Raw genomic sequence first — 113460 nt, 5'->3', positions numbered from 1 at the left:
TACTCTATATTTTTCTGTTAGAACTGGAAAAACGTATTTCCAACTGTTTATGCTCCCGGCTAAGTGATGAATTAAGACTATAGTTTTACCTTCTCCTCTTTCTTGATAAAAAATTCTTATCCCGTTTTCTAATATGGTAAACATTTTCACACTAATTTTTTGATCTCATCTAAATAAATTTCACTAATCATTATTGGATATTCTATTTTCATTTTTTCTAGAATCTCAGGTTTGATTTCTCCTATAACCCCAATCCTTTTGTCTTGACAATAAATACCCGCTGTCCTTCCTTCTATTAAATAGTTATTTTTCTCTTTTTTATATTCTACATTTAGTCCTAAACTAGTTAAGATATAATGAACTGGTGATTGTAAATCCTCAAAGCTCACTTTGCTATCCATAATAGCGTATACAGCGTTTAACTTATTTTCATATCCAGTGTCGTTATCTTCGCTTTTTACTATGCTTTCTCCAACTTCAAAAACTCTTATTGGCATTCTTGAATGTTGATTCTTGGAAAGAAATTGTAACATAGTAGGAATTAATGAGTTCCTTATAGCATCATAATCTACCGTTATGGGATTGACAATCTTTACAAATTCATCGTTTAGTAGTGAATCGTTAGTTAGTACAAAAGTAAATATCTCTGTAAAACTAGCCCCTATGCTAAGATCCCTTATAACTCTTGTAATTTTAGTTTTATCAGAAAGTAAACCCATACTTTCTATCTTGTATGCTGATGGTGAAAGATATGAATAGCCAACAGTCATTGCCACTTCCTCTGTCAGATCTATAGGAGCTAAAATATCACTTCTATAAGGCGGGATAATCACTTCAAGCTCTTTCCCTAAATCATTAACGTCAAATCTAGCCATCTTAAGATATTCAATTACATCTTGTTTCTGTATTTGAGTGCCTAAGACTTGATTTATATACTCTATTGTAATATTAACCTTACTATGTCTTAATATGGGTGATTTGTCCGTGTAAGGAGATATGACTTTTACCTCGCCTATCTTTCCACCCATCTCTGCCAGATTTGTCACTAAAATATCTAATGTTGATATAACAGCGTCTAAAGAGGTCCCAGTTACGTCTATAAATAAATCTGTAGTTGATGTTCCCAGTCTTGTTTTCTCAGAATTTATAACTGGTGGTAAACTTAGAATTTGCCCATCATCCTGCATTATAGCGGGCATCTTGTTATCAAATAACGAGATATTTCCATATTCTTTTCCTTGATCAGTGCTTTCTAAGACCTCTTTTACACTCATTTCTTTTGAAGAATTTAGAGGAACAAACTTATAATCAAGGTTTACAGTAGTGTAAAGTATCTTTTTTGAGTCAATCTTTCTCAAGTCATGAATTCCAATAGCTACTTTTTTCCTTTTCCTACCAATTGTAATATGGAGTTTTTCTTGAAATTGAATGAGTTCTTTAAGCAGTTCCTCATCCAGTTTTACTCCTTCAATAATCGCAGCTAAAGCATATGGTCTACTTTTTACTTCCTTTACTTCAAACGAATATTCACTATTCTTTACGGAGTATTTTGCTTCTCCCAACTCTCTCTTAAGTAGACCTTTTATTGACCTTATAATTCCATATACGAAAAGCAGATCCGGTCTATCATTATTTATCTCTATTTCTATGTGATCTTGGTCTATGGGTTTCATTTCAGATTTAAGGTTAAATAGTAAATCTTCTAATTTGCTTTCGTTTATTTTCAGTTCATTTAATAGTCGCCATTTATAGACGTTAATCGTAGGCATTAATATCTACCTTTCTGCTTCTTAAGTACTCAATGTCATTAGCATATAATAACCTTATATCTTTAAGGCCGAAGAGTAGCATAGCTAATCTGTCAATTCCGATGCCCCATGCTCCCGCAGATGAGTTTACTTCTACTGCTTTTAATATTTCTGGTCTTAATAATCCCGCACCGCTCATTTCTACCCATCCTAATCCCTCTATTTTCCCATAAACTTCAACACTTGGTTCTGTAAATGGAAAATAAGCTGGTTTAAACTTAATTTCTTTTATTCCGATTCCATTAAATATCTCTTTCAATGTACCCAATAAATCCCTAAAAGTGAAGTTATCCTCAACTACAAGTCCATCCAATTGATGGAATTCTATCAAATGTGTTGCGTCAATTGAATCTGGTCTAAAGACTTTTCCTATTGTGAATGCCCTTAATGGTGGTGTTGGTCTCGATGCCAAAATCCTAGCAGTTGTTGCAGTTGTTTGACTTCTTAACATTAATCTTGTAGCTATTTCTCTGTTCCACTTGTATTTCCAACCATTCTCATGCATTTCTTTTACTTTTTCAACTAATTTTTCATCTGGCAATTTTCCTTCTCCAGAAATTGAAAAACTATCATGTATTTCCCTAGCTGGGTGATCCTGTGCCTGAAATAATAAGTCGAAATTATAGAATTCCATCTCTATATAATCACTATAGAATTCTTTAAAACCCAATTCTTTCATTACATTTTTTAGCTTTTCTAAGAATTCCTTAAAGAAATGTTTCCTACCTAATGGGTAAAAAGGAGGATAAGCTTCAACGTTGTATTCTCTCAAACTATATTTTTTCCATTCTCCACTTGCTAAAAGTTGTGGCGTTAAGAAAGTTATTGCAGGTTTTATTTCGATTTCTTCTTTTATTAGTTTTAAATAGGACATTTTTTCTTCTCTTTTAATGACAAATTTTCTAGCTAATAATTCCTGGAGAATTTCTCTCCTAGCATTTTCTGGTTCAAGTAGAGCTTCTCGCTCATCTTTTGCTTCATAATGTACAACTAGTGGAATTAACGTATCTTTTTCTATTTTTATTAGACCTTTTCTTTTTGCCCAACCAAGAGCGATTTCAAAATCCTTTCCTAGTTTATTCCTTATATCTTGTATCTTAGCTTCCTTTCCACCTAAAGAATTTACAAGTATCTCTTCGGGTAAACCGTTTTTAAGCCTCTCTTTTCCTTCTTCTGTTAGTTCATATTTTGTTATTTTTTTCTCTTCAACTGAAATATAGCCTTTTTCTTTTAGAAGTTGAGAAATACTAAATACCGTATCTATTGGGATGTTTAACTGTTTGCTTATATTTTCAGCAGTATCTTCTTTCACTTTTTTTAAATATTCTAAGATTTTTACCTCATTTTCACTTAACATTTATAACTCCACGCTCTGCCCTGGTTGAAGTATCAGTGCTCTATAACCTCTTTTCGCTACTTCAGTAGAGAAGATATTGGGATCAACCTTTATGAGATCCCAAGTGTTATAATGTATAGGTATAGCATATTTCTTTGGTTTTAGCATTTCTACTGCAATTGACGCTTGATAAGGATCCATTGTAAATCTTCCACCAATGGGCAATAATACATAGTCAGGTTTGAAGAGGTCTCCAATTAGTTTCATATCTTCAAATAATCCAGTATCTCCAGCATGATATATTGTAATCCCTTCAGAGCTTATTACAGTTCCAGTTGGATCGCTGTGTTCACTTGAATGTACAGCTTTTGTCAATGCGAGATTTATCCCGTAAAAATCCACATAACCTCCGACGTTAGCTGGAATTATTCTATCCCATGATATTCCGAATTGAGTTACTAAATAATTTTCAAGATCATAAGTAGCGTATAGATATGCTCTTGGATTCATTTTCATTAATTCAACAGTGTCTCCCAGATGATCATAATGGTCATGGGTAACTATTATAAGGTCTAGGTTATTATCAAAGTAGCTTAACTTTACTGGAGATAATGGATTATCTTTTATCATTGGATCTATTATAATATGTTTTCCGTTTAAGTAGAGTTCTACGGCCGCATGACCTAACCATCTTAACTGTGCCATATTAAAAGATAGTTATAAGGTAAAAATTAAAGTTTCTATTTGTTTCTTATGACTATGGATGAGCAAGCTTTAGAGCTATTGAGAAAAGCGGGTAAAATCGCTGCTAAGGCAAGAGATTTAGGTGCGAGAGAAATTAAACCTGGTGCAAAAGTTTACGATATATGTGAATACGTAGAGAAAATAATTATAGAAGAAGGGGCAAAACCAGCCTTTCCTTGTAATCTTTCTATAAATGAAGAGGCCGCTCATTACAGTCCGTTAATTAATGATAATAAGATTATTCCAGAAGGAGCAGTGGTAAAACTTGATATCGGTGCACATATTGATGGTTATATTACAGATACTGCTGTCACAGTAGTTTTAGACGGAAAATATCAGAGGCTTGCGGATGCCTCAAGAGACGCATTACAAGCTGCAATAGCTAATATGAGACCAGGTGTCAGTCTTGGGGACATTGGTAAAAACATTGAAAGAGTAATAAAGACTTACGGGTTCAAGCCTATAAGAAATTTGGGTGGACATTTGATTAGGAGATATGAGCTTCATGCAGGTGTATTTGTGCCAAACGTTTATGAGAGAGGTCTAGGAAGGGTTATAGAGGGAAACACATATGCCATTGAACCTTTTGCAACTAACGGAGAAGGTGAAGTTATTGAAGGTAAAGAAGTTACAATATATTCTATTAGATCACTAAACGTGAAAAATCTGACAGATGAAGAGAGGAAGTTTTTAGATGAGATATATAAAAGAGCGAATATGTTACCATTTAACGAAAGATGGTTTAAGGACTTGGGTGAGCCAAGTTACATTAGACAAATGTTCAAAACCTTAACAAGAAGAGGAGCACTTCACTCCTATCCAGTTCTTTTAGAAGTAGGAAGGGGCATTGTTTCTCAGTTTGAACATACTGTTCTAGTTACTAAAGATGGAGTAGAAGTTATAACTTAATTGTCGATATGAAAAGCATTAGTAAACTTTTAATAAAGTTTAATTAGGTGGCATGTATATTTAATGTTTGAGAAGCATGATAGATCTATTGGCATATGCTCAAAGTAGTAGTAATCAAATAAACACGAGTTATACATTGATTACTCTAATTTTCTATGCCGCATTATTTGTATTATTCCTTATGCCAGGTGTTCAGCAAAAAATGTATACTTATTTCGTAGCTAGGGATATTGAGAGCGGGCTAACAAAATTAGAAAATTTCAGCAAAAACGCAAAGAAGAAAACTATTGAATTATTAAAGAAAAGTGGTGCAACAAACGCAGAAGAATTAACCGAAAAATTTGCTGAATGGTTTGTTATAGATCCAGTAAATGTAGAACCAACTGATATAATAAATAGGATGAAATTGTTGATGAGAACAAGTGACGATAAGATAAGGCAGATTATTATGCTATCTTTGCCCAACTTAGACCCAGTTACGAGAAGTAAAATACAGGTATCAGCAGAGATTGTAAATTCATTAAATATGATATATAAAGTTATAAGACATTATCTGCTACTTGGTAAGAAGTTAAACAGTTACTATATTTTACTTCAGCTACAGTCAATAGTTCCTATGCTAGTAAAAATGGCAGAATCTTATGAGAAAGCTCAAGATGTATTTATAAAAGGAATTCCAGTAGGAGATTCATTAGGGCCATTGGTTGCCTCTAGATTCTTAATGAACATAAACGAAAAGTGGACTCCAAGTAGAGAAGTTGTAGCGGGAGAAACAGAGTTTGAAGGAAGAAAACTAATTGTATTAAAAGCAGAGGGCCCCATGCCGACTGTAGGTACACCTGGAGAAGCTGTAGAAAATGTAATAAATAAACTAGAAGGTAGAGTTAATAGAATAATTACCGTAGATGCTGCAGCAAAATTAGAAGGGGAACAGACTGGCAGTATAGCGGAGGGAGTAGGAGTTGCTATGGGAGATCCAGGTCCAGAGAAAATAGCAATAGAAAGGGTTGCTGTGAAATACAACATTCCGATTGATGCTGTAATAGTAAAGATGAGTATGGAAGAAGCTATTACAGAGATGCCAAAGGAAGTGTATGATGCTTCTGATAAAGTAGTTGAAATGGTTAAGCAATTGATTAGAGAAAGAACTAAGCCAGGAGACACAGTAGTATTAATAGGTGTAGGAAATACTTGTGGTGTTGCACAATGAGTCAGTCTTCTCAACAGCAACAAAAAACAGTTGTAACAGTTCTTAAGTGCCTAAAATGTTCTTATACTGTTGAAAGACCCTTTAAAGAAGGAGACTTCATTCCAAAAATAGATGGTACTTGTCCTAATGATGGGTCTCCTCTATACATATGGGGAATTTATGCTAAACCTTTAGTTGAAAAGAAATAAGGTATTATGTTAGAAAGTTTTTTAAGTGAGTACAGCTTATTATTATTTGCCCACTCGGCCATAGTGAGCGGGTAACACCCGGACTCGTTTCGAACCCGGAAGTTAAGCCGCTCACGTTAGAAGGGCCGTGGGATCCGCGAGGACCCGCAGCCCTTCTAAGCTGAGATGGGCATTATATTTATACTTAATTTTTAATAATATTACTCCTTATATCATATAATGAAAAAAATCTTTGATGAAATTCATGGTTATATAACATTAAATGACGTCGAAACTAAGCTAGTTGATACATCTGTTTTTCAAAGACTAAGGAGAATAAAGCAGACTAGTTTAGCTTATATTGTATACCCTGGAGCTATGCATACAAGATTTAGTCACTCAATTGGCAGTATGTACTTAGCAAATAGACTTGCACAAAGACTAAGTGAAGAAGGGATTATTACATCAGAAGAAATCCAAGATTTAAGAATCGCCGCACTTCTTCATGATATAGGCCAGTTTCCATTTAGTCATGCAATTGAACCTATTTTTCTATCCAAAAATATTAGTAATGAATTTCTTAGAGACGTTATAATTTCTAAAAGTAGTGACATACAAGAGGTGCTCGATGAGTTTTCTATCTCAAGTAAAAAAATCTTAGATATTTTACATGGAAATTCTTTCATTTCATCAATTATCGACAGCGATGTTGATGTTGACAGGATGGACTACCTAGTGAGAGATTCGAGGCATACTGGAGTTCAATTAGGTAGCTTAGATCTTGATAGGTTAATTGACACAGTTAGTTATGGTGAAAATAAGACCATAATTATGCTAGAAAAAGGACTTAATTCTTTAGAGAACTTTTATATATCAAGGCTTCATATGTATCAAGCAGTCTATTATCATAAAACAATTTTGGGTTATGAAATTCAGTTGAGGAGCATTTTCTCAGAATTATCCAACTATTGTTGTCCTGGTATATTTGAGGAATCTTTTCTTAGGAGCAGCATCGAATCGAATTCTTTTTCATATTGGGACGACGAGTGGGTTTTCTCTAAGCTGTATGAGGGATTATTTGATCCTTCAATACCAGAAGAGCTCAAACTTAAGATAAAGAGTTTTCTAGACAGAAATGGACCAAAAGTAGTTTATGAAGAAATTTCTTTTCAAGAGAACGAATCTAGGATAGAAGAAACCGTAATTAAATTAACTAAATATGGAATTCCAGAGCAATCAATATATCCTTTTTCTGAATCTATTAGAATTATAGATAAGCAGAAAATTAGGATAAGAAGTAAAAATAAGGAAAAAAGCGTGAAAGAGTTTTCCAGTACACTACTTAATGTGATTCCCTCGGTTATAAATATTAGAAGAGTTTATGTTGATCATTTTTATGCTCAAAAAGCGAGGGATATACTGAGTTGATACGATTAGTCCTTACGGACGTTGATGGGACTTTAACTTTAGAAAGAGACACCTACGAGATTGATCTTGATGCCATTCAAGCTTTAAGGAAATTAGAGAAATATGGTATAAAAGTTGGTCTTGTAAGTGGAAATTCTTATCCAGTACTAAGGGGTTTATATACGTATTTTAATTTCCATGGGGGTTTAGTAGCTGAAAATGGTTGCGTTGTGTATCATAACAAGGTAATGAACAAGGTATGTGAAGAAATTGACAAGAGTCTTATAAGAGAGTTTGAGAGTAGATTTAACGTAGTTAGAACATGGCAGAATGAGTTTAAGTATTGTGATTTGACCTTTGTTCCGCCCACGCTAAACAATGAAATGATAGAATGGGCTAAATCACACGGTCTTTACATAAAGACCAGCGGGTATGCAATTCATATATCGAAGTCTTCCTATGGAAAAGGTATTGGTGTAAGGAAGCTAATTGAGTTACACAATCTAAATAAATATGAAGTGTTAGGTATAGGAGACTCAAGTACTGATAAAGAATTCCTAGAGGAAGTTGGCGTAAAAGTAGTTGTTGGAAATGCTGATGAAGAGGTTAAAAAAATAGCAAACTATATTACTATTAATAAAAGTGGAAAAGGAGTAGTAGAAGTAGTTCAAAAAATACTGAAAGGTGAAATAAATGGAAGAAATTGAGGAATTGATATACAAGTATGCTCTCCAAAATGCTTATAAGCATGATGGAAAAGCTCAAGATAAAGCCGTAGTAAGTAAAATCTTTACCGAGAGACCTGACTTAAGACCTAGAGCTAAAGAAATAGTGGAATTGGCAAAGAAAATAGTAGAAAAAGTAAATTCCATGCCGATAGAGGATCAACTCAAAGAACTCAAGGAAAAATACCCAGAATTACTTGAGGAAAAGAAGAAGGAAGAAGGCAAAAAAACTTTACCTCCTATTAAGGTTGATGGAGAATTTATTACTAGATTTGCTCCAAATCCAGATGGTCCTTTACATCTAGGTAATGCAAGGGCTGCTGTAATTTCATATAAATATAGTGAAATGTATCATGGGAATTTTATACTAAGGTTTGATGATACAGATCCAAAAGTTAAGAGACCTATAAAGGAAGCATATGATTGGATTAAGGAAGATCTACGTTGGTTAGGAATAAAATGGAATAAAGAACTAAAGGCATCTGAGAGGCATCAGTTTTACTATTCAATAGCAAAAGAACTAATAAGTAAAGGCTATGCCTACGTTGATACTTGCGGAGAAGAAGAATTCAAAAAAATGAGAGACGCATGGAAACCTTGTCCTAATAGGCTAAAATCACCAGAGGACAATCTTGCATTATTCGAAAAAATGCTTAACGGAGATTTCAAAGAAGGAGAGGCAGTCTTAAGAATAAAAACTGATCTTTCTTTACCAGACCCATCACAAAGAGATTGGGTTTTACTTAGGATAATTGATGTTAAAAAGAATCCTCATCCTATAACTGGTGATAAATATTGGGTATGGCCAACATATAATTTTGCTAGTGCAGTAGACGACCACGATTTGAATGTAACTCATATTTTTAGAGGGAAAGAACATGAGGTAAATGCTGAAAAACAGAAATGGATTTACAACTACATGAATTGGAAGTATCCTTATGTTGAAGAATTTGGTAGACTAAAGTTAGAAGGGTTTATGATGAGTAAATCAAAGATAAAGACAATCCTTGAGCAAGGAGTAACTATTGATGATCCTAGGTTACCAACATTGGCAGGATTGAGGAGAAGAGGTATTTTACCAGAGACTATAGTAGAGACTATTATTGAGGTCGGATTAAAGATAACAGATGCTACAATTAGCTTTGATAATATAGCTGCTTTAAATAGAAAGAAGCTCGATCCTATTGCTAAAAGATTAATGTTTGTCTCTGAGCCTAAAGAATTTACTATCGAAATACCAGAAGCCATAACGGCAAAGATTCCATATAATCCTAATAATCCTAAAATGGGTTATAGAGAAATAACAGTTTCCCCCAACGATACTATCTATCTAGAGAAAAAAGATGCAGAAGAAGGGACAATTATCAGACTCATGGAACTATGCAATGTAAGGGTTGAGGGAAAGAAACTGGTTTTCCATAGCAAAAACATAGAGGATGGAAGAAAGCTAGGAGCTAAGATTGTTCAGTGGGCTAAAAAAGAAGAGGCAGTTAACGTAGAAGTGTTTGTTCCCGATCCTAAAGAAGAAAAGCCATCAATTAAAGGATTTGGAGAAAAAGAAATTAGCTCTCTTAGAGTAGATGAAATAGTGCAGTTTATAAGGTTTGGATTTGTAAGAGTGGATAAAAAGACTAATGAAGAAATTAAGGTAATATTCTCGCATGAGTAACTTTATTAATTAGCCCTGCTATGATATTTTTGCGTGACGAAATAAGAGGAGGATGAACGCATGTCAAAACCCTCATTCGTAAAATTTGATGTACCAGAAGATTTAGCTAATAAAGTATTAGATGTTATTAGAAAAGCTAAGGAAACTGGAAGAATAAAGAAAGGCACAAACGAAACTACAAAAGCAGTGGAAAGAGGTCAAGCAAAGCTAGTAGCAATAGCTATGGATGTACAACCAGAAGAAATTGTAGCACATCTCCCATTATTATGTGATGAGAAGAAAATACCATATGTCTATGTTCCTTCAAAGAAAGCTTTGGGCGAAGCTTGCGGTTTACAAGTGGCAGCAGCGGCAGTAGCTGTTATTGATCCAGGCGAAGCAAAAGACTTACTAGACGAAGTAGTGAAAAGAGTAGAGGAAATAAAAGGAAAAGCTAGCTAAATTTTATTTTTTAAATAATTTTCTATTTAAGTGATAAATTTTATATATTTTTGCTGTAATATAGATTATTTAACTCCTTTTGTTTTCTCAAAAATATAGCGGGCCCGCCGGGATTTGAACCCGGGATCTTGGGCTCCGGAGGCCCACGCTTTGTCCAGGCTAAGCTACGGGCCCTTATTAAGTATTTAAGTTTATATCGTATTTCAGAATAATATTATTTTGTAATGGCTAAGCAGATTACACTTTTCGATTTTTCGCTGAAGCAAGAAAACAAAAAACAACAGCAGGAAGAAGTTCATCAAGAGTTAAAAGTTGAAAGTAAACATGAAGAGAAACATAGACAAAAAGAGTGGCTAAAAGAAGCGGAAGAGGGAAAAACATACTTTCTGTTACAAGTTGATTATGACGGGAAAAAGTCAAAAGCCGTCTGTAAACTTTATGATAAAGAGACCAAGAAAATTTATGTATTATATGATAATACAAACCATAAACCATACTTTCTCACTGATATTGAGCCAGATAAAGTAAACAGAATTCCTAAAATAGTGAGAGACCCTTCTTTTGATCATATCGAGTCAGTAACAAAAATTGATCCTTATACTGGGGACAAAATCAAACTTACAAAGATAGTTTTAAAAGACCCATTAGCCGTTCGAAGGATGAGAAACGATGTACCTAAAGCATACGAGGCCCATATAAAGTATTTTAATAACTATATTTACGACTTAGGTCTTATTCCCGGTCTTCCATATGTCGTGAAGAAAGGTAAACTTGAGCAAGTAAGCCCAGACTTAAGGGGTGAAGAAGTAGAAGAGATAAAAAAAGCGTTTAGTGATGCTGATCAGATGACAAAAGAGGCAGTAAATGATTGGATTCCTATTTTTGAGTCTGAAGTGCCAGATGTAAAAAGAGTTGCAATAGATATTGAAGTTTATACGCCAGTAAAAGGAAGGGTTCCAGACCCAGAAAAAGCAGAGTTCCCCATAATTAGTATCTCATTAGCTGGAAATGATGGGTTGAAGAAAGTTCTCGTGCTAATAAGAGAAGATGTAAATTCTACAATTTCAAAACATGATATAGACGTCGAAACTTTTAAGACGGAAAGAGATCTGTTGAAGAGATTTTTTGATCTTATAGTTGAGTACCCCCTTATTTTAACTTTTAATGGAGATGATTTCGATATACCTTACATTTATTATCGTGCATTAAAACTAAACTTCTTACCCGAAGAAATTCCGTTTGCTATTTCGCCAGAGGAAGGAAAATATCTTGCAGGCCTCCATATAGATCTCTACAAGTTCTTCTTTAACAAAGCTGTTAGAAACTATGCTTTCGAAGGAAAATATAATGAGTATAACCTTGATGCTGTGGCAACTGCCCTACTTGGTATCTCTAAAGTTAAGCTAGATACACTAATTAGTTTCTTGGATCTTGATAAACTAATTGAATATAATGCTAGGGACTCGGAGATTACGCTTAAGCTAACAACTTACAATAACAATCTAGTATGGAAATTAATGATATTATTAGCTAGAATATCAAAGATGGGATTAGAAGAACTAACAAGGACTGAAGTTTCAACATGGATAAAGAATTTATATTATTGGGAACATAGAAGAAGAAACTGGCTTATTCCTTTAAAAGAGGAAATTTTAGCAAGGTCTAATGAAGTAAAAACTGCTGCTGTTATTAAGGGAAAAAGATACAAAGGTGCTGTTGTTATTGATCCGCCTGCAGGCATATTTTTTAATGTGGTAGTATTGGATTTTGCTTCGCTGTATCCTTCCATAATCAGAAATTGGAATATTAGCTATGAGACAGTAGATGTTGAGAACTGTAAGAAAATAGAAGATGTAAAAGATGAGACTGGAACAGTTTTACATTCCATATGTATGGATAAGCCGGGGATTACTGCAGTAATAACTGGGTTGTTAAGAGATTTTAGAGTAAAAGTATATAAGAAGAAAGCAAAATCACCTAGTGTCTCAGAAGAGCAGAGATCCGTTTATGATGTAGTACAAAGAGCAATGAAAGTATTTATAAATGCTACTTATGGAGTATTTGGAGCTGAAAACTTCCCATTATACGCCCCTGCTGTTGCTGAAAGTGTTACTGCTTTGGGAAGATTTGTTATTACTACTACTGTAAACTATACTAGGTCTCTAGGGATTCAAGTATTATACGGAGATACGGACTCAATGTTTTTATGGAATCCAACAAAAGAAAACCTTGAAAATATAATAAAATTTGTAAAAGGTAAGTTTGGTTTAGACCTAGAGGTTGATAAGAGTTACAAATTTGTAGCATTCTCGGGCTTGAAGAAAAACTATTTGGGAGTATACCCTGATGGAAAAACTGATATTAAAGGTATGTTAGCAAAGAAGAGGAACACGCCAGAATTTATTAAAAAAGAATTCAATGAGATAAAGAAGCTAATAGTATCTGTAAATTCACCTGATGATATCCCTAAAATCAAAGATGAATTAGAAACAAAGATTAAAGAGATTTATGATAAGCTGAAGCATAAGGGATATAACCTAGACGAGCTGGCCTTTAGAGTAATGCTATCCAAAGAGTTAGATAGTTATAAGAAAAACACACCTCAACACGTAAAAGCTGCATCACAGTTGCAAGCTTATGGAGTAATGGTGTTACCAAGAGATATTATTATGTTTGTGAAAGTGAAAAGTAAAGATGGAGTAAAACCTATTCAGTTAGCTAAACTGAGTGAAATTGATGTTGATAAATACGTAGAAGCTGTAAGAACTACATTCGAGCAAATATTGAAAGCATTCGGAATAAATTGGAGCAAATTTAGCACAACATCTATAGATTCATTCTTTAACTATAGTAAAAAGTGAATTATTCTTCTTCCTCTTCTTCATTCGTCTCTTCTTCTACTTCTTGTTGTGGAGATGTTACTTGTTTAGCATAATCTAAGATTTCATTTTCACTTTTTTCGTCAATATATAATGAAACCACGTATACTTTTTTATCCTTAAAATCAGACTCTACCCATTCGTTATCAAAACTTATCACAAACACTGGAATTTCAGCTATAGCTTCTTGTTTCGTTCTACTTTTTATGTAATTCTTAAATATTTCGTATGTTTGTGGTTTAAGAGGCAAGGGTATATGTATTTCATGGAGATCTTTCATAATTATAAAGTCAGAGGTGTTTTCATTCCACTCCTTTAAGGCCTCATTTGCAGTACTCCTTAATACATTTGCTAAGTCTCCTTCAACTATGTCCTTTTTAGACACATTTCCATTCTCGCTTTTTACCACGATTACCTTCATTTATGTTCACCAATAATGTAAAGGTAAATTTGATGTGTCATTCCTCTATCTTCAACTTTAACCACTTCTTTTGGTGTCCATCCTCTCATCTCAAATTCATGTGATACTATTCTAGTCCCTGGTTTAAGCTCTTTTTCTAGTTTTGGTTTTAACATTTCATTTACATTTGTTAATAAGAACATTGTTACTACAGTTGCCTCAGATAGATCAACTTCGAAGAAATTGCCTTTAACTACTACTGCTCTGTTCTCTACGCCATTTCTCTTTATATTCTCCAATGCTTCCTTTATTCTCTCGTCATTTATCTCTACTCCTACTGCTTTCTTTACATTGAAGTCTTTTACTGCTGTTATAATTATTCTGCCATCCCCGCAACCTAAGTCATATACTATGTCTTCTGGTCCTGCTTTAGCTATTTCTAGCATTTTCTTTACTACAGGTTCTGGTGATGGCACGTATGGTACATGTGGTACGTAACTCACTTTAATCACTAAACTAATTTATTAGGACAAGACATTTTTAATTTTTTCAAGTGCTTGTTTTTTGCCTTCTTCAGGGTCCGGTTCTAGTTTTTGTGGGTTGAAAGGCATTTGTGTTAAGACTGGTATAATCTTTCCATCGTCAGTCTCTATGAAAAGTTGAGGCAAGAACGTTCCTCCAAACTCATCTTTTTCTCCATAATCCGCTAAGAACGCATAGTCCTCATTCTTTATTTCTTTTTCTACGTTTAATTCTTTGCTTAATTCTTCTACTACCTTTAAAAATGGTTTATGTGCTGGGTGTGACTCAGAAGTTACCAGAATCAGTTTTTTAGCCTTCATCCATTAAAAGTAAAAACAATAGTTTAAAACGGTGTTGGTTTTGCTTACTAGGCTAAGAAAACAATCAAAGAAAATTTTGCAACCAATAGCCAAGGGCTTTGTAAAAGCAAAAATAACAGCGAACACAGTAACAATTCTTGGTCTTATCATTTCTTTCGCTTATTTAGGTATAATGCTCTATATGAGAAATGTTATTCTAGGCATATTACTGCTTGCACTATCGGCTTTTATGGATGCTTTGGACGGAGAAATAGCTAGGATGAGTAGCAAGGCAGGGGTTAAGGGTAGTTTTCTAGATAGTAGTTTAGACAGAATAGAGGACATAAATTATATATCTGGTTTATTTGCACTTGGCTACACGCCTATTATCCTAGGACTCTTGATAGGTGTTTCCGTAGTCATTCCTTATTTAAGAGCTAAAGCTGAATCTCTAGGACTTAAAATGGAGGGTAGAGGAATAATAGAAAGAGGAGAAAGAATTATCTTTCTATTCGTCCTTCTGATAATTTATCTAGTCTCTTACGAGATATCTTACTACTTTTTACTTGTTTTTCTAATACTTTCGATAATTACTGTAATCCAAAGATTTATGACCATTTACTCTAATTTACCATAATAAAGCTGTAACGGATTTGAAGTACCACATGAATCTACGCACAACCCTAACTCTTTCATTCTATTGCAAGAATATACAATGTATTTTGTCTTTTTATCTCCGTAATATTTCTTAGCTAAGTCTTCCGAAAACCTTTCAGCATTCTTATAATCTCCAATATCTATGAAATAAGTAACAAGAACGGAGGTTTCAATTGCATTAAGTTCTTTCTTCTTAATCAAATTTAAGATGCATGGAGGGGTTCTTCTTCCATTTAATTCCTCAGCCATTTTCTTAACTTCATCCGGGATGCTTTCATATTTAATATTTAAAGCTTCATATAGCAAATCCTTTATTTTGTAAGCGATAATTTTAGTTACTTCTAGTTTTGTTAGAAACACTTTACCTTCTTTTAATATCTTTGTAGAAAGCGAGAAGCTTTCATTTTCCTTTCTAATCTCTTTTGTTGCTTTAAGGTAATCAATGAAATTCATTGAGAACTTCAAAGGAACTGTAAGGATTTTTCTTTTCTCTTTATATTTAATTAATAGGTTTTCTGAGTAAAAGTTAATTTTTAAAATGTCTGGAAATCTATTACTTAAATACCTAGCAATTTCTAGTAAGGTTTCCTCTTTCTCATTCAGCAAGTTTTTTTCTATTAATTCTGTCTCTTTTTCTATGAATTTTTTCTTTAAAAGCTCATTGTCTAAGGCAGCTACTAGATACAAAGTAGTATAAAATACAAGAATAGAATCCTTTATTTTATCATACGGCTCTAATTCTTGATCTTTAAGAATTTTATTAACTCTTTTTTTAGCTTCTTCTTTGTAAGAATTATCAGTGGACAAAATGTAGTCTAGTGTAACTCCCCCTGCATATTTCTTTAGCTCATCTTCTAAGGGTTTTAAAATTGGATATTTCCTATAGTCTATGAATACCTGCAATCCTTTTATTACACTTAAGGCTTAATTTTTTATAAGCTTATTACCTTATCGGTTTATTAAAGACCAATATGAAGATCTTTGTTGCCTCGGCTTGGCCTTACGTAAATGCTGTACCTCATTTGGGTAATTTGATAGGATCAATCCTCTCGGCAGACGTTTTTGCTAGATATGCCAGGGTAAAATATGGAAAAGAGAATGTAGTTTTCGTGAGTGGTAGTGATGAACATGGGACACCAATAGAGGTGGAAGCGAAAAAAAGAAATGTAAGCCCAAAGGAGTTGACAGATCAAGCCCATGAATATGACAAGAAGCTGTTTTTAGAGACATGGGAAATTAGTTATGATAATTATACTAGGACTGAATCAGAAACGCATAAAGAATTTGTCCAACAGTTTTTGTTAAAGTTACAGAAATATATTAAAGTTGAGGAGGACGAAATCCCTTATTGTGAATATGATAAACTCTATTTGCCTGATAGATTCGTAAAAGGAACTTGTCCTTACTGTGGTTATGAAGATGCTAGGGGCGATCAGTGTGATAATTGTGGTAGACTATTAACTCCTAAGATGCTCATTAACCCTAAGTGTGTACTCTGTGGTAGGACGCCAGTATTTAAGAAAACTAAACATTGGTTCTTTGATCTTTCAGTATTTAATAAAGAAATAGAAGAATGGATTAAGAATTCTAAAACAATGCCGGAAAATGTAAAAGCTGTGGCGTTAAGTTGGGTTAAGGAAGGTTTAAAACCAAGAAGCATAACTAGAGATAACGCTTGGGGAATTCCTGCACCATTTGAAGGTGCTGAAGGTAAGACTATTTATGTCTGGTTCGAAGCTCTGTTAGGATACATATCTGCTACTATAGAATATTTTAAGAAAATAGGGAAGGAGGAGGAATGGAAGAAATTCTGGTTTGGAAACGATGTAAGAAGTTATTACTTCATAGGTAAGGATAATATCCCATTTCACGCGGTAATTTTTCCAGCGATGTTAATGGCTTCTGGGGAAAATTATGTTTTACCTACTGTCATAGCTTCAACAGAGTATTTACTTTATGAAGGGCAAAAGTTTAGCAAAAGCAGGAAAATAGGAATTTGGATTGATGAGGCTCCTCAACTTTTGGACGTAGAATACTGGAGATTTATCCTAATCAGATTGAGACCAGAAGAAAGGGATACAAATTTCACATGGAGAGAAGCACTAAGAATTATAAACACTGAACTCAATGATGACATAGGAAATTATACTAATAGAGTATTGAGTATGGTAAATAGATATTTTAATGGAGAATTGCCTGGAATTGTGGAAAATAAACTAAATGAAGAGGACAAAAAGTTCATGGAAGAAATTAAGGAAGCTCCTAGAAAGATGGGAGAACTGTTTGATGAGGGAAGATTAAAAGCTGGAAGCGAAGAAATATTAAAACTGGCTAGAGATGGGAATGCATATCTAAACCTAAGAGCTCCTTGGAACTTAATAAAGAAAGATAAGGAAGAAGCTGGCTCTGTCTTAACTATTGCAACTAACTCACTAAGAACTATTTCAATAATGTTATACCCCTTAATGCCATCCTATGCAGATAAGCTACATAAGATGTTGGGGTTAGATGATGTAGAAAAAGAGAAATGGGACGATGCAGGAGATTTGGTATTGAATAAAGGTCATAAAATTGGCGAAGTAAAGGTTCTGTTCACCAAGGTAGAATTAAATGCAGAAGAGATAGAGAAAAAACTCGTAAAAATAAGAAAAGAATTGGAAAAAATAAGACCTACCTTATTGCGCTAATTCTACATAAGCCATAACTGGTTCGAATTTTCTTCCTCTCCCTTCGTAGAATTTACTAAACATCTCATAAAAGTGAAGCCTCATATCCTGTATGAACACTATCAATCCTTCTAATGCTATAGCAAGTAGATTTCCTACTATTAGTATAGCTATTCCAGCAGGATTTAGGAAAATTGGAGCTAACGAGGTTGGCGATCCAGCTGCTAAAAATGCCATATAAGAGAAGGCATATAATATATAGTAGTGTGCTATTGCAAATACTAGGACACGTATAAATGATATAGTATTAGAGAGCAATAATAGGGCAGCTTCAAATCCTCCTTCTATGAATCCAAAAATTATTGCAGACCCCGTACTCGCATGTTCATGTTTTTTAAGAATGTAAGCTTTTGCTGCCCAGTTGTAAATTAGACCAATTTCTACCCATATTACTAAAATATCTGCAAGTAATTGTACGTTTGAAGGTGCAGGTGTGCCAGAATGGAATAAGAAGTAGGAAATCCCCGCTAATAGTGTAGCTTCTTGTTGTTCATAGATCGATATGTTAGAAAGTCCATTGTTAATAAAACCATAACTGAATACGATAAGTGGCACAATATATATTATAAATAATGGAAGTCTATCAAGTAATAAGTATTCTCTATCCTTCTTTTTAATAGCGTCTATTATGCCTAATAGTGTACTTGCGAATAGTAATATTGAACCAAGTAATATTGAGAGTAAAATTGTGTTTATTATTGCTTGTGATTCCGAACCTGTTGGAATTATAGCACTTATATGTTGATATACTGATTCTGGTATAGGCCATATATAATAAAGCGGACCCACCGGATATGATGGATTATTGAGAAGTTCATTAAGTCCTCCTACTGGTAATGGCCCAAAAAACTCTCTAGCCAAAAGCCCCGTAACCATTGCAACAATACTCGAATATATTAGAACTAACGAAAGCTTTACCGTGTTATCACTTCCTCTCTTTTTCCCGTAGTTGTAAAACCAAATTGAGAAGAGTAAAAGAACTAAAGCGTTACCAAAATCTGGAAACATTAGACCAAAGAGGAATGGAAATGTAATTATAAGGAATATTGTTGGGGATATTTCCCAGTATGACGGAGTACCATAGAATTCTATTACTGATTCTAGCGGTTGTATTGAACGGGGTAACTTAACATAAGTTGGTGGCTCCTCTTCTCCTTCTGCAAATCTTTTTGGATATTCATAACTTATAAAAGCAATATGTTTTATCATGTCAGAGAGTTTTTTAAGTGATTTCTCTGGTACGTATCCCTCAACTTGCATGTAATAATTTGAAACTCTAGCTTTCGATAGTATATTCATTGCGTCTCTGACCGTAAGTAATTTTCCATAGATCTCCTTGATTGAGTTCTCATCACCCTTAATTTTCTTTGATAATTCCTCTCTTCTTTGTGTCAATATAGTCTGAATATTTTTGATACGTTCTTGAATGTTGCTATAGTACATTTGTGGAGCTACCAAGTCTGGTGTTTCAAATTTTCTTGCTCCCAGCTCCTTTAGTTTTTCGTCTAATTTCGAGCCTTTCTTTCCAACGATTAAACAAGCTAACTTTGTAACTTTATTATTAGTCACTTGCTGTGAAACTACTAGAAAGTCTTTTTCTAATTCTTTCTTTTGTTGTTCCGTCAAAACAGCAATTGCTACTTCAAACCGGGTTGAACCATAAAGTAATTTTAAGTCTATTCCAATATCCTTAAAAGGCTCTACCTCAGTTAGCTGAGTATTTAATGTATCTAATTCCCCTTTTAGCTTTCCTATCTCCTCTAGTAAATCTTTATATTTACTTTCTACATCCGCTGATTCTTTGAAAACAATAGCTGATGTTTCAAACCAATCATCTACTTTCATTTTCCCTTTTGGCTCTATGATTAAACCTCCTAGTTCCATAAGAATTTTCAGCTTATTTATATGGTCGTTTACATCTCCTAGGTTCCTCCTAGCTTCTTCTAATCTTTGCTCAGATATTGGCTGTTTTGGTTCTATGGGTTCAAATTCTTTAAATGAAAGAAGCTTAGTCACTAGTTCATTTAGTCTATTTTTCGTAGATAGTATCTCCACTCTTGCCATCGTCTCGGGAAGAATCACTGTAATTCATTATGTTAAATCTTGTAAAGGTTAAAAATATTTAACTTAATTTAACATGATATTCCGAGATGGGGAAAATTTTAGTTATCGGGGATAAGTATACTGTTAATCTTTTTAGACTTATTGGGGCAGAAAGCTTAATTTTAGATGATCCATTAAAACTAGAAGAAACTCTTGTAAAACTAAGAAAAAGGGAAGATCTAGATTTAATATTTGTTTCCAATGATTTATATACACCAGTAAAGGAAAAAATTGATTCAATATTGTTAGAGCAAAAGAAACCGCTCATTACTATTATTCCTTCTCCTTTCAGTGAATCAAAGCCAGTCGATGTAAAAGGTTTAATACTTAAAGCGTTAGGATTTGGGTGATAGAAATTGGTGTCTTTTGAAGAACTTTTGAATTATTCTTTAAATGACGAAAAAAATAGGATTAATGAAGAATTTAAGAAGATTCTTGCAGAAGTAAACCAAATTGTTGAGGAGAACTACAAGGAAGTACTACAAGATTACGCAGCTAAAATAAATGACTTAGTAAACAAAAGCAATGATAGAATAAGAGGAGAAACAGCAAAATTAGAAATAGAAAATAAAAGAATAATAAGTAGGCAAATGGATTATTGGATAGAGAATGTAAAGGAAAACGTAAAGAAGATGCTTAATGACTATGTAAAAAATGATAATTATAGAAAAGGATTAGAGTCTATAATTTCTAGAGAAGTTACAGAAGGTTCCGTTATTTATTGTTCCCCTTCAGATCAGAACACTGTTAGTAGCATAATAAAGATGAAAAATGTTAATTCCAAAATTATTGTTGATGAAAAAATAGTAGGAGGCATTAAAATTTACTATCCAGATAAAAGTTTATTAAAGGACTTTACGCTTGAAACAATTTTAAACCAGATTTTTGAGGATATAAGAGACGAGGTAGCTAAAACTTTATTTGGTGAGTAAAAATGGTTTCAGAAGGAAGAGTTGTAAGAGTAAACGGACCTCTAGTTGTAGCCGATGGAATGAGAGAAGCGCAGATGTTTGAAGTAGTTTATGTAAGTGATCTTAGATTAGTTGGCGAAATTACAAGAATTGAAGGTGATAGAGCGTACATACAAGTTTATGAGAGCACTGATGGTATAAAACCTGGAGATAAGGTATATAGATCCGGTGCACCTCTTTCCATAGAACTAGGACCAGGGATGCTTGGCCAACTATACGATGGTCTTCAGAGACCATTGCATTCTATTGCTGATCTCTCTAAATCACCCTTTGTAGCTAGAGGAATAGCTGTTCCTTCTTTAGACAGGCAAAAGAAATGGCACTTTGTTCCTAAAGTAAAACCCGGAGATAAAATTACTCCTGGAGACATTTTAGGAGTAGTTCAAGAAACTGACTTGATTGAGCATAGAATATTAGTACCACCTACAGTTCATGGAACGCTAAAAGAGATTGCAAATGAAGGAGATTATACTATTGAAGAAAATATTGCAATAGTCGATATGAATGGTGATGAGATCCCGTTAAAGATGTATCATAAATGGCCAGTAAGAGTTCCAAGACCATTTAAAGAAAAATTAGAGCCCGTTGAACCTTTACTTACTGGTGTAAGGGTACTAGATACAATATTTCCAATAGCTAAAGGCGGGACTGCAGCAATCCCTGGGCCGTTTGGAAGTGGTAAAACAGTAACATTACAGAGTTTGGCTAAATGGTCAGCTGCAAAGGTTGTAATATTTGTAGGATGTGGTGAAAGAGGTAATGAGATGACTGATGAGTTAAGATCATTCCCTAAGCTCAAAGATCCATGGACTGGAAAACCACTTTTATTGAGAACTGTATTAGTTGCAAATACAAGTAACATGCCGGTAGCTGCTAGAGAGTCAAGTATTTACGTAGGAGTTACTATGGCCGAATATTTTAGAGACCAAGGATATGACGTTTTACTAGTTGCAGATTCAACAAGCAGATGGGCAGAAGCATTAAGAGATTTAGGAGGAAGAATGGAAGAAATGCCGGCTGAGGAAGGATTCCCGAGTTACTTACCATCTAGATTAGCAGAGTATTATGAAAGAGCAGGAAGAGTAATTACAATAGGAAAACCAGAAAGATACGGTTCGGTTACTATTGCATCATCTGTTTCGCCGCCTGGTGGTGACTTTACTGAGCCAGTTACTAGCAATACTTTGAGATTCGTAAGAGTATTTTGGCCTCTAGATGTATCTTTGGCTCAAGCTAGGCATTATCCTGCTATCAATTGGATTCAAGGCTTCTCAGCTTATGTTGACTTAGTTGCACAGTGGTGGCACAAGAATGTTGATCCTAACTGGAAAGAAATGCGTGATACAATGACAAAAGTCTTAATTAGAGAAGACGAGCTAAAGCAAATAGTAAGGTTAGTTGGTCCGGAGTCATTAGCAGAGAAAGATAAGTTAGTTCTTGAAACTGCTAAATTGATAAAGGACGCATTCCTTAAACAGAACGCTTATGACGACATTGATGCGTTTTCCTCTCCTCAGAAACAAGTTAGGATTATGAGGCTAATTAATATATTCTATAACCAGTCTCAAGATTTGATAACTAAAGGTGTACCATTAAAGAAAATATTGGAGAAAGTTGGTCCTATAGAACCTGATATAATAAGGATTAAATACACAATAAAGAATGACGAATTAAACAAGATTGATGAAATAGAGAATAAGTTAAAATCTGCTTTTGACTCTTTATTAAAAGAGGTGAGCTAAATGAGTATGCTTAACGTAAGAGAGTATTCAAATATTTCCATGATCAAGGGTCCGTTAGTGGCTGTACAAGGAGTCACAGACGCATCATATAATGAGCTAGTAGAAATAGAAATGCCGGATGGTACGAAGAGAAGAGGTTTAGTTGTCGACTCACAATTAGGAGTCACTTTTGTTCAAGTCTTTGAAGGTACAACCGGAATATCTCCAACCGGTTCCAAAGTTAGATTACTTGGAAGAGGTTTAGAGGTCAAAATCTCAGATGAAATGTTAGGAAGGATCTTTAATCCATTAGGAGAGCCATTGGATAACGGTCCTGCCGTTATTAGCGGAGAAAAAAGGAATATTAATGGAGATCCGATAAATCCAGCTACTAGAGAATATCCAGAGGAATTTATACAGACCGGAATCTCTGCAATAGATGGATTAAACTCTCTACTGAGAGGTCAAAAATTACCCATATTTAGTGGAAGCGGACTTCCAGCTAATACATTAGCAGCACAAATCGCTAAACAAGCCACGGTAAGGGGAGAAGAGAGCAACTTTGCCGTTGTGTTTGCAGCTATAGGTGTTAGATATGATGAAGCATTGTTCTTTAGGAAGTTCTTTGAAGAGACTGGAGCAATAAACAGAGTTGCAATGTTCGTTACGCTAGCAAACGATCCACCATCATTAAAAATTTTAACACCAAGAACTGCCTTAACTTTAGCTGAATACTTAGCTTTTGAGAAAGATATGCATGTGTTAGCGATACTTATTGATATGACAAACTACTGTGAGGCGTTAAGAGAGTTAAGTGCATCAAGAGAAGAGGTACCAGGTAGAGGTGGTTACCCCGGCTACATGTATACTGATTTAGCAACAATCTATGAAAGGGCTGGAAAAGTGGTAGGTAAAAAAGGTTCAATAACTCAGATGCCTATTCTTACAATGCCTAATGATGATATAACTCATCCTATTCCAGATTTGACCGGTTATATAACGGAAGGCCAAATAACATTAGATAGGTCATTATTTAACAAGGGTATCTATCCACCTATAAACGTTCTAATGAGCTTATCAAGGTTAATGAAAGATGGTATTGGAGAAGGAAAGACAAGAGATGATCACAAGGACGTATCCAATCAGTTATTTGCAGCTTATGCTAAAGCTCAAGATACTAGAGGTTTAGCCGCTATTATTGGTGAAGACAGCTTATCCGAAGTAGATAGAAAGTATTTGCTATTTGCAGAGGCATTTGAAAGGAAATTTGTTGCTCAAGGAGTAAATGAGAACAGAAGTATCGAAACAACATTAGATATAGGTTGGGACATTCTATCAATACTTCCAGAATCCGAACTATCGCTCATAAGATCAGAGTACATAAAGAAGTACCACCCTAATTATCGTGGTAAGAAATGAGTTCACGTCGAATTTTGCCTACAAAACTTAATCTTATAAATCTGAGAAGGCAGATAAGATTAACAAGAAATATAAAAAGACTTTTAGAGAATAAAAGAGAAGTTCTTTTAATTTATCTCAGAGAATATGCAGCAGAGTATGAAAGGCTATATGGGGAAGTAAGTCAAGTTCTAAAAGATGTATATTCCACTTACCTATTAGGTGTAAGTGAAGAAGGAATCTCTAACGTAGAGAGTTACGCTAATTCAATACCAGCGTCTCTTCAAGTCAAAAGTGATCTAAAAGTTCTTTTTGGCGTCAAGATTCCTATTGCCAAGCTAGATGAAAAAAGTATTCAACCTCAACCCTTTGGTGATCTAGAAATTTCACCCTACATAATAAAATCAAGAGAAGAAATAGCAGAAGCTTTTAAGAAAATTCTGGAACTAGTAGAAATGGAATCTGCTATAAGATCTTTGTCTACAGAACTCAGAAAAACTCAGAGGCTTATAAATTCAATAGATTCGTACATTTTGCCCTACTATAATTCTTCTGCAAAATATATAAAAGGCGTTTTAGATGATAGAACTAGAGAAGAATTCGTTAGAATGAAAATGATACGTAGAGTGTTACAAAGGAGGAGAGGAGAAAATGTCAGAAGCGGATAAATACGTAAACATTTTGAAAACTAGACTTGATCAGAAAAAGAGTGAAATTCTTTCAAAAATTAATGTGGAGTATGAAAAAACTTTAAAACAGAGACTTGAGGAGCTAGAGAAACTAAAGGAAAATATTTTAAAGGAAGTTCAGAAATAATAACTCGGTGTCTTAATATGAAGAGAATGTGGCTACCACTTCTTTTATTGCCAATACTTCTATCAGGTGCTGTTTTTTCGGCTCAAACTGCTACGAACACGACAACTCTTCCGGCTCCGGATACCCCCCAAGGATTTTCTGGCCTTAACATAGGTGCTGGACTAGCAATAGGTTTAGCAGCAATAGGTGCTGGTGTTGCAGTAGGAATGGCAGCAGCTGCAGGTATAGGTGTCTTAACAGAAAGAAGAGACATGTTCGGTACGATTTTAATTTTCGTAGCTATAGGAGAAGGAATAGCAGTATATGGTATATTATTCGCAGTATTGATGTTGTTCGGTAAGTTCTAAAGGTAAAAATATTTTTTAATCTCTTATTCTTTTCCTTTCCTAAATGAAGGTTTTAAGAGAAAAGTGGGAGAAGAATTTTAGCGAATGGTTTGATTGGGTTATAAAGGAAGCTGAAATCTACGATTATGGAAGATATCCTGCAAAAGGTATGGGGGTATGGATGCCTTATGGTTTTAAAATCAGACAAAATGTTACCCAACTTATAAGAAAATTATTAGATGAAACTGGACATGAAGAATTCCTATTTCCTATACTTATCCCTGAGGATCTTCTTAAGAGAGAAAGCGAGCATATAAGAGGTTTTGAGAATGAAGTTTATTGGGTAACTAAGGGTGGCTCACAAGATCTTGATGTTAAATTAGCATTAAGACCTACTAGCGAAACAGCAATAACTTATATGGAAACTTTCTGGTTAAAGAGCTACAAACAATTGCCAAAGAAGTATTATCAGATTGTCAGTGTGTTTAGATATGAAACTAAAGCAACAAGACCCATGATAAGGTTAAGAGAAGTTTCTACTTTTAAAGAAGCGCATACTGTTCACGAGAGTTTTGAAGATGCAGCAAGACAAGTTGAAGAGGCCGTGAATATTTACAAGAAATTCTTTGAAGAAATAGGAATTCCTTATATTATGTCTCAAAGGCCCGATTGGGATAAATTTGCTGGTGCAGAGTATACAATTGCGTTTGATACAATAATGCCAGATTCTAGGGTCTTACAAATTGGGACAGTTCATCATTTAGGTCAGCATTTTACTAAGGCTTTTGATTTTAAAATCCAGAAAAAAGATGGAACCTTGGATTATCCTCATCAGACAAGTTATGGACTCTCTGATAGAGTGATAGCTGTTCTTATTTCAATAAATGGGGATGATCACGGACCGGTTCTTCATCCTTCTATTGCTCCTATAAAAGTTGTAGTTATTCCAATACCTGCTAAAGATGAAGCTACAACCAATAAAGTGTTTGATTATGCCAGAGAGATAGCTGAAATGCTAAAGGCCCAGGGGATTATAACGGCATTAGATGACAGCAGAGAAAGTACTCCAGGAGAGAAATATTACATATGGGAGTTAAGAGGAGTTCCTATAAGAATAGAGATTGGACCTAGAGAGATGAATAATAACTCAGTGTTTATAAAGAGAAGAGATACATTTGAAGGGAAATCCATATCTAGAGATAAAGTAGTCGAGGAAGTCAACAATCTATTAGAAAATATGAAAACTGACTTACGTTCTCGTGCAACTGAGTTCTTGAGAAGTAGGATAAGGAAAACCGAAGATATCGAAGAGGCGAAGAAGCTCTTAGAGGAAAAAGCTGGTATAGTTGAAGTACCTTGGTGTGGTAATAATTCTTGTGGTCTTAAACTGGAGGAGCTAGCAAATGCGAGGGTATTGGGCATTCCACTAGACGAAAAAATAGATGTAAGTAATATGAAATGTGTAATATGTAAAAACCCAGCAAAACATGTGCTTAGGTTAGCAAAAACTTATTAATAGTGTAAACTAGGAATTAAATAGGGTGCTAATTTGCCAAAGAAAAGAGAGAACAGAGGTAGAAGAAAAGGAGATAAAGGTCACGTAGGTTATATTTATTGTGATCAATGTGGTGCTAGAGTGCCTGAAGACAAGGCTATATGTGTAACTAAGATGTATAGCCCAGTTGATCCAGCTCTAGCCTCGGAGCTAGAGAAGAAAGGAGCAATAATCATGAGATATCCAGTTACCAAGTGTTATTGTGTAAACTGTGCTGTGTTTATGGGTATAGTTAAAATCAGACCAGAAGACGAGAGAAAACAAAAAGCAAAAATATACTAACAAACCTTTTTATACGCTAATTTTATACAATCTTTGAAGTAAAAATGAGGTTTTATGAATTAAGTTTTTATGAAGTCGAGAGTTTTTTCTATAAATTAGCTGAAATCAAGGATATAATAAAAGATGAAGGTCTTCTTACCTTTTCTCCTCAGAAAGTTAATTTGGAGATTGCACAAGGAACCAGTATGGTAAAACATGCTTTTCCAATTTTTCAAAAAGGCGGAGTTGTAATGGATGTGACTGGTGTAAACCAAGCTGAAATTGCAGAGGATGCGGGTGCTACTGCGGTAATGGTTTTAGATAAATTACCATATGACGTTAGAAAAAGTGGTGGCGTTGCTAGAATGGCCGATCCTAAAGTAATTGAAGATGTAATGAATTCGATAACAATACCAGTTATGGCGAAAGTTAGGATAGGTCATTACTATGAGGCAAAAGTATTAGAGGCATTAGGAGTTGATATGATTGATGAAAGCGAAGTTTTAACACCAGCAGATGAAGAACATCATATAAATAAGTGGGAGTTTAAAGTACCATTTGTTAATGGTGCTAGGAGCCTTGGTGAAGCCTTAAGAAGGATCTCTGAAGGTGCTTCAATGATAAGAACGAAAGGAGAGCCCGGTACAGGTAACGTAAGTGAAGCTGTAAAACATATGAAAATAACTAATAATGAATTAAGGTCTTTGCTTTCAATGAGCGAAGAAGATAGAGTTAAAAAATCTAGGGAATATCAAGTACCATATCAGCTTGTTGAACTAACAGTAAAATTGGGTAGACTGCCAGTGGTTAACTTTGCTGCAGGAGGAATAGCAACACCAGCGGATGCAGCTTTGATGATGTGGTTAGGAGCTGACGGTATATTCGTAGGTTCTGGTATATTTAAGAGCCAAGACCCAGATGTTAGAGCAAAGGCTGTAGTATTAGCTACAGCTAATTGGGAAGACCCAGAAATTGTGTTAGAAGCACAAAAAATGATTAGTGAAAACAAGAGCATGATGGGAATAGATATCAAAACATTAAAACCCGAGGAGCTCTTACAGGTGAGAGGACAATGAAAATTGGAGTTCTTGCTTATCAAGGTAGCTTTGAAGAGCATGCATTACAAACCAAAAGAGCCTTGGACAATCTTAAAATTCAGGGTGAAGTAACAGCAGTAAAAAAGACTAAAGATTTACAAAATATTGACGCAGTTATAATCCCAGGTGGAGAGAGTACCACTATAGGAGTTATTGCTCAGAAGTTGGGAGTCTTAGATGAATTAAAAGATAAAATTAATTCTGGTTTACCGGTGCTTGGGACATGTGCTGGTGCAATAATGTTAGCAAAGGACGTCTCAGATGCAAAAGTTGGTAAAAAGTCTCAGCCCTTAATAGGCACTATGGATATTAGTGTCATAAGAAACTATTATGGGAGACAAAGAGAGAGCTTTGAGGCATTTGTAGATTTATCAGAAATTGGTGCTAGTAAGGCTAAAGTTGTATTCATAAGAGCTCCAGCCATTGTAAAAACATGGGGAGATACAAAGCCCCTATCAAAACTTAATGATGCAGTGACTATGGCTTTAGAAAAAAACATGATTGTAACAACTTTCCATCCAGAATTGTCATCAACTACTGCTGTACATGAGTTCTTAATAAAAATGGTAAAGAAATAGTTTTATTAGTTTTTGTAATAGATTAAAATTTAAGGGTTCAAACTGTTGCCTCCGAAAGATCTTTTATTAGATAAGTCCTCTCTTATACACGGCGTTTCGAGATATTTAGAGCGTAAACTGATTTATGGTAATATTCTTATTCACAAAAGATTATTAAATGAGTTGGAAAAAGACTCAAGAGAAGGATTAGTTACGGCTGAAATAGCACTAGATGAGATTAAAAAAGTGAAGGATATATCAGAATCTCTTTTAGTAAGTTTCGAAATAGTGGGAGAAGATGAAAGAAGGGAAGATCTAAATGCAGAGCTGAGAGAATATTGTTTAAAAACCGGTTGTACGATTGTAACTGCAGATGAAATACAAAAACAGATTTGTGAGAATTTAGGAATTGACGTATTTTATTTAAGTCCGCTAGAAAATTACCTAGAACTAGAGAAATTCTTTGATGAAACCACTATGAGTGTTCATCTTAAAGAAGGAACTATACCAAAAGCTAAAAAAGGCAAGCCTGGTTATTGGCAATTCGTTGAGCTTTCTCCTCAAGTTTCAACTAGTTATGAGATAAAGAAGTTCGTGAGTGAGATTTTAGCTTCGGTAAAGTATGTAAAGGATTCTTTCATAGAGATAGAAAGGAAAGGTTCTACTATAGTCCAGTTAGGTAATTACAGAGTAGTAATTACTCATCCACCTTTAAGTGATGGATGGGAAATCACAATAACAAGACCAGTTACAAGAAAGAGGTTAGAAGACTACAATCTGAATGAAGTATTAATGAAAAGATTAAAGGAACATGCTGAGGGAATTTTAATAGCCGGTTCTCCAGGTATGGGAAAAACTACATTTGCTCAAGCTTTAGCGGAGTTTTATAGTTTAATGGGAAAGGTCGTAAAGACTATAGAGTCACCAAGAGATATGCATCTACCACCAGAAATTACACAATATTCGAAGAATTATGCAGAAGTTGGTGAGTTGCATGATATACTTCTACTTAGCAGACCGGATTATACTGTTTATGACGAGATGAGAAATGATGAAGATTTCAAACTCTATATTGATTTGCGTCTTGCAGGAATAGGAATGATAGGCGTAGTTCATGCTACCTCTCCTATTGACGCAATTCACAGATTCATTAATAGAGTAGATATTGGAACTATCCCTAACATCTTGGATACTGTTATATTTATCCATGCTGGAACAGTAGCGAAGGTTTATAGTTTAGAGATGACGGTAAAAGTTCCAGCAGGCATGAGAGAAGCTGATTTAGCAAGACCAGTGGTAGAGATAAAAGACCTAATGGATAACAAGGTTGAGTACGAGATTTATGTATTTGGAGAGCAAACTATGATAGTACCAGTTGGTAAAATTAGTTCTGGTAAGCAAAATTCATTGCAAACAAAATTAGAGAAGGTTATACTTAATGTGATTCCTTCAGCTTCTGTATTATATGAAAATGGAGTATATGTTATAACTATACCTAAAGAAGAGATAGGAAAGTATAACAAAAAAGTTGTAAGTAAAATAAAGAGGTATGAAAAGAAATACGGAATAAAGACAAGGATAAATATGATGGAATAAAGACAAGGATAAAATTTGATACATCATAAGAAAGAATCCAGCGTTCTGCTTATTTTACTTTCCACATATCTGACTAAATCGTCTATATCCATTCCTTTTTCTACAGTCTCAAGGTCTATAGCATAATTCCCTCCTTCCGTTTTCCTTATCTCTTCAAATTTAACGAAGCGTAACGTTCTATCAATTTTTGCAGCTAAGAAAAGTTCGCCCCCACTTTTCTTTGCAAAGTCACTAATTCCCTCTGCTTGTTCTCTTTCTATATATATCTTCTTTCCGTTTTTTCTACTCTTTACCTCAATTAGTATTATAATCCCAGATTTAAGTGCAATAATATCTGGAACATGATCTTTTCGTTTAGATCCGCTAGCTGGGGCTCGTAGTACTGCAAAACCCTTGTCTCTCAGTTTAGAAACAATATATCTTTCTACTGCTGAGCCCCTTACTTTATTACTACCCACAAATTATTTATAAAAAATTAAGATTTAGGCTTTCCTCTTAATGAGATTTCTCTTACTTGTTTGCCTACTTGCTCAACAAGACTATTCTCAACTTCTTTCATTCCATTTACAAGCGTAGGAGCTCCTTTTCCATATTCTTCGATCCATTCTTCAGCAAACTTGCCAGACCTAATCTTATCTAATACTTCTTTCATTCTCTTTTTAGTCTCTTCATTAATCACATATTTGCCAGATGTAAAACCTCCATATTTTGCTGTCTCTGACACAGCTTTTAGCATTCCCGTAAATCCTTTCTCATAGATCAGATCTACAATCATTTTCATTTCATTAATAGTTTCATAATAAGCTATCTCTGGTTGATAACCAGCTTCAACTAATACTTGGAAAGCGTTTCTCATTAATTCTGTTATTCCTCCTACTAAATCCACTTGTTCTCCGAATAAATCAGTTTCTGTTTCCTCTTTGAAGGTAGTTTCAAGTACCCCAGCCCTAGTAGCCCCAAGGGCCTTTGCTATTGCTAAAGCTTTTTCAAATGCTTTTCCAGAGTAATTTTGCTGAACTGCAACTAGTGCTGGGACTCCTCCACCTTTAGCAAAATATTCTCTAACTATAGGTCCAGGACCTTTTGGTGCTATCATATACACATCTACAAATTTAGGTGGCTCAATTAGTCTATAGTGAATATTGAACCCGTGTGCAAACACTAAATCCATTCCTTCTTTGAGGTAGGGTTCAACTCTTTCTCTATAAACGTTTCTTTGAACCATATCTGGTACTAGAAAAATTATAATGTCTGCATTTTTTACAGCATCCTCAGTATGCATTGGTTTAAATCCATCACTTTCCGCTTGCTTCCATGAGTTTCCTTCTCTTTCTAATCCTACTAGAACTTTTAATCCAGAATCTCTCAAGTTCAAAGCCCAAGCTCTTCCTTGGCTCCCATAGCCTAGTACAGCTATTGTTTTATCTTTTATTGGATCTAAACTTGCGTCTTTATCAGTATACACTTTTGCCACTTACAACACCCCAACTGATTGATGTTACTTTTGAAAAAACTGGTTTATAAACAACTATGTCATATTCTTTTGCTTGTGCAGGGTCTCCTTCAGTGACTATACCATTATTTCTTATAATATATGTTTTAACTGTAGCATCTTCTAATATTTCTACTTTCTCTATATCAACTGTTTTACTTAAATTCTGAATAGCTATATCGAAGTTGTTTGTGTATGGAATTCCCATGTACACTTCATACAACCCGTCTTCAGATACCTTTCTAGCTTGAATCCAGTTAACATCCATGAGTAGCTTTCTGAAAGTCCCTACTACTCTTTCAAAAAACCCTGGATCCCTATAATAGCCTAATACTCTAACTACCTTTTCTTGGGTCACGTAATATCACCTGTTTTAATCTTCCACCTGGAGGTAAAGTAGGTAAAGCCAATTCCTCTTTATCAATCGGGACTCTTATTACTGCTGGCATATTCTCTTTTATTGCAGACCTTATTGATTTCTCTATCTCCTCATAGGATGTAGCATTAAATCCTAAAGCTCCAAATGCTTCAGCTAATTTTACAAAGTCTGGAGATGGACCATAATCCACTCCTACTACGCCGTGCTCAAAGAATAGGTCTTGTACTTGTCTTACTAATCCTAATGTTCTATTATCAAATACTACTGAAATGATGGGAATGTGTTCATCAACTGCAGTAGCTAGATTATTTCCAGTCATCAAGAATGATCCGTCTCCGTCTAAATCCACAACTATTTTATCTGGTCTTGCCAACTTAGCTCCCATAGCGGCAGGTAGACCAAAGCCCATAGTACCCATCCCTGTTGATGATAAGAATGTTCTAGGTTCTAAAACTTCCCAGAATACTTCTGCCCACATCTGATGCTGACCTACTCCAGTAGTTACTATTGCATCTCTTGGAATCGCATTTCTTATTGTCTTTAACACTTTCCATGGCTTCAACTTGTTTGGTTCATCATAATAATAGAATTGAGAGTAATACTCTTTGTACTCTTTAACTCTCTTTAGCCATGCATTATGATCACTTTTCTTTCCTACCTCATAGACAGCTCTCATCAGTTCTCTCAAAAGGATTTTAGCGTTTCCAACTAAGTTAACGTCTACTTTTATCGCTCTTTCTCCATCAGACGGGTCTATGTTAATCATGATAAACTTCTTTCTGGTTTCTATCATTTCATCATATGATGTTACTGTTCTATCGCTAAATCTTGCTCCCACAACAAGCATTGCATCTGATTCTAAAGCTGTCATTGAAGCTTCAGCTCTCCCGTAGTATCCCATTGCACCTAAATAGAGGGGATGATCATGCGGTATAGCAGATTTTCCGGGGAATGTAGAGATTATAGGTATATGTAGATACTCAGCTAATTCAAGAACTTCTTGTGTAGCATTAGACCATACAACACCGGTACCTACTAGAATTACGGGTCTTTCTGCATTGACCAGAATCTCTGCTGCTTTCTTTAGTTTTTGCCTATCTACTATTGTTGGGAATTCTTTATATCCCTTCACTATTGGTTTTTCTGGCCATTTTACTTCATCGACTTTTTCATAAAATATATCTCTAGGTATATCCACTACTACAGGACCGGGTCTACCAGTCGTTGCTATATAAAATGCATTCTTTATCCAAAGAGGTATTTCATCCAGTTTTTTAATTCTGACCACGTATTTTGTTATATGTTCAACGACACCTTCAATATCTGCTTCTTGAAAAGCCATTTTCCCTATTGAGCTTCTAGGAACTTGTCCAGTTATTGCGACTACTGGAGAAGAGTCCCAATAAGCTGTTATTAACCCAGTTGTTAGATTTGCTGCACCGGGGCCAGAAGTTGCTGTACAAACCCCTGGAATCCCAGAGGCTCTTGCATATCCGTCTGCTGCATGTGCTGCTGCTTGTTCATGTCTCATTAATACATGTCTTAATTCTCCGCTTTTTAGATCGTCTACAAAAGCATCATATAATTGCATGTTGGATAGTCCAGGGATTCCAAAAATCACTTTTACTCCTTCTCTTTTTAAAGCATCAATAGTTATTCTAGCACCTGTTGGCATTATAACACCACCTCTTTTTTGATACTAAAAGTTCTTTCATTAGAATTAGACTCCTTTTCATATTTAAAATACTTAATTTGGAAGAAATAGTTAGACTTGGAGGGTATAGCCACCCATCATCTTTTTCACAAACAACTCATAGAGAGTTTAACTTTTTAAATATTTCTGTTCATTCATTTACAAATTAAGATTGTGTTTTAAAAACTTTTAATTTTTTCAAGTATCTGCTTGTGGCTATGTATATCTCCCCACATTTCTAAACATTTCACATTACCTAAATAGAGCCATACGTTACCAAAATGAACTCTTCTATCATCTACAAACATTATTTCTTCAGGTTTGACTAGTACTCCTTTCTCTCTAGTTCTATTTATTATCTCTGATATAAATAAAAATTTAAACGGATAATCCCTAGAAACTATTATATCAAAATAGTCTTTTAGTTTAAGAAGGGTGAGAATTTCATCAGTCTTTTCTGGCAAATTCCAAGTTGCTAGCGCCGTAATCAGTCCCATATTTTTTATTTCTTTTAGCGTTTCCCTAACTTCTGGGAATAATGTTAGTTTATTCCCTGAAAAATCTTCAATCGAATTTTCACTTAATAACTTATAGGGTTTTTTGAAAATGGAAATATTATGATGATCCCATAAAGTCTTATCAGCATCAAACACTACTACTTTTATCATCGTTTTTAGATAATGGAGGAACATAATAAATAATTTTACCCTTATGGTAATCTCTTATAAACGCTTTTGCAGCTTCTTCAACATTAGGCTCTTTGGTAGATTTTAATATCCAACCTCTCTTTAATGCTAACTTTTCAAAAAAGTCGCTGGGGGAAGTAAAAGTTATATTATAGACTTCACTTATCGCATTTGGGTTATATTTAATTATCCTTTCTAACAATAGTTCTCCCGCTCTTAGTGGGTCATCAAGTTTATCTACATTCGTACCTCTAATAATTCTTTCTAGCTCATTCCCGTCTGGTGGAATTATACCCGGAGAATCCCATGCATAAATCTTTGAATCTATTTTAAATTTTTGAATGGTTTTTGTATATCCGTAGCCCATTGGTATTTTAGATGTAGTTGCTGAATGACTTCCTTTTAAAGCATTAATTATAGATGATTTACCAGTCTTTGGATATCCTACAAAAATAACTACTCCTTCGTTTCCTCTTAGCATTTCCTTAATTTTATCTCTAAGAATCTTTGTTCCAAGATGCTTAGTGGCCGATATATAAATCGTCTCTCTCCCTTCACTTTCAAATACTTTTTTCCATTCTGCTAAAATTTCTCTAGGTATTAGATCAGCTTTGTTAAGTACCATTAATACTTGTTTGCCGTGTTTCATCGCATATTCTTCTAGCTTTTTAGACCTAGTTAGATCTGGTTCTCTAGAATCTATAACCTCAATCATTATATCTGATTTTCTGATCAAACTGAGTATCTGGTTAATCATTCACTTTATTTTTTTAATTCCGGATTTTTATATATGCCAATCGGAAGTGTCGGAGTCTTTGATGCAGGTAACTATAACGGAACAATAGAATATGATGCTCTTGCTGAGGGAGTAAAACTTTCATCAATAAACAGGGAACTTAAATATACGTTCGATATTGATCGAAAACCAGAAAAAGTATATATTATTATTAACATAGAAAGGAAGAAAGGGTTAGAACCTAAATGGAGGCTATGGCTAAATGATTTTTCGTTGACAAAAGAGTTCAGACCAAACATAGAAATAGACTCTGGAAATAGTATCATCTCTTCTATTATTTACGATATAACCCCTGTTATAAGAGAAGGAAAAAATATCTTTTCCATCTCATATAAAGGGTTGGATAGTATTACTATAGATAATGTTAGTCATATTATATTTTATCCAGTAAAAGAATTTGAGACAAAATATGAATTAAGATCTGGCGTTCTCTTGTTAAAGCCAAAGGAAAATGTTAAGTTCGATTGCTTTGGCGAGTGTTATATAGTAGCAAAAAATCCTAGTAAAGATGGAAGTTTAGAAATAGAAACAAATAAATTTTATGGAGACAATGAGGTTGTTGATTTAAAAATAGAAAAAGAAGGAACATTGGGTATATTTTATAATGCATCTGAGACTTCTAAGGCTTATGGAAGGATATATTCCCTGTTTTCATTCAAGTATAAAATACCTAAAATTAATCTTGATGTCCTAGCAACTATAAAGGACGGATATATTGAAGTAAAGATTTCTAATGTAAGTGAAATAGAGTTAGATAAAGTATTAGCTAATGTATTTATAAATAACCTATCAGTTAATTTCAAGAGTTTTAATAATGTTGAGGTAGGTAGAACTATTGAATACAAAGTTCCTTTAACAAACTCCAAAGGTAACATAAGCTTAAGAGTAGTGGGAGTGAAGGCTGGTTATAGAAAAATTTTCGATAAAAGCATTTCAAATGTTTAATGCTCCTAAAGCAAATGTTATCAAAGCACCTAAAGCATAAACTTTCATATACGCCCTTGCTTTTGATGCTGTTTCTTTCATATGCTTCTGTAAAAGTATGATTACGAGAATAACGTCTAAAGCTAAAATCCCTCCTAAATAAATTATATTAAATCCATAAAAATAGGGAATTGGAGATGTTATAAGAAGGCCTAACAAGATGATCTTTGCTATTATCCATGTCTTTTGTATTCCTATACTTACAGCAAGAGTTTTAACACCGTTAGCTTTATCTCCTTCTACGTCCTCAATTCCTTTTATAAATTCTCTAGATAAAGTAAAAAAGAAAATATAGAGTGTTGGAATAGCGGTTCTTATTAACCAAGATCCTTCAAAATATGCTAGTCCTCCATAAAAAGCAGAAAGAGCAGCAGTTGAGGCAACTATAATATTTCCTACAAATCCTTCTTTCTTTAGGTTTCTTGCGTAATAGTAGAGCGAAATAGCAGTTAAAAATGCAACTATCACAGCGTAAATATTGAGAAAGGTAGATAAAGCAATTCCCACAGCGAAAAGAATAAATGTAAATACTTTCGCTGTTTTAATTTTAACTCTACCAGATGGTAATGGTCTTTCAGGTTTATTTATTTTGTCAATTTCCAAGTCGTAAACATCATTTATTACATATCCCGCCGCAGCAATTGAAGCTACTATGATCATAGCCAGTATCATTTTTATGGGAACTAATTTCCATTCAGAAGCTATAACAAAACCCATAAACGCTGATATCGCTGAACCTATAACGTTATGGATTCTTATAAGTTCAAAATAAGCTTTTACTGACATTCTTGTATAATAATTTTGAAAGGAATTAAAAAGGTGACTTTTATGTCTTCGCAAGATGATATCCAAAAAGCAATAAAGTATTTCAAAAATAACGTCTCAGTGGGAGAGATTATAGCATTAAGAGAGCTTAAAGCATTAGGGATAAAGAACCCAGAGGAGGTTATAGCAAAGCTAATAGAAATGAATGTCATTGAGAAAGGAGAAGGATGTTATAATTTAGTGAGGAATTCTAAATAAAAGTGAATGGAAATCAAATTCTTCATTAACGTGTATTGTTCTATCTTTAAAAATTCTAAATGCTAATGGGATAGAGATTTTCCAAGTTTTTTCTAATATGTTAGTTATAAGATTTTGTTTTTTAATTTCATTTTTAAGTTTCTCAAATTTAATTTTATGAAGAGAATTATCATTATCATAGACTAACTTTGGCATGGTATCTAGCATTTCTCCAATAGAAAATATTCCTCCCCCTGTGAATGTCTTTATTAGACCTAATGTGTCTCCAATACCAATCTTATAAGTTGGTTTTGTTCTAGGTATTGCTCCTCCATGAATTTCAAGAATTTTTTTATCTACTTTTGGTATAAATAGCCTTGGATCTTTATAAGACAATGCACCCACTAATGTCCCATAGCTTAACGGAACTATCCATCCGAAACCAGAAGGATTATTTAGGTCAAAGAATACCTCAATCTTATCACTATCTATAGGTTCCATAACGAACTCCACTCCTTTAATCCATCTAGCCTGTCCTTTCCATCCAGATGCATCAATTATTTTTCCTTCGTATGTTTCACTGTTAATAAGCACTCTATTACCGGATATTTTTGCATCAACATTCTTTTTTACTGTAAGATTTTCTCCTAGATATTTTTCAAGTCTAACTCTATTTAATCTTACTACGTTAGTTTTTACCTCAAAAGATATGTTAGAGTAATGAAAGATTATAGATTTAAAATAAGAGTCTATAAATTCTTTTGAAATTCCTAATTTATTAAAAGTTGTAAAACTTATTATCCCAGTACATTTCTTGCCTAATTCTCTTTTCCTATCAAAAACAATTACTTTTTCATTTTCTAATTTCCATGCTGTTAATAATCCAGCTATACCTCCTCCTACAATTAAAACTCTGATGACCTATCAGCCTCATTAACTGTATATCTTTTAGCCTTTAATTCATTAACTATATACATGAATGCTTTGTAAGGATCTGTATGAGCACCACATGAATAAACGTCCACGGTTGCAAAATCATATTCTGGCCATGTGTGAATTGTTACATGGCTCTCTAGTACGATTGCTACTACGCTTACTCCTTCCCCTATTTTCCATGCTTTAATGTCTAATAATGTCATGTTACCCTCTTTAACTGCCCCCTTTACTATCTCTTCCAACCTTTCTTTATCCTTTAGAATTTCAGTGTCACATTCATATAAGCTCCCATAAACTTGCCTTCCGACCACTTTTGGTGTACTTACGATCCCCATCATACCCCTACCCCCCAATCTATATGGGGGGTAACTGTTACTTTTAAATTTTAACCCACTGATTTCCCTTACTATCTCAACTAATTTTTTATTGAAGTTTTGAAAATAGTATTGTAAACAGTGGTCACATTGCCTATAAGACGGCTTGTTTTGGATGTTTTAAAACCTATCAGAGGTATTTCAATAGTTGATTTAGCTGAGAAAATTTCAGAAATTAAAGGTGTAGAAGGAGTTAATATTAGTGTTACCGATATGGATGTGGAAACTATGGGGTTAATGATAGTTATAGAAGGAAATAACTTGAATTTTGATGAAATAAAGAAAATTCTGGAAGAAGATGGATGTGCAATTCATAGTATTGACGAAGTTGTAAGTGGATCAAGAATGGTAGAGGGGAGAAAAGAAGATGAGATGTGAAGCATGTAAATCGAGAGAGGCAGAGATATTTCAGCCACATACTGGGAGGAAATTATGTAAGCAGTGTTTTATTGAAGATATAAGGCAAAGGGTAAAGGAAGAATCTGAAAAGATAGGTCTATTAAAAGCTAGTAAAATTCTTTTGGCAGTATCTGGTGGCAAAGACAGCTTTGTATTAGCCGATACATTAGCTTCTTTTATTGATACTAGTAAGCTGATTGCATATAATATAACTGAAGGTATTCACGGATATAATAGAAAAGAGCAGATACAACAACTAAGAAAGTTTCTATCTGAATTAGGAATAGAATTAATCGAAGATAGTTTCAAGCAAAGCGCAGGATATACCTTAGACGAAATGGTGCAATCAGCAACATCAAAAGGACTTAATGTTTCTGCATGTACGTTTTGTGGAGGTTTTAGAAGAAAATTAATTAATAATGCTGGTAGAAGTGTTAATGCTGATTTTGTAGCTACTGGTCATAATCTTGATGATGAAGTTCAAGCTATCATGATAAATTTGATTAGAGGCGATTTAATAAGATTAATAAGGTTTGGGGATAAGCCATTAAAGTTAAGCTCTAGATTTGTGCTACGCGTTAAACCGCTAAGGAAAATCTATGAATGGGAAACAACTATGTATGCTTATTACAAAGGCTACACTTTTCAAGAAGTTGAATGCCCCTATATTACTACTAAACCAACGTTGAGGGCAAAAGTCAGAGAATTACTTTACTTGCTCGAGGACAACAAACCCGGAACTTTGCTAAATATAATTGAAGAATTTGATAGAATAGCAGAAAATGTTAGAAAAAGTTATGTGTCTTCCACACCAGAAATAAAAGAGCTACCTAGATGTAAGATTTGTGGAGAACCTACTAGCTACGGAAGAGATATATGTAAAAATTGTGAGCTTTTAATTAAGTCTGGTCTTCTTCACCAAAACTTACCTATATCGTAAACTTTTTCTTCTATGTTTCTTCTCTTGTTTGCAACTAAAGCCATAGCAAAAAGCAATGAAGATAACCTATTTAAGTATACTATAATCATCTTATTTATTTCTGGTATCTCTTTGCTATATTTCACCGCATTTCTTTCAATTCTTCTTGCAACACTTCTTGCGATATGTAATGATGATGCCTCCTCTGAACCGCCTGGTATAACGAACAACTTTACGGGTCCGCTTTCTTTTCTATATTCAACAGTCCTTTCCTCTATCCATTTAACATAATTTATGTCAATTTTCCTCTTTTCTCCGTTGGTTGAGAGGTCTTCTCCTATGGCAAATAATTCATATTGTACTCTTTCAAGGTCTTTTTTCATATCTTCCCATGGTATTTTAGACAGTGCGAATCCTATGAATGAATTTAACTCATCTAAATCTCCAAGGAAATTAACAAGCGGAGAATCTTTTCCTACCCTTTTATTTATAACATTTGTATTACCATCATCGCCAGATTTTGTAAACACAATATAATTTAAATATTCGAGGTTATAAAGGTCTTTTGGTGATTTAGGATTTCCGCAAAGGATTTCGTTAACTTTTTAACGTCCATCGCCGAAAAATGGCAAAACGAATGGGAAAAGGCAAAAATCTTTGAATCAAACCCAGAAAATTCCAAACAAAAATTCTTTACTACAGTAGCTTTTCCTTATCCTAATTCCCCTTTTCATTTAGGCCATGGTAGAACATATGTAACATGTGATATATACGCAAGATACATGAGAATGAAAGGATATAATGTCTTGTTACCAATGGGTTTTCATTATACTGGAACACCGATAATTGCTATGGCTGACGATGTGGCCAAAGGAGATAAAGAACTGATTGATATTTTCAAAAATATATATGAAATACCAGACAGTGCGATATCAAAATTAGCCGATCCGTTATTTATGGCCAACTATTTCAAAGAAGAGATAAAAATGGCGATGAAGGAAATAGGCTTAAGCATAGATTGGAGAAGAGAGTTTACTACTATTGACCCAGAATTTTCCTCTTTTATAGTCTGGCAGTTTTCAAAACTACAACAAAAAGGATTTATAGTTAGGGATACACACCCGGTTGGTTGGTGTCCAGTTCACCATTTACCAGTAGGTATGCATGATACAAAAGGAGATGTAGAACCAGAAATAGGGGAATTTATATTAATTTATTTTGACAGTGATTTAGGAATACTACCCGCAGCTACACTTAGGCCAGAGACCGTTTTCGGTGCTGTAGCTATATGGGTTAACCCAGATGTAACTTATTCGATCATAGAGCTAGATGGAAAGAAGATGATTGTAAGTGAAAGATCCGCATTCAAGCTTACATTTCAAATTGATAATATAAAGACCTTAGGCAACTTAAAAGGATCTGAATTAGTAAAGCATAGAGCAATAAACCCAATAACAGGTAAAGAAATCCCAATATTACCTGCAGATTTCGTTGATCCAGATGTAGCTACAGGCGTTGTAATGAGTGTTCCAGCCCACGCTCCATTTGATTATTATTATTTAAAGAAGGTTAAACCGGAGCTACAGCTTGTCCCTGTTATTGAAGTAGAAGGACAAGGAGACTCTTTAGCTAAGGACTTTGTAGAGAAGAATAATCCTAAAAATAAGGATGATTTACAAAAATTAACAGAACAAGTATATAGAGTAGAATACAATAGAGGTAAAATGAAGGACATTTCATTATTAGTCAAGAAAGAGTACCAAGACTATTTCAAGTCGTTTACTGGTCTAAAAGTCCCAGAAGCGAGAGACAAAATAACTGATTTTATAATAAAGAATGGTCTAGGGAGAAAGATTTTTGAAATTATGAATAGACCAGTATATTGTAGATGTGGAAATGAAATTGTAGTCAAGATACTAAAGGATCAGTGGTTCCTAGACTATGGGAATCCACAATGGAAAGTTTTAGCTAAAAAGCTAATTTCAAATATGAGGTTTGTTCCCCCAGATGTACGCAAAGACTTTGAGTTTGTCGCAGACTGGCTACAAAAAAGGGCTTGTGCAAGGACAAGAGGTCTAGGTACTCCATTACCATGGGATAAAAAATGGATTATAGAAAGCTTAAGTGATTCTACAATTTATATGGCATACTATACAATATCGCATAAGATTAAGAAATATCAACTAAAACCGTCTCAGTTGACATATGAGTTCTGGGATTATGTAATGCTAGGGAATGGAGACATTGAAGAAGTAGCTAAGAAAACTGGAATATCAAAAGAAATCATAAAAGAAATAAGGGACGAATTCCTTTATTGGTACCCGTTAGATATAAGGCATAGTGGAAAAGACCTTATTCCTAATCATTTATCTTTCTTTATATTCAACCATGCTGCAATATTCCCAGAGGAGTTGTGGCCTAGGGCAATAGCAGTAAATGGTTTCGTACTGTACGAAGGAAAGAAGATGAGTAAGTCATTAAGAAACATTATTCCTTTAAGAAAGGCATTAAGGATTTATAGCCCAGATGTAGTAAGAATCGCACTAACATCAACTGCTGATATGGGTTCTGATGTAAACTTCAGCGAATCTTATGCAAAATCAGTAGGTGAAATATTAAGGAAATATTATGATTTCATTCAAGAACTTTCGAAATATAATGGAAATGGTAGCGAATTTGCTGATAAGTGGTTAAAGGCTAAGCTAAATAATATAATTAGTGATGCTACTAAGAACATGGATAATATAGATTTTAGAAATACAGTTAATGATATCTTATATAATTTCGATTCATACATTAAAGAATATATAGAGATGTGTAAGGCTGAGGGTGTAGAACCTAATGGTAAATTGTTAAAGGATAGTATTGAAACATGGGTCAAATTATTAGCACCTTTTGCTCCACATTTTGCCGAAGAGATCTGGCATCTGTTGGGTCATACGAGTTTTGTCTCGCTGGAGAAATGGCCAACTGCTGAAGAATCTTCAGAAGATACTTATGTTATTTTAGTCCATGAGTATCATAAAAGGATTATTGATGATACACAAAAGATAATCAACTATTACTTTAAGAGTTCACCCAAGGTTGTAAAGATCTATGTAGCTGAGGACGAACTGACCAAGGTATTAAAGGATGCGGTACAAATACTTTCATCTGGCGGGAATTTAAAGCAGTTAATGGAAAAGGAGAAACCAGCAGATAAGAGGATGGCTAACTTATATAGAAAGATATACGAATTAGCAGTAGAATTAGATGATAGTATGAAGAGGTTAGTCCTTGGATACAACTTTAATGAGAAAGAAATACTTAAGCTAGGTGAAAAATACATAAGTTACAAGCTGAACGTTCCAATAGAAATAAAAGATGTCTCCGAATTGGATAGAACAAAAGTAAATAAAGAGGCATTACCGCTTAAGCCTGCTATAATTGTTGAGTAAAACTTTTCCGTTTTGAATATCCACAACTCCAATCTCCTTTAAGAAATAAACTTCTTTTCTTACATTTTCTCTACTGCTTTTTGTTTTGTTTGATATTATATCCACGACCTCCTTCAAGCTAAGTTCTTTATATTCGTTTAATAGTTGTATAATTTCTTCGCTTAGTCCTTTAACTTTCTCTTCCAGTATTTTTCCGTCTACTATTCTAAAAAGATGAATTTGATTGTCAAAGTTTATCTTATATAAATTCTGATCTATCCTCTGTATTTCAGATACAGGTAAACCTAGTTTTAAATTTTTTATAGAAGTAACTATAAGAAATTTTAACGGGATTTGGCTCTCATCTTCGACCTCAAAAATTAGATTCTCTGAATTTTCATTACATTTCATAACAAAATTAGTTTGATAGGGGTAATATTGCCAGTTAATTTTATCAAAATTAAATATACAAACGTCCTTTCCTCGACTATATAAGTATTCAGCTATATTAAGCGTTAAAATTAATTTTGGATAATAATAATAGCTCTTTATAACTCTTGGTTTTGAGATTAGTTCCTCGAGCACTTATACATGTTTAACAGTAAAGCTTATTTGCTTTTCTTTATGATTTTATCGAGGGTTTCTTATTGCACCAACCGACAAAGTCAAAAATCTCATATATCCTTGGTTAATTGAGGCAGAGGAATACAGTTTTGATGATATAAATGAAGGTATAAGACTTCATTTAAATGAATCCCCTTATCCTCCACCAGATTTTATTATAGAAGCTGTAAAAAAGTATCTATATCTAGGTAACAGATATCAACACCCCTCATTAACAGAAAGACTGCGCGAACTAATGGCAAACTACAGTAAAGTAGAGCCAAAGAATGTCTTTCCAACACCTGGTGGAGACGGGGCAATAAGAGCTGTATTTTATAATTTAACTCAACCTAATGACAAGATTGTATTAAATAGTCCCTCCTATAGCATGTATAAGGTATATTCTTCTGTGAGAGGACTAAAACAAGCGAGAGTTGATTTGAAGGAAGATGGAAAATGGTGGAGTATGGATTGGGATAAATTCCTTGAAGAGGCAAAAAGTGCTAGGCTAGCTGTGATGGATGATCCTAATAATCCAACTGGATCACCGATGCTAAAGGCGGACGAAGATAAAATAAGGGCATTAGCGGAAACTGTAAACGGCTTCGTCCTTATTGATGAAGCGTATTATGAGTTTTCAGGTTACTCTGTTTCCAAACTGGTAGATAAATATCCAAACTTAATGATAGTTAGGACATTGAGTAAAGCTTTTTCACTAGCCTCTTACAGAATAGGCTACTTAATTGCAAATGAAGAAGTTATAAAGAACTTGATGAAAGCCTCAACCCCATTTGACATCTCATTACCGAGTTTGATTGCAGGGATTACAGCTTTAGAAAACCCTTCGTATGTAAAGAATGTAGTTGAAGAGATCGCTAAAAATAGAGAATATTTAATAAAAGGGTTAGAAAAGCTTGGATTAAGAGTTTATAATTCACTTACTAATTTCGTTTTAGTGAAAGATGATAGAGATTTATTAACTCCTCTTTTAAGCAAAGGAATCGCAATAAGAAAGCCACTATCAAGTTATTATAGAATTAGTGTTGGGACAAGGGATCAGATTGATACCTTATTGGATTATTTGGGTGAGATAGTTGAAAATCGCAATTCCAAATAAAGGAAGATTAAAAGATCCGGTACTTCAATTTTTATCTTCAGTAGGTGTTAAAGGTAATTTTTCTGATGACAGAGCATTAATAATCCCTACTAACTGGGAGGGAGTACAACTTGTTATGGTAAGAACGGAAGACATCCCTAGTATCGTAGAGTCCGGTGCCTCAGAATTAGGAATAACTGGGCATGATTATGTAGTTGAGTCTAACGCAGAAGTAGAGGAATTAATAAGATTAGACTTTGGTAAATCAAAGATAGTGTTTGCGATACCTATAAGCTGGAACGTTGATAGAATAGAAGAAATTAATAGAGAAATAAGAATAGCTACAAAATATTATAATATAGCTAAAGAGTACATAGAAAAGAAGAATATTCGAGCTAAAATAGTAAAAATTAGCGGTGCTGCAGAAGTAATGCCATCTTTAGGCGCTGCTGACGCAATAATTGATGTTATGAGCACTGGGACTACATTAAAGTTACATGGATTAAAACCAGTAGATACCATTCTCGAGAGCAGGGCTACAGTTATAGCAAATAAAGGCTGGATAAAGAGCGATGAGGCAGACAAAATTAATATGTTATTAACCTTAATGAAAGGTGCTTTAATGGCAAGGAATAGGAAGATGATATTTATGAATGTGCCAGATAGTAAATTAGATAATGTTCTGTCTTCACTCCCTGCAATGCTATCTCCTACATTATCAAAGCTAGCTAGAAGCGATGCTTGGGAAGTGATAACAGTTGTGGAAGAAGACTTATTACCAGAGGTAATTGCAAAGTTAAAATCTAGCGGAGCTATGGATATTGTTGTGGTAGATATAGAAAAAGTGATCAAGTAATGATTAAAGTGCTACCAAGTATAGATATTAGTGAAGGAAAGGCGGTAAAAAGAGTAAGAGGGATTAGAGGTTCAGGCTTGATATTAGGGAACCCTATAGACATTGCCTTAAAAATTTATAATGAGGGTTACAATTCGGTTCATTTAGTTGATTTAGACTCAGCGGAGGGATTAGGTAATAATGAAGAATATATTAAGGAAATATGTAAAATAGGGTTTTCATGGGTTCAAGTAGGTGGAGGAGTTAGAAGTATAGAAAAAGCAGAAAGCTTAATTAGTTATGGTTGTTCTGCTATTGTGATTTCGACATTACCAGTGAAAAATCCATCAACTTATGAAGAGATTGTAAAGAAATTAGGTAAGGAGAAAGTTCTCCTTTCGGTTGACTACGATTCTTCAGGTTACGTCCTAATAAGAGGATGGAAAGAAAAGTCGATTAAAGTTCTTGATTTTATAATGTCGTTTCAAGCATTAGGTTACATTTTTACATATGTAAACAATGAAGGTACAAAAAGAGGGGTAGATCCTTTCATTAAGAACTATTCCTTAAGAGTCAGCGGGATAAAAGAATATGCGGGAGGAATTGGGAGTATCGAAGATTTATATATGTTAAAAGAATATGGATTTAATTACGCAATAGTTGGGATGAGTTTTTACTCTGGTAACCTAAGAGGGGTTAAATATGTCTACTAATCGCAGTATTAGGAAAATTAGAGAGACAAAAGAGACAAAAGTAGATATTTTCCTTAATATAGATAAAAAAGGAGAAGTAAAAGTTTCAACACCAGTAAACTTCTTTAATCATATGCTCTCAACCCTCCTTTACTATATGAATTCTACTGCCACAGTAGTAGCAGAAGATAAACAAAACTACGACGATCATCATATAGTTGAAGATGTTGCAATAACTTTAGGTGAAGCCTTTAGAGATGCTCTAGGAGATAAGAAAGGTATACGTAGATTTTCACACCAAATTATTCCAATGGACGAGGCTTTAGTCTTAGTTGCAGTAGATATATCGGGAAGAGGAGTTAGTAACGTCGAGCTAAATTTAGAAAGAGAAGAAATTGGCGGTTTGGCTACAGAAAACGTGCTTCACTTCTTTCAATCTTTCTCATATAATTCTGGTGTAAATCTTCATATACTTCAACTTAGGGGGAAGAATACTCATCATGTTATTGAAGCTTCTTTCAAAGGGTTAGGATTTGCCCTTTATGAAGCTTCAAGATTAATTTATGAGGAAACTTTCAGCTTGAAGGGATCTTTATGACCACAAAGAGGATAATTGCATGTCTTGATGTAAAAAACGGAAGAGTTGTAAAAGGTGTTAATTTTATGGATCTAAAGGATAAGGGAGATCCGGTAGAATTAGCTGCTAGATACGAAGAGGAAGGAGCTGATGAAATGGTTTTTTTAGATATTACTGCAACAATTGAAGAAAGAAAGGCTTTACTTGATGTAGTAAAAAATACTGCTAGTGTATTATCAATTCCATTAACTGTAGGTGGAGGAATTAGAACCATTGAAGATGTTTCTAGGATTTTAGGAAACGGGGCTGACAAAGTTAGTATAAATACTGCTGCTATAGAAAACAAAAAAATAGTTACACAAGCCTCGGAACAATTCGGTGCTCAAGCAGTAGTTGTAGCCATAGATGCAAAAAGGGTAAATGACGATTTTTTGGTCTTTACTAGGTCTGGAACTTATAACACTGGGATTAATGCAATAAATTGGGCAAAAGAAGTAGAAGGACTGGGTGCAGGTGAAATTCTATTGACAAGTATAGATAGAGACGGAACTAGGCAAGGCTATGATATTGAACTTACTCAAAGGATTATCAACGCAGTAAACATACCAGTAATTGCTAGTGGTGGGGCTGGTAAAATGGAACATTTCTATGAGGTACTTAAATTTGCTGACGCTGCTTTAGCGGCTGGGGTTTTCCATGATGGAGTTATCCGTATACCAGAGCTTAAAAGATATTTATTAAGTAGGGGTATTGAGGTGAGATTATGATAAAAAGAGATCTTCCAAAAGAAAGGCCTAATGATTTTACCAGAGTATTACCAGACGTAGAAAAAATCGTTAATGAAGTTAGAAACAGAGGAGATCAAGCCATAATAGAATTTGAAGAGAAATTTGATAAAATTAAGCTTACTTCAATTACTCTTCAAAAAATAGAGGAATTGGCGTCCCAAGTAGACAATAACCTAAAAGAAGCGATTGATGTTATCTATTCCCAAATCTACGAATTTAACACTTTGATTAAACCACCAAACATAATAGGTGGAGGAAATAATGGAATTGATTACGGGGTGATCTGGAAGAGTATTGAAAAAATAGGAATTTATGTTCCGGGTGGAGATAAAGCATACCCGTCAACTTTGTTAATGGCTGGCGTCCCAGCAGTTGTAGCTGGAGTAAATGAGATTTATGTAGCTTCTCCTCCTAATAAAATAACGCCAGCAATAGCGTATATTGCGTTGAAACTAAACGTAAATGAGATTTACACTATAGGTGGTGCTCAAGCAATAGCAGCATTGGCTTATGGCACTGAGACTGTGAAGAAAGTTGATAAAATAGTTGGTCCAGGCAACATTTATGTCCAAGCTGCAAAATATTTAGTAAGCAGGGACGTTGCAATTGATGGGATAGAGGGCCCTACTGAATTAGTTATAATAGCAGACGAAACAGCTAATCCTTCTCACATCATTCTTGATTTAAGAGCTCAAGCTGAGCATGGTAAATTCACATTCCTAGTTTTATTAACTAATTCAGACAAAATAATAGATGTTATATCAAAAGAGTTAGAACAAGATGCTAATACTTATTATTTGATCAGAGTTAGTGATCTTGATGAGGCGATAACATTGGCAAATGAGATAGCACCAGAACATTTATCTTTGCATGTAACTAACGCGAGGATGTATTTAAACAAGATTAAGAATGCTGGTGTAGTCACTCTTGGAAGCACTCCTCCAGCTATAATAGATTATTCAGCAGGTCCTAATCACATATTGCCAACGAACAAATGGGCAAAAGTTAGGGGCGGTATTTCAGTCTATGATTATCTTAAGATGGTGATGTATGCTTCATCAGTTAGTCCAGATAAAAAAATAATTGATGCCTCTAAGATTTTAGCAAAATATGAAGGGTTTGAGTATCATGCAAATAGTATAGGTGTAAGATATGAGTAGTAGCGTGTTAGATACCTTATATTCTATTATCTTGGACAGAATGAAAAATAGAAAAGAAGGAAGTTACACTGTAGAACTCCTTGAAAAAGGAAAACCGTATATAGCAAGGAAAGTGGGAGAAGAAGCCACTGAAGTTGTTGTAGCGTCACTAGCAGAAGGAAAAGAGAGATTAATTAGTGAGGTCTCTGATTTGATTTATCATTTACTAGTTCTGATGGCTGTTGAGGGTGTCAAGCCAGAGGAAGTATATGAAGAATTAAGAAGGAGGATGAAATAATGAAAGCTACAATTATAAATTATGGAGTAGGCAATCTTTTCAGTATTAAGTCTGGCCTAGAAAGAGTAGGTTTTGAAACTACTATTTCCTTTCTTCCTCAAGGAGACGAAGACGTCATAGTTTTACCTGGAGTTGGTGCTTTCTCTGCTGTATCCTCATATCTTAACTCAATTAAGGATAAGTTTGAAGAGATGAAGAAAAAAGGGGTAAAGTTTCTTGGTGTATGTTTAGGTATGCAAGTGATGTTCGAAGAAGGAACTGAAGGAGGAGTAAGCAAAGGTCTCGGATGGTTTAAGGGTAAGGTTGATAAGATACAAAGCAAAAATGTTAAGTTACCTCACATAGGATGGGATAAGGTATTTGTGTCTAATGATAAGTGCGGAATTGCAGAAGGACTTGACGATAAATATGTATACTATGTTCATTCATATGTTGCATATACTAATGACTATGTTGCATATACTGAATACGGAATTAGGTATCCAGCAATAATATGTAATGATTTTGCTGTAGGTACTCAATTTCATCCAGAAAAGAGCAGTGAAAATGGAAAGATCTTCCTAAGAAATTTCTATTCATGGGTGAAGAAATGAAAAAATTGACACAAGAAGAAGCAGAAAAAATTATTTCCAATTTAAATTTTAGGCACACCGATTCTACTATTATAGCTGTTCTTCAAGATTATGAAAGCAAGGAAGTTTTAATGGTGGGAAGCATGAATAAAGAAGCTGTATTGAAAACGTTAACAACTGGGTATTTGCATTTCTGGTCTTTGAGCAGAAAGAAGTTATGGCTAAAAGGAGAAACTAGTGGTCATTTTCAGATTCTTGAAGACTTCAAAGTAGACTGCGACGGAGATGCGATGGTATTTTTAGTCAAACCTCTAGGCCCTACATGTCATACTGGAAATAAAAGTTGCTTCTATAGGAGTTTTACTGATTTGATTAAATAGAGAGTTTAAAATGTATAATGCAGTAATTAAATATGGTTAAAATGTCAGCTCAGCAAAACATAAACAAAGATGAATGGAAGAAAAAGATAATGGAAGCTCTAACTCAAGTTTATGACCCAGAAATTCCAGTAGACATTGTTAATTTAGGTCTAATTTATGAGTTAAGGATAAGTGATGAAGGAGATGTTTATGTAAGGATGGGACTAACAGCTCCAGGTTGTCCAGTAGTTGATGATTTAATTTATACGGTTGAGCAAGTAGTTAGAGAGACAGTGCCAGCTAAATCTGTAGATGTGGACATTGATTTAGATACCCCTTGGAATCCTTTAAAGATGACGCCAGAAGGTAGAGAGAAGTTTAAACAACTTTATGGGTATGATATAGTTGAAATGTGGGTACAAACTTATGGATTGCCGGAAGATCAGCAGGATCAGAAGGCATAAATTCTTCCGTGTTTTTTGTTAATTGTGTCTTGGAGCATATTAGACTTAGTTAGAAATAATCCCGATAAACTTAAAGAATATATAAAAAGAAGATATATTGATACTTCGCTTGTGGATAAGGCTGTAGAATTAGATAAGAGATGGAGACAAGTTTTACAAGAGACAGAGAGACTAAGGCATGATCATAACGTAATAAGCTCTTCCATTCCTAGGGCTAAACCGGAAGAACGACAAGAGCTAATTAAAAAAGCAAAAGAGTTACTGAAACAACTTGAAGAAAAAGAAAAAGAATTGGCGCAAATAGAGGAAGAAAGGGATAATTTGTTATCAGAGTTGCCTAATGTCGTAGATGATTCCGTACCTTTAGGACCGGATGAGAATTACAGCGTTCCTATTAGGTTCTGGGGCAAATTTAAGGTATATGAAAAAGATGAGCAGGAATTTCTTACTCAAGTTAAAGGAAATAAAGTCGACTATGAAGTAATTCATTGGAAACCTGTAGGACATGCAGATATGTTAGAGAATGTTCTAAAATTAGGTGATACAAAGAAAGCTGCAGAGGTAGCAGGCGCAAGGTTTTATTATCTATTTGATGACATAGTATGGCTAGATATTGCTCTCCTTAATTATGCTATTGACACAGTTACAAGTAAAGGTTATACTTTAGTTCTTCCACCGTATATGTTAAGAGGAGAAGTTATAAAAAGCGTAATAGATCTAGACACATTTAAGGATGCAATATATAAGATAGAGAACGAAGATTTATATCTAATAGCCACGGCGGAACATGCTATAGCTGCTATGTACTTTAAGGAAGAGATTCCTAAAGAAAAATTACCATTAAAGTATGTTGGTTTAAGCCCAGCTTTTAGGAAAGAAGCAGGAGCTGCAAACAAGGACTTAAAAGGTATTTTCAGAGTTCATCAATTCCATAAAGTTGAACAATTCATATTTTCCACTCCAGAAGATAGTTGGAAATATCATGAGGAACTAATTAAAAACGCTGAAGAAATATTCCAAGGTCTTGGTTTACCATATAGAGTTATAAACATAGCCTCAGGCGATCTGGGTGCATGTGCGGCAAAGAAATATGATTTAGAAGTCTGGATGCCGGCTCAAGCTAGGTTTAGAGAGATGGTCAGTTGTAGCAACTGTTTAGATTGGCAGGCATTTAGAATGAAAATAAGATACGCAGACAAGAATAATAAAAAAGGTTTTGTGCACACACTAAATAGTACAGCAATTGCTAGCACAAGGACGATAACTGCTATTTTAGAAAATTACCAAAGAGAAGACGGTGTTGTAGAAATACCTAAGGTATTGAGAAAATACTTGGAAGTATTTACTAAAGCACCTAAAGATTACATATACCCAAGAAAAAGTTAGATTTCATTTCTTTAAGTACGATTCTAAATTAGCCTCTATTTTTCTCATCCTTCTTTTAGCTACTCTAAGGAAGAGTTTTAGTGTCATTCTTACCGGATAGTACAGTGGTCCCTTTAGGTATGAATGGTTTATTATCTCTTCTCCCCAATAAACATCGTGCCAAAAGACTTTTCTATAAAGTTCTATGTGAGCATCTGTTAACTTTATTCTAGTGAACCAGTCTTTATTCTTGAAATAACCCATTGGTACGAAGAACATAGGAACTAGAATACTTCTATATGATCTTAAGTTATCTACTAATTCAATTGTTTTATATACATCATCCTCGGTCTCTTCTGGCAATCCTACTATCATAGTTCCTGCAGGTATAATTTTGTTCTCATGCATTATCTTAAATGCTTGTTCTACTGTTTCAGGATACTCATCCACCTTGTATGGAGCAGATTTTGCTGGCATTATTTCCTTGGCTAACCTAACAGACCCTGTTTCAATTCCTACCTCTACGCCTAGATAATCTTGGCTTCCGTCCCCCATCACAATCTCCATTAATTTTGATACCAATCCGTACTTTTCTTCCGAATATCTTATTGCTGCTAGGCTAGCATGGCTCCAAGCTATTGTTTTATAATACTTCTTTACCAAGGTATGAAGTTTTATTAGAGGCTCTGGTCTTGGATGAATTCCTATAGCACCATAAAAGAGCACATCATCGCTGTGAATAACACCGTGGGTGACCCCATTTTTTACGTTTACCAGTAATTCTTTTTCAATTTTTTCTAATGGATAATATCTAGTTGGTCTAAGCGTTACCGAGCAGAATCTACAAGATCTTGCACATCCTCTCATTATTTCTATTAATCCATTTACACTTGCTCCTTTGATCTCTGATATTTCATCTACTGATGGGGCCTCATCTCCACCTATATACATATACTTCGGCAAAGGCTCATTATCCATAATCATCTGGGCTAATTTAACTACGGCCTTGTCCCCTTCTCCGTCAATTAGAGTGTCTACACCTAGTTTGTCTATCATATCTTCCCTCCATAACCACTGCCACACTGATGGACCTCCTGCTATTATTTTCATTCCTCTTTCTTTTTCTTTTCTGATTTCTGGTCTATTAGCTAGCTCCATAAAGCTCTTGTAATTAACCGGTTCTTTTTTTGTAATCCCCCACCAAGTAGAAGATGGTGGACCAAATGCGAAATAATCATGGTGTGAGAACATTAATGCTTTTGCATGCGGTAAGTGCTTGTTTAAATGATCTGGATCAATAATAGCTGCTTTAAAGCCTGCATCTATTAACGCTGCTTCTACTTTTCTCATTCCGTAAGATGCTTGTACAGGTCTTCCTAGATCATCTGTTTTCATTTTCGGACATGCTAGCCATTTCCAGACACTCTCCGGTATTCCTACAGCAGGGCCGGTAGCCATAAAGCCTAAGAACTCTTTTCCATGATGATTTGTCATTAAGCAACGATCAGTAGTTATGATAAAATCAAAATGGTCTTCCAACGGATCACCTCATCTCTCTATATATCTATTAAAGGTTTATAAATCCTCTTTACAAAGAGCTTAATATTTTTTTCAATAACTTTCTAACGTACTCGGGTAGGTCATCTCTCTTTTCAATTTTTTTAGCATTGGTAAGATCTTCGTTCCATTCTTCTCCGTTAGGAAGTTTTGCATTAGTTAACGTATAAAAAGTTACTATTTTCTCTCCTTTTTCATTTCTTCCTTCTTCTATTACAATTTGCTTATTTTTTATCTCAACCAAGTATTTCGATTCAACGTTAGAGATCTTCATTAGATAATAGATATACAGTAAAGCATTAAAGTTTTTACTCTATTTGTACTCTATGCAAGTTGAAAATTGTATATTTTGTAAAATTGTTAAAGGTGAGATAAAATCACAGAAAGTATATGAGGATGAGGAAACTTTAGCTTTTCTAGATATAAATCCTGTAAATAAAGGTCACGTACTTGTGATTCCAAAAGATCATTACGAGAATATTTTTGATATTCCTAAAGACAAGCTAAGTAAAGTGATGGAGGTCGCACAGAAAATAGCTATAGCTATAAAGAAGATGGGAGCAGATGGTGTTAATATTATTTCTAACAACGGAAAAGCTGCAGAGCAACACGTTTTTCATTTACACATTCATGTGATTCCAAGATATTATAATGATGGAAAGGGAATAGACTCGATAGATAAAAGGACTAAGTACAAAGATGAGAACGAGATGTCAGAATATGTAAATAAGATAAGGTTATTCCTCGTCTGATTCTGATTCTTCTTCTAATTCTTCCCTTAGTAATTCTAACCCTACTTCTTTATAGTATTCTTCTCTTTCTTGCTCTAATTGTTCTTCTTCTAATTTTCTCTCCCCTTTGTCGCTAACTAATGACGTAGTAAGAACTCTGCTATTCTTGTCCTTTTGTTCCTTTACGTTGTATTCCTTTTTCTCTTTTTCGGTAAGTTGCATCTCATAACCACATTTTGTGCACTTCAATATCACTTTGCCATCTTTTTTAGTAGGTATCATTACTCCTCCGCATTTAGGACAGAACTTCATATTAGTTTCACCATATAAAAGAGTAAAGCCATAATACTATATATAAGGCTTTTGGTCACAATTATCATTAAAAATTCATATAACTCTGATTCTAGGGTCTTCCTTAATAACATTTAGTACTATACTTGTATGAGTTCTTTCAACTATAGGATTTTTAAGTAAATTTTTGAGAAAATTATCAAGATCTTCAACATTTTTAAATTTAGCAACAATTGCAACATCATACTCACCAACTATATCATAAACTGCAACAACATTATCATAGTTAGATATGCTTTTCTCAAATTCAACTAGATGTTTACCATCTACTTTTGCCATAATTATGCTAGTGAGAGAGTATCCAAGTTTTGTATAGTCAATTAGTGCTGTAAATCCTCTTACTACTCCCTCTTGCATTAATCTTAATAATCTATTATGAAGAGTAGCAGGTGACACGTTCATCTCTTCCGCTAATCTTCTCAAGCTTACTCTAGAATCTCTTAAAAGCTCCATAAGCAATTTTTTGTCTACTGTATCTATCTCAACCCTTTTTTTATCTGACATAAAGTTCATAGTAAGATTAATATACTGATTAAAAAATTTTCATCTTGAAAAGGATTTATCATGCTAACTTTAGCTGAGATATACCTTGTAATACAAGTTGAACACCAAACGCCGCTATAATTATAGCAGTAAATCTACCCGTTGCTACTGTACCGGTTTCTCCCAATAGTTTAACTATTAGAGGACCGGAAAGCAATGACAAATATACTAATAAAGTCACTAGTAGACTACTTAATATCAAAATCAAAGGATTATAGCTTACTGATAAAGTAATTAATGCTGTCATAGTGCCTGGTCCTACAAGCAGAGGCGTAGCAATTGGAGTAATTATGGCTTCCTCAAGTTTCCTTACGAATCTTAACTGCTGGAACCCACCCATGGTATCTATACCTAGGTAGATCAATAGAAGACCTCCAGCTATTTCAAGTGATTGTGGAGATAATCCTAAGAAGTCTAAAAGTGGTCTACCTAATATAGAAAAAATCACTAATAAAATTATTATTGCTATTGTTATTTTATTTACAATAAAATTCCAAGAGAGTTTTCTACTTGGATCTTCTTTAGATGCTTCTTCATAGACTGCTAGTAAAAAAGGTATCACTGAAAAAGGGTCAATTATTGCAAATAGTTTAACTGTTATTACTAATACTGCTTCAAAATTCATTCTAGTAGACTAGTAATCTCTTTGAGATTTTTAATTCTCTCTTCCTTGTTTTCACTCATAGTAGCTAAAATTAGTTTACTTAATATCTTATATAATCTAGATATTTCCTTTTTGCAGTCATCGTTATCTTTTTCAACTTCTGTAACTCTTCCTTCTAAAGCTTGAAGCGACATGTAAAGTTCTGTAACCAACTCCTCTACACTATGTTCATGATGATGGTGGTGATGTTCACTTTCTTCAACTTCTCTTTGTATTTCCTCCATATCGTCTTCACTTTGTGGAATTTTATCTATTCTAAATTTCATTGCGAATCATCCCCTTCTTCCTCTGTGTCAACATTTTTAATGTTATTCATATTTATATCTGTGTCTTGAATTATTTTTATTCCCATCCTTAAGTAATGCTTTATCACGACAGATATTTTACCTGCGGCTCTTGTTGCGATACACTCTGTTTCTACAGTATCTCCATCAATGGTCTCAACAACGACCTTGGCTGTCTTTTTACTCTCGTCACAATATTCTACATTTACAGACTTTATCTTTCCCATGTAGAGTAGTGATTCTATATCTCTTCCTTTCATTACCATCTTTGTCATTTTTTCACTGCTATTCCTATTATGTCTGAATATTTTAATCCTTTTTCTTTTAAAAACGCTTCAATCTCTTTTCTTATTCTTGTTATACTCTCATAGCCTTCATCTATCAGAACTGTACCTAGTCCAATAAGCTTAGCTCCGACCGACATTAACTCTATAGCATCAATTCCGTTAAAAACTCCTCCCATTCCTATAATTTGTGCTTCATATTCTTTATAAACATCATGGATTATTCTAACTGCAAGTGGATGAATGCATTTACCAGAAATCCCGCCAGTACCGTAATGTAAGATTTTGTTAAAAGTTTCTACATCAACTGTCATCCCTTTTAGCGTGTTAATTAATGTTAATCCATCTGCACCAGCAGATAGTGCTTTTCCAGCAAGTTCAATTACATTATCCCATGGACCAAGCTTTACAAAAACAGGCAAAGAAGCGACTCCTTTTACGTTTTTTACAATCTCGTGGACATAACTAGATAAGCTTTCTCCAAATCCCTTTCTATTAGGACTACTTATGTTTATTTCTATCATAATTCCCCTCTTTATTTTTCCGGCTACTTCAGTAATTTCTTCGACACTTCCTCCTCCTATACTTACAATGAGAGGACATTCACTTTCAATCTTTTCAAGTTCATCCACACCTGGATTTCCTAGGCCTATTGCGTTCATATAACACTTGTCGTGAAACTTAATAACAGTAGGAGAATCGTGAGGATTTAGGGGCTTAAGTGTTAGTGTTTTTATAGTTATTGCTGATGGCGAGTAATTTTTACATACATAATTGATTTTTGAAAAGGAAACTAATCCAGAAGCTATAATTAGTGGATCCTTAAAGTTTGTATTGGCTACTTGTATCATAAGGATTCATCCCCCTAATTGGGTAAACATTTTCTCCGTCATATGCTAGTTTCCCTTGAACGATTGTAAAATCAACCTTGGCTTCTAATTTGTAATAATCAAGGGGAGTCTCTGTGACTTTAGAGAATTTAGTCGCATATCTCCATGGATTTCTACTTATGATTGTGAAATTAGCTACATTTCCTACTTTAATCTCTCCATATGGCACACCTAGTATTTTAGCTGGGTTCTTTGAAAGTAATAAGACTGCTCTATCAAATGTTATAATACCTTTGAAGGCTAAAGAGTAAATAAAAGGAGTTGAAAAAGACATTGCTGCTATTCCAGGAGGGCATAATTCATATTCCATGTTCTTTTCGTTTCTTGTGTGAGGGGCATGATCACTTACTATTGTATCTACTTCAAACAATGCTCTCCAAAGGCCTAACCGTGTTACATGATCTCTTATTGGTGGGTTTACTTTACTTAAGCAATCCTTTTCTCCATCAACTAATAAGTGGTGAGGTGTTATATCCGTTGTAAATCCCATTTCCTTTGCCAACTTCACCGTTTCATAATTGGTTATATGTGTTATATGAACATTCCCATAAACATAATTCAAAGAGCCAATTTCCATCCACAACTGTCTTAATTTTCTAGGTACTTTTAAAGCCAAAGGAATCTCTGGATGAAGAACCTTTAACTTTTTACTTTTCTTTAATACTTCTTTAGTCTCCTCTTTTTCAAGATCTTCCGGATATATTTTATACCCTGCAATTGGGAGTTTATCAACACTTTCAACTTCTTTAGTTACACCAGAATAAATTGCAAAATCAGATCTAGATTGATATTCAAACTCTCTAAGTCTTTCTACAACTCTTTGATAAGTATTAACTGGTGGCAAAGTATTCGGCATATCTACAACTAATCCAATCCCTCCATACAATGCCTCGCTGGTTGCTGTACCTACAGTCTCCTTATAGGACAACTTAGCTCCTCTAACATGAACGTGCATATCTATTGAGCTTGGCATTATCAACTGATTTTCTTTAAACTCGATATCTGGTTTACATTCCTTTTTTATACCTTTTATAAACCGATCAAACTGTATGCATACTTCATCTATTGAGCTGTTTATCCATGCTTTACCTCTTATCCACAATATCACTCACCTTAAGTAAAGGCCCATCTATACAAGTTAGCTTATTATTAATCTCACAAACTCCACAAACTCCTAGCATACAATTCATTTTCACCCATCTCACGTAAACTAATGCATCTTTAGGTAGTGCTGTAATTTGTTCGGGCGGAACTGCAGCAATTACCATGTCTGCATCACTTTCATTTCCTTTTTCAAATTCGTTTGTATCACATTCAATACACTTTACTTTTACTAGGTATCCATCTCTTTTAGCTTCTCTAAGTATATACAAAATATCATAAAAAAAGTCTTTATGTGCTATGCCTAGAATTTTTCTACCTTTAAATCTTAATGGCTTTCCTAATGGTCCCTTAATTATTACTCTTTTCTTCCCATTTATTCTTTCATATAGCCTCTCTGAAAGATGTAGTGTTAGAACTCGATTATAATAATCAGTTATGCTTAATGGTACCTCCCTCTCTCCAGAAAGGATTAAGCTAACGAATTGCCCTGGTAGTGGTTTTATTGGAAATGAGACTCCCATCTCGTAAATATTTTCTACTTTTTTAGTGTATATAATATCTGAATAAATCATTTTTCACTACCTAGTATTTGTTTTGATATATCGTTCTCATCAATTATTGTATCGCAATATACACACTTCATCTTAAGGGGTTTTTCGTTTATCCTTACAAATTCAGAAAGCGCTTCTATGTCGTTATTTGTTATACAAGTTAGGTTAATACATTTAAGAACACCTTTGACAATTTCTGGTATCTTTAGCTTTTTCTTTTCAACCACTTCATAGTCTCTAATGATGTTTATAGTGGCTGTAGGTGCAATAAGTGTGATCAAGTTTGCCTCTTTTTCATCCACTTCTTTATTTTCTATCTTTATGATATCTTTTCTTTCCATCTTCTTGCTCTCTACATTCATAACCAAAGCTATCGTGTCTTGCTTAGTTATCTTAAGTATCTTGAGTACTTCTAATGCTCTCCCTGCTGGTATATGGTCAATAACTGTTCCATTCTTTATTTTTGTGACTATAAGTTCTTTTTTGCTAGTAGCTTCCATTTTACTCACCAACAATTTTACTTAAGATTGCCATTCTTACCGGAACAGCATAAGAGGCTTCTTCAAAATATTTAGCTTGTGGCATTTTATCAACTTCTCTACTTATCTCATTAATTCTGGGTAACGCATGTAGGATTATGCTATTCTTTTTCATTTTGGATACAAATGCTTTATCTATAACATAACTTTCCTTTACTTTTTCATATTCACTTTCATCTGGGAATCTTTCCTTTTGAATCCTAGTTACATAAAGAACGTCTATATCTGAAATTACTTCCTTATAATCTGAAATTTCCTTATAAGGATAATTCAATTCCTCTAATATTTCCTTTCTAGCTGATAATTGGGGTGGTGAAATTAAGTAGACTAATTTTGGCTTAAATCTGGTTAAAGCACGTAATAAGCTGTTAACTACTCTTGCATACTTCAAGTCGCCAATTAGCCCAAATGTTAGACCATCTATTGTTCTAAAGTTCTTATATACAGTATATAGGTCTATGGCTGATTGAGTAGGATGTTCATGTTTTCCATCACCAGCGTTAACTATAGGAATTTCTGATATTTCGGAAGCAAACTTAGCTGCCCCATCAAATTTATGTCTCATAACTATTACATCGGAGTAGTTATTCAACATCCTTATTGTATCTGCGAGATTCTCTCCTTTTGCCACTGATATTCCTTCTGTGGAAGAAAATCCTATTGTAGACGCGCCTAAATTTATTGACGCTTTATTAAAGCTCAAATACGTTCTTGTACTTGGTTCAAAGAAAGCTAATGAAACTGTCTTATCCCTTAAGAGGTTTACATTTTGGACTTTTTGAAATTTTTCAGCTATTTCGAAAATTTCCTCAAAATCATTTCTTGTCAAATCATATGAAGAGACTAAATCTCTCACAAGTGCCCTTCATTTATCTTGTTTCAATGATTATTTAAACTCTTTCTTTGATAAACTAAATAATGGATTTCGTTAAAGCATTAATCGAAAACAAACTTCTGCTAACTGGAAACTTTGTATTAACTTCTGGTAAAATAAGCCCATACTATTTAGACTTAAGGAGATTATCTAATTATTATGAGATTTTTTCTGATGTGGTAAACCAAGCTATAGATAAGATAAAAGGACTAGAATTTGATATGGTAATTGGAATAGCAACTGGTGGAGTTCCCTTTGCCTCATTTATTTCTTGCCGTATGGGTAAACCGTTAGGATATATAAGAATGGAAAAGAAAGGGTATGGAACGGATAAGTCATTAGAAGCTATAGTAGACAGTAAGAAAATTCTCTTGATAGACGATGTTGCGACTACCGGAGGTTCATTAGTGAAGGCTGTAGATGCTATTGAGTCTGAAGGAGGAAAAGTTGTAGCTAGTCTTGTCATAGTTGATAGACTTGAGGGGGCAGAGAAAAAATTGGCAGAGAAAGGTGTTAAATTGTTTTCAGTGTATAAAATCAAAGATATTTTAGAATATTTGCTCAATTCAAATCTTATTTCAGAAAATGATAAAAATAACATACGTGAGTATTTGGTGAAAAACATTGAGTAATTTGATTCTCTCCTTAGACAAGGAATTGCCCCCTTCAACCTTGTCTGAAATAAGTAGGCACATTAGAAGAGTAAAAGTTGGCTATCCATTAATTTTAGGAAATTTTTCATATCTAGACGACGTAATTAAGCTACATTGGGAAGAGGTAATATTTGATTTAAAATTAGCTGATATAGATAATACAATGATACTTATAGTTTCCAAGCTACTAAATTATGGCGACTCGTTTATTTCTCATTCATTTATAGGAGTAGAAGGGGCTCTAGATAGGCTTTCTGAATTTCTTAGGCAAAATAATAAAAATCTTTACTTAGTTCTTTCAATGTCACATAAGGGTTGGAATGATAGTTTTTATCCATATTTGAGAGAGATAGCAAATAAAGTTGAGGCAAGAGGTTTTGTTGTAGGTGCGACTAAACCTAATATGATAAAGACTGTTAGGAATGATTTTAAAGATAAAATAATAATTTCACCTGGTGTAGGTGCTCAAGGGGCTAATGTAGGTGACGCTATATGCAATGGAGCTAATTATGAGATTGTAGGCAGGACAATCTATGATGCTAAAGATCCAATAGAACAAGCTAAAATATTATCACATATGCAAGAGGTGAGAATAAATGAGTGTAAAGGAGCAGAGAATGGATAAAAACGAACTTAGTGAAAAGTTAGCAAAAGTAGCAGAACTAATAGAAAAAGGAGAAGAAATAGAGGAGGAGTATGGTGAGATTTCGACTACTGATTTTGAAGACCTTTACACGTTGGGAGGAGTTAATGGTACCCTACAAGGCAGTAAGGGGCATAAATATCAAGAGCTTTACAAATATTTTGCAGATCTTTATAGTAAATTTATTACTTCTACAATGCTTGAATACGCTAGGAAGACTGAACAAACCGAAATTGAATATATAAATATTCTACTAGATGATGGTTATTTTTTAATTTTAGAAGGAGAAGAGGATCAAGTTGTTATTCCTCATCCCACTGGTTTGGCATCTACACATTCCCACCCTGATGTTTGTATATTTTCTTATAAAGATTTGGAGACAGCAGACCAGCTATTTATGAAGGGTTATTTAGCGGTAGGTGTATTAACTACCAAATGTTTTCTTCTTCTATTTAGAAATGGTGTCTACACAATTGAAGATAGAGAGAACCTTCTTTTGTTATCTAAAAACGTTAAGAAAAGTAAAACCGGAGACGACATAATCAAAGCATATAATAACGTTAAGTTTCTTCAGTTAGCGTTTCGTCTTGTTCAGTTCGCTTAGCCAATAGGTCTATTGTAGCTTCTGCTATATCAATTGAATATCTAATAACTCTTCTTATAGAATCTAATATAATTAACATAGAACCTATTTTCTTTGAGTCATAATTTAAATTTAAGATTCTTTCTGATAAAATCCTATTCCTAGATAATAAATCAAATTCTTTATTTATAATGTCGTGTGAAAGATCTTTATCTTTTGCGTTAAATGAATTTATTGAATTTCTATAAAAATCTGCTACTTCAACCCCATGGTCATACAGTTCTTTTTCTTTTAATTTTTCTACAATCGAAAGTTGATCAATAATTCTAACGCTATGATCCGAAACTCTTTCAATAGATTTTGCCACTGAATACAGGTTTATTAATTGTGTTAAATTATATTTTTCTTCCTCAATAATCTCTGGGTATTCAACGGAAAGTGAAAGTTGCCTTACAATATAAAAGTAAAATCTATCTACGTCATCGTCTCTATCAGTAATTTCTTTAGATAGATCCTCGTCTCCCTCTAATAGTGCTTTAAATGAGTCTTTCAGCATATTATAAGATATGTTTGCTGCTCTAGAAATTGATTTTGTGAGTGACAATTCCTTTTCGTTTACAAGGAATTGAATTGTTAATGAATTGGAGTCCTCATCTATAATCTCTGCTCCTAAAAGTCTATTTCTTATAGTATCCTTAATTTTTTCTCTATCCTCTGAGGAAAATTTTGTACAATATACTGACAATAGCGTATATCCAGCCATATAATATGAGATAATTTCTCTAATGACAAAGCTAATATCTGGTTTATCACAATTTAAACTAATTTTTTTCTCTCTTCTTTCCTCGCTTTCTTTTTTTCTTGGATTTAGAATAAGCCTGGCGTGATTATCCTGAAGTATTTCTATCTCATCCCCAGGTTTCAAAGTATGTTCCTTTATCCATAATTTAGGAAGAGATATAATATATGTAGATCCTCCAGTTAGCTGTAATTTCCTCACTATAGGTTTTGGCATAACTATATTCGGTATATATTTTTATGCGGGTACTTTATATTTTTCTTTTAATTCTTCAGAGGCGATTTTTTCTGCTTCTTCTAATATTTTTCTTACCTCATCACTCTCTTTTAACACAACTTGGGCATCTGAAGTTATTATAGGATTTAGATTGAGCACTATATCATCTATTAGAGGTCCAAAATCTATTGAGTTGCCCAAATTTCCTTTTATACTCTCTAAAGCTTTAACTACTGGATATATATATTGGGTCAAAGAACCAACGAGAATTAAAGTCTCTAATCTTATTTCTAGGATCTCTAACAATATCTTTATTTTTAATAAATTGCTTACAATATTTCTGTTAACCTCTATTTCTTTATAATACTCCTTAGATAAATAATTGAATCTTCCTATATTATATAACGATAAATCTTCTAGGGTTTTTATCCTATTATCAATTCTTGATATAAAAGCATCGATACGATAAATAGTAAGCCTAATATCGCTAAGAATCTCTGGTAATCCTTTCTTTTTCACATAAAAGCTCTTATCTTATAACATTTAAGAGTTTTTAGACTCTTCCAACAATAAGTCATCAAGAATATTTTTATACGTTCTAAAGAAGGCTGTCAATTTATAAGGCGCTCCATATCCTTCTCCATCTTTATATATTATTTGATTTTCAATAAGAACTTCTACGTGATGAATAACTGTCTTATAATCTAAATTAAGTGCGTTGGCTATTTGGTTTGCATTGAGCGGTTTCTCTTCTAAAGCCTTAACTATTTTTATTCTTGTATAACTACCTCTAGAAGTTAAAAACAGAAATTTAAAAAGTTTCTTTACTTGCCTTATTTCTTTCTCATTCACTGTTGTTATAGCTCGAAGTTTACATTTAATAAATTTCTCCTATTATAGCTCTCTGTGCTATTTCAGTTATTATTTCGGATATTGTTGGATGAGAGAGTTGCACTCTATATAAGTCTTGAACTTTTAAGGAGAGTTCCATTACTAAAGCTAAAGTATTTATTACTTCAGTAGCGCCTTCTCCTATCATGTTTGCTCCTAAAATCCTTCCATCTTCAGAAATAGCAACCTTTAAGAATCCTTCTATCTCGTTTACAGTCCAAGCTCTTGGAATATCTTTCATTTCAACTTTAATTTCTTTTGCATTTATCCCTGCCTTCTTTAATTCCTCTAAAGTGTTCCCTACAACACCTATCTCAAGATCAGCAAATATCGAAGACGGAATATATTTAGGCATTTCTGACTGCTTTCCGCCTATGTTATCACCAGCTACAATACCTTGTCTCCATGCTTTTGTAGCTGATAACGGTACTCCTGCAACATCACCTACGGAATACACTTTAGGGTTACTAGTTCTGGCTCTATTATCAACTTTTATGTAACCTCTTTGGTCTGTCTCAACTTTTATTGTTTTTAGGTCTATTCCATCCGTTATCGGTTTTCTGCCAATAGTTATTACCGCTAAGTCTCCGGTTATTTCTTCAGTTGAAGAGGTTGTTTGAGCTGTGAAGACTACTTTATCCTCACTTTTAGTAACTTTTGACTTTGTATTTACATAGATTCTAATCCCTTTTTCTTCTAATCTCTTCTTAACTTCATTAGCTATTTCAATATCTATTCCGGGAACTGGAAGAAGTCTGGGCATCAACTCAATAATAGTTATGTTTTTATTTAACGCTCTGAAAAGCGTTGCTAGTTCTACTCCTGCTACTCCCCCGCCAACAATTATTATATTATCTGGTAAGTTAGGCATATTCATAGCAGTCCAAGGATCTAGAATGTTTTTACCATTCAATGGAAAATCTGGTAATGAAAGAGGCTCAGAGCCCGTAGCTATTACCAAGTATTCTGTGGTGTAAGTTTTTCCGTTAACTATAACCTCTCCTTCTTTTTTTACCTCAGCCTTTCCATTTATTATGTCTACGTTATGCTTTTTTAAGACTTGAAGTAAGTTATCTTTTATTCCATTTATTATCCCGTTTTTGAATTTATTCATTTCCTCATAGTTTATTTTAGCACTAGAAGAGATCCATGGCGATTTGACTATTTTATTAACTATTTTAGCAGAATCAATCAGCGTTTTAGAAGGGATACAAGCTCTGTTTATACACTCTCCTCCAATTTCACTCTTTTCAACTATTGCTACTTTTTTTCCTAGTTCAGCACTTCTTACGGCAGACGCTATTCCGCCTACTCCTCCTCCTACAACGATAACATCATAATCCATTTTATCTCTTGTTTTTACTCATTAGATAAGATTTAAGCTTATTTAAAGTGTAGAGAATATCTGGGTGAAGATTATTCTTTTCTTCACTTTGGCATAAGGCTAAAAATTCTAACTCTGTATACACGTTATACCTAGAATAAATATCCTCAAGAGAGATATTCAAATCTAGGTAATCAGTAGCAAAGGCTTTTCCATTTTTACAGAATCTATAAATAAAACTAAGCATTCCAAGGTCGATAACTCTTTTTCTCTTTTCTCCAATGATTATTATTCTTACTCCTATAGGGATATTCTTCTCTAAATCCTCAATTTTTATCTCATCATCCTTTACTTTAATAACAGCTTCTTCCTCTTTTAGGAATTTTTCTAAAATATCATCCACAAGGTTTTAAAGGAACAGCAAAATAAAAATGTAAGATGACTGATTGGTACGCTTATAAGCAAAAAGCCTGGGAGAGAATAATAAGAGATAAAGAGATAGGTTACCTAGACCCCGATATCTTTGACGTACTTGAAGCTTTCTTCAAGAGGAAAGACGCTTTTACACAGAGTAGCTGTAGTGGAAGAATAACTATAGTCGATGCGGAATTACCATGGGAAAGAAGGAACTCTAGTGTTATCTATAAAAATCATTTAGGAATGAGCGTTTACGACTTTACTGAAACAATAAGTAAAGGAAAGGCTTGGAATCTGTGGCTTGTAGTCCAAGGTCCTATATTTCACGTTTATAATAGAACACAAGAAGAGGCTTGGGAAATCCTAAAAATTGCTAGGAGTGTAGGATTTAAACATAGCGGTATCCTAACTACAAATGAAAAAGGAGTTCTAGTTGAGTTGAGAACTGGAGTAAAGATGGTTCATTTATTGAAGCAAAAGTACACAGACGAAGAAATAGATAATCTAGTTAATATTGCAAATAAAGTTTTGCTTAAAGGTAAAGATAAACTGCATAAAATAAAAAATGCGATAGAGAGCTCATTGGACGCCAACGATTCTATGAAGTTGAGGGAGGACTCTGAAAGGAAGTCCGAGGTTCAATACCATTTGGGTTAGTCTTCTTAATTCCTCTATGTATCTTTCACTTCTTCCATCAGGTTGTAAAATAACTTTTCTAGGATTTATGTTATTTTTCTCAATGAAATTTATAACTTCTTTTATATCTTTCTCCGCGTTCACTATCACGAATTTATAGTAAGTAGCCCAATCATCATCTCTAAAGTTATAACCAAATTTATACCCTGCATTAGTAAGCTTTGGAGAAACAGAAAATATATCGACTATTTTCCTTAGTTTTTCACTTGGCTTTATAGTTCCACTTGTCTCTATCATTACCTTGTGGTCTAAATACTTAAGAGCTTCAACTAGCGGATAAACGTCTTGAAGAAGTGGTTCTCCTCCAGTAATTGTAGTGAATCTTATGTTGTTATTTATCTTTTTCAATATCTCGTCTATCTCCATTAACCTTCCATCGTATTTATGCCAAGCGTACTTTGTGTCGCACCAGATACATCTGAGATGACAACCAGCAAGTCTAATGAAATTAGAAGGAGTACCTATTACTTCTCCTTCTCCTTGAATCGATGTAAAAATTTCACTTATCCAATAACTCTGCATTTTGAAAAAGGTTAATCACGTAATTTATAAGACTATCTAAGCCTAATTCTTTCTCAGCGCTTATTTCAAACGTTTTTTCAGATAGATGGTTTTTTATTTCATTATACAGTTCCTCGTTTTTATCATCTATTTTATTTAAAACTGGAACTACTACTTTCTTTATTCCTTTTACCTCTTCATACAAGTCGAGTTGTTCTTTTGCAGAATATAATGACTGATTTGAAACGTCAAACATGAATATTATAATTCCTTCAAGGTTCTTTATCGCGTTTATAGCCTTAAGTTCAATTTTGTTCCTCTCTTTCATAGGTCTATCTAATATGCCGGGAGTGTCAATTACTTGAATCTTATATAACCTAGTATCAATGTGACCTACATGAATTTCTTTTGTAGTAAACGGGTATGAAGCTACTTCTGGTTTGGCAGAAGAAATTTTTCCTACAAGTGTACTTTTACCTACATTTGGAGGACCTGCAACTATAATTGTAAGCATATTAGGGTCTATTGCGTTTAGCTTCTTTAATTGAGACGCTAAGTCAATCACTTGATCTATACAATCTTTTCTTGCACGTAAGATTGAGTTAACTCTTCCAATGCATTGTCTCATTAGTTTGTTGGCTTCCTTTTCATCCGAAACTCTAATTAGCTGCCTATATCTTTCTATCACATTTAATGATAAACGTATTCCTCTGTTCATAGCTCCTAAGCAGAGTTTGACCTTATCTATATCAGCCACAATTTCTATGTTCTCTTTGTAAAAGGGATGAAGATTCTCAATTTTAGGGAACTCTTTCAAGAAATCTTGATATTTTTTAAGTTGTTCTTTTAAAAACAAAATCCTTTTTATTTCTCTTTCTTTAGGATTACTTCCACCTATTTTTGGGATCCTATTTAGGACTACCTTTATTAGGTTTTCAGTCTTAGGTGGGATTTTGATTTTTTCGAAAGGATTTAACATACCTTGGTTCCTGCGGGTACTTCTCCATCAACAGTCAGAATTCTAGGTTTTATTCCTTTCTCTTCATCCTCTTTACAACCAGCTGCAAGTATCATGCCTTGGCTATCAAATCCTCTAATTTTTCTTGGTTTTAAATTTACTATCACAATAACTCTTTTTCCTATAAGCTCTTCTGGCGTATAAAACTCTGCTATTCCAGAAATTATTTGCCTTGTTTCATTTCCCAAATCTAACATCAATTTAAGTAATCTTGTTCCTTCTATTCTTTCAGCTGTTTTTACAATTCCAACTCTTAGATCAACCTTTGCAAAATCGTCTATTGTAATTTCGCTCATAATGGTTAAGTAAGATAACTATATTATGAGTGTGCTTTTACTTAATTAAGTAAAAATATCACAATATAGTGCACAAGTTTTTTATACTGTTTGCGTAAAAATGAGTTATGGAATTTACAAAACTTGGGGAGGGAAAAACAAAAGAAGTGTATGCTTACGACAATTCCCATGTCCTTCTTAGATTTAAAGACTCCATAACTGCTGGAGATGGGGCCAAAAAAGACGAGTTACCTGGTAAAGGAGTTTTAAATGCTCAAACATCAGCATTTTTATTTAGACTTCTTGAGTCTAAAGGCGTAGAGAATCATTACGTAGGTATGTATGATGAAAGGACAATGATAGCTAAGAAGCTAACAATGATCCCTGTTGAGGTTGTTCTAAGGAACATTGCTACTGGAAGTATAGTTAAAAGGTTACCAGTAAGAGAAGGAGAAGTGTTTAACCCTCCGATAATAGAATTCTTTTTAAAAGATGACGCGAGACATGATCCATTGCTAAACTATTATCACATGGAATATTTTAAGCTAATGACTAGAAAAGAAGCTGAGGCAGTGGAAGAGATTATGCTAAAGGCTAACCAAATTTTATATCCTTTCTTTAAGAGTAAAGGGTTGATCCTCTACGATTTCAAGTTAGAATTCGGTAGATTAGACGGAAAATTGGTTGTGGGCGACGAGATTTCATTAGATTCAATGAGGATCAGAGAAGAAAAGACTGGTAGAATCTTAGATAAAGACCTTTACAGAAAAGGAGCAGACCTTCAAACTGTCAAAAACGCTTATGAGGAATTCTTTAGGAGGATAAGTGATTGACCATGCTTTACTATGTTGAATTAATAATAACGAATAAAGAAGGAGTAAGAGATCCTGAAGGAGAAACAATACAACGTTATGTTGTCAATAGATTTACTAATGAGATCCTAGAGACAAGAGCAGGAAAATACCTATTGTTTAAAGTTAATGCAAGTAATCAACAAGAAGCTGAAGGTCTAGTGAAAAAGCTAGCCGAAGAAATGAGATTGTACAACCCTATAATTCATAAGATTGAAGTTAAGGTGAGCAGAACTGAAGACAGCAGTAATTAAGTTCCCTGGAACAACCTGTGAAGTTGACGTTTATAAGGCTTTGCTCGAGGCGAAAGTAGATGCAGAAATAGTGAGATATAAAGATTTTGACCCTGACAAATATGAGGCTGTAGTCTTGCCCGGTGGATTCAGTTTTGGGGATTACTTAAGGGCAGGAAGTATAGCTGCAAGTACTGACACTATGAAGAAAGTCAAGGAAATGGCAACAGCAGGAAAAATTGTCATAGGAATCTGTAACGGTTTCCAGATTCTTGTTGAGAGCGGATTACTTGAAGGAGGCCTTTTGCCCAATCTTAACTTACGCTTCATAAGCAAATGGGTTTATTTGAAAGTAGTTAGAAATGATACCGTCTTAACAAAAGGTTTAGATAAAACTATAATAAAGATGCCTATAGCTCATGCCGAAGGTAGATTTTACCTTGATGATATAGAAAAAGCCAAGAGATTGGCGGTTCTTCTCTATTCAGATGAGTTCGGTAATGTAAATGAAAAAGTAAATCCTAATGGTTCTCTTTTGAACATAGCGAGTGTTGCGAATGAAGAAGGGAATGTTATAGGAATGATGCCTCACCCAGAAAGAGCATCTTTCAAACTCACTTCACCAACCGGAGAAACTGATGGACTACTTCTGTTTAGGGGGTTAAGTAAATGAAGATAACTCTTTCACCATACGAAATGGAGATTGTTAGAAATAAGCTAGGTAGAGAGCCTAGTGAGGCTGAATGGATGACAATCGATGCACTATGGAGCGAACACTGTTCCTATAAATCTTCTAAGACGTTTTTGAGAAGTCTTCCAAGTGAAGGAGAAAATGTTGTTATGGGAATTGAGGACTGGCAGGACGCCGGTGCAATAGATGTTGGAGACGGATGGGCCATTGTGCTTAAAGTAGAAAGTCATAATCATCCTTCAGCAATAGATCCATTCAATGGCGCCGCTACTGGTGTTGGGGGGATTATAAGAGACATTATAAGTAAAGGTGCAAGACCAATAGCATTACTTGATATGATTAGAGTAGGAAACCTTTCTTTATCGAGGAACAGATGGTTATTGAAAAACATTATTTCTGGGATTGGCTTTTATGGTAATAGCATTGGCGTCCCCGTTATTGGTGGAGAACTAGAATTTGATGACTCCTACAACGATAATCCTCTAGTTGACGTTGCCTCTGTAGGTGTAGTAAAGAAAGATAAGATAGTACCAAGCGTCATCAAAGAACCTGGATTAAAGATAGTTTTAGTTGGCTTAACGGGATTGGATGGGCTTGGTGGTGCTTCTTTTGCTTCAAGAAAATTGAGTGGTGAGGACGAGATAGGTGCGGTACAGATAGCAGATCCTTTTGCTGGCAAGATCGTTTTAGACGCGACTTTGGAAGTAGCAGATAAAGTAGAGGCTATAAAGGACTTAGGAGGAGGCGGAATAGTAGTAGGAATTACTGAGATGGCAAACGGATTTGGTGCGGTGGTTGATTTAAATAAGGTTCCGTTAAGGGTGAAGGATTTAACTCCAGAGGAAATCCTCGTATCCGAAACGCAAGAGAGAATGATATTTGCTGTGAGAGAGGAAAAAGTGGAAGAAGTTTGCAAGGCTTTTGAATACTATGAATATCCATGTACAGTTATAGGAGAATTCGTAAAAGAACCGTTCATCAAGTTCTATTACAACGGTAAAGAATTCGTAAGCTTGCCCTCTGAACTACTTTTGTCTCCGCCAAGATTCGTATGGAATGTAAAGAAAAAGGTTAAGAGTTACGGGAGTAGACCAGAGGTGGGCATTGAAGAGAGCGTGAAGGCTATAGTTTCTAATTTTATGAGCAAAGAATGGGCATATTCTCAGTTTGATTATGAGGTGGGTACTTCTACTGTTTTGAAACCAGGCGAAGCCGATTCCGGTTTAATCGCTTTGCCTAATGGCAAGCTTCTAGCACTCAAAGGGGATGCTAATCCCGACCTTTGTAGTGAAGATTCTTATGAATGTGGTAAAGCAATAGTTGCAGAGGCATATAGGAATCTGGCTTCAGTAGGCGCAATAGGCATCGGCTTAGTTGACCACCTACAATTTGGAGATCCTAAGAAGCCAGAAGTCTATAATGACTTCGTTGAAGCTGTCAGAGGCATAGCAGAGGCTTCAAAATTCTTTTCTATTCCAATTGTTGGAGGAAAGGTTTCATTTTACAACGAAAATAAAAACGGAATTGCAATTAAACCTACGCCATTAGTTGTTATGGCTGGGTTGATAAAAGAGAAGTATTTACGAAATAAAGTTGACGAAGCTTACGTAACCTTAATTGGATTTACAAGGGATGAAATGAGAGGTTCTCTTTTCACTAAAATTTTCGGTACCTATGGTGAAGTACCTAAGACAAGGCTGAATGAAGATTATTTATCAAGCCAACTTGTAATAGAGGCGATAAATGATCAGTCAATAATCTTTGCAAAAGATATAAACAGAGGAGGACTAATTGGGTCCCTCTTCTCAATTTTAGTTAAAGGAATGGGCGTAGAAATTAACCTGTCTGGAATTCCGTCAGACTCAGAAGATTGGGTAGCGAAACTATTCTCTGAGAATAGTGGAAGGTTTATTGTGTTAACATCTGACCCAGAAAGTCTTTCTAAGAAAGCTGAAGGCATTCATGTTTCAGTAATAGGAAGAGTTACAAATAACCAAGGTATCTTAAAGATTAATGAGAAAGAAATAAATCTAGAAAAACAAATCTCAAATTACTACGATTACTTGTATAAGGTGATCTCATGAAGATTAAAGAACACTGTGGAATTGTAGGTATTTACACGAGCACCGGAAAGTCTTCTTTATTTGCTTATGAAACACTTAAGCTCTTGCAACATAGAGGACAAGAATCTGCTGGTGTAACATATTTAAGAGATGGAAAGTTAGTTACTATGAAGGGTTTGGGATTAGTTGAAGACGCGCTAGATTCGAGGATATTACAGGATTCTAATTTAGCTATTGGTCATGTTAGATATTCGACTACCGGAAAAGGGTCTCTAGATGAAGCACAGCCTATGAGCAATGGTTCTATTTCTATTGCATTTAACGGTACCATAACAAACTATTATAAATATAATACTTCAACAGATACAGAATTTATTCTAAGAACTATATCTGAGGCAAAAGATGTAAAAGAAGGGATAAGAAAGCTCGTAGACCTTGCAGATGGTGCTTATTCTATCGTTATTTTAACCATCAAAGGCGAACTAATTGGCTTTAGAGATCCTAAAGGATTTAGACCCCTTGTACTGGGAAAACTCGATGATGGTTATATTTTAGCATCTGAAGACTCAGCAATAAGGCAGTTAGGGGGTAAACCGTTAAGGGACGTTAAACCTGGCGAGATGATCTATATTAAAGACGGAGAAATAGAAAGTGAAATCATATATAAAGATAATAGTAATTTCTGCTCCTTTGAATATATTTATTTTGCAAGGTCCGATTCTACAATAGATGGGGTTTCTGTATATAATGCAAGGGTTAAATTAGGTGAAATACTAGCAGAAAATCACCGTGTTAATGCGGATATAGTTATTCCGGTACCAGAGTCTTCAATTCCTATTGCGATAGGATTTTCAAGAAAATCTGGGATCCCATTAGAATATGGGTTAGTGAGGACTTTAGTTGCAAAGAGGTCATTTATAATGCCTACACAAGACAAAAGGAATTCTGTGATTGAAGAGAAATTCGGTGTTGTAAAGAGTGTGGTTGATGACAGAAGGGTTGTGATTGTTGATGATTCTATAGTGAGAGGAAATACTATGAGAAAGATCGTAAAGATGATTAGAGATAATGGTGCAAGAGAGGTTCATGTAAGAATTGGTTCACCAAAGATAAAGTACCCTTGCTATATGGGTATCGATTTTCCTTCCGTGAAAGAACTTATAGCAAATGAAAAAAATGAGGAGGAAATTGCTAAATATATTGGGGCGGATTCTCTTGAGTACCTCACTATAGAAGAAATGATAAAAGCAATAGGAAGAAATGATTTATGTCATGCATGTTTTTCTGGTTTATACCCTCTAAGATATTCGTATAATCTACAAGAATTAGAACCTGTATTCAAAAAGGTGGTTTAAATGTCTGGTATAATAGGTATATATGCATTTGATAAAAACTGGAATATAAGTAAGTTTGTTTATTATGGACTAATAGGTCTTCAAAATAGAGGATACAGCTATTCTGGTATAACAGTACTAAAAGATGATTTCAAGAATTTAACTAAAGACTCTGCGCCAGAAGATTTAGAAATGCCTTCAGATTTTGAAGGCTGGTCTGGAATAGGATACACAGGGACTAAAATAGGCTATCCAATTATCACTGATTATGGAGCAATGGTTATAGACGGTATAGTAAAAGAGGATATAAATGAGTTAGCTAAAGGTCTTTATAAGGATCCTGAGAAAGCTCTCACTAACACTAGGGGAGTGTTTTCATTAATTTTCTTATCTAAAGACGGAAGAATGATAGGTTATAGGGATTCCTACGGAATTAAACCATTAGAAATAGGTGGATTCGGTTTCGATTTGGCAATATTGTCATCAGAGACCTCTGGTATTTCAGTAATAGGCGGAGAATTCAGAAGAGAACTCAAACCAGGGGAAATTGCGTTCATAGATAGTTATGAAATTTCTTATTCTCAAGTTATTGAAAGTAGACATAATTATTGTGCTATTGACTTGATTTATCAATCAAGAATAGATAGCTATGTCTTTAACAACTACATTTATGAAGTAAGACTAAAAGTAGGAGAGCAACTTGCTGAAGAGAAAAGAATTGATGCTGATGTAGTTATAGGGGTACCAGATACGGCTTTGCCCTTCGCAATAGGCTACTCAAGAAAAACTGGCATTCCTTTTAACTTAGGTTTCACAAGGACTGGTAGTCCAATAAGAACAATGCTAGCTTCAGATGACTTTCTTAAAGTGATTGGAGTTCAACTTAAGCTAAATCCAATAAAATCAGTGGTTAGAGGAAAGAGAGTTATTCTCGTTGATGATTCTATGGTTACAGGCAGGACGTTAAAGAATACAGTTTTTAGTCTGAGAAGCCTGGGGGCTAAGGAAGTTCATGTACTTATTGGTAGTCCAAAGCTTATTTCCAGATGTCCTTATGGGATGGAGGTGCCAGAAGAGAAAGACTTGATTGCAGCTAACCTCTCAGATGAAGACATAGCCAAAGTTATTGGAGCAGACTCAATTTATTGGCTAAGCTTAGAAGGTCTTCGAAAGGTTTTAGGTAACAATTTGTGCTTAGGGTGTATGACTAAGAATTATCCAAAGGTGATCTAAAAATGAAGGTACTCTTAATAGGAGATGGAGCGAGAGAAAACGCTTTAGCCGAAGCTCTAGGCTCTTCACCAAATGGTTATAAAGTATATGCAGTATCCTCATACATTAACCCCGGGATATATGAAGTGGTGAACAAGAGTGGCGGAAAATACTTTAAGGGAAATATAAACTCTCCCGAATTTATCAAAGAAATAATAAGGGAAGTCAATCCAGATTTTGGAGTTATTGGCCCAGAAGACCCGCTCTTCAATGGGGTAGCTAATGCCTTTAGGGAAGAGGGTTTACCAGTTGTTGGCCCCGATAAAGAGAATGCAATGATAGAAAAATCAAAGGTATGGATGAGAGAGTTAATGTGGAAATATAACATCCCGGGGAGGTTGCGCTTTAAGGCTTTTGCAGATATAAAAGATGCTGTTAATTTCATCTTAGAATACGGTGGCTCGATAGCGGTAAAGCCTTCTGAGCAAGTTGGTGGAAAAGGAGTAAAAGTAGTGGCTGATTTGCAAGCATATCTTTCACAAGAGAAAAGAAATGCTATAACTAAAGGAATCGATGGTATTGCTGGTTATGTGAGCGATAAGGTGAAGATAATAGTCGAGGAAAAAGTTGATGGACCAGAGTATACTCTTCACGTTCTAACTGATGGACAATCATATTTGCCATTACCATTAGCTCAAGACTATAAACACGCATATGAAGACGGAATTGGGCCAGAGACTGGCGGAATGGGTTCAATATCTGGCCCAGAAGATGGTCTTCCTTTTATAAATGAAGAGGAGTATAAGAGGTCTTTCGAGATAGTAAAGATGACAGCTGATGCAATAAAGAAAGAGGTAGGAAAAAGCTACGTTGGTATTTTATCCGGTCAGATGATGCTTACTGGAGTGTGGGGACCTACAATAATCGAATATTATTCCAGGTTAGGCGATCCAGAAGCATCAGCTATTATTCCTAGAATAGAAAGTGATTTTGGAGAAGTACTAGAGTTATTAGCTACAAAAAGGCTTAACCAAGCTAGAATTAAAATTAATCCCAAACCTTCAGTTGTAAGAGCTGTGGCTCCCCTGGGTTATCCATTAAACAGAACAATGGCTTCAAATCATACAATATCACTCGATTTACCAAAGATAAGAGAACTTGGATGTAAAGTCTATTTCGGTTCGGTAGCGCTTGAAGGCATGCAACTAATAACAAAAGGTTCTAGAGCTCTCGAAATAGTTGCAATAGATGATTTTGAAACAGCGTCAAACAAACTGGACAAGTGTTTAAACTACATCTCTTCTGACACGAAGCTGATATTCAGACACGATATCGGAAGAACAGTGAATGAACAAGTTGAGAAAGCTGAGATAGTTAGATACACTTACAAATCTAGAGAAGCCAAGGGAATTTTAGGCGTAACCGCTGACTGGTCTCCTAATGGTGGTTTGTGGTGAGCGAGTACAAAAAATCTGGTGTAGATTTAGAAAAGTTGAAAAGTTATCACAATTTAGCATCTTCAGTTTTTTCTAATTCTGGAGTCTTAAAGATAGGACATTATGCCGGGGCGATAAAATTTGGTGATAAATATTTAGCTGTGCATGTCGATGGTGTTGGAACAAAGACGTTACTTGCCCTTAAAACCGGGATAATTGAACCTACCGGAATTGATTGTATTGCAATGAATGTCAATGATTTAGTTTGCGTGGGTGCAATACCTATTGCTGGCGTAGACTACTTGGCTTTAGAAAAACCTATGGATGATGTAGTTGAGAAAGTTTTGAATGGTCTTAAAAAGGGTGCAGATGAGTCAAATATTGAAATTGTAGGCGGAGAGACAGCTATAATGTCTGGTGTGATCAATGGTTATGATCTATCGTGCTCTATATTAGGCATTACAGATAAATTAAAGATTGGCGAGGACGTTAAGCCAGGTGACATAATTTTAGGACTAAGGAGTAATGGAGTACACTCAAACGGCTATTCACTTATTAGAAAACTTATCGATGAAAATAAACTGTCATTGAAAGACTGGGGAGAAGAACTAATGAGACCTACTCGAATTTATTCATCTTCTGTAATACCAATCTTAGATAAAATAAAAGCTTTAGCACATATTACCGGCGGGTCATTTTCTAAGCTAAAAAGAATAACAAATTATAGGATAAACTTAAAAATGCCAGAACCTCAAGAGGTCTTTAAAGCAATTGAGAACTCTGGTGTACCTCATTTTGAAATGTATAAAGTTTTCAATATGGGTATAGGCATGATTATATTTGTATCAAAAGATCTTAAAGATGATATAATTGAAATTTTGAGTAAAAAGGAAACTGTATATGAATTAGGTTATGTAGAAAACGGTGAAGGGATAAAAATTACGACCTATAAGAACGAAGTTCTCTACGTATAGCATTTAATGAAGTCCTTTTAAACTCTGGTGCTAATAATGGCTTCTAGTGACTAAAAATGAAACAAATGGATACAAAATCTTTGGTAAATTATATAGCATTAAAAATACTAGGTGGTAGCGACTATATATTAGATGCACTAGAAGAATACCTAGTTAACGGAGAAGGCCCGGCCTCAGTTGCCTATAAGTATCAAATATCAAAACATCAACTTAGGGGCTATGCACAAAGGATTATTGAAAAGAGTGGAAGTGAAGCGAGAGCAAGAAAAATTATCCCTGTTATTAAGCAAATTGCAAGTGATGTAAAACCGGTAGTAAAGAAGAATGAGAAAGATCTTTATGTTTGTGAGATATGTAAAGTAACAGTAGCAAAGGAAGATGCTGAAGAACATGTAAGGAAGTATCATAAAGATATACTTACCTCAACAATAAAGACAATACTTGAAAGATTAGAACAGTATAAGAAAGAGAAGCAAGCCGTAATACTTACTTCAGCAAGTTAAAAAGGTTTTTTAAGGTTACAAGATTTTTTAACGCTTTTTACGCTTCTTCATAACGTTAGAATTTATATTGAGCAAGGTATTATCTATTTGTATGAAAAAAGTAGTTAGTGTGAGACTCAGAGAAGAAATCGTTGCCAAGATAGATGAATATGGGAAAAAACAAAATCTTCAAAGCAGAACTGATTTTCTTAAAAAAGCTTTGGAATATTATATGAAAAAGAGGATGCAAGAGGCTAAAAGAGTCCTTTAACATTATCTATTTAGAGAATACGTTTTTTTCATTATCCTCATTCTTTTTAAATCTCTTTTTCATGTTGATTGACGGAATGAAAATCGTTCTTGCATACTCGGGAGGTTTAGACACAACAGTAGCAATAAGATGGCTAAAAGAAACCTTTAACGCTGACGTTATAACACTTACTGTAGATGTAGGGCAAAAAGATAATTTTGAAGATATAGAAAAAAGAGCTTACATTGCAGGAGCATTAAAGCATTATACAATAGATGCAAAAAAAGAATTTGCGGAAGGCTACATTTCTTATTCAATAAAGATGAACTCATTATATGAAGATGTATACCCACTATCAACTGCATTAGCAAGACCATTAATAGCACAGAAGGCAGTAGAAATAGCTAAAAAAGAAGGCGCAGAATATATAGCTCACGGGTCTACCTCAAAAGGGAATGACCAAGTAAGATTCGATCTGGCAGTAAAAGCGTTATATCCAGAGGCAAAACTAATAGCACCAGCAAGAATATGGAATATGACAAGAGAGAAAGAAATTGAGTTTGCGAAAGCGAGAGGAATTCCAATAAAGACTGAAAGTAGTAAGTACAGTATTGATGAAAACCTTTGGGGAAGAAGTATAGAAGGGGACGATATTTCAGATCCTTCAAAAGAAGTACCAGAAGATGCATTTGAATGGACTAAGAAGAAAAATAGTGGAAAGCTAAAACTTAGCATAGAGTTTGAAAAGGGAATTCCAGTCGCTATAAATAATGAAAAAATGGATCTAGTTAAGATTGTTCAATTGTTGAACGAGCTTGTAGGCTCATATGGCTACGGAAGGATAGAACATCTAGAAAATAGAGTTGTAGGGTTTAAGTCTAGAGAAGTTTATGAAACACCTGCTGCTTTGGTTCTTATAAATTCACATAAGGACTTAGAAAAAACTGTGTATTCACCACTAGAATTAAGATTCAAAAAGATGATAGATTCTCAATGGTCTGATTTAGTCTATCAAGGATTATGGTTTGAACCATTGAGAGATACATTACAAGTAGCGGGAGATAATCTAAACAAATGGGTAAGCGGAGAAGTAAAGGTTGAGATAGAAGGAAATGGACTTAGAATACTTAGAAGAGATGCCAAGTACTCTCCGTTCTCTGAGAAAATTGCGAGTTACAACAAAGGATGGTATCCAACTGACGAAATGGCTAAAGGGTTCATTGAGATATTCGGTATGCACTCGCTATTGGTAAGACAGGTGAGAGAGTAGTGGTTTTATATCGAAGATGGGGATCAGAGAAGGACTTTGTTTCCACTTATACTTCTTCAATTGAGAGTGATAAAGAGATTGTTGAAGAAGTAAAACTTGTTATGAAGGCTCATGTTATTGAACTATACTTATCCGGTTATCTTAAAAAAGAAACTACTGTCAAAATTTTGGATGCAATAAATTCCTTTAACGAGATGAAAGAGGGATACGAAGACGTTCATGAAGCTTTAGAAGATCATATAATAAAAATGGTTGGTGAAGAAGGGGGAAACGTAGGATTAGGCAGAAGTAGAAACGATCATGTGGCTACTGCTTTAAGATTAAGAATGAGAAAATATCTTATAGAAATTCTTTATGATTTAATTTCTTTAAGGAAAACATGCATAGAAAAGAGTAAAAACAGTAAAGAAATTTTATTTCCAGTTTATACGCATTTTCAACCAGCTCAGCCGTCCACTTTATCACACTACTTGCTTTACATAGAAGAAGAGATCTCAACTGTTTGGAATTACTTATTTAATTCTCTTCTTTTAATAAATAGATCTCCGCTAGGTAGTGGTGCAATAGTAGGTACTAACGTTAAATTAGATAGGAAAAGAGAGGCTGAAATGCTAGGCTTTGATGATATAATTTATAATACAATATCAGCAACGTCATCAAGATTAGACCTAATAAATGCCATTTCAAGTCTTTCTTTAGCTATGTTATTTTTAAGTAGAATAGCTGAAGACCTTATTCTTCTTTCTTCAATGTTTATTGGAGTTGTTAAATTACCAGATTCTCACGTAAGTACAAGTAGTTTGATGCCTCAAAAAAGAAACGCAGTAACACTAGAGGTCTTGAGAAGTAAAGCTGGTGAGTGTTTCGGAGATTTAACCTCATTAGTAACTATCTATAAAGGTTTACCTTCGGGATATAATCTAGATTTACAAGAGATGAATAAGCACTATTGGAATTGTATAAAAATAGTAATTCCTTCTTTAGAAGTAATTAACTCAATAATTAAGGGTATTGAAGTAAAAGAGTTCAAAATAGACGATAAGATTACTGCAACAGATGTAGCAGAGGATTTAGCTATCACCGGAATTCCATATAGAAAAGCTTATATGGAGGTAGCTGACAAGATAAGAGCGGGCACTTTTACATCTGAAATTTCTCCAAAAACTTCTATACAGAAGAAACAAGTAATAGGTTCGCCAAATCCAGAACTAATAACAGAAGAGATAAAAATTAAAGAAACAAAGTTGCAAGAAGATGAGAATAAATTAAAAAGTTATGAAGAAAAAATAATAGGAAAAATGAATGAGTTAGAGGTAATTGAAGATGACATATTGTAAAAGAGGCTATAAAGGATATTTGTACTTAGAAGACGGTACTTTAATAGAAGGATGTGGATTTGGAGCTAAAACGATAAGAGCTGGAGAAATAGTTTTTACTACTTCAATGAACGGTTACCCAGAAAGTTTAACAGACCCATCATACCGAGGGCAAATACTTGTAATAACTCATCCGCTTGTTGGTAATTACGGTGTACCAGAAAAACAAAGAGTCAATGGAATCCTTACAAACTTTGAATCAGAGGAAATCCAAATTGAAGGTTTAGTAGTGGCTGAAGAAACAGATCCGTATAAGTGGAATTCCCAAAAGAGTCTTCATGAATGGTTATCAAGCGAAGGAGTGCCGGGTGTATCTGACGTTGATACTAGAAGTATAGTAAAGAAAGTAAGAAGTAGAGGAGTAATGATGGGAGTTATTGCATCTGGATATGAACTTGAAGATCCTAAGAAATTCTTGGAAAAGAAATACGACGAAATAGATTTTACTCAATTTACTTCACCAAAAGCACCAGTGGTTCATGTAGGTAACTCTGGTGATACAATAGTCTTAGTTGATTGTGGAACAAAACATGGGATAATATACCAGCTTCATCAAAGAGGGTTTACAATTATCAGAGTTCCATGTAAATTTACTGCCGACCAAATAATGAATTTTTATCCAAAGGGTATAGTGTTTGGCAATGGCCCTGGAAACCCAAACTTACTTAATGATGTAATAAAGAACTTTAAGGAACTAAGTGAGTATAAAATTCCAACATTAGGCATTTGTTTAGGCCATCAAGTAGCTACATTGGCTATGGGTGGTAAAGTTAAAAAAATGAAATTTGGTCATAGGGCAATAAATAAGCCAGTTGTTGATACAAATGATAATAAATGTTATATTACAACGCATAATCACGGCTATGGCATTTTGTCAAAAGAAGATTTACCACCTAATGCCAAGCTTTGGTTTTATAATCCAGATGATGGGACTGTTGAAGGATGGATACATGAAAAGCTTCCAATAATTACAACTCAATTCCATCCAGAAGCAAGACCTGGCCCTTGGGATGTTACATGGGTATTTGATAGGTTTAAGAAAATGGTGAATAAAAATGCATGAAAACATCAAAAAGGTTTTAGTTATAGGCTCTGGTCCAATAAAGATAGCAGAAGCTGCAGAATTTGATTACTCTGGAAGTCAAGCATTAAAGGCTTTAAGAGAAGAAGGGATTGAGACAATCTTAGTAAATTCTAACGTAGCTACTGTTCAGACAAGCAGGAAGTTTGCGGATAAGCTTTATATGATTCCCGTAACATGGTGGGCAGTTGAAAAGGTTATAGAGAGAGAAAGACCAGACGGTATTATGATAGGGTTTGGTGGGCAAACAGCTCTTAATGTCGGTGTTGATTTATACAAAAAAGGGATTTTGCAGAAATATGGTGTAAAAGTACTAGGTACTCCGGTCGAAGGTATTGAAAGAGCTCTTAGCAGAGAAGAATTTAGAGAGACGATGATAAAAGTAGGTTTACCCGTTCCTCCAAGTATGTCTGCAACAAGTGAAGAAGAGGCTTTGGAAAAAGCAAGACAGATTGGATATCCAGTCATGGTAAGAGTTAGCTTCAACTTAGGTGGAAGAGGATCTATTGTAGCTTGGAATGAGGAAGAATTAAAGAAAAACATTGGAAGAGCACTAAGCCAAAGTTATATTCATGAAGTTCTTATTGAGAAGTATCTACATCACTGGATTGAACTCGAATACGAGGTTATGAGAGATAAGAAAGGCAATTCTGCTGTAATAGCTTGCATAGAAAACTTAGATCCAATGGGTGTTCATACCGGAGAGTCTACCGTTATCTCTCCTTGTCAGACTTTAGATAACAAAGAATTCCAAGATATGAGAGCTATGTCAATTGATGTAGCAAAGGCAATTGATTTAGTTGGAGAGTGTAACGTACAGTTTGCGTTAGATCCTAAAGGTTATAACTACTTCATCATAGAGACAAATCCAAGAATGTCGAGGTCTAGTGCATTAGCAAGTAAAGCTACAGGTTATCCATTAGCTTATGTTTCAGCCAAACTTTCTTTAGGCTATACGTTGCAAGAAGTGTTAAATAAAGTCTCTGGAAGCACGTGTGCGTGCTTTGAACCAAGTCTTGATTACGTCGTGATAAAAATACCAAGATGGGATCTGGCTAAGTTTGAAAACGTCGAAAACACTCTTGCTAGCGAAATGAAAAGTGTTGGAGAGATTATGAGCATTGGAAGGTCGTTTGAGGAAGCATTGCAAAAAGCTGTAAGAATGTTAGATATAGGAGAGCCGGGTATCGTTGGTGGTAAAATCTACAATTCAAGGATGAATAAAGAAGAAGCCTTAAAACATCTAAGAGAAAGGAAACCTTACTGGTTCCTTTATGCTGCAAAAGCCTTTAAAGAAGGTGCTACAGTAGAGGAAGTCTATGAGGCTACTGGAGTAAGCAAGTTCTTTCTAAATAAAATAAGGGCACTAACAGAGTTTTATGAGGAGGTTAAAAAACAGAGAGAAGTAAATAAAGACACGTTAATCAAAGCAAAAAGATTAGGTTTTAGTGATTTTCAATTAGCAAAAGCTTATGGGAAAAGTGAAAATGAGATAAGAAAGTTAAGAGAGGACTGGAAAATAGAACCGAAAGTAAAACAGATAGACACATTAGCTGGAGAATGGCCAGCAGTTACTAATTATTTGTATGTAACTTACAATGGTAGTGATGATGATATTGAATTTTCTACTTCGAATAATAAATTGCTAATAGTTGGTGCCGGTGGTTTTAGAATAGGTGTATCAGTTGAATTCGATTGGAGCGTCGTTTCACTATTAGACAGCTCGTTACGTTACTTTAATGAAGTATCTATTCTTAATTATAATCCAGAAACAGTATCAACAGATTGGGATATTGCTAGAAAACTATATTTTGATGAAATAAGCGTAGAAAGGATTTTAGACTTGGTGAGAAAAGAGAACTTTACTTATGTAGCTACTTTCACTGGAGGACAGATCGGAAATAACATATCAAAGAAACTGGAAGAAGCAGGAGTTAGGCTTCTTGGCACTTCGGGTAGCAGTGTAGACATGGCTGAGGATAGAGAAAAGTTCTCCAAGTTACTAGATAAACTAGGAATTAAACAGCCAGAATGGATATCAGCTAGATCAGTTGAAGAAGTCAAAGAATTTATAAGTAAAGTAGGTTATCCGGTGCTAGTTAGACCAAGCTATGTACTTAGCGGTTCTTCAATGAAGATAGTAAATAATGACGCAGAGCTAACAGAGTATTTGAAAAAAGCAACTGAATTATCACCAGAACATCCGGTTGTAGTTTCTAAGTACATAAGCGACGCGATAGAGGCTGAGATAGATGCTGCATCTGATGGAAAAGGAGTTTATGGAGTTATAATGGAACACGTAGAAGAAGCGGGTGTTCATAGCGGCGATGCAACAATGTCAATTCCATATAGAAAGCTCTCTTCAAATGAAGCAGCTAAGATGAAAGAAAACGTCCATGCAATAGTAAGAGAACTAGAGATCAAAGGTCCATTTAATGTGCAATTTGTATCAAAGAATGGTGAACCATATATAATAGAGCTTAATTTAAGAGCGAGTAGATCAATGCCATTTAGTAGTAAGGTAGTAGGGAAAAATATCATAAGTTTGGCTCTAGATGGAATTTCAAAAGGATTTGATAATGACGAATTTGTTGAATTAAAACCAAAAGCATGGGGGGTTAAATCTCCACAATTTTCATGGGCTCAGTTAAAGGGTGCTTATCCCTTCTTAGGACCTGAAATGAGAAGTACTGGAGAAGGAGCCTCATTAGGTGTAGACTTTTATGATGCCTTAATAAAGAGTTGGTTGACTGCTCCACCAAACAGAATACCAAATAAAGGGGGAATAGGTATAGTTTATGGTAAATCTAACATAGAATATCTAAGAATAGCAGCAAAGAACTTGGAAGAGTACGGATTAAAGACTTATACCTTAAAAGAGGCAAGTATTGGAATTGAAGAGAAGGATGTTAAAGAAATCTCAGACTTAATAAGAGACAGAAAAGTTGAAATTGTAGTAACCGATGGTTATCTTAAACATATAGATTATGAGGTGAGGCGTATTGCCGTGGATTATAATATACCAATCATATTAAATGGTAGATTAGGAGCAGAAGTTACTAGAGCTTTTTCTTATCCAAACGTAACGTATTATGAAATAAGTGAATATGGTGCAGGGATATGAGAGTAGCATTAATTGTTGATATAGTAAGACAAGAAGAGAAGTTAATAGCTAAAACTCTAGAAGAAAATAAAGTAGAGTATGATATAATAAATGTAGCCCAAGAGCCACTACCCTTTAACAAAGCATTAGGCAGATACAATGTGGCGATAATAAGACCCGTGAGTATGTATAGAGCATTATATGCTGCTGCAGTACTGGAGGCTGCCGGTGTTCATACAATCAATTCTACGGACGTCATAAATGTTTGTGGTGATAAGATACTTACATACTCGAAACTTTACAGGGAAGGGATACCAATTCCAGACTCAATTATTGCATTATCTGCAGATGCTGCTTTAAAGGCTTATGAGCAAAAAGGATTCCCACTTATTGATAAACCACCAATAGGAAGTTGGGGAAGGCTTGTATCTCTAATTAGGGATATATTCGAAGGGAAGACTATAATTGAACATAGAGAACTAATGGGTAACTCAGCGTTAAAGGCCCATATTGTTCAAGAATATATACAATATAAAGGTAGGGACATAAGGTGTATAGGAATAGGAGGAGAAGTTATAGGATGTTACGCAAGAAATATCCCACCAAATGAATGGAGGGCTAATGTAGCGTTAGGAGGGACACCAACGAAGTTAGAAGTTGATGATAAATTAAAAGAGACTGTGGGTAAGGCATTAGGAATACTTCGTGGTGAATTTGTATCAGTAGATATACTAGAGCATCCAGCAAAAGGCTATGTAATCAACGAGCTCAATGATGTACCTGAATTTAAGGGATTTATGTTAGCGACAAGTATTAATGTACCACAAAAGCTGGTAGACTATATTAAAGAAAATTATTCTAAGTGAGCAAGGAATAGGTCATGATTTGTTTCCTCTATTAATCTTCTTAATGAATCAATTTTTTGTCTTAATCCAGGCACAGTGGCTTTTGGATATTCTAAAGTCCAGAGTAGTTCGTATAACTCTTCCATAGTTTTAAATGTCTCTTCAGCTTCTTCCTTTTGGTCTTTTCTTAGTAGTTCTAATACTCTTCTTCTCATTTCTCCTATGGCGTCTGCAATTCCTAAAATATAGTAAATTTCTGGTATGCCTAAATCTTCACTTGTCTTAAGTTTATCACCAAAATACATTGAAATTACAATCGAAGCCTCAGCAATTTCTTGGAAAGCTGTACCTATATCTCCATATAGTAGTTCTGGATATTCATCAATTATCTTTTTTAATTCGTTAAGTTTCTGTATAGCAAGTGAATATTTTTCCTTAGCTTCTGTCATTTTTAATCTATGAGAAAGTGAAATAGTTTCGCCTGAATACCTTATAACTTCTCTAGCTATAAGTAGAACCTTTTCTCTTTTGTCAAACCTTTCTTGAAGTTTAGGAGAGACTTTGTTTACGTAATCTTTTATTTCATCAACAAGCATATAATCAAGTTTGGCATAAATACTTAAACCTACTTGAAAAGCAGTTTTATATTAGTCGTTGGAAGAAAAATACTTATATTACTTATACTTTTTAAACCTTATGAGAGAAATAAAAAACATTTCCGTAATTGGTGCAGGGGTAATTGGTGCAGGTTGGAGCACTCTTCTTGCTCTAAAAGGGTATGACAATTGGTTTTATACAGAGAAAAAAGAAACTTTAGATAAAGGAGTAGCAAAAATAAAAGGATACCTGCAAGTGTTGTATGACTATAAGCTAGTAGACAAAGAGCCAGGTTATTACTTACAAAAAGTTCATCCTACAACTAATTTTGATGAAGCAATAAGTAATACCGATTTAGTCTTGGAAGCAATTATTGAGGAATATGGCGTAAAAAAAGCCTTGTTCAAACAACTCGACGAAAAATTAGATAAAGACGTGATCTTGGCCAGCAGTACATCTGGTTTGTTAATGACCGAAATCCAAAAAGCAATGCAAAGATACCCAGAAAGAGGGATCATAGCTCATCCTTGGAATCCACCACATTTACTTCCCTTAGTTGAAATTGTACCCGGAGAAAAGACCTCTCAAGAAACAATAAACGCCACTAAAGATTTTATGGAAAACAAACTGGAAAGAGTGGTTGTCACTTTGAAGAAAGAAGTACCTGGATTCTTGGGTAATAGACTTGCTTTTGCCTTATTTAGAGAGGCTGTATATCTTGTAGATGAAGGAATAGCAACTGTAGAAGATATCGATAAAGTTATGACAGCTGCAATAGGTTTAAGATGGGCTTTCATGGGTCCTTTCTTAACTTATCATCTAGGCGGAGGTGAAGGAGGACTTGAATATTTCTTCAGTAGAGGATTTGGATATGGTGCAAACGAGTGGATGCATACATTAGCGAAATATGATAAATTCCCTTATACTGGAGTAATAAGATCAGTTGAAGGAATGAAAGAATATGAGTTTATAAAGAGTAAATCGTTCCAAGAATTATCAAGATGGAGAGATGAAAAATTGATTTCTCTTATAAAGCTATTAAGAGGGAAGATTTGATTTTTATTCTTCTTCTTTAAATTCTAATATTCCTAAATTCTCTAATAACCCAGAATCTGTTACATCGAATAACACAGCTTCTTCGGTGTCAGATGTGTTTACATGGTAATGTACTAGATTTGCTGGAGCCACAAACACATCTCCTTCTTCCCATTCTAATTTCTTTCCTCCAACAACAGAGTAACCCTTCCCTTTTACTACTAGATAGATTGATGCCATATTATGAGAGTGTGGTTTAGTTGTCGCTTTAGGGGATAAGTATTGAAAACCAGGCATCATTGTGGGTGTCAATCCTCTCGATCTGCCGGTGCTTGGTGAATATAACATTACTTTGGCTACTCCTTTTTCTACAGGATTATCTTTTGCTAGGAGCTTTAGTAGATCCAAAATTTTATTAAACTTTACAACTTTAGGACTAACTTGAGGTGGAGGTGTAGTATGTTCCATAAAGGCTACAATTTTAAGATCTTCAGTTTCATTTTCTATTTCATTAATTATTTCTTTAGCTTTTTCCTTTATAATCTCAGATTGTTTATCAATGCGTTGAAGAGTCTTAGACATATGTATAAATAGTATAAGTAATTTAAAAAGATGACTGACATGAAAAGTTGCTATATAATTTCGGAAGGAAAAAAATGTGTGGAAATTTGTGGAAGGATAATTTGTGACGAAGAAACAGTAAGAGATTATGGTGAGATGTGTGAGAAATGCCAGAAAGGAGATAAGAAAACTTGTATAGATCTCTATGAAAGATATGGTTGCTGGAGTACTACAGGGTGGTGGTTATAAGGATCGAAAGTAACGCAGATATTATTCCAGCTATAACCATTAAGATCATCGTAACCAATTTGTCTTTAAGTTCTCCTTCATAAATAATTCCTAGTATCGAAAGTGACGCAGCCGATAACAATATAGTTAATGTAGTATTTTTTGTAATAATGTAGATTATTAAAGGAACTAAACCAATGAAAGGAGAAAGAGTATGAGCTAATGTAGCTAGTGTAACACTTATTTTAAAACTATAGTCATATACAGTCCCTTTTAAAGATCTCATTATTTGTCTTTCTAATGCTTTCAATTCCTCTTCTTTTTCCTTATACTCTGCTACAATTGTATTCCACATTGATGAAATAGAGACACCAACAATCCCAGAGACTGTAAGTGGTATTATCTTAGATATTGGAGTTTTCGATACAGCTGACGAAATAATTATACTTAATGCTACCAACAAACCATCAAAGGAACCTAGTACAATATACCTCCTAAAGGTGGACTTATCGTTTTTCAAAACTACTTTAAAAGCTTCTAACAGCTTTTGCGACACAGTAATACTTTAGATTGAACTTATATATTAGGTTTATCTAAAAGATGGCGATGAACAAAAACATTTACCTTGCGTTGGCAGTACTAGTTATAATTTTAACTGCAGTAGGAGTCTATGCATTTAATTCGTATAAGACTACGATAACAGTAACAAACTTAGGTGGTACAGCAGTAAATGGAAACTATGAGTTAATAGTAAAGATCTATGTAAACTATGGGCCTTTTGGTGGTACACAAGCATTACCTTCTGCTGATGTTTGGCTATACTTAAATGGAAAATTCTACAATCAAACACTCACGAATAATCAAGGAGAAGCAGTATTTTATGTTCCACCAGGTAACTACACAATCTTTTTTACTGTGTTCCACCTTACTAAAAGTATAACTGTTAATTCAAATACTGAAGTTGTGCTTAACTACGCATATTTACACTCATGATGTGAACGGGAGTACAACTGAGGGTATGATGATGTGGTCCTCGACTGAAAAGTTTTTACTTTGTTTTCTAAGTATATAGTATGAGTGTAAAAATTGACATAGTTAAAGTCGACATACCAGAAGGTACAAACGTAATAATAGGTCAATCTCATTTTATCAAAACGGTAGAAGACCTGTATGAGACATTAGCCTCATCAAGCCCTTATATAAAGTTTGGGATAGCCTTCTGTGAGGCAAGCGGAAAGAGACTAATTAGATGGGATGGAAATGATGAAGAGCTAATAAAGATTGCTCAACAAACTGCGTTAAAAATAGCGTCTGGTCATACGTTTGTAATATATATAAAAAACGGTTTTCCAATAAACGTAGTTAACAGGATAAAGAATGTTGAAGAGGTTGTAAGGATTTTTGCTGCTACAGCAAATCCATTACAAGTTTTAGTGGCTGAAACCGATCAGGGGAGGGGAGTTATAGGAGTTGTTGATGGCTTTACTCCATTAGGTATTGAGACAGAAGCTGACATAAAAGAGAGGAAGGAGCTCCTCAGGAAGTTCGGATATAAGAGATAAAGCCTTTTCCAGAAGTGAATTCGAAACTTCTTTTTCTCCCTTACAATATTTAACCATAGAAGCAGAAAGAAGTATTAAAGCTTGAAGATATTTCTTCTTTTTTTCGTCCGATTCTCTTCTCCATTTTTCCTCTAATATTTCGTGCGATTCCCAAAACCTTGCATTAAAAAAGAGTTTTTCAAAAGGCTCTCTTTTGCTGATAAATAGAGGTTTTCCTAGTATCTCTTCTATTTTCTTGTTCTCATAAGTGTCAATTTCAACGTATTTACATGTTCTTACATCAATGACATTAATGCCTAAATTCCTCAATTTTTCCTTTATATTTTTGTCACAACACTCTTTAGGGTAAAAATAAATTACTCTTTTCACAGTAGTAGATCTCAGTCATGTTTAAGAAATTTTATGAAAGAGGGAAGGAGACAGAATATGAAATAGAACAACCGCTCTCTTTAAATGAAATTTGGAAACCATTAGATGAGGTCTTTTCGAGCCTAAAAGATGTAAATATAATAGATGTTTACTATGAGGAGGTAGAAATTGTGGAAAAGAAAGTAACTTATCCAACCATTGTAGTTGACGTTTACACAAAGGATAATAAAAACCTAGTTTACCTTATTTACGTTAAAGATCTTGATGAATATACTTGGAAAGAGATAAAGGGAGAAATAGAAAAGAGATACAAAAGCAATCTATTAAATATTTGCGACGAAGATGAAATGTACATTTCATTTTGCACATGATTTTTATTCTACAAATGAGATAAATCATATGTGAGTAAAGAAGCAGTACTTTATAAAAAAGAAGATAGTAAAGTAAGATGTCTTGCATGTGCTAGAAGATGTTTAATAGGAGAGGGACAAATAGGATTTTGTGGAGTAAGATCTGTCCATAACGGTAAGCTTTATCTTGACGTTTACGGTAAAGTAGCGGCGGCTCATGTTGATCCCATAGAGAAGAAACCACTCGTTCACTTTTATCCTGGCTCTAAAGTGTTTTCTTTCTCCACATTTGGTTGTAATTGGATGTGCATGTACTGTCAGAACTATGATATAAGTCAAAGAAGGAGAGCTGAAGGAGCTGACTTGTCACCAGAAGAGCTAGTTGATATGGCTTTAGCATATGAAGCAGAAGGAATGACTTATACTTATAATGAACCTGCAATATTTGCAGAATTTGCTCATGATACGGGAGTCATTGCAAGAAAGAAAGGGTTATTCAATACAATGGTTACAAATGGTTATTGGACACCAGAACTTGTCGATTATGTGAAAGATTTCCTTGACGCAGCAACTGTTGATTTTAAAGGTAACGGTGAGCCTAAATTTATGAAAAGGTATACTGGTGCATCTGGCCCCGAGCCTATAATTGAGACAATAAAAGCACTAAAAGAAGAAGGTATTCATGTAGAAATTACGGATTTAATTGTGCCAAAAATCGGGGATAGTCTAGAGGCAGCTAAGAATCTTCTTACTAAACTCTATGAAATTTTAGGACCGGACGTCCCTATACACTTTTTGAGATTTCACCCTGACTATAAGCTTGATTATTTACCTTTAACACCGGTTGAAACTCTTGAAGCTCACTATAAACTAGCAAAAGAGCTTGGGTTTAATTATGTTTATATCGGGAACGTTCCAGGCCATCCTTACGAGAACACATACTGTCCTCATTGTGGTAATATGGTAATTAGAAGAGACGGGTTTAGAATCTTGGAGTGGCACTTAACTGACGATATGAGGTGTTCATACTGTGGCTATAAACTGCCTATAGTAGGTAAACTATCAAAACATGCCTTTGAAGATAGATTTGAATCAGTTTTTATGTGAATCTTTTTTTAATGAAATTTTACACGTTAAAGAGCACAAAATAACATGGAAAAGAGGAGATAAAATTAGTATGTCATGGTAACTTTTAGATTTGCTTTATCGTTATTTGCAATTATTATCTCTACTACTGTATCGCCGCATCGTTTTCTTAATACAATTGAGCTCTCTTTAGGAATTACTTTTAGATTTCCGCAGTTATCCAAGTTTCTAAGTTTAAATAAGTAAGGAGGCTTTATTTTTTTAAGAGCCTTGTCAAAAACATATTCAAAAAGAGTCGAGGGATTATCGAAGGAAAACTTCTTCATTGGTACTTCGAATTTTATTTCTATGTAATACTCATTAACATCTATTTTTATATTCTCATATCTTCTACTATTTAGATAAGATATAAGTATAGGGGCTATTACCACTATTGCAATAATTTCTATCATCCATTGTCTGAGATAGTAATAAGCCAAAATTAATGAGGATAAAGAGGATAATCCTATCATAAGGGGTAAATATCTGATGTTTTCAAAGAAGTCTTTTAGATAATCAGACAAAATATAAGAAGAAATAGAACTACCAGCAAATGGTATAATTGAAATAGCAGAGAATAATAATGGTTTAATGTCTCTTCTCATAATATTTTTTACTGAATAAGATCTTAAAAGCCTTTTTCAAAGTTTTTTGCTATTCCCCCATTATTTATAAGTTTGATCTCTATGTAGATTTTATGGAAACAATTGTAACAAAAAAAGAGGCTCCGATAGGTTGGATATATTTAAATAGACCAGATAAACTGAATGCCATAAACCAACAGCTGATAAAAGAACTGAGGGAAAGTATTGATAATTTTCTTATAGACCAAGAAGTAAAAGTAATAGTAATAACGGGCAATGGAAAGGCATTTTGTGCCGGAGCAGATATTTCTGAATTTAAGACGCTCAACGGATATACTGCTTGGCAATTTGCTAAAAGTGGAAGGGAGCTCATAGATTATATAGAAAATTCTCCTAAACCTACAATAGCAATGATAAATGGTTATGCTCTAGGAGGAGGTCTTGAAATTGCTTTAGCATGCGATATAAGGATTGCAGCAGAAGAAGCACAATTAGGATTACCAGAGATTAATCTAGGAATTTATCCGGGTTTCGGCGGAACTCAGAGATTAATAAGAATAATTGGAAAAGGAAAAGCACTGGAGATGATGTTAACAGGAGATAGAATACCTGCCAAAGAGGCAGAGAGATTTGGATTGGTCAATAAAGTTGTTCCATTAAAAGACTTAGAACAAGAGACAAGAAACTTTGCGTTAAAGCTAGCCGAAAAGCCTCCTATTTCAATGACTTTAATTAAACTTCTAGTAAATCAAGGACTTGACATACCAGAATTAGCTGGGTTGAATATGGAAAGCCTAGGATGGGGAGTTGTATTTAGTACAGAAGATCAAAAAGAAGGAGTTAATGCTTTCTTAGAAAAGAGAAAAGCTCAATTTAAAGGTAAGTAATCTTCTTTTTTAAGATAAAAACCAATTTGAAATAAAAGTTTAAGCCAAAAGTATTTTTTGTATATACTAAATTAATTTTATTATTATCAACGCAATTAATATTATTGCTAAATATGGAGAGGACAATTTAAAGGACTCCCAAGCCTCATCTTTTGTAGGATTTAAGTACAATTTAACTGAAGTATATAGTAGCAGAGCTGATGTAAGGCTCGCAACTATCATGTAAATAATACCTCCAGCATATAATCCAATCAATAACGCAAAGGGTACCATAAGAGCATTAGAAACCGCTATAGCCTTTGCTGCGGTTTTTTCATCGGTCAAAATTGGTAACATGGGAATTTCTGCATTCTTATAATCATCACGGAACCTTAATGCAAGGGACCAAAAATGACCCGGTGTCCACATAAATATTAAGAAGCCTAGCAAGAATGATAAGACTGAAAAGGAGTTACTACTAGCTGCAAAGCCTGCCCAAGCAGCGGCACTTCCAGCGAAACCACCGATCACTATATTCCACCAAGTTCTTGGTTTCAGCCATATGGAGTATATAACAACGTAGATAAACGCTCCCAAAGCAATAAAAAGAGCTGTTAAAGGATTAGCCAAGAATCCTAACAGAACACCGGCAGTTATGAAGATAGCTCCAACTGTATAGGCTTCCTTCCTATTTACTTCTCCTTTAACTGTTGGTCTTTTGGAAGTTCTCTTCATCTTTTTGTCCCTTTCTATTTCAAGTCCACCATTTATGATCATACCTCCACCTGCAGCTAAACTACCACCAATTAACACTGCAAGAAAGCTTATTACAAGGCTAGTAAGATTAATACTCTTAGGTAATCCTAAGACAAACCCAGTAATTGCAGCCAAGTCTAGTAAACTAATAACATTTGGCTTTGAAAGTTTGATATAATCAATTAGTTTTTGTGACATCGTTATCGACATAACTCTCACGTATATTAAGGCTTTTTTCATATTTAAACATTCGTTTGAACATTTACTATTATTGAAATTTCATAGGCAATCTCTAATTAATAAAATTAGATCAGATAGAGCTGCATAGGCTGCATTTATCGGACCTGCACCGGGTCCTCTTATCAGTGTAGTTTGAATGTCTGTAGTTAATTCTAAAGCGTTATCTACCCCATCTATGTTGTATAACGGATCATCAGGCAAAAGTTGGATAGGTTTCACCCATATTTCATTTTGATCGGCATATGCAATTAGTTTCATTTTCCCGTCTTTAACTTTTCTTATATTCGATATTCCTTCAAATTTTACTTCTTTAATAGAGATATTTCTGTTCAACATGAAGTTAGCTAATATTGTAATTTTAGCAGCAGCATCAAACCCGTTTATGTCTAGCGTTGGATCTTCTTCTGCATATCCTCTTTTTTGTGCTTCTTTTAGCGCATCTTCAAAACTAACTCCTTTATCCATTAAAGTTAATATAAAGTTTGTAGTCCCGTTAAGAATTCCTCTTATTTTCTTAACTTCACTTCCGGGTAGAACTCTGTAAAGATTGATTGATGGTGTTCCACTCATAACAGTTCCTTGGAAGCCAATTTTTGCATTATATGATTTTGCCAAATTAAATATTTCTGAATATGCCAAGGCTAAGGGTGCCTTGTTAGTAGTTATTATACTCACTTTGTCTTTAATCGCTTGCTTATAAAGAGAAAGAGAAGGTTCTCCATTATTATAATTAGCGGAAGAGACGTCAACTATAACATCTGGTTTTATCTTATCATATGCTTTGAATACATCCCCTTCCAAGTCAGCTGTGAAGCTTTCTCTATCGTCTAGCATTATTCCTTTCCTTGTAACAATGCCAGCAATTTTCACATCCTTAAGCTCTTCTAGTTTCTTTTCATGAAGCAGTTTTCTAAACGATTTTCCTACATTCCCATAACCAAAAAGTAATAATTTAATCATGCTTCATTCACCACCATGTTCCATTTTCCGTTCGCAAACTTGACTAATAGCTCAGCTGTTAATTTAGCAGCAGTTATTACTAAACTTTTCTCTACTCCGGGTACTCCTGCAGCAACAATCAGCACGTTCTTAGTGTCTAGTGTAATGTTCGTTAGAGTAGAATCTCTATGAGGGTAAATATGCATAACTTTTCCTTCTTCATCTATCATTATAGGAATATTTGCGTCAAGTTTTTCTGGCTCTTGTTTCCCTATTCCATAAAATATCTCATTTCCTTTACTTAACGTTATCACAGGATTTCCTTTAACTTTATCCGTATCATAAAGTCCTATTGGCACTAAAGTTTCTGTACTAGCTATATTTCCAGCATCAACTACGTTGTTTATTCTAGGTAATTTTGCGTTTCTACTAACTCTTCTTCTCAAAGCTTCTCCACTTGGTCTTATCTTAGTCGGGTCGATTCCTATTTTCCAATAGAAATCTCTATATGCTCTTATCACTGGGTTGTTCTTAAGCGATTCTGGGTTTTCATTCTTATATTTTTCTTCAACTTTCTTTAATTCCTCCTCAATTTGCTTATTATCTTTTTCAGTTTTTACATCACGGACTTCAGTAAAAGCCACAAAAATCCCTAACTTCTTTGCATCATCAAATACCTTCACGAACATATATTATGTTTCTGTCGTCGAGACAATAAGTCTAACTTTTTTAACACCTTTTAATTGTGAGAGTTTCGAGGCTAGTTCTACTAAATCTTTTTTCTTTCCCTTTACTGCAACTGCCTCAATGCATTCCTCTCCTACGTGAAGATGGAGGACAGATATTATCTTATCTTCGTGCTCATGTTGAAATTCAGTAACGTTATTTGCATTCTCACTATATACTAAATTGATTATACCATAAACAAGATTTTCACTATCTTCATTTTCATCTAAGTAATTCCTTAAAGCAATTTGTATTATTTTGCTTCTATCGTTTATCCTCTTTTCCTCTTAGTACCTTTCGAGTCTTTCACTGAGTTCTTTAGGTATAGAAACACTAATCTTTTCACTCATTTATTTATACCTCGATTCAAAAACTTAAAACCATGAGCATTCTTAAAAAGGCTGAAGAATTAGGAGCCACCTTTGCTGATATTAGACTTCTGAAAATTAAAGATTTAGTTTTGACTGTGACAGAAGACAGAGAAATAATTAGTAGCAATGGGGTCGATGAGGGATTTTCTCTAAGAGTTTTGTACCAAGGTAATTGGGGTTATAAGTCTAGTACTGGTGAGCCCAGTGAAGAAGACGTTAGAGATGCAATAAATGTGAGTTATGGAGATGAAAAAGTAAATATTGTCTATATGCCACCAAAGAAAGATAAAGTAGAGATAAAGCCTAAATACGATTTTAATAAAGGCATCAAAGAGAAGCTCGACGATTTAAGAAAAATTAGGGAAAACGTTATTTCTATTTCAGATAAGATAAAAAGCGTTAACATTAGATATTATGAAAGTCACTATCATAAAGAATATTTGAGCACAGATGAAAGAGAGATTCAACAGGATTTTGTTATTAGTGGTTTCTCAGTTGTGGCAGTAGCTAGAGAAAATGATATAATAGCTTCTGCTTATGTTTCAAAATCTACATATCAAGGTTATCCTTTCGAAGTTTTCGATATGAATGAGGTTCTTAAAACTTTAAAGAGAAGGATAGATGGACAAATGAAAGGAAAAACAGTAAAAGCAAACCAATATACAGCTGTATTAGCCCCAGAGGTTGTAGGAGTTTTCGCTCATGAAGCAATAGGACATTTAGCAGAGGCTGATCTTGCTATTAATGGGATTTTGTATGAAAGAAGAGGGAAAAAGATAGCACCAGAATATGTTAACATAGTTGATTCACCCGTTCTAGAATATAAATCTGCTATTGGGGTAACAGTATACGATGATGAGGGAATAGAAGGAAGAGATACTTATATCGTTAAAGATGGTGTAGTTAATGAGCTTCTTACTGATAGATTTTACTCTGCTTATTTAGGTCAAACGCCTACAGGGAACGCTAGAGCAGAGGATTTTAGATATCCAGTTATAATAAGAATGAGAAATACGTATTTTACACCCGGTGACTACTCTTATGATGAAATTATAAGAGACGTTAAAAATGGTGTTCTTTTGGTTTCACCAAGGGGAGGACAAACTAGTCCAGATGGTACTTTTCAGTTTGGAATACAAGAGGCATATTTAATAGAGAATGGGGAAGTTGCATCTCCTTTAAGGAACGTTGGAATCTCAGGCTATACATTAGAAACTTTAGGCCAAATAAAAGCCGTATCAAAGGATTTTGATATTTCTCCGGGTTATTGCGGAAAAGACGGTCAAAGTGTCCCAGTAGGAGTAGGTGGTCCTTATATTAAAGTTGAGAAAATGAAAGTTGGTGGTGTAATTGACTGATATGTATACAGTTATACAAAAGGCCAAAGATTTAGGCTATTCAGCAGAAATCTTTGTGACTGAAGTTAATGAAGTTCAAGTGAAGAGAGAGAAACAGTACCAGAATATGCATATATGTGAGAGAGGATATGGTTTACGTATAATCAAAGAAGGAAGATTAGGTTTTGCTTATGGTAATAAATTAGATAATCTATTAGACCTAGCAATTGATAGTCTAAGAGCATCAAAAGAGGACAAATTTAATGTTCTTCCCTCACCTGAAAAGATAAACAAAATGAACTTAAAGTTCTTTGATATTTCCGAAGGGGAAGAGAAGATTAAGGAGTTAATGAACTATGGAAATGAGATTCGGGAGCTTGTTAATGTTGTTTCAGAGTATTATGAAGCCCTTAACTTGAAAGTGAAAGTAGTTAGCACTGAAGGTATAGATGCTGAAGAAGATAGGAGTCTATTGAGCTTTAGTATAGCCTACAATGTAAGAAATGATGTTGAAGTCAGCCCAGAGATTTACGAATACAAATCAAGCAGAGATCCTAAGCTCAACATAGAAAAAATAAGAGATAAGGTTGATTTAATGAAGAGAATGTATGGGAGTACAAGGGATAAACTTGAAAAGAAGCTTACAAGTGTGAAATTTACTCCCAAAGCCTTAGCAGAATTGTTTGTGCCTCTATTCTCTAGCAGTATCTCGTTAGAAAACTACTCTAGGGGTAAGTCTCCTTTAAAGGAGAATGAATTAGTTAATCCTAATCTAGAGATAATTGATAATCCGTTAATATCAAACGCCCCATATAGTAGGTCTTTTGACACTGAAGGACTACCTTCAAAATTAAACGTTTTAATTAAAGAAGGAAAAGTTATCAAATTCCTATCGAATACTTATTGGGCTCTAAAAGCTAACAAAGAAAACACTCATTCTTCTTCAAGGAGTTATTCTACTCTGCCATTTATATCACCATCTGTTTTGGAGGTTAATGTTAAGGAGACTAGTGAAAATGAGATTATAATTGATCAAGTTCAAGGCGTTCATACTAGTAACTTTGATACTGGTGAGTTTACAGTAGTTGCGCCAGTTGTATGGAACGAAAAAGATGGAAAAGCGTATAGAGAATTAACTATTTCTGGCAACCTCAAAGAATTATTAAAGGGAATAGAGGGAAAAAGTGGTGAAAAAGAACTTTACGGGAATTTGTATTCTTCCTCACTTATAATTAATGGTGTGAATGTTTCATGAAAGTTTTAAATTCTATCCATCAAATAGAGAAGTGATTAATATGTTTAAAAAAATCCTCGTAGCATATGACGGTTCAGATCATGCAATGCGAGCATTAGATATAGGAATAGATTTGGCTAAAAAGTATGAGGCAAAATTGGATATTGTAGAAGTTGTAGACACAGCAGCTCTACTAGGCATGGGCGTAGCACCTATTCCAGGCGAAGTAATTCAACAGATTTATAACAAGGCAAACACAGACGTAAATGGAGCAAAGTCTAAGGCACAAAGTCAAGGAGTAAAAGATGTAGAGGGCATAGTATTAGAAGGAGACCCAGCTGCTGCTGTGCTAGAATATGCTGGGAAAAATGGTGTAGATTTAATAATTACTGGTAGCAGGGGTCTTTCAACTTTCAAGAGGATTGTATTAGGTAGCGTTTCAACCAAACTTGTACAAGAAGCAAAAATGCCTGTACTAGTAGTTAAGTAAATTTTCTTTCTTCTTTTTTCCTTATTCTATTATCCTTAATACATCTTCTACTTCGAATATTCCACACTCTGTGACTAATCTTCCGTAATAATCTACAAATAATGCTATGCATTCTCTCTCCTCATTTCTTCCCACTATTCTTATCTTCTTATTCTTTATTGACAGATAATTATTCAACTCGTCTATGATTTCCTTCTCATTTCTTCCTTCATAGTTCTTTATCTGATTTATTGTAGCCTCGAGTATTTTGTCATTATCCACTTCTCTCTTCAATTCCAAATAAAGTGAGGTTCCTTTCACATCAATAGGTAGTTCTTTTATGTTAGTATCTATTCCGAAACCTATAAATACTGTAGTTTCATCGCCTTGCGTAATTCCTTCAATTAGGATCCCAGCGAGTTTCTTTCCTTCATATACAATATCGTTAGGCCATCTGATCTTCACATCAAGATATTCAGAGATAGCCTTCCTTAGTGCTAAGGCACTGCGTAAAGTTAAAAAAGGTATTTTCTCAGCGTTATACCCCTTTATTACATAGGTTACCCAAAGACCACCCTTTGGTGAATACCATTCTCTTCGATATCTTCCTCTTGCTTTAGTTTGTTCTTCCGCTACTATTACAAATTCTTTTGCATTAATCATTTGAAAAATAGCTTCAGCTAAATCTTGGGTTGACGTTACGCTTGGAAACTTAAAGAGTAACATACTTATACACGTCATTAATTTCCTTTATAATTGAAAAGCCTGTCGCTTTTCTTGCTCTATTCATTATAGCAAAACCTATTCCCCTTTCCGGAAAGCTTACTATTAAACCTATATCTACATTAAGTTTATCCAAATCCCTAAATGCATCAAATAAGTTCTTAGCTACTTCATAAAGGTTCTCATCACTTCCCAGAACTATATGAGGGACGTCTTTAAACTCATTTTCCAATTCTTTAGATATAAGAACAGCAACTTTGTACTTTTTCTTTAATAAATCAACTACTTCTCTGAGTATTTTCCTATTTTCTACCATAAGTAATTTAGTACTAGGCGCGTAGTGTCTGTACTTCATACCAGGTGCTAACGCAACTTCTGCTTCCTTCTTCCCCTCAGCAAATTCTGGGATTACTATTTCTCCAAAGATCTTCTTTAGTTCTTCTACTGTGAAAGGACCAGGTCTCAGTAAGACTGGTGGATTGACGGAAACGTTTATGATCGTTGATTCTACTCCAAAAAATGTATGCCCACCATCTATTATTATATCAACTCTTCCATTCATATCCGCTACAACATCTTCAGCTCTTGTAGGACTTGGTTTTGTTGCTAAATTCGCACTTGGAGCTGCTATAGGGACTCCACTTTCCCTTATTAACTGCAATGCTATTGGATGTGCAGGCATTCTAACTGCTACAGTATCTAGTCCAGCACTGACTTCTTTAGGTATTTTATCAGTCTTTTTGAGAACAAATGTAAGGGGTCCAGGCCATACTGTTTGAGCTACCTCTAGTACTTTATCTGGGATTTCTCTAGCTACATCATATAGTTGTTCAAATTCTGCTATATGAACTATTAATGGGTTGTCTACTGGTCTATTTTTGGCTTCAAATATCTTTAAGCAAGCTTTCCCATCATACGCGTTAGCTCCTAAACCATATACTGTTTCCGTAGGGAAGGCTACCGTTCCACCATTTTTGATCACATTTGCAGCTATTCTAATCTTATCAATCTCTGGATTCAAAGGATCAACCTTTATTATTTGGGTCATAAGTGGGAAAGTATCCTCTGATTTTTTAAATCTGTTTTTATATGGAAAAATAGTGATGAAGAACTCACAGAAAGATATTTGATGTCTGGGGCGCTCTATACTGAATTTACTGAATGGTGATTGGTGAGGTGATCTCTGAAGAGTGATGAGGGGTTTTATACCCTTAGTAGAGTTTAATTCCAAATTGAAATGTATATACACTTTGTTTCTTAGAAACGTAAGTTGTACAACTCTTTTTAACAAAAGGATTTTAAGAATGTAGCCGATAGTAATAAAGGGATTACAATGAGTGATGAACTACTCTTAACGGGTAACATAAACGAAGTTACAAAGAAGGCAATAGAGTGGCTGTTAAATAGAAAGCCAATAAAAAATCTAAGGGATTGGGGTGTTTCATTCTCTTTATGGCCTCCACATCTGACCACTAGCTGCTGTGGAACAGAGTTTGGAGCATTTGCTGCTGCTAGGTTTGATTCTGAAAGGTTTGGAGTGCTTCCTTTCTCTTCTGCTAGGCAAACAAATCTTTTGGTTATTGAAGGTACATTGACAAGGAAAATGGCAAGAGCTGCAAAAATAGTTTATGACCAGATGCCTGAGCCTAAATTTGTAATAGCAATGGGTTCTTGTTCTCTTGAAGGAGGAATATTTTGGAATTCTTATAATACAGTACTTCCCTCAGAAATAGGAATCCCGGTAGATATATATGCTCCAGGTTGCCCTACTAGACCAGAAGCATTAGCTAGAGCGATTATCACGCTACAAAAAAGAATTAGATCTAATGGTGATCAAGTCGTAAAAAGCAAGTCAGCATAATCTATATCGACAATTTTTGCTTTGACTTGTCTTTTATATTCTGGTTTTATCTTAGCTGGTATATCTTCTACTACTATTCCATCCCATAATTTAAGGAACTCTTTTATTTCGTTTATTAATTCTTCTCTATTTCTTCCAATTACTGGCACATCATATAATATTAATAGTTTATCAGGTTTATCGTTTTTTATGCCTAGAAAACGTAGTTCTGTAGTTAGCATATTATCGTATTTTTTAGCTCTTAAAGAAACTATGACATCATCTTCATCCGTTAAAGACGTTAAACCGCCATCACTTTTCGTATTTACAGTATATTTGTACCCGGTATACATTCTCTTTTTATCAAAAACTATTAATTCTCTAATTTTAATCCCACTTTCGTTGTAAGAAGTAAATGATGGAAATGAATCTGCAAGAGAAGAGATAAATTTCTTACTAAGTATAATATATCTTACCTCTGGTTTTAGTATGGATGAAATATTTATTCCTTGTATTTTCATATGTAATACTTCTCAGTTTACCTTAATTTTCCTTTCATTTAATGAAACTTTAATTTGCTTAAAAGCAAGATGAACAATTTTTAATATAGAATAAAAGGACAAATATGAATGATAAAGGATGAACAATTTTTTAGCATGTGTTTAGCCTTCTGAACACTTATCTCAAATATAATTATAAATTAGCATGTAAAATTAAAAAGTATTCAATAGTATTTAGAAAAGGTTTGTAATAGAAGAATTTAAGCTTCAGTACACGAATTAACATTTATAAATTGCGTCTCTTTTACTTATGTTGATGAAATTAGAAGAGTTGGTTTCGAAATTAATTCAATTTCCTACCGTTAATCCCCCTGGAGATAATCTACTCGAATGCGCTTCCTTCATAAGAGAATATTTTTCCATGAATGGTTTTTCAGCCTCAATATTCGAATTTGAGAAAGGATGGCCTACAGTAGTTGTTGACAATGGAAAGAAATCCGATAAAAGCGTTTTGTTAAACGGTCATTACGACGTAGTTCCAACTGGTGATAAGAGCAAGTGGGACTTCGATCCTTTTTCTGGTAAAATACTGGAGGACAAGGTCTATGGACGAGGTGCAACAGATATGAAAGGAGGCCTTGCAGTGATTATGCAAATATTTACAGAAATAGCAGATAGAGTTCCCTATAATTTAATTTTTACAGCTGTTCCAGATGAGGAGACTAGCGGTGAAAAAGGCTCAAGGTATCTAGCGGAAAAATATAAACCTAACTTGGTTTTGATCTCTGAGCCTTCTGGTTCGGATTCTATAAATATAGGTGAAAAAGGGTTATTGCAAGTAAAATTAATCTCAAAAGGGAAAGTGGCTCATGGAAGCTTACCTTCTCTAGGAGAAAATGCTATAATGAAACTTGTAAGGGATCTTTTATCCTTAGAAAAAATTAAGGATATAGAGATAAAGGTCCCAAACGATGTAAAAGAAGCATTAACAGCTAAAATTCCAAATGAAATAGCGAAGAATGATGTAGTAAGAATATCTTTCAATCCTGGCGTTATAAAAGGTGGCGTTAAAGTAAATGTGGTTCCAGATTATGCTGAAGCTGAGGTAGATATGAGAATTCCACTTGGAATAAAAAGTGAAGAAGCACTTCAGATTGTAAAAAGTTTAGTATCTTTATCCTCAGTAGTTCCTTTAGACACTTCCGAACCCAATTTTACCTCTCCAAATAATACTTATGTTGTCAAACTGGAAGAAACTATAAAGAGATTGCTAAATGTAACTCCTACCAAGTATATAATGACTGGAGCAACTGACGGAAGATACTTTAGATATAAGGGGGTACCTACAATTGTTTATGGCCCTGGTGAGTTGGGATTGGCACATTCCTATAACGAATATATAACTTTTAAAGAGTTAAGAAATTCTTATGTAGTAACTAAAGACTTTTTACTATCCCTCTTCTAGGTATCTAAATAACCATGAGGAAATTAGCAAAAGTATCCCTGCAGTGACAAAGTCTATTCCGTAACCTAAGTAATGACTAATATAACCCGAAAGTAGACTTCCTACGAATAGAGCTATTCCCACAACAGTACTATAAACTCCTAAGTTTTTACCTTGCGATCTTTCGCCAACTATTTTAAAAATTAACGTGTTGGAAGCAGAGTAATACATAGAAAAAGCTATCCCTGCAGCTAAAGGGTAAAATATTAATCCGAGTACAAGAATACCTAGACCATAAAATATCAACGCACCAATACCAAGAACTATATAAGAGAAACCTCTGAGCAAAAGTGATTTATATGCAATGTCTTTTTCATCTCTTTTTGCCATTATTTTTTCTACTAATCTATAACCTATTATCTGAAATATCATGCCAATTGTTATTACTGCAAGAGCTTCCGATTTATTTAAACCTTTCACATATAGGCTCGCTGGATAAACAGTATTGAATATCCCACTACTAATATAAAAAATAACAATTGCAAGATACAGCAACGGAATATAGTTTATAGGCTTCTTTAAGAGCCTCTCTAGTCTGAACATCTTAAAATTATGTGGGTTAGGTAAGTGAAGAAATATAAGCGGTAAGTGAAGCAGTCTGACAAAGAACGACTCTTTATGATGAAGCATCGCAGTCCTTTCAAAAGTTATAACTGGGTTTGGTAATATCTTTAAACTTGCTAATGTGGTTATTCCCATTATGATTCCGAGCAATAGTATTAGCTGATAAATCCTAATATATTGAACCAAGAAAGTTGATAATAAAAGACCAATTAACGTCCCTATAGAGGAGAGTAGAGAAAAGCGTGAGAAAAGCATTCCCCAATCTTTCTTTTCAGCTGACTCCATAACTAACATATTAAATGGTGTAGTTGACGCAGTACTTGTAAAAACAAGTAACGAATAACCTAATCCTATTAATGGTATTGAATTAGGATATGAAAGAAGAAACAGCGACACAGTTGTGCCTGAAAAGCTAATAAGTATTTGTTTTTTTCTATTTAACTTATCTGCTTCAAACCCCCAGATTACTGATGAAGGAATTAAGATTAAATTTCCTAGCGACATAACATAAGCTACATCTAATGCATTGCCACCTAAAGATATTATCTGTAGTGTAATTAGAGTGGATATAGGTCCTATGCTGGCATTATAAGGTAGTGATAGGTACATCCACTTAGTGTCCCTTTTAATCAATCTATTTTAAGCATTTCAGTCTAACTTTTAAAACTATTTATCTTGCTTTAACAATATTACTAGAGTTTAATTTTAACCAAGTTAATTATCTTTACGTTAGGGTTTAGAAAATCATAGTTTTTTTGGATGAAAGAGAAAAGGAATATGTGGTATAAAATGCTTTTAGAATTAGCTTTAAGAGGTAGAGGTGGACAAGGCGTAGTTACTGCTGGAGAACTCATGGTTAAATCTATGGTAATTGAGGATGAATACGCTCAGTCAATTCCGTTTTATGGTGGCGAAAGAAGAGGTGCACCAGTAGTATCATTTTTAAGACTTTCTGATCAACCCATTTTCCTCCATAGAGAGGTTTATAATTCGGATGGTGTAGCTGTTTTTGATCCATCATTAATGGAAATAATGAATGTCACAGAAGGCATAAAAGACTCTGGGTTTCTTCTTATCAATACTCCAGAACCCAAAAAATGGTGGAAAAATGAGTACATTGTTGACGCTACCTCAATTGCAAAAGAACTAGGACTTGTGGTTGCAGGTTGGGCAGTTGTCAATACAGCAATGATTGGAGCTTTGGCTAAAGTCTTAGGAAAACCTTCACTTAATTCGTTAGAAGAGGCTGTTAAGGAGGAATTTCCGGGTAAAATAGGTGAGCTAAATGCTGAAGCAATTGAAAGAGGTTATAAAGGGGTGAAAAAGGTTGATTAATGTCCCAGAAGGTATTCCAATAGCAAGACCAAAAATAGGATCATCCGGAAAGACCGGGTTATGGAGGGTTGAAAAACCAGTAATATATTATGATAAGTGCACAAAATGTAGACTTTGCGTACTTTACTGCCCGGAAAACACTATAGACCTTTTAGAGAATTTGTATCCTCAAATCGACTATGATTATTGTAAAGGTTGTGGTGTATGTGCACAAGTTTGTCCTACTAAGGCGATTGAAATGGTAAAAGAGGTGAAATAAAAATGGTTCAAGTTCTAAAGAAGAAAGCATTAGCATTAGTTGGAAATCATGCAGTAGCATATGCAGTAAAACAAGCTAAACCACAAGTATTAGCAGTTTATCCAATAACCCCACAAACTACTATGCTAGAAAAACTATCAGATTATGTAAGTTCTGGCGAGCTAAAAGCTGAAATGATAAGAGTAGAAAGCGAACACTCTGCTATGGCTGCAGTATATGGTGCTGCATTATCTGGAGCTAGAGTGTTTACAGCAACGGCATCTCAAGGTCTGCTTTATATGACTGAAATGATTTATTGGGCTGGTGGACAAAGAGTTCCCATAGTAGCGGCAGTAGCAACTAGAGCAATAGCTGAGCCATGGAGTATCTGGGATGATCATCAAGATTTTATGAGTAAAAGAGACGCAATTTGGATACAGATGATGGCTGAAAATGTACAAGAGGCTTACGACTTGACACTCCAAGCCTTTAGAATATCTGAAGATGAAAGAGTAATTTTACCGGTGATGATGGGATTCGATGGTTTCATTTTAACTCATACAATGGAAAGGGTTGAGGTACTTGAAGATCACGAGGTTGATTCATTTATCCCACCAAGGAAATTCAACCTTATTGATTTCACCGACCCAGTTGGGGTTGGTCCAATAGCTCAACCCGATGAGTACATGAGAATAAGATTTGAGGCAATGAAAGCTATGGAAAGAAGTAAAAGCGTAATCGAAGAGATAATGAAGGAATATGAAAAACTCAGCGGTAGAAAATATGATTTGGTAGAGTGCTATAAGTGCGAAGACGCAAAGTATGTATTCGTAACGATGGGGGCTTGGAGTGGCGATGCTAAAGTAGCTGTAGATAGGTTAAGAAATGAGGGTATTGAAGCAGGTCTACTGAAAATAAGAGTATTTAGGCCATTCCCCAAGGAAAAAGTCCAAGAGTACTTAAGATCTGCTAAAGGTGTAATAGTGTTCGATAGAGCTTATTCATTTGGCTCAGGTGGAATATTAGCGAATGAAGTTAAGGCATCACTATATGGCTTTCAAACTCCAATATATTCTGTTATAGCTGGATTAGGTGGGAAAGATGTTAGACCATTATGCTTCCAAAAGGTAATGCAAAATTTGGTAAATGGAAAACTGGAAGAAGAGAGGTGGATATTATGAGTTTAATTACTCAACCGAAAAGGATTCCGAAATTCTATAGAGGAAATGCAGCTTGTCCCGGATGTCCAATACCAAGAGAATTAGATATACTACTAGAGGAATTAGGTCAGAAAACTGTATTAGTAGTCCCAGCTTCATGTTCAACAGTAATTTTAGGCGATACTAGTGGTATGCCTGCAACAGTCCCGGTGGTTCACAGTGCTTTTGCTGCTTCTGCTTCAATTGCTTCTGGTATTGTAAGGTCTCTGAGAATGAGAGGAGATAATGACGCAATTGTTACTGTATGGGCTGGTGATGGAGGAACAGCAGATATAGGTTTTGCTGCTCTAAGCGGTGCTGCTGAAAGGAACGAGGATATCCTTTATGTATGTTATGACAATGAGGCATATATGAATACTGGTATACAACGTTCGAGTTTAACTCCTCATGGTGCTTGGACTACTACAACACCAGAAGGTAAGAGAGAGTTCAAGAAACCTTTACCATTCATAATGGCTGATCATAAAATACCGTATGTAGCTACAGCTTCTGTTGCCTATCCATTTGACTATCAAGCTAAAGTTAGAAAAGCTAAGCAAATTCATGGATTTAGGTATGTACATTTGCTATCTCCATGTCCTCCAGGTTGGCGTTTCGACTCTTCACTAACAGTAGAAATAGCAAAATTGGCTGTAGATACTGGGATTTGGCCTTTATTTGAAATTGAAAATGGCGAGTTTAGACTAACTGGAGTAAGTAAAACTCATCTAGATAAAAAGAACAGAAAACCAGTAATAGAATACTTAAAGCTTCAAGGAAGATTTAGCAAATTAACAGAAGAGCAAATAAAGGAAATACAGGATGCTATTGATGAAATGTGGGAAGAAATAGCAGCTAAAATTAAGAAATAATTTTTTATTTAATTCTTTTTATAGGAAAATTTCATTAAGTCAACACGGTTTCATACTGCAAGATGTAAATAATGTGACGCTAATAAACCGAGACCATGTGTTGCTAACGCTGCTGAAATACCTAAGATTAACATTTCCGCTCCTTTTTTCCCAGGGTTTACCGAGCTAAGTAGACCTATAAGAGATCCAACTATGAAAATTGCTACTCCAGAAAGGATATAAGAAGATACAACTCCTAATAGACCGCCTATTCCTAGCAAGTAAGGTATGACTGGAATTATAGCCCCAGTGATATATGAAAGTGCAGTCACCCCGGCACTCTTCTTAGGACTTTCCTCAACTTTTGGTGCAATGATGTCTTCTGCAACATCAACTAACTGTGGTGAGATATCTGAAGCTATATTTTCTCTTATTCCTAACTCTGTTAAAATCCCAGAAAGCCTTTTAGCAACTTCTTTTCTGTCGACAAGCTTCTGAATTTCTATCTTTTTCCTTTTATTCAGATTGATTTCTCTCCCAGATTTAGTAGAAAGATAAGCTCCTATTGCCATTGATAAAGTGCCTGATGCCCCAACTATTAATCCGGATATCCCAACTAAGAATGGCACATTAAAGGCTCCAGATAAGCCCGAAGTAGCAGCTAGTACTTCTACAAGTCCATCACTTATTCCGTAAACAAAATCGCTAACGTCTTTTGATTTGACGCTAGAGATCATTTCCTCATGAACTGCCTCATCAACGCTTAGATCTTTCATCATTTGTCTTTCTTCTTCATCTAATTCTTCGCTTTTTGATAGCTCATAGTACTTCTTTATATCACTTTCTTCTCCACTCTCTAGAAGCTTAGTAGTTAATTCTAATCCAAAGAGCTTCCTAAAGATAACGTAAAAGTTTATCTTCAGCTTATCAAACAAGCTTAGTTTTCCTAATTTTACATGTCTTTTTTCGGCTATTTGTTTCCAGATTTCCGAATGTCTTTTTTCCATCTGAGACATTTTATACAAGTATATCCTAGTAAGCCGATCTTTTTCAGCATCACCTAGTTTTTTATAAACTTCACTATCAAATAACTCTTCAATATAGTTTTTGTTGTAGTCCATAATATAATTTATAGTTACTCTTATTTAAAAGTCTTTCTATTCTATCATATCTGGTTAAAAATATTGTGGGAGTAAATTTTTACTGATTAAACTAAAATTTTATATGAAAATAGAATTTAGCATAAACTCAGCTTTTAATAACCTTGATGTTGAGCTTCCAAACAGGGGAACTAAGGCAGACCAACTTTACGTTGAAGGTCCATTGTTTGCTTTTTTATTCTCAATACCTCATTGTAGTGAAGGAGCTTTTGAAAGCATTTGTGAAAGAGAAGGAGTAAAGCCAAAGGATTGTAAGATCAGAGCTGACTATGAATTGAACGAAAAACAATTTATGTTGAGCAGTTTGTGATTAGGAGAATAAAAGTATATATCTTAAATATGGGTTGGAGAATAGATGAAATTAAAGAAAGAATCAATAAAATCAAAAAGAGTATCTTATCTATTTAAGTTTCAAGAAAAAATGAGGATTCTTTCTAACTAAAGACTATTCTTACATCTACTGCAAAAGCTCCTTTTTCATTTACAAACAATGGGTTAATATCCATCTCTTTAATGTTTAAGTCAACTATCATTCTTGACACACTAATTATAGTCCTTATTAATGAGTTCTCGTCGTAACCTCTCTTTCTGGCGTTTAGCATGTCATGGATTTTACTTTCAAGAAGTAATTCTTGTGCTTCATCCTCATAAATAGGTGAAATTCCATAAGACACGTTTTTAAGTACTTCAACATAAATTCCTCCGCTTCCTACTATTACTGTATGTCCGAATACTGGGTCTTTCAATCCGCCAATGTAAACCTCTAATCCGCTAAGTTGCTCTTGTATCATAACTCTTTTTGTTATTTTGGAAAGTTGATTATAAACGTCCTTAACTTGGTCTTTCTCAACGTTAACTACAACTCCTTTCATTTCAGTTTTATGAACTGGTTGATCCGGAGAAATTTTCATAACCACGGGGTAACCGATCGAATCGGCTATCCTTTGCGCCTCCTCTACACTTTCCGCTATCCCCCATTTAGGTGTTCTGATACCATAAATTTCCATCAGTTTCATGGCTTCATAATCTCTTAGCGTCTGTTTTCCTTTTACTAGTTCTACTGCGCTTTCAATGGGCTGAACTGTTCTAATCTTTTTTCTTGGTACTGGTTTACTTACTAAGTATTTGATTGCTTTTACAGCGTCCTCTGGGAAAGTGTAGCCCGGAATACCGGTAGTTTCTAAGATCTTTAATGCTGTATCTTCATCTAACCCCATTGTAATTCCTATCATTCCTTTTCCTTTATAGTTTGAAATCACTCTAGCTACATCAGTACAGCTTACCATTGGTAAAGCTTGGACGATCACAAGCTTTGTACAACTCAGATCGCTAACAACCTTTAAAGCTGAGTAGTATCTCTCTTTTGTAGCATCTCCAGTCAAATCTAGAGGATTTCTTGGAACCGAAGTAGGTGGCAATACTTTGCTTAAATTTTCTTTAATCCAATCTGGGATTTCAACTAGTTTTAATTTGTTCTTTTCAATTTCGTCCGAAGTTAAGACGCCATGACCACCTGAGTTTGTTATTACTAAAATCTCATCAGTTATTGGTTCAGAATACATTAGGAGTTTGGCTAAGTTCAACATATCATGAAGATTTTCAACTAGTATACCACCTACAGTTCTAACTGCAGTCTTGAATACTTCGAATGAGCCAGCTAGACTTCCGGTATGAGTTTTAGCTGCTGCTGCACCATTACTTGTTGTTCCTCCTTTAAGAAACACTACTGGTTTCCTTTTTGTAGCATTTGGCAAGGTTTCAAGGAAGGCGTTTCCATCTGCTACTCCTTCAACATATACAAATATAGCTTTTGTTTCTGGGTCTTTGGACAAATAATCAATGACTTCATACTCTTTAACATCAGCTTGATTACCCAAGCTAACCATGTAGCTAATTCCTACTCTGTATTTTTGTGCCCAATTTAGCATATAGACTCCTAAACCACCGCTTTGTACAACTAAACCAATATTCCCCCTCTTTACATCTGTGTATGCGAATGTCGCATTTAACTCAGGGGTAATAATTCCAAATGTGTTTGGTCCTAATACTCTTATTCCCCCTTTTTTGGCTATGCTTATTACCTCGTCTTCGAGCTTTTCTTCACCTACTTCTTTGAATCCAGCTGTTATTACTATTGCAGCTTTTACTCCCTTTTCAACAGATTCTTCCATTACTTGAGGAACAGCTTCCCTAGGTACAGTTATTACTACCATATCAACGGGATCTGGAATTTCTTTAACGCTCCTATATGCCTTTACACCTTCAACGTCTTCTGCCTTTGTATTTACTGGATAAAGTTTCCCATGATAGGTAGAAAGTAAGTTCCTAAATACAACGTTTCCAACTTTCTCTTTGTATCGTGATGCTCCTATTACTGCTATACTTTTAGGTTTAAATAACTCATCCAATGACATAGATAAATTAAAGAAAAAGTGAAATAAATAATTTGTGAATGGAAAAGTTATTCTAACCCTAAAAATTAGTTTATTCACTATAGGTTTAATGCAGATTATAGGAGCTGTCCTAGTAAGTGCAAGTTTATGTCAAGACAGTTATCATTAAAGATTGTCATTTTCAGTTCTTAGAGATCTTCAATAAAGCTTAAGTTAACGTTTGCCTTTAGCTCATATTATAAAAATAAGTAATGAGATACACTTTTTCGATTCTCTTATTTACAAGATTATGAGGATGACTCTGAGATTTTTGTTCTCATTTAATTCTACTTGTCCTATTAATATAACACCCTATTCATTAAGTGCAACTAAGAGCAATGATAGTATTATTTACGTTATTTGCTTTTTCTCTTCCTTTTCCTAAATTTTTTCTCTCAAACTATAAACTTTAAAACAAACTACTTCTGATCACACTTTATATGAAGTTAATGATTTATCACTATTCATAGAATATTTTACTATTCTTGGTACATTATTAACCGCAGGTGGTATAATACTTTTTATATATGCTAGATTAGTTCATAAAAAGTGATGAAATTCATTTTGGATTAGTAAAATTTTTCCTATAGTTCTTTTAGCCTCATCTCTATAAGGGGCTATGTTAATTTCATAAGGCTTTAATCCTTTACATTCTAATCTTAAGATTTCATCTCTTGTATCTCCCATTTTCTTTGCTAAAGCCTTTATCTCTTTTGATTCGAAGCCTAAAGATTCAACAAGATTCCTTGCTTTTCTAACTTTCTTCCTTAACTCATGGAAATCATTAATATCGCTTATTTGAACGTAGATTTTAAGAATGTTGTTATAGACTAGAAGCCTACTGCAACAAACTCTATCTAGGTAGCATCCTTTAAGTTTTTTTACTCTCCCTAAAGCCCTTATAGCTAGTTGATCTCTTTTTTTGTCTTTAGTTTGACAAATGTCAATATCTCTTACTCTCCCTAAAGCCGATATAGCTTCTTTAGCTAAGTACAAACATTCACTGTTTTCGTATATAGGGTAGAATGAGGATAATATATCATAATATTTCCTTAAATAAACTCTTGCATCATGAATGCTCTCTTCATCAGTTCCTTTAATTTTTAAAGCTTCTTTTAGGTTTTCATTTGCATAGACTTCAGGACGTAAATTGGTCAATTTTCATCACTATTTCTTTATTTACTTCAGCAAATTCTTTATCTGTTCTTATTATATCTTCCTTTTTAGTTAGTGAAAGAAGGGCGTCTTGGAATTTATTAATGTAACTTTCATACGCAGTATATACATCATCCTTAATGCAAATATCAATCCCTGCACTTAATGGGTCTAAATAACCTCTCTTCTTTATTATTCTCTTAACTATTTCTTCGGGACTTGAGATTAGAGTAAAAGTTATAGTTGGTTTAGGGAACACTGAAAGTACATCATCCATCCACCCTCTTTCTAAACCTCTTGCTAATCCCCATGCAGTCAAAGTAAGTGTATAGCCATCAGCTAATGCAATAAATCCAGCATCTAGAGAAGGTTTGATATAGTTTTCAATCTGATCAGCTAAATCCGTTACATAGGCAAGGAATAACGTTCTCCTCTCAAATACAATATTTTTCTTTACTTGTGCTATTCTTTCACCAATTAGTTTTGACATTTGTAAGCCTAATATCGTGACTCCATATCCTTGTTTTTCTAAATATCTTTTTACAGCCTCTAAATGAGCAGTCCTTCCAGACCCTTCAATTCCTTCAAATGCTATAATCAATATACTCACCTACAATTTTTCTTATTTCCATTTGTATTTCTTTAGGCGTTTTGTTTCCATCTATTATTACAAAATTTTCATCTTTAGCTATCTTGTCATACATCTCTACTATTAATGTCTGATATTTAAGGAATCCCTCCTCTGGTGGCAATCCAGGGAAAATGTCGGATCCAGCTTCTTGTGGTTTTATTTTTCTCTTTGCTTTTCTTATTCTTTCTAATGCGACTTCTGGTTGAACTCTGATATAAAATGTTAC

General features: G+C 34.5%; 132 protein-coding genes, 1 tRNA gene, 1 rRNA gene and 2 pseudogenes (2 of these 136 running past the window's edge). 76 read left to right on the top strand and 60 right to left on the bottom strand.

Annotated features, from left to right (window positions below; translation table 11 throughout):
• The 4 genes in view from AC3OCB_RS07855 to AC3OCB_RS07840 are tightly spaced (at most 2 nt apart) and all read right to left on the bottom strand, a layout consistent with a single transcriptional unit that may run on beyond the window.
• A protein-coding gene (locus tag AC3OCB_RS07855) for an alpha/beta fold hydrolase (protein WP_498341807.1) crosses the window boundary here: on the bottom strand, positions 1 to 144 show its 5' portion. Its footprint begins 615 nt before the window's first position; the window shows 144 of its 759 coding nt (coding positions 1–144); its start codon is at positions 142 to 144; its stop codon lies beyond the left edge, outside the window.
• A 2-nt stretch (positions 145 to 146) separates the two neighbouring features.
• Positions 147 to 1769: a phenylalanine--tRNA ligase subunit beta gene (gene pheT / locus AC3OCB_RS07850; protein WP_498341806.1), complete on the bottom strand. Its 1623-nt coding sequence runs from the start codon at positions 1767 to 1769 to the stop codon at positions 147 to 149.
• Positions 1756 to 3165 carry a phenylalanine--tRNA ligase subunit alpha gene (gene pheS, locus AC3OCB_RS07845; RefSeq protein ID WP_498341805.1) on the bottom strand — a complete coding sequence of 470 codons (1410 nt, stop codon included), beginning with the start codon at positions 3163 to 3165 and terminating at the stop codon, positions 1756 to 1758. The genes pheT and pheS overlap by 14 nt, the downstream gene beginning before the upstream one ends.
• Positions 3166 to 3849 (bottom strand): metal-dependent hydrolase, encoded by a 684-nt coding sequence (locus tag AC3OCB_RS07840; protein ID WP_498341804.1) that lies wholly within the window; start codon positions 3847 to 3849, stop codon positions 3166 to 3168.
• 54 nt (positions 3850 to 3903) lie between these two features.
• Between AC3OCB_RS07840 and map the strand changes: the two genes are divergently transcribed.
• From map to rpl7ae, 8 genes are all read left to right on the top strand, one after another.
• Positions 3904 to 4797: a type II methionyl aminopeptidase gene (gene map, locus AC3OCB_RS07835; protein ID WP_498341803.1), complete on the top strand. Its 894-nt coding sequence runs from the start codon at positions 3904 to 3906 to the stop codon at positions 4795 to 4797.
• A gap of 79 nt (positions 4798 to 4876) precedes the next feature.
• Positions 4877 to 6007 (top strand): DUF1512 domain-containing protein, encoded by a 1131-nt coding sequence (locus tag AC3OCB_RS07830; protein ID WP_498341975.1) that lies wholly within the window; start codon positions 4877 to 4879, stop codon positions 6005 to 6007.
• Positions 6004 to 6195 carry a hypothetical protein gene (locus AC3OCB_RS07825; protein WP_498341802.1) on the top strand — a complete coding sequence of 64 codons (192 nt, stop codon included), beginning with the start codon at positions 6004 to 6006 and terminating at the stop codon, positions 6193 to 6195. Before AC3OCB_RS07830 ends, AC3OCB_RS07825 begins: the two co-directional genes overlap by 4 nt.
• Before the next feature lie 50 nt (positions 6196 to 6245).
• Positions 6246 to 6364 (top strand): 5S ribosomal RNA (gene rrf / locus AC3OCB_RS07820).
• 50 nt (positions 6365 to 6414) lie between these two features.
• Positions 6415 to 7602 carry an HD domain-containing protein gene (locus AC3OCB_RS07815; RefSeq protein WP_498341801.1) on the top strand — a complete coding sequence of 396 codons (1188 nt, stop codon included), beginning with the start codon at positions 6415 to 6417 and terminating at the stop codon, positions 7600 to 7602.
• A complete protein-coding gene (locus AC3OCB_RS07810) occupies positions 7599 to 8288 on the top strand; it encodes a phosphoglycolate phosphatase (RefSeq protein ID WP_498341799.1) in 690 nt (229 codons plus the stop codon). The genes AC3OCB_RS07815 and AC3OCB_RS07810 overlap by 4 nt, the downstream gene beginning before the upstream one ends.
• A complete protein-coding gene (locus AC3OCB_RS07805; protein WP_498341798.1) occupies positions 8275 to 9975 on the top strand; it encodes a glutamate--tRNA ligase in 1701 nt (566 codons plus the stop codon). Before AC3OCB_RS07810 ends, AC3OCB_RS07805 begins: the two co-directional genes overlap by 14 nt.
• Before the next feature lie 60 nt (positions 9976 to 10035).
• A complete protein-coding gene (gene rpl7ae / locus AC3OCB_RS07800; protein WP_498341797.1) occupies positions 10036 to 10416 on the top strand; it encodes a 50S ribosomal protein L7Ae in 381 nt (126 codons plus the stop codon).
• A gap of 99 nt (positions 10417 to 10515) precedes the next feature.
• Here rpl7ae and AC3OCB_RS07795 read toward each other — a convergent pair.
• Positions 10516 to 10590: transfer RNA gene (locus tag AC3OCB_RS07795), tRNA-Arg, on the bottom strand.
• A gap of 50 nt (positions 10591 to 10640) precedes the next feature.
• Here AC3OCB_RS07795 and AC3OCB_RS07790 point away from each other — a divergent pair.
• Positions 10641 to 13277: a DNA-directed DNA polymerase I gene (locus AC3OCB_RS07790; RefSeq protein WP_498341796.1), complete on the top strand. Its 2637-nt coding sequence runs from the start codon at positions 10641 to 10643 to the stop codon at positions 13275 to 13277.
• 1 nt (position 13278) lies between these two features.
• Here AC3OCB_RS07790 and AC3OCB_RS07785 read toward each other — a convergent pair whose 3' ends face one another.
• From AC3OCB_RS07785 to AC3OCB_RS07775, 3 genes are read right to left on the bottom strand one after another with little or no spacing between them, the layout of a single operon-like run.
• Positions 13279 to 13716, bottom strand: a complete 438-nt coding sequence (locus AC3OCB_RS07785) for a DUF2286 domain-containing protein (RefSeq protein ID WP_498341795.1) — start codon at positions 13714 to 13716, stop codon at positions 13279 to 13281.
• The gene (locus AC3OCB_RS07780; RefSeq protein ID WP_498341793.1) at positions 13713 to 14198 is read right to left on the bottom strand and encodes a protein-lysine N-methyltransferase; all 486 of its coding nucleotides are present in this window, start codon (positions 14196 to 14198) and stop codon (positions 13713 to 13715) included. Before AC3OCB_RS07780 ends, AC3OCB_RS07785 begins: the two co-directional genes overlap by 4 nt.
• A 21-nt stretch (positions 14199 to 14219) precedes the next feature.
• The gene (locus AC3OCB_RS07775; RefSeq protein WP_498341791.1) at positions 14220 to 14537 is read right to left on the bottom strand and encodes a hypothetical protein; all 318 of its coding nucleotides are present in this window, start codon (positions 14535 to 14537) and stop codon (positions 14220 to 14222) included.
• 31 nt (positions 14538 to 14568) lie between these two features.
• On the opposite strand from AC3OCB_RS07775, the gene pgsA reads away from it, so the two are divergent.
• On the top strand, positions 14569 to 15153 hold the full coding sequence (gene pgsA, locus AC3OCB_RS07770; RefSeq protein WP_498341790.1) for an archaetidylinositol phosphate synthase: 585 nt from the start codon (positions 14569 to 14571) through the stop codon (positions 15151 to 15153).
• Here pgsA and AC3OCB_RS07765 read toward each other — a convergent pair.
• Positions 15135 to 16076 (bottom strand): DNA primase regulatory subunit PriL, encoded by a 942-nt coding sequence (locus AC3OCB_RS07765; RefSeq protein ID WP_498341789.1) that lies wholly within the window; start codon positions 16074 to 16076, stop codon positions 15135 to 15137. The two genes, pgsA and AC3OCB_RS07765, sit on opposite strands and share 19 nt — an antisense overlap.
• Before the next feature lie 68 nt (positions 16077 to 16144).
• On the opposite strand from AC3OCB_RS07765, the gene metG (AC3OCB_RS07760) reads away from it, so the two are divergent.
• Positions 16145 to 17860: a methionine--tRNA ligase gene (metG, locus tag AC3OCB_RS07760; protein WP_498341788.1), complete on the top strand. Its 1716-nt coding sequence runs from the start codon at positions 16145 to 16147 to the stop codon at positions 17858 to 17860.
• On the opposite strand, the gene AC3OCB_RS07755 is transcribed toward metG (AC3OCB_RS07760), so the two are convergent.
• Complete coding sequence (locus AC3OCB_RS07755) at positions 17849 to 19981, bottom strand: V-type ATP synthase subunit I (protein ID WP_498341787.1); 2133 nt, start codon at positions 19979 to 19981, stop codon at positions 17849 to 17851. The genes metG (AC3OCB_RS07760) and AC3OCB_RS07755 overlap by 12 nt on opposite strands.
• A 68-nt stretch (positions 19982 to 20049) precedes the next feature.
• Here AC3OCB_RS07755 and AC3OCB_RS07750 point away from each other — a divergent pair, with 68 nt between their 5' ends.
• From AC3OCB_RS07750 to AC3OCB_RS07695, 12 genes are read left to right on the top strand one after another with little or no spacing between them, the layout of a single operon-like run.
• Positions 20050 to 20352 (top strand): V-type ATP synthase subunit F, encoded by a 303-nt coding sequence (locus tag AC3OCB_RS07750; RefSeq protein WP_498341786.1) that lies wholly within the window; start codon positions 20050 to 20052, stop codon positions 20350 to 20352.
• A gap of 9 nt (positions 20353 to 20361) precedes the next feature.
• The gene (locus AC3OCB_RS07745; protein WP_498341785.1) at positions 20362 to 20934 is read left to right on the top strand and encodes a V-type ATP synthase subunit E; all 573 of its coding nucleotides are present in this window, start codon (positions 20362 to 20364) and stop codon (positions 20932 to 20934) included.
• Positions 20935 to 20936: 2 nt separating this feature from the next.
• A complete protein-coding gene (locus AC3OCB_RS07740; RefSeq protein ID WP_498341784.1) occupies positions 20937 to 22715 on the top strand; it encodes an ATP synthase subunit A in 1779 nt (592 codons plus the stop codon).
• 6 nt (positions 22716 to 22721) lie between these two features.
• Positions 22722 to 24113, top strand: a complete 1392-nt coding sequence (locus AC3OCB_RS07735; protein WP_498341973.1) for an ATP synthase subunit B — start codon at positions 22722 to 22724, stop codon at positions 24111 to 24113.
• On the top strand, positions 24110 to 24760 hold the full coding sequence (locus AC3OCB_RS07730) for a V-type ATP synthase subunit D (RefSeq protein WP_498341783.1): 651 nt from the start codon (positions 24110 to 24112) through the stop codon (positions 24758 to 24760). Before AC3OCB_RS07735 ends, AC3OCB_RS07730 begins: the two co-directional genes overlap by 4 nt.
• A complete protein-coding gene (locus AC3OCB_RS07725; protein WP_498341782.1) occupies positions 24744 to 24908 on the top strand; it encodes an ATPase in 165 nt (54 codons plus the stop codon). Before AC3OCB_RS07730 ends, AC3OCB_RS07725 begins: the two co-directional genes overlap by 17 nt.
• Positions 24909 to 24925: 17 nt before the next feature.
• Positions 24926 to 25255 carry an ATP synthase subunit C-like protein gene (locus tag AC3OCB_RS07720; protein WP_498341781.1) on the top strand — a complete coding sequence of 110 codons (330 nt, stop codon included), beginning with the start codon at positions 24926 to 24928 and terminating at the stop codon, positions 25253 to 25255.
• A gap of 43 nt (positions 25256 to 25298) precedes the next feature.
• The gene (gene proS / locus AC3OCB_RS07715) at positions 25299 to 26750 is read left to right on the top strand and encodes a proline--tRNA ligase (RefSeq protein WP_498341780.1); all 1452 of its coding nucleotides are present in this window, start codon (positions 25299 to 25301) and stop codon (positions 26748 to 26750) included.
• A gap of 33 nt (positions 26751 to 26783) precedes the next feature.
• Positions 26784 to 27071, top strand: coding sequence for a 30S ribosomal protein S26e (locus AC3OCB_RS07710; RefSeq protein WP_498341778.1), 288 nt, complete (start codon positions 26784 to 26786; stop codon positions 27069 to 27071).
• A gap of 44 nt (positions 27072 to 27115) precedes the next feature.
• On the top strand, positions 27116 to 28126 hold the full coding sequence (gene pdxS / locus AC3OCB_RS07705) for a pyridoxal 5'-phosphate synthase lyase subunit PdxS (protein ID WP_498341777.1): 1011 nt from the start codon (positions 27116 to 27118) through the stop codon (positions 28124 to 28126).
• Positions 28123 to 28725, top strand: coding sequence for a pyridoxal 5'-phosphate synthase glutaminase subunit PdxT (gene pdxT / locus AC3OCB_RS07700; RefSeq protein WP_498341776.1), 603 nt, complete (start codon positions 28123 to 28125; stop codon positions 28723 to 28725). The genes pdxS and pdxT overlap by 4 nt, the downstream gene beginning before the upstream one ends.
• A gap of 45 nt (positions 28726 to 28770) precedes the next feature.
• The gene (locus AC3OCB_RS07695) at positions 28771 to 30300 is read left to right on the top strand and encodes a holliday junction branch migration ATPase PINA (RefSeq protein WP_498341775.1); all 1530 of its coding nucleotides are present in this window, start codon (positions 28771 to 28773) and stop codon (positions 30298 to 30300) included.
• 23 nt (positions 30301 to 30323) lie between these two features.
• On the opposite strand, the gene hjc is transcribed toward AC3OCB_RS07695, so the two are convergent.
• From hjc to AC3OCB_RS07665, 6 genes are all read right to left on the bottom strand, one after another.
• On the bottom strand, positions 30324 to 30758 hold the full coding sequence (gene hjc / locus AC3OCB_RS07690; protein WP_498341774.1) for a Holliday junction resolvase Hjc: 435 nt from the start codon (positions 30756 to 30758) through the stop codon (positions 30324 to 30326).
• A 17-nt stretch (positions 30759 to 30775) separates the two neighbouring features.
• The gene (gene ilvC / locus AC3OCB_RS07685) at positions 30776 to 31774 is read right to left on the bottom strand and encodes a ketol-acid reductoisomerase (protein WP_498341773.1); all 999 of its coding nucleotides are present in this window, start codon (positions 31772 to 31774) and stop codon (positions 30776 to 30778) included.
• The gene (locus AC3OCB_RS07680; protein ID WP_498341772.1) at positions 31755 to 32150 is read right to left on the bottom strand and encodes an ACT domain-containing protein; all 396 of its coding nucleotides are present in this window, start codon (positions 32148 to 32150) and stop codon (positions 31755 to 31757) included. The genes ilvC and AC3OCB_RS07680 overlap by 20 nt, the downstream gene beginning before the upstream one ends.
• On the bottom strand, positions 32128 to 33846 hold the full coding sequence (locus AC3OCB_RS07675; protein WP_498341771.1) for an acetolactate synthase large subunit: 1719 nt from the start codon (positions 33844 to 33846) through the stop codon (positions 32128 to 32130). The genes AC3OCB_RS07680 and AC3OCB_RS07675 overlap by 23 nt, the downstream gene beginning before the upstream one ends.
• Before the next feature lie 197 nt (positions 33847 to 34043).
• Positions 34044 to 34532: a magnesium-dependent phosphatase-1 gene (locus tag AC3OCB_RS07670; protein ID WP_498341770.1), complete on the bottom strand. Its 489-nt coding sequence runs from the start codon at positions 34530 to 34532 to the stop codon at positions 34044 to 34046.
• Positions 34510 to 35307: a GTPase gene (locus AC3OCB_RS07665; protein WP_498341769.1), complete on the bottom strand. Its 798-nt coding sequence runs from the start codon at positions 35305 to 35307 to the stop codon at positions 34510 to 34512. The genes AC3OCB_RS07670 and AC3OCB_RS07665 overlap by 23 nt, the downstream gene beginning before the upstream one ends.
• Positions 35308 to 35340: 33 nt before the next feature.
• Here AC3OCB_RS07665 and AC3OCB_RS07660 point away from each other — a divergent pair, with 33 nt between their 5' ends.
• Positions 35341 to 36291 (top strand): hypothetical protein, encoded by a 951-nt coding sequence (locus tag AC3OCB_RS07660; protein WP_498341768.1) that lies wholly within the window; start codon positions 35341 to 35343, stop codon positions 36289 to 36291.
• Here the strand turns inward: AC3OCB_RS07660 and AC3OCB_RS07655 are convergent.
• Positions 36280 to 37116, bottom strand: coding sequence for a UbiA family prenyltransferase (locus tag AC3OCB_RS07655; RefSeq protein ID WP_498341767.1), 837 nt, complete (start codon positions 37114 to 37116; stop codon positions 36280 to 36282). The genes AC3OCB_RS07660 and AC3OCB_RS07655 overlap by 12 nt on opposite strands.
• 42 nt (positions 37117 to 37158) lie before the next feature.
• Here AC3OCB_RS07655 and AC3OCB_RS07650 point away from each other — a divergent pair, with 42 nt between their 5' ends.
• Complete coding sequence (locus AC3OCB_RS07650) at positions 37159 to 37353, top strand: PolB1-binding protein PBP2 family protein (protein ID WP_498341766.1); 195 nt, start codon at positions 37159 to 37161, stop codon at positions 37351 to 37353.
• Here the strand turns inward: AC3OCB_RS07650 and AC3OCB_RS07645 are convergent.
• The 3 genes and pseudogenes from AC3OCB_RS07645 to speD all read right to left on the bottom strand — a co-directional run bounded on the left by AC3OCB_RS07645 (position 37333) and on the right by speD (position 38606).
• Positions 37333 to 37926, bottom strand: coding sequence for an NAD(P)/FAD-dependent oxidoreductase (locus AC3OCB_RS07645; RefSeq protein ID WP_498341765.1), 594 nt, complete (start codon positions 37924 to 37926; stop codon positions 37333 to 37335). The genes AC3OCB_RS07650 and AC3OCB_RS07645 overlap by 21 nt on opposite strands.
• Positions 37927 to 38148: 222 nt before the next feature.
• Positions 38149 to 38238 (bottom strand): annotated as a pseudogene (locus AC3OCB_RS07640) (NAD(P)-binding protein); the annotation flags it as partial.
• A complete protein-coding gene (gene speD, locus AC3OCB_RS07635) occupies positions 38238 to 38606 on the bottom strand; it encodes an adenosylmethionine decarboxylase (protein ID WP_498341764.1) in 369 nt (122 codons plus the stop codon). The pseudogene AC3OCB_RS07640 and the gene speD, both read right to left, overlap by 1 nt.
• A 126-nt stretch (positions 38607 to 38732) precedes the next feature.
• On the opposite strand from speD, the gene AC3OCB_RS07630 reads away from it, so the two are divergent.
• Both AC3OCB_RS07630 and AC3OCB_RS07625 read left to right on the top strand, forming a co-directional pair.
• Positions 38733 to 39020: a DUF211 domain-containing protein gene (locus tag AC3OCB_RS07630; RefSeq protein ID WP_498341763.1), complete on the top strand. Its 288-nt coding sequence runs from the start codon at positions 38733 to 38735 to the stop codon at positions 39018 to 39020.
• Positions 39010 to 39981 carry a TIGR00269 family protein gene (locus AC3OCB_RS07625; protein ID WP_498341762.1) on the top strand — a complete coding sequence of 324 codons (972 nt, stop codon included), beginning with the start codon at positions 39010 to 39012 and terminating at the stop codon, positions 39979 to 39981. Before AC3OCB_RS07630 ends, AC3OCB_RS07625 begins: the two co-directional genes overlap by 11 nt.
• Here the strand turns inward: AC3OCB_RS07625 and AC3OCB_RS07620 are convergent.
• A complete protein-coding gene (locus AC3OCB_RS07620; protein WP_498341761.1) occupies positions 39957 to 40490 on the bottom strand; it encodes a cob(I)yrinic acid a,c-diamide adenosyltransferase in 534 nt (177 codons plus the stop codon). The two genes, AC3OCB_RS07625 and AC3OCB_RS07620, sit on opposite strands and share 25 nt — an antisense overlap.
• A 48-nt stretch (positions 40491 to 40538) precedes the next feature.
• Between AC3OCB_RS07620 and leuS the strand changes: the two genes are divergently transcribed.
• On the top strand, positions 40539 to 43397 hold the full coding sequence (gene leuS, locus AC3OCB_RS07615) for a leucine--tRNA ligase (RefSeq protein ID WP_498341971.1): 2859 nt from the start codon (positions 40539 to 40541) through the stop codon (positions 43395 to 43397).
• Here the strand turns inward: leuS and AC3OCB_RS07610 are convergent.
• Positions 43365 to 43961, bottom strand: coding sequence for a hypothetical protein (locus AC3OCB_RS07610; RefSeq protein ID WP_498341760.1), 597 nt, complete (start codon positions 43959 to 43961; stop codon positions 43365 to 43367). The genes leuS and AC3OCB_RS07610 overlap by 33 nt on opposite strands.
• Before the next feature lie 61 nt (positions 43962 to 44022).
• Here AC3OCB_RS07610 and hisC point away from each other — a divergent pair, with 61 nt between their 5' ends.
• From hisC to serS, 11 genes are read left to right on the top strand one after another with little or no spacing between them, the layout of a single operon-like run.
• A complete protein-coding gene (gene hisC, locus AC3OCB_RS07605; RefSeq protein WP_498341969.1) occupies positions 44023 to 45096 on the top strand; it encodes a histidinol-phosphate transaminase in 1074 nt (357 codons plus the stop codon).
• Positions 45074 to 45931, top strand: coding sequence for an ATP phosphoribosyltransferase (gene hisG, locus AC3OCB_RS07600; protein WP_498341759.1), 858 nt, complete (start codon positions 45074 to 45076; stop codon positions 45929 to 45931). Before hisC ends, hisG begins: the two co-directional genes overlap by 23 nt.
• Entirely contained in the window at positions 45931 to 46623 is a 693-nt protein-coding gene (hisA, locus tag AC3OCB_RS07595) for a 1-(5-phosphoribosyl)-5-((5-phosphoribosylamino)methylideneamino)imidazole-4-carboxamide isomerase (protein ID WP_498341758.1), read from the top strand. The genes hisG and hisA overlap by 1 nt, the downstream gene beginning before the upstream one ends.
• On the top strand, positions 46613 to 47200 hold the full coding sequence (gene hisBd, locus AC3OCB_RS07590; protein ID WP_498341757.1) for an imidazoleglycerol-phosphate dehydratase: 588 nt from the start codon (positions 46613 to 46615) through the stop codon (positions 47198 to 47200). The genes hisA and hisBd overlap by 11 nt, the downstream gene beginning before the upstream one ends.
• Positions 47197 to 47946, top strand: coding sequence for an imidazole glycerol phosphate synthase subunit HisF (hisF, locus tag AC3OCB_RS07585; RefSeq protein ID WP_498341756.1), 750 nt, complete (start codon positions 47197 to 47199; stop codon positions 47944 to 47946). Before hisBd ends, hisF begins: the two co-directional genes overlap by 4 nt.
• A complete protein-coding gene (gene hisD, locus AC3OCB_RS07580; RefSeq protein WP_498341755.1) occupies positions 47943 to 49127 on the top strand; it encodes a histidinol dehydrogenase in 1185 nt (394 codons plus the stop codon). Before hisF ends, hisD begins: the two co-directional genes overlap by 4 nt.
• Positions 49120 to 49404 (top strand): phosphoribosyl-ATP diphosphatase, encoded by a 285-nt coding sequence (hisE, locus tag AC3OCB_RS07575; RefSeq protein ID WP_498341754.1) that lies wholly within the window; start codon positions 49120 to 49122, stop codon positions 49402 to 49404. The genes hisD and hisE overlap by 8 nt, the downstream gene beginning before the upstream one ends.
• On the top strand, positions 49404 to 49997 hold the full coding sequence (hisH, locus tag AC3OCB_RS07570; protein ID WP_498341753.1) for an imidazole glycerol phosphate synthase subunit HisH: 594 nt from the start codon (positions 49404 to 49406) through the stop codon (positions 49995 to 49997). The genes hisE and hisH overlap by 1 nt, the downstream gene beginning before the upstream one ends.
• Before the next feature lie 5 nt (positions 49998 to 50002).
• Positions 50003 to 50356, top strand: a complete 354-nt coding sequence (gene hisI / locus AC3OCB_RS07565; RefSeq protein WP_498341967.1) for a phosphoribosyl-AMP cyclohydrolase — start codon at positions 50003 to 50005, stop codon at positions 50354 to 50356.
• A 41-nt stretch (positions 50357 to 50397) separates the two neighbouring features.
• On the top strand, positions 50398 to 50799 hold the full coding sequence (locus AC3OCB_RS07560; RefSeq protein WP_498341966.1) for a metal-sulfur cluster assembly factor: 402 nt from the start codon (positions 50398 to 50400) through the stop codon (positions 50797 to 50799).
• 24 nt (positions 50800 to 50823) lie between these two features.
• Complete coding sequence (serS, locus tag AC3OCB_RS07555; protein WP_498341752.1) at positions 50824 to 52185, top strand: serine--tRNA ligase; 1362 nt, start codon at positions 50824 to 50826, stop codon at positions 52183 to 52185.
• Positions 52186 to 52188: 3 nt separating this feature from the next.
• On the opposite strand, the gene AC3OCB_RS07550 is transcribed toward serS, so the two are convergent.
• Together AC3OCB_RS07550 and AC3OCB_RS07545 are read right to left on the bottom strand one after the other, a co-directional pair.
• The gene (locus tag AC3OCB_RS07550; protein WP_498341965.1) at positions 52189 to 53658 is read right to left on the bottom strand and encodes a B12-binding domain-containing radical SAM protein; all 1470 of its coding nucleotides are present in this window, start codon (positions 53656 to 53658) and stop codon (positions 52189 to 52191) included.
• Between the two features lie 94 nt (positions 53659 to 53752).
• A complete protein-coding gene (locus AC3OCB_RS07545) occupies positions 53753 to 53995 on the bottom strand; it encodes a hypothetical protein (RefSeq protein ID WP_498341751.1) in 243 nt (80 codons plus the stop codon).
• Positions 53996 to 54047: 52 nt separating this feature from the next.
• Between AC3OCB_RS07545 and AC3OCB_RS07540 the strand changes: the two genes are divergently transcribed.
• Positions 54048 to 54473, top strand: coding sequence for an HIT family protein (locus AC3OCB_RS07540; protein ID WP_498341749.1), 426 nt, complete (start codon positions 54048 to 54050; stop codon positions 54471 to 54473).
• Here the strand turns inward: AC3OCB_RS07540 and AC3OCB_RS07535 are convergent.
• The 10 genes from AC3OCB_RS07535 to pyrB form a co-directional block, all read right to left on the bottom strand.
• On the bottom strand, positions 54459 to 54764 hold the full coding sequence (locus AC3OCB_RS07535) for a DNA-directed RNA polymerase subunit M (RefSeq protein WP_498341748.1): 306 nt from the start codon (positions 54762 to 54764) through the stop codon (positions 54459 to 54461). The genes AC3OCB_RS07540 and AC3OCB_RS07535 overlap by 15 nt on opposite strands.
• A gap of 75 nt (positions 54765 to 54839) precedes the next feature.
• Positions 54840 to 55307, bottom strand: coding sequence for an Lrp/AsnC family transcriptional regulator (locus AC3OCB_RS07530; protein ID WP_498341747.1), 468 nt, complete (start codon positions 55305 to 55307; stop codon positions 54840 to 54842).
• A gap of 58 nt (positions 55308 to 55365) precedes the next feature.
• A complete protein-coding gene (locus AC3OCB_RS07525) occupies positions 55366 to 55971 on the bottom strand; it encodes a MarC family protein (protein WP_498341746.1) in 606 nt (201 codons plus the stop codon).
• Positions 55968 to 56276, bottom strand: coding sequence for a hypothetical protein (locus tag AC3OCB_RS07520; RefSeq protein WP_498341745.1), 309 nt, complete (start codon positions 56274 to 56276; stop codon positions 55968 to 55970). Before AC3OCB_RS07520 ends, AC3OCB_RS07525 begins: the two co-directional genes overlap by 4 nt.
• A complete protein-coding gene (locus AC3OCB_RS07515) occupies positions 56273 to 56569 on the bottom strand; it encodes a hypothetical protein (RefSeq protein WP_498341744.1) in 297 nt (98 codons plus the stop codon). The genes AC3OCB_RS07520 and AC3OCB_RS07515 overlap by 4 nt, the downstream gene beginning before the upstream one ends.
• Positions 56566 to 57429: a dihydroorotate dehydrogenase PyrD gene (gene pyrD, locus AC3OCB_RS07510; protein ID WP_498341743.1), complete on the bottom strand. Its 864-nt coding sequence runs from the start codon at positions 57427 to 57429 to the stop codon at positions 56566 to 56568. Before pyrD ends, AC3OCB_RS07515 begins: the two co-directional genes overlap by 4 nt.
• Entirely contained in the window at positions 57401 to 58570 is a 1170-nt protein-coding gene (gene pyrC, locus AC3OCB_RS07505) for a dihydroorotase (protein WP_498341742.1), read from the bottom strand. Before pyrC ends, pyrD begins: the two co-directional genes overlap by 29 nt.
• Positions 58554 to 59144 (bottom strand): 2-polyprenylphenol hydroxylase, encoded by a 591-nt coding sequence (locus tag AC3OCB_RS07500; protein ID WP_498341741.1) that lies wholly within the window; start codon positions 59142 to 59144, stop codon positions 58554 to 58556. The genes pyrC and AC3OCB_RS07500 overlap by 17 nt, the downstream gene beginning before the upstream one ends.
• Positions 59141 to 59623 (bottom strand): aspartate carbamoyltransferase regulatory subunit, encoded by a 483-nt coding sequence (pyrI, locus tag AC3OCB_RS07495; RefSeq protein ID WP_498341740.1) that lies wholly within the window; start codon positions 59621 to 59623, stop codon positions 59141 to 59143. Before pyrI ends, AC3OCB_RS07500 begins: the two co-directional genes overlap by 4 nt.
• Position 59624: 1 nt before the next feature.
• A complete protein-coding gene (gene pyrB / locus AC3OCB_RS07490; protein WP_498341739.1) occupies positions 59625 to 60518 on the bottom strand; it encodes an aspartate carbamoyltransferase in 894 nt (297 codons plus the stop codon).
• A gap of 62 nt (positions 60519 to 60580) precedes the next feature.
• Here pyrB and pyrE point away from each other — a divergent pair, with 62 nt between their 5' ends.
• From pyrE to AC3OCB_RS07475, 3 genes are read left to right on the top strand one after another with little or no spacing between them, the layout of a single operon-like run.
• Positions 60581 to 61168 (top strand): orotate phosphoribosyltransferase, encoded by a 588-nt coding sequence (gene pyrE / locus AC3OCB_RS07485; protein ID WP_498341738.1) that lies wholly within the window; start codon positions 60581 to 60583, stop codon positions 61166 to 61168.
• Entirely contained in the window at positions 61161 to 61814 is a 654-nt protein-coding gene (locus tag AC3OCB_RS07480; RefSeq protein ID WP_498341737.1) for an orotidine 5'-phosphate decarboxylase / HUMPS family protein, read from the top strand. Before pyrE ends, AC3OCB_RS07480 begins: the two co-directional genes overlap by 8 nt.
• Entirely contained in the window at positions 61786 to 62436 is a 651-nt protein-coding gene (locus AC3OCB_RS07475) for a hypothetical protein (protein ID WP_498341735.1), read from the top strand. The genes AC3OCB_RS07480 and AC3OCB_RS07475 overlap by 29 nt, the downstream gene beginning before the upstream one ends.
• Here AC3OCB_RS07475 and AC3OCB_RS07470 read toward each other — a convergent pair.
• Genes AC3OCB_RS07470 through AC3OCB_RS07450 form a run of 5 tightly spaced genes read right to left on the bottom strand, consistent with a single transcriptional unit; the run spans position 62393 to position 66048 of the window.
• A complete protein-coding gene (locus tag AC3OCB_RS07470) occupies positions 62393 to 63430 on the bottom strand; it encodes a PhoU domain-containing protein (protein WP_498341733.1) in 1038 nt (345 codons plus the stop codon). The genes AC3OCB_RS07475 and AC3OCB_RS07470 overlap by 44 nt on opposite strands.
• 21 nt (positions 63431 to 63451) lie before the next feature.
• On the bottom strand, positions 63452 to 63949 hold the full coding sequence (gene cdvB3, locus AC3OCB_RS07465; RefSeq protein ID WP_498341732.1) for a cell division protein CdvB3: 498 nt from the start codon (positions 63947 to 63949) through the stop codon (positions 63452 to 63454).
• A 24-nt stretch (positions 63950 to 63973) separates the two neighbouring features.
• Entirely contained in the window at positions 63974 to 64282 is a 309-nt protein-coding gene (locus AC3OCB_RS07460; protein WP_498341731.1) for a winged helix-turn-helix domain-containing protein, read from the bottom strand.
• Positions 64283 to 64307: 25 nt separating this feature from the next.
• Positions 64308 to 65666, bottom strand: coding sequence for a dihydrolipoyl dehydrogenase family protein (locus AC3OCB_RS07455; RefSeq protein ID WP_498341730.1), 1359 nt, complete (start codon positions 65664 to 65666; stop codon positions 64308 to 64310).
• Position 65667: 1 nt separating this feature from the next.
• A complete protein-coding gene (locus AC3OCB_RS07450) occupies positions 65668 to 66048 on the bottom strand; it encodes a hypothetical protein (protein ID WP_498341729.1) in 381 nt (126 codons plus the stop codon).
• A gap of 35 nt (positions 66049 to 66083) precedes the next feature.
• Between AC3OCB_RS07450 and AC3OCB_RS07445 the strand changes: the two genes are divergently transcribed.
• Positions 66084 to 66719 carry a tRNA(Phe) 7-((3-amino-3-carboxypropyl)-4-demethylwyosine(37)-N(4))-methyltransferase gene (locus tag AC3OCB_RS07445; RefSeq protein WP_498341728.1) on the top strand — a complete coding sequence of 212 codons (636 nt, stop codon included), beginning with the start codon at positions 66084 to 66086 and terminating at the stop codon, positions 66717 to 66719.
• Here AC3OCB_RS07445 and AC3OCB_RS07440 read toward each other — a convergent pair.
• Genes AC3OCB_RS07440 through metG (AC3OCB_RS07430) form a run of 3 tightly spaced genes read right to left on the bottom strand, consistent with a single transcriptional unit; the run spans position 66642 to position 68573 of the window.
• Positions 66642 to 67280: a 7-carboxy-7-deazaguanine synthase QueE gene (locus AC3OCB_RS07440; RefSeq protein WP_498341727.1), complete on the bottom strand. Its 639-nt coding sequence runs from the start codon at positions 67278 to 67280 to the stop codon at positions 66642 to 66644. The genes AC3OCB_RS07445 and AC3OCB_RS07440 overlap by 78 nt on opposite strands.
• Positions 67258 to 68238 carry an NOG1 family protein gene (locus AC3OCB_RS07435; protein ID WP_498341726.1) on the bottom strand — a complete coding sequence of 327 codons (981 nt, stop codon included), beginning with the start codon at positions 68236 to 68238 and terminating at the stop codon, positions 67258 to 67260. The genes AC3OCB_RS07440 and AC3OCB_RS07435 overlap by 23 nt, the downstream gene beginning before the upstream one ends.
• Positions 68232 to 68573 (bottom strand): methionine--tRNA ligase subunit beta, encoded by a 342-nt coding sequence (metG, locus tag AC3OCB_RS07430; protein WP_498341725.1) that lies wholly within the window; start codon positions 68571 to 68573, stop codon positions 68232 to 68234. The genes AC3OCB_RS07435 and metG (AC3OCB_RS07430) overlap by 7 nt, the downstream gene beginning before the upstream one ends.
• Positions 68574 to 68680: 107 nt before the next feature.
• On the opposite strand from metG (AC3OCB_RS07430), the gene purC reads away from it, so the two are divergent.
• The 15 genes from purC to lysX all read left to right on the top strand — a co-directional run bounded on the left by purC (position 68681) and on the right by lysX (position 85774).
• On the top strand, positions 68681 to 69385 hold the full coding sequence (purC, locus tag AC3OCB_RS07425) for a phosphoribosylaminoimidazolesuccinocarboxamide synthase (protein ID WP_498341723.1): 705 nt from the start codon (positions 68681 to 68683) through the stop codon (positions 69383 to 69385).
• A gap of 2 nt (positions 69386 to 69387) precedes the next feature.
• The gene (purS, locus tag AC3OCB_RS07420) at positions 69388 to 69657 is read left to right on the top strand and encodes a phosphoribosylformylglycinamidine synthase subunit PurS (protein WP_498341722.1); all 270 of its coding nucleotides are present in this window, start codon (positions 69388 to 69390) and stop codon (positions 69655 to 69657) included.
• Complete coding sequence (gene purQ / locus AC3OCB_RS07415; protein ID WP_498341964.1) at positions 69638 to 70309, top strand: phosphoribosylformylglycinamidine synthase I; 672 nt, start codon at positions 69638 to 69640, stop codon at positions 70307 to 70309. Before purS ends, purQ begins: the two co-directional genes overlap by 20 nt.
• Entirely contained in the window at positions 70306 to 72411 is a 2106-nt protein-coding gene (gene purL, locus AC3OCB_RS07410; RefSeq protein WP_498341721.1) for a phosphoribosylformylglycinamidine synthase subunit PurL, read from the top strand. Before purQ ends, purL begins: the two co-directional genes overlap by 4 nt.
• On the top strand, positions 72408 to 73745 hold the full coding sequence (gene purF, locus AC3OCB_RS07405) for an amidophosphoribosyltransferase (RefSeq protein WP_498341720.1): 1338 nt from the start codon (positions 72408 to 72410) through the stop codon (positions 73743 to 73745). The genes purL and purF overlap by 4 nt, the downstream gene beginning before the upstream one ends.
• Positions 73746 to 74957 carry an amidophosphoribosyltransferase gene (locus tag AC3OCB_RS07400; protein WP_498341719.1) on the top strand — a complete coding sequence of 404 codons (1212 nt, stop codon included), beginning with the start codon at positions 73746 to 73748 and terminating at the stop codon, positions 74955 to 74957.
• 2 nt (positions 74958 to 74959) lie between these two features.
• Complete coding sequence (purD, locus tag AC3OCB_RS07395) at positions 74960 to 76393, top strand: phosphoribosylamine--glycine ligase (protein WP_498341718.1); 1434 nt, start codon at positions 74960 to 74962, stop codon at positions 76391 to 76393.
• A complete protein-coding gene (purM, locus tag AC3OCB_RS07390) occupies positions 76387 to 77346 on the top strand; it encodes a phosphoribosylformylglycinamidine cyclo-ligase (protein ID WP_498341717.1) in 960 nt (319 codons plus the stop codon). The genes purD and purM overlap by 7 nt, the downstream gene beginning before the upstream one ends.
• A gap of 56 nt (positions 77347 to 77402) precedes the next feature.
• Positions 77403 to 77849 (top strand): hypothetical protein, encoded by a 447-nt coding sequence (locus tag AC3OCB_RS07385; protein ID WP_498341715.1) that lies wholly within the window; start codon positions 77403 to 77405, stop codon positions 77847 to 77849.
• A gap of 91 nt (positions 77850 to 77940) precedes the next feature.
• The gene (locus AC3OCB_RS07380; RefSeq protein ID WP_498341714.1) at positions 77941 to 78099 is read left to right on the top strand and encodes a ribbon-helix-helix protein, CopG family; all 159 of its coding nucleotides are present in this window, start codon (positions 77941 to 77943) and stop codon (positions 78097 to 78099) included.
• 76 nt (positions 78100 to 78175) lie between these two features.
• Entirely contained in the window at positions 78176 to 79348 is a 1173-nt protein-coding gene (locus AC3OCB_RS07375; protein ID WP_498341713.1) for an argininosuccinate synthase, read from the top strand.
• Positions 79348 to 80685, top strand: coding sequence for an argininosuccinate lyase (gene argH, locus AC3OCB_RS07370; RefSeq protein ID WP_498341712.1), 1338 nt, complete (start codon positions 79348 to 79350; stop codon positions 80683 to 80685). The genes AC3OCB_RS07375 and argH overlap by 1 nt, the downstream gene beginning before the upstream one ends.
• Positions 80672 to 81787 (top strand): glutamine-hydrolyzing carbamoyl-phosphate synthase small subunit, encoded by a 1116-nt coding sequence (gene carA, locus AC3OCB_RS07365; RefSeq protein ID WP_498341711.1) that lies wholly within the window; start codon positions 80672 to 80674, stop codon positions 81785 to 81787. Before argH ends, carA begins: the two co-directional genes overlap by 14 nt.
• The gene (carB, locus tag AC3OCB_RS07360) at positions 81780 to 84929 is read left to right on the top strand and encodes a carbamoyl-phosphate synthase (glutamine-hydrolyzing) large subunit (RefSeq protein WP_498341710.1); all 3150 of its coding nucleotides are present in this window, start codon (positions 81780 to 81782) and stop codon (positions 84927 to 84929) included. Before carA ends, carB begins: the two co-directional genes overlap by 8 nt.
• Entirely contained in the window at positions 84926 to 85774 is an 849-nt protein-coding gene (lysX, locus tag AC3OCB_RS07355; protein ID WP_498341708.1) for a lysine biosynthesis protein LysX, read from the top strand. Before carB ends, lysX begins: the two co-directional genes overlap by 4 nt.
• Here lysX and AC3OCB_RS07350 read toward each other — a convergent pair.
• Positions 85762 to 86349 (bottom strand): haloacid dehalogenase, encoded by a 588-nt coding sequence (locus AC3OCB_RS07350; RefSeq protein WP_498341707.1) that lies wholly within the window; start codon positions 86347 to 86349, stop codon positions 85762 to 85764. The genes lysX and AC3OCB_RS07350 overlap by 13 nt on opposite strands.
• 100 nt (positions 86350 to 86449) lie before the next feature.
• Between AC3OCB_RS07350 and AC3OCB_RS07345 the strand changes: the two genes are divergently transcribed.
• Positions 86450 to 87406 (top strand): 3-hydroxyacyl-CoA dehydrogenase family protein, encoded by a 957-nt coding sequence (locus AC3OCB_RS07345; protein ID WP_498341706.1) that lies wholly within the window; start codon positions 86450 to 86452, stop codon positions 87404 to 87406.
• A gap of 3 nt (positions 87407 to 87409) precedes the next feature.
• Here AC3OCB_RS07345 and AC3OCB_RS07340 read toward each other — a convergent pair whose 3' ends face one another.
• The gene (locus AC3OCB_RS07340) at positions 87410 to 87967 is read right to left on the bottom strand and encodes a cupin domain-containing protein (protein WP_498341704.1); all 558 of its coding nucleotides are present in this window, start codon (positions 87965 to 87967) and stop codon (positions 87410 to 87412) included.
• Positions 87968 to 88045: 78 nt separating this feature from the next.
• Here AC3OCB_RS07340 and AC3OCB_RS07335 point away from each other — a divergent pair, with 78 nt between their 5' ends.
• Entirely contained in the window at positions 88046 to 88195 is a 150-nt protein-coding gene (locus tag AC3OCB_RS07335; RefSeq protein WP_498341703.1) for a hypothetical protein, read from the top strand.
• Here AC3OCB_RS07335 and AC3OCB_RS07330 read toward each other — a convergent pair.
• Positions 88176 to 88730: a hypothetical protein gene (locus AC3OCB_RS07330; RefSeq protein ID WP_498341702.1), complete on the bottom strand. Its 555-nt coding sequence runs from the start codon at positions 88728 to 88730 to the stop codon at positions 88176 to 88178. The two genes, AC3OCB_RS07335 and AC3OCB_RS07330, sit on opposite strands and share 20 nt — an antisense overlap.
• Positions 88731 to 88780: 50 nt before the next feature.
• On the opposite strand from AC3OCB_RS07330, the gene AC3OCB_RS07325 reads away from it, so the two are divergent.
• Both AC3OCB_RS07325 and AC3OCB_RS07320 read left to right on the top strand, forming a co-directional pair.
• Positions 88781 to 89167 (top strand): hypothetical protein, encoded by a 387-nt coding sequence (locus AC3OCB_RS07325; protein WP_498341701.1) that lies wholly within the window; start codon positions 88781 to 88783, stop codon positions 89165 to 89167.
• 80 nt (positions 89168 to 89247) lie between these two features.
• Entirely contained in the window at positions 89248 to 89736 is a 489-nt protein-coding gene (locus tag AC3OCB_RS07320; protein WP_498341700.1) for an adenosine-specific kinase, read from the top strand.
• Here the strand turns inward: AC3OCB_RS07320 and AC3OCB_RS07315 are convergent.
• On the bottom strand, positions 89665 to 90105 hold the full coding sequence (locus AC3OCB_RS07315; RefSeq protein ID WP_498341699.1) for a DUF309 domain-containing protein: 441 nt from the start codon (positions 90103 to 90105) through the stop codon (positions 89665 to 89667). The two genes, AC3OCB_RS07320 and AC3OCB_RS07315, sit on opposite strands and share 72 nt — an antisense overlap.
• Positions 90106 to 90122: 17 nt before the next feature.
• On the opposite strand from AC3OCB_RS07315, the gene AC3OCB_RS07310 reads away from it, so the two are divergent.
• Both AC3OCB_RS07310 and amrS read left to right on the top strand, forming a co-directional pair.
• Positions 90123 to 90476 carry a hypothetical protein gene (locus tag AC3OCB_RS07310; RefSeq protein ID WP_498341697.1) on the top strand — a complete coding sequence of 118 codons (354 nt, stop codon included), beginning with the start codon at positions 90123 to 90125 and terminating at the stop codon, positions 90474 to 90476.
• Between the two features lie 30 nt (positions 90477 to 90506).
• Positions 90507 to 91562 (top strand): AmmeMemoRadiSam system radical SAM enzyme, encoded by a 1056-nt coding sequence (gene amrS, locus AC3OCB_RS07305; RefSeq protein WP_498341696.1) that lies wholly within the window; start codon positions 90507 to 90509, stop codon positions 91560 to 91562.
• A 65-nt stretch (positions 91563 to 91627) separates the two neighbouring features.
• On the opposite strand, the gene AC3OCB_RS07300 is transcribed toward amrS, so the two are convergent.
• Positions 91628 to 92185 carry a hypothetical protein gene (locus AC3OCB_RS07300; RefSeq protein ID WP_498341695.1) on the bottom strand — a complete coding sequence of 186 codons (558 nt, stop codon included), beginning with the start codon at positions 92183 to 92185 and terminating at the stop codon, positions 91628 to 91630.
• Between the two features lie 92 nt (positions 92186 to 92277).
• Between AC3OCB_RS07300 and AC3OCB_RS07295 the strand changes: the two genes are divergently transcribed.
• Positions 92278 to 93051 (top strand): enoyl-CoA hydratase/isomerase family protein, encoded by a 774-nt coding sequence (locus AC3OCB_RS07295; RefSeq protein WP_498341694.1) that lies wholly within the window; start codon positions 92278 to 92280, stop codon positions 93049 to 93051.
• Positions 93052 to 93117: 66 nt separating this feature from the next.
• Here AC3OCB_RS07295 and cyoE read toward each other — a convergent pair whose 3' ends face one another.
• The 4 genes and pseudogenes from cyoE to AC3OCB_RS07275 all read right to left on the bottom strand — a co-directional run bounded on the left by cyoE (position 93118) and on the right by AC3OCB_RS07275 (position 96041).
• Complete coding sequence (gene cyoE, locus AC3OCB_RS07290; protein ID WP_498341963.1) at positions 93118 to 93996, bottom strand: heme o synthase; 879 nt, start codon at positions 93994 to 93996, stop codon at positions 93118 to 93120.
• A 69-nt stretch (positions 93997 to 94065) separates the two neighbouring features.
• Positions 94066 to 94983 carry a homoserine dehydrogenase gene (locus AC3OCB_RS07285; RefSeq protein ID WP_498341962.1) on the bottom strand — a complete coding sequence of 306 codons (918 nt, stop codon included), beginning with the start codon at positions 94981 to 94983 and terminating at the stop codon, positions 94066 to 94068.
• On the bottom strand, positions 94983 to 95654 hold the full coding sequence (locus AC3OCB_RS07280) for a B3/B4 domain-containing protein (RefSeq protein ID WP_498341693.1): 672 nt from the start codon (positions 95652 to 95654) through the stop codon (positions 94983 to 94985). Before AC3OCB_RS07280 ends, AC3OCB_RS07285 begins: the two co-directional genes overlap by 1 nt.
• Positions 95655 to 95657: 3 nt before the next feature.
• Positions 95658 to 96041, bottom strand: a pseudogene (locus tag AC3OCB_RS07275) (CopG family ribbon-helix-helix protein).
• A 32-nt stretch (positions 96042 to 96073) separates the two neighbouring features.
• On the opposite strand from AC3OCB_RS07275, the gene tldD reads away from it, so the two are divergent.
• The 3 genes from tldD to AC3OCB_RS07260 are packed head-to-tail and all read left to right on the top strand — an operon-like array spanning position 96074 to position 99123.
• A complete protein-coding gene (gene tldD, locus AC3OCB_RS07270) occupies positions 96074 to 97420 on the top strand; it encodes a zinc metalloprotease TldD (protein WP_498341692.1) in 1347 nt (448 codons plus the stop codon).
• Between the two features lies 1 nt (position 97421).
• Entirely contained in the window at positions 97422 to 98654 is a 1233-nt protein-coding gene (locus AC3OCB_RS07265) for a TldD/PmbA family protein (RefSeq protein WP_498341961.1), read from the top strand.
• A 40-nt stretch (positions 98655 to 98694) separates the two neighbouring features.
• On the top strand, positions 98695 to 99123 hold the full coding sequence (locus tag AC3OCB_RS07260; RefSeq protein ID WP_498341691.1) for a universal stress protein: 429 nt from the start codon (positions 98695 to 98697) through the stop codon (positions 99121 to 99123).
• A 21-nt stretch (positions 99124 to 99144) separates the two neighbouring features.
• Here AC3OCB_RS07260 and AC3OCB_RS07255 read toward each other — a convergent pair whose 3' ends face one another.
• Together AC3OCB_RS07255 and AC3OCB_RS07250 are read right to left on the bottom strand one after the other, a co-directional pair.
• Positions 99145 to 99828, bottom strand: a complete 684-nt coding sequence (locus tag AC3OCB_RS07255; RefSeq protein WP_498341690.1) for a biotin--[acetyl-CoA-carboxylase] ligase — start codon at positions 99826 to 99828, stop codon at positions 99145 to 99147.
• Entirely contained in the window at positions 99815 to 100873 is a 1059-nt protein-coding gene (locus tag AC3OCB_RS07250; RefSeq protein WP_498341688.1) for an L-threonylcarbamoyladenylate synthase, read from the bottom strand. The genes AC3OCB_RS07255 and AC3OCB_RS07250 overlap by 14 nt, the downstream gene beginning before the upstream one ends.
• Before the next feature lie 285 nt (positions 100874 to 101158).
• On the opposite strand from AC3OCB_RS07250, the gene AC3OCB_RS07245 reads away from it, so the two are divergent.
• Positions 101159 to 101686 carry an NADH-quinone oxidoreductase subunit B gene (locus AC3OCB_RS07245; RefSeq protein WP_498341687.1) on the top strand — a complete coding sequence of 176 codons (528 nt, stop codon included), beginning with the start codon at positions 101159 to 101161 and terminating at the stop codon, positions 101684 to 101686.
• Here the strand turns inward: AC3OCB_RS07245 and AC3OCB_RS07240 are convergent.
• Positions 101659 to 102186: a hypothetical protein gene (locus tag AC3OCB_RS07240; protein ID WP_498341686.1), complete on the bottom strand. Its 528-nt coding sequence runs from the start codon at positions 102184 to 102186 to the stop codon at positions 101659 to 101661. The genes AC3OCB_RS07245 and AC3OCB_RS07240 overlap by 28 nt on opposite strands.
• A 295-nt stretch (positions 102187 to 102481) precedes the next feature.
• Here AC3OCB_RS07240 and AC3OCB_RS07235 point away from each other — a divergent pair, with 295 nt between their 5' ends.
• The gene (locus tag AC3OCB_RS07235; RefSeq protein WP_498341685.1) at positions 102482 to 103630 is read left to right on the top strand and encodes a M20 family metallopeptidase; all 1149 of its coding nucleotides are present in this window, start codon (positions 102482 to 102484) and stop codon (positions 103628 to 103630) included.
• Here AC3OCB_RS07235 and AC3OCB_RS07230 read toward each other — a convergent pair.
• Positions 103616 to 104866, bottom strand: a complete 1251-nt coding sequence (locus AC3OCB_RS07230; protein ID WP_498341684.1) for an MFS transporter — start codon at positions 104864 to 104866, stop codon at positions 103616 to 103618. The genes AC3OCB_RS07235 and AC3OCB_RS07230 overlap by 15 nt on opposite strands.
• Positions 104867 to 105022: 156 nt before the next feature.
• Between AC3OCB_RS07230 and AC3OCB_RS07225 the strand changes: the two genes are divergently transcribed.
• The 4 genes from AC3OCB_RS07225 to AC3OCB_RS07210 are packed head-to-tail and all read left to right on the top strand — an operon-like array spanning position 105023 to position 107877.
• Positions 105023 to 105568 (top strand): 2-oxoacid:acceptor oxidoreductase subunit gamma family protein, encoded by a 546-nt coding sequence (locus AC3OCB_RS07225; protein ID WP_498341960.1) that lies wholly within the window; start codon positions 105023 to 105025, stop codon positions 105566 to 105568.
• Positions 105561 to 105827 (top strand): 4Fe-4S binding protein, encoded by a 267-nt coding sequence (locus tag AC3OCB_RS07220; RefSeq protein ID WP_498341683.1) that lies wholly within the window; start codon positions 105561 to 105563, stop codon positions 105825 to 105827. The genes AC3OCB_RS07225 and AC3OCB_RS07220 overlap by 8 nt, the downstream gene beginning before the upstream one ends.
• A 2-nt stretch (positions 105828 to 105829) precedes the next feature.
• Entirely contained in the window at positions 105830 to 106987 is a 1158-nt protein-coding gene (locus tag AC3OCB_RS07215; protein WP_498341682.1) for a transketolase C-terminal domain-containing protein, read from the top strand.
• Positions 106984 to 107877 carry a 3-methyl-2-oxobutanoate dehydrogenase subunit beta gene (locus tag AC3OCB_RS07210; protein WP_498341680.1) on the top strand — a complete coding sequence of 298 codons (894 nt, stop codon included), beginning with the start codon at positions 106984 to 106986 and terminating at the stop codon, positions 107875 to 107877. Before AC3OCB_RS07215 ends, AC3OCB_RS07210 begins: the two co-directional genes overlap by 4 nt.
• 50 nt (positions 107878 to 107927) lie before the next feature.
• Here AC3OCB_RS07210 and AC3OCB_RS07205 read toward each other — a convergent pair whose 3' ends face one another.
• A complete protein-coding gene (locus tag AC3OCB_RS07205) occupies positions 107928 to 108977 on the bottom strand; it encodes a VIT1/CCC1 transporter family protein (RefSeq protein WP_498341679.1) in 1050 nt (349 codons plus the stop codon).
• Between the two features lie 103 nt (positions 108978 to 109080).
• Here AC3OCB_RS07205 and AC3OCB_RS07200 point away from each other — a divergent pair, with 103 nt between their 5' ends.
• On the top strand, positions 109081 to 109326 hold the full coding sequence (locus tag AC3OCB_RS07200) for a hypothetical protein (protein ID WP_498341678.1): 246 nt from the start codon (positions 109081 to 109083) through the stop codon (positions 109324 to 109326).
• 124 nt (positions 109327 to 109450) lie between these two features.
• Here the strand turns inward: AC3OCB_RS07200 and AC3OCB_RS07195 are convergent, their stop codons facing one another.
• The 4 genes from AC3OCB_RS07195 to tmk all read right to left on the bottom strand — a co-directional run.
• Positions 109451 to 111430 (bottom strand): acetate--CoA ligase family protein, encoded by a 1980-nt coding sequence (locus AC3OCB_RS07195; RefSeq protein WP_498341677.1) that lies wholly within the window; start codon positions 111428 to 111430, stop codon positions 109451 to 109453.
• A 558-nt stretch (positions 111431 to 111988) separates the two neighbouring features.
• Positions 111989 to 112606: a CHAD domain-containing protein gene (locus AC3OCB_RS07190; protein WP_498341676.1), complete on the bottom strand. Its 618-nt coding sequence runs from the start codon at positions 112604 to 112606 to the stop codon at positions 111989 to 111991.
• Complete coding sequence (locus tag AC3OCB_RS07185; RefSeq protein ID WP_498341675.1) at positions 112587 to 113204, bottom strand: dTMP kinase; 618 nt, start codon at positions 113202 to 113204, stop codon at positions 112587 to 112589. Before AC3OCB_RS07185 ends, AC3OCB_RS07190 begins: the two co-directional genes overlap by 20 nt.
• A protein-coding gene (tmk, locus tag AC3OCB_RS07180; RefSeq protein ID WP_498341673.1) for a dTMP kinase crosses the window boundary here: on the bottom strand, positions 113188 to 113460 show its final stretch. It continues 369 nt past the right edge of the window; only the last 273 of its 642 coding nucleotides appear in the window; the start codon falls outside the window, past its right edge; its stop codon occupies positions 113188 to 113190. The genes AC3OCB_RS07185 and tmk overlap by 17 nt, the downstream gene beginning before the upstream one ends.

The organism is Sulfurisphaera sp., from assembly GCF_059755235.1.
This window is presented reverse-complemented; position numbering and strand designations above follow the sequence as displayed.

Coding starts and splice junctions, on each gene's coding strand:
- AC3OCB_RS07825 (WP_498341802.1), top strand. CDS start 6,004: ATGAGTCAGTCTTCTCAACAGCAACAAAAAACAGTTGTAACAGTTCTT.
- AC3OCB_RS07375 (WP_498341713.1), top strand. CDS start 78,176: ATGAAAATCGTTCTTGCATACTCGGGAGGTTTAGACACAACAGTAGCA.
- AC3OCB_RS07535 (WP_498341748.1), bottom strand. CDS start 54,764: ATGAAGTTCTGTCCTAAATGCGGAGGAGTAATGATACCTACTAAAAAA.
- AC3OCB_RS07520 (WP_498341745.1), bottom strand. CDS start 56,276: ATGAAATTTAGAATAGATAAAATTCCACAAAGTGAAGACGATATGGAG.
- AC3OCB_RS07325 (WP_498341701.1), top strand. CDS start 88,781: ATGAACAAAAACATTTACCTTGCGTTGGCAGTACTAGTTATAATTTTA.
- purL (WP_498341721.1), top strand. CDS start 70,306: ATGAAGATAACTCTTTCACCATACGAAATGGAGATTGTTAGAAATAAG.
- hisE (WP_498341754.1), top strand. CDS start 49,120: ATGAGTAGTAGCGTGTTAGATACCTTATATTCTATTATCTTGGACAGA.
- AC3OCB_RS07785 (WP_498341795.1), bottom strand. CDS start 13,716: ATGAAGGTAATCGTGGTAAAAAGCGAGAATGGAAATGTGTCTAAAAAG.
- pdxT (WP_498341776.1), top strand. CDS start 28,123: ATGAAAATTGGAGTTCTTGCTTATCAAGGTAGCTTTGAAGAGCATGCA.
- map (WP_498341803.1), top strand. CDS start 3,904: ATGGATGAGCAAGCTTTAGAGCTATTGAGAAAAGCGGGTAAAATCGCT.
- AC3OCB_RS07225 (WP_498341960.1), top strand. CDS start 105,023: ATGCTTTTAGAATTAGCTTTAAGAGGTAGAGGTGGACAAGGCGTAGTT.
- hisD (WP_498341755.1), top strand. CDS start 47,943: ATGATAAAAAGAGATCTTCCAAAAGAAAGGCCTAATGATTTTACCAGA.
- lysX (WP_498341708.1), top strand. CDS start 84,926: ATGAGAGTAGCATTAATTGTTGATATAGTAAGACAAGAAGAGAAGTTA.
- AC3OCB_RS07455 (WP_498341730.1), bottom strand. CDS start 65,666: ATGGATTATGATGTTATCGTTGTAGGAGGAGGAGTAGGCGGAATAGCG.
- AC3OCB_RS07380 (WP_498341714.1), top strand. CDS start 77,941: ATGAAAAAAGTAGTTAGTGTGAGACTCAGAGAAGAAATCGTTGCCAAG.
- AC3OCB_RS07525 (WP_498341746.1), bottom strand. CDS start 55,971: ATGAATTTTGAAGCAGTATTAGTAATAACAGTTAAACTATTTGCAATA.
- AC3OCB_RS07550 (WP_498341965.1), bottom strand. CDS start 53,658: ATGACAAATCATCATGGAAAAGAGTTCTTAGGCTTTATGGCTACCGGC.
- AC3OCB_RS07665 (WP_498341769.1), bottom strand. CDS start 35,307: ATGATTAACCAGATACTCAGTTTGATCAGAAAATCAGATATAATGATT.
- AC3OCB_RS07660 (WP_498341768.1), top strand. CDS start 35,341: ATGCCAATCGGAAGTGTCGGAGTCTTTGATGCAGGTAACTATAACGGA.
- hisA (WP_498341758.1), top strand. CDS start 45,931: ATGATTAAAGTGCTACCAAGTATAGATATTAGTGAAGGAAAGGCGGTA.
- pheS (WP_498341805.1), bottom strand. CDS start 3,165: ATGTTAAGTGAAAATGAGGTAAAAATCTTAGAATATTTAAAAAAAGTG.
- AC3OCB_RS07350 (WP_498341707.1), bottom strand. CDS start 86,349: ATGCTTGTTGATGAAATAAAAGATTACGTAAACAAAGTCTCTCCTAAA.
- AC3OCB_RS07440 (WP_498341727.1), bottom strand. CDS start 67,280: ATGCAGAGTTATTGGATAAGTGAAATTTTTACATCGATTCAAGGAGAA.
- purD (WP_498341718.1), top strand. CDS start 74,960: ATGAAGGTACTCTTAATAGGAGATGGAGCGAGAGAAAACGCTTTAGCC.
- AC3OCB_RS07205 (WP_498341679.1), bottom strand. CDS start 108,977: ATGGACTACAACAAAAACTATATTGAAGAGTTATTTGATAGTGAAGTT.
- AC3OCB_RS07545 (WP_498341751.1), bottom strand. CDS start 53,995: ATGAAGATCTCTAACGTTGAATCGAAATACTTGGTTGAGATAAAAAAT.
- AC3OCB_RS07265 (WP_498341961.1), top strand. CDS start 97,422: ATGTATACAGTTATACAAAAGGCCAAAGATTTAGGCTATTCAGCAGAA.
- AC3OCB_RS07295 (WP_498341694.1), top strand. CDS start 92,278: ATGGAAACAATTGTAACAAAAAAAGAGGCTCCGATAGGTTGGATATAT.
- AC3OCB_RS07235 (WP_498341685.1), top strand. CDS start 102,482: ATGAAATTAGAAGAGTTGGTTTCGAAATTAATTCAATTTCCTACCGTT.
- proS (WP_498341780.1), top strand. CDS start 25,299: ATGAAGGTTTTAAGAGAAAAGTGGGAGAAGAATTTTAGCGAATGGTTT.
- pyrI (WP_498341740.1), bottom strand. CDS start 59,623: ATGGAAGCTACTAGCAAAAAAGAACTTATAGTCACAAAAATAAAGAAT.
- AC3OCB_RS07670 (WP_498341770.1), bottom strand. CDS start 34,532: ATGATAAAAGTAGTAGTGTTTGATGCTGATAAGACTTTATGGGATCAT.
- AC3OCB_RS07200 (WP_498341678.1), top strand. CDS start 109,081: ATGAAAATAGAATTTAGCATAAACTCAGCTTTTAATAACCTTGATGTT.
- AC3OCB_RS07730 (WP_498341783.1), top strand. CDS start 24,110: ATGAGTTCACGTCGAATTTTGCCTACAAAACTTAATCTTATAAATCTG.
- AC3OCB_RS07195 (WP_498341677.1), bottom strand. CDS start 111,430: ATGTCATTGGATGAGTTATTTAAACCTAAAAGTATAGCAGTAATAGGA.
- AC3OCB_RS07210 (WP_498341680.1), top strand. CDS start 106,984: ATGAGTTTAATTACTCAACCGAAAAGGATTCCGAAATTCTATAGAGGA.
- tldD (WP_498341692.1), top strand. CDS start 96,074: ATGAGCATTCTTAAAAAGGCTGAAGAATTAGGAGCCACCTTTGCTGAT.
- purS (WP_498341722.1), top strand. CDS start 69,388: ATGCTTTACTATGTTGAATTAATAATAACGAATAAAGAAGGAGTAAGA.
- AC3OCB_RS07340 (WP_498341704.1), bottom strand. CDS start 87,967: ATGTCTAAGACTCTTCAACGCATTGATAAACAATCTGAGATTATAAAG.
- AC3OCB_RS07250 (WP_498341688.1), bottom strand. CDS start 100,873: ATGACCCAAATAATAAAGGTTGATCCTTTGAATCCAGAGATTGATAAG.
- AC3OCB_RS07500 (WP_498341741.1), bottom strand. CDS start 59,144: ATGATTTATTCAGATATTATATACACTAAAAAAGTAGAAAATATTTAC.
- hisH (WP_498341753.1), top strand. CDS start 49,404: ATGAAAGCTACAATTATAAATTATGGAGTAGGCAATCTTTTCAGTATT.
- AC3OCB_RS07240 (WP_498341686.1), bottom strand. CDS start 102,186: ATGAAAATACAAGGAATAAATATTTCATCCATACTAAAACCAGAGGTA.
- carA (WP_498341711.1), top strand. CDS start 80,672: ATGACATATTGTAAAAGAGGCTATAAAGGATATTTGTACTTAGAAGAC.
- purC (WP_498341723.1), top strand. CDS start 68,681: ATGGAATTTACAAAACTTGGGGAGGGAAAAACAAAAGAAGTGTATGCT.
- AC3OCB_RS07725 (WP_498341782.1), top strand. CDS start 24,744: ATGTCAGAAGCGGATAAATACGTAAACATTTTGAAAACTAGACTTGAT.
- AC3OCB_RS07245 (WP_498341687.1), top strand. CDS start 101,159: ATGAGTGATGAACTACTCTTAACGGGTAACATAAACGAAGTTACAAAG.
- AC3OCB_RS07840 (WP_498341804.1), bottom strand. CDS start 3,849: ATGGCACAGTTAAGATGGTTAGGTCATGCGGCCGTAGAACTCTACTTA.
- metG (WP_498341725.1), bottom strand. CDS start 68,573: ATGAGCGAAATTACAATAGACGATTTTGCAAAGGTTGATCTAAGAGTT.
- AC3OCB_RS07655 (WP_498341767.1), bottom strand. CDS start 37,116: ATGTCAGTAAAAGCTTATTTTGAACTTATAAGAATCCATAACGTTATA.
- AC3OCB_RS07735 (WP_498341973.1), top strand. CDS start 22,722: ATGCTTAACGTAAGAGAGTATTCAAATATTTCCATGATCAAGGGTCCG.
- rpl7ae (WP_498341797.1), top strand. CDS start 10,036: ATGTCAAAACCCTCATTCGTAAAATTTGATGTACCAGAAGATTTAGCT.
- purF (WP_498341720.1), top strand. CDS start 72,408: ATGAAGATTAAAGAACACTGTGGAATTGTAGGTATTTACACGAGCACC.
- AC3OCB_RS07470 (WP_498341733.1), bottom strand. CDS start 63,430: ATGCCAAAACCTATAGTGAGGAAATTACAGCTAACTGGAGGATCTACA.
- AC3OCB_RS07475 (WP_498341735.1), top strand. CDS start 61,786: ATGAGTGTAAAGGAGCAGAGAATGGATAAAAACGAACTTAGTGAAAAG.
- AC3OCB_RS07740 (WP_498341784.1), top strand. CDS start 20,937: ATGGTTTCAGAAGGAAGAGTTGTAAGAGTAAACGGACCTCTAGTTGTA.
- AC3OCB_RS07445 (WP_498341728.1), top strand. CDS start 66,084: ATGACTGATTGGTACGCTTATAAGCAAAAAGCCTGGGAGAGAATAATA.
- AC3OCB_RS07815 (WP_498341801.1), top strand. CDS start 6,415: ATGAAAAAAATCTTTGATGAAATTCATGGTTATATAACATTAAATGAC.
- speD (WP_498341764.1), bottom strand. CDS start 38,606: ATGATGGGGATCGTAAGTACACCAAAAGTGGTCGGAAGGCAAGTTTAT.
- AC3OCB_RS07345 (WP_498341706.1), top strand. CDS start 86,450: ATGAGAGAAATAAAAAACATTTCCGTAATTGGTGCAGGGGTAATTGGT.
- AC3OCB_RS07625 (WP_498341762.1), top strand. CDS start 39,010: ATGAGATGTGAAGCATGTAAATCGAGAGAGGCAGAGATATTTCAGCCA.
- AC3OCB_RS07650 (WP_498341766.1), top strand. CDS start 37,159: ATGTCTTCGCAAGATGATATCCAAAAAGCAATAAAGTATTTCAAAAAT.
- pyrE (WP_498341738.1), top strand. CDS start 60,581: ATGGATTTCGTTAAAGCATTAATCGAAAACAAACTTCTGCTAACTGGA.
- AC3OCB_RS07280 (WP_498341693.1), bottom strand. CDS start 95,654: ATGTTCGTGAAGGTATTTGATGATGCAAAGAAGTTAGGGATTTTTGTG.
- AC3OCB_RS07560 (WP_498341966.1), top strand. CDS start 50,398: ATGTCAGCTCAGCAAAACATAAACAAAGATGAATGGAAGAAAAAGATA.
- AC3OCB_RS07300 (WP_498341695.1), bottom strand. CDS start 92,185: ATGAGAAGAGACATTAAACCATTATTATTCTCTGCTATTTCAATTATA.
- AC3OCB_RS07515 (WP_498341744.1), bottom strand. CDS start 56,569: ATGACAAAGATGGTAATGAAAGGAAGAGATATAGAATCACTACTCTAC.
- hisF (WP_498341756.1), top strand. CDS start 47,197: ATGACCACAAAGAGGATAATTGCATGTCTTGATGTAAAAAACGGAAGA.
- AC3OCB_RS07215 (WP_498341682.1), top strand. CDS start 105,830: ATGGTTCAAGTTCTAAAGAAGAAAGCATTAGCATTAGTTGGAAATCAT.
- AC3OCB_RS07255 (WP_498341690.1), bottom strand. CDS start 99,828: ATGTTACTCTTTAAGTTTCCAAGCGTAACGTCAACCCAAGATTTAGCT.
- pheT (WP_498341806.1), bottom strand. CDS start 1,769: ATGCCTACGATTAACGTCTATAAATGGCGACTATTAAATGAACTGAAA.
- AC3OCB_RS07435 (WP_498341726.1), bottom strand. CDS start 68,238: ATGTTAAATCCTTTCGAAAAAATCAAAATCCCACCTAAGACTGAAAAC.
- carB (WP_498341710.1), top strand. CDS start 81,780: ATGCATGAAAACATCAAAAAGGTTTTAGTTATAGGCTCTGGTCCAATA.
- AC3OCB_RS07675 (WP_498341771.1), bottom strand. CDS start 33,846: ATGCCAACAGGTGCTAGAATAACTATTGATGCTTTAAAAAGAGAAGGA.
- metG (WP_498341788.1), top strand. CDS start 16,145: ATGAAGATCTTTGTTGCCTCGGCTTGGCCTTACGTAAATGCTGTACCT.
- AC3OCB_RS07320 (WP_498341700.1), top strand. CDS start 89,248: ATGAGTGTAAAAATTGACATAGTTAAAGTCGACATACCAGAAGGTACA.
- AC3OCB_RS07530 (WP_498341747.1), bottom strand. CDS start 55,307: ATGTCAGATAAAAAAAGGGTTGAGATAGATACAGTAGACAAAAAATTG.
- AC3OCB_RS07400 (WP_498341719.1), top strand. CDS start 73,746: ATGTCTGGTATAATAGGTATATATGCATTTGATAAAAACTGGAATATA.
- AC3OCB_RS07775 (WP_498341791.1), bottom strand. CDS start 14,537: ATGAAGGCTAAAAAACTGATTCTGGTAACTTCTGAGTCACACCCAGCA.
- pdxS (WP_498341777.1), top strand. CDS start 27,116: ATGAGGTTTTATGAATTAAGTTTTTATGAAGTCGAGAGTTTTTTCTAT.
- AC3OCB_RS07385 (WP_498341715.1), top strand. CDS start 77,403: ATGAAACAAATGGATACAAAATCTTTGGTAAATTATATAGCATTAAAA.
- AC3OCB_RS07260 (WP_498341691.1), top strand. CDS start 98,695: ATGTTTAAAAAAATCCTCGTAGCATATGACGGTTCAGATCATGCAATG.
- pyrD (WP_498341743.1), bottom strand. CDS start 57,429: ATGATACAAGTAGCCAATACAAACTTTAAGGATCCACTAATTATAGCT.
- cyoE (WP_498341963.1), bottom strand. CDS start 93,996: ATGTCGATAACGATGTCACAAAAACTAATTGATTATATCAAACTTTCA.
- AC3OCB_RS07720 (WP_498341781.1), top strand. CDS start 24,926: ATGAAGAGAATGTGGCTACCACTTCTTTTATTGCCAATACTTCTATCA.
- AC3OCB_RS07540 (WP_498341749.1), top strand. CDS start 54,048: ATGCAAGTTGAAAATTGTATATTTTGTAAAATTGTTAAAGGTGAGATA.
- AC3OCB_RS07805 (WP_498341798.1), top strand. CDS start 8,275: ATGGAAGAAATTGAGGAATTGATATACAAGTATGCTCTCCAAAATGCT.
- hisBd (WP_498341757.1), top strand. CDS start 46,613: ATGTCTACTAATCGCAGTATTAGGAAAATTAGAGAGACAAAAGAGACA.
- AC3OCB_RS07790 (WP_498341796.1), top strand. CDS start 10,641: ATGGCTAAGCAGATTACACTTTTCGATTTTTCGCTGAAGCAAGAAAAC.
- AC3OCB_RS07310 (WP_498341697.1), top strand. CDS start 90,123: ATGTTTAAGAAATTTTATGAAAGAGGGAAGGAGACAGAATATGAAATA.
- AC3OCB_RS07750 (WP_498341786.1), top strand. CDS start 20,050: ATGGGGAAAATTTTAGTTATCGGGGATAAGTATACTGTTAATCTTTTT.